The 115,343-nt window shown below is 58.5% G+C and carries 98 protein-coding genes (1 of these 98 only partly in view); 37 read left to right on the top strand and 61 right to left on the bottom strand.

Annotation, left to right across the window (positions count from 1 at the left end):
- From AVCG78_RS19495 to AVCG78_RS19470, 6 genes are all read right to left on the bottom strand, one after another.
- Positions 1 to 539: the 5' portion of a response regulator transcription factor gene (locus tag AVCG78_RS19495; RefSeq protein ID WP_012653871.1), read on the bottom strand. Its footprint begins 118 nt before the window's first position; the window shows 539 of its 657 coding nt (coding positions 1-539); the start codon lies at positions 537 to 539; its stop codon lies off the left edge, out of view.
- Positions 540 to 696: 157 nt separating this feature from the next.
- The gene (locus tag AVCG78_RS19490; protein ID WP_012653870.1) at positions 697 to 1,728 is read right to left on the bottom strand and encodes an ABC transporter ATP-binding protein; all 1,032 of its coding nucleotides are present in this window, start codon (positions 1,726 to 1,728) and stop codon (positions 697 to 699) included.
- Positions 1,725 to 2,759, bottom strand: a complete 1,035-nt coding sequence (locus AVCG78_RS19485; RefSeq protein ID WP_234665031.1) for an ABC transporter ATP-binding protein — start codon at positions 2,757 to 2,759, stop codon at positions 1,725 to 1,727. Before AVCG78_RS19485 ends, AVCG78_RS19490 begins: the two co-directional genes overlap by 4 nt.
- A gap of 8 nt (positions 2,760 to 2,767) precedes the next feature.
- Positions 2,768 to 3,907: an ABC transporter permease gene (locus AVCG78_RS19480; protein ID WP_071205971.1), complete on the bottom strand. Its 1,140-nt coding sequence runs from the start codon at positions 3,905 to 3,907 to the stop codon at positions 2,768 to 2,770.
- Between the two features lie 9 nt (positions 3,908 to 3,916).
- Entirely contained in the window at positions 3,917 to 4,903 is a 987-nt protein-coding gene (locus AVCG78_RS19475) for an ABC transporter permease (RefSeq protein WP_060717363.1), read from the bottom strand.
- 219 nt (positions 4,904 to 5,122) lie between these two features.
- Positions 5,123 to 7,024: an ABC transporter substrate-binding protein gene (locus AVCG78_RS19470; protein ID WP_156601489.1), complete on the bottom strand. Its 1,902-nt coding sequence runs from the start codon at positions 7,022 to 7,024 to the stop codon at positions 5,123 to 5,125.
- Positions 7,025 to 7,551: 527 nt separating this feature from the next.
- Here AVCG78_RS19470 and AVCG78_RS19465 point away from each other — a divergent pair.
- From AVCG78_RS19465 to AVCG78_RS19415, 11 genes are all read left to right on the top strand, one after another.
- Positions 7,552 to 8,550 carry an ROK family protein gene (locus tag AVCG78_RS19465; RefSeq protein WP_234665030.1) on the top strand — a complete coding sequence of 333 codons (999 nt, stop codon included), beginning with the start codon at positions 7,552 to 7,554 and terminating at the stop codon, positions 8,548 to 8,550.
- A gap of 16 nt (positions 8,551 to 8,566) precedes the next feature.
- The gene (locus AVCG78_RS19460) at positions 8,567 to 10,312 is read left to right on the top strand and encodes a GH116 family glycosyl hydrolase (RefSeq protein WP_156601491.1); all 1,746 of its coding nucleotides are present in this window, start codon (positions 8,567 to 8,569) and stop codon (positions 10,310 to 10,312) included.
- A gap of 194 nt (positions 10,313 to 10,506) precedes the next feature.
- Complete coding sequence (locus tag AVCG78_RS19455; protein ID WP_041698904.1) at positions 10,507 to 11,682, top strand: extracellular solute-binding protein; 1,176 nt, start codon at positions 10,507 to 10,509, stop codon at positions 11,680 to 11,682.
- 138 nt (positions 11,683 to 11,820) lie between these two features.
- Positions 11,821 to 12,918 (top strand): ABC transporter ATP-binding protein, encoded by a 1,098-nt coding sequence (locus AVCG78_RS19450; RefSeq protein WP_071205965.1) that lies wholly within the window; start codon positions 11,821 to 11,823, stop codon positions 12,916 to 12,918.
- The gene (locus AVCG78_RS19445) at positions 12,915 to 13,793 is read left to right on the top strand and encodes an ABC transporter permease (protein WP_071205963.1); all 879 of its coding nucleotides are present in this window, start codon (positions 12,915 to 12,917) and stop codon (positions 13,791 to 13,793) included. The genes AVCG78_RS19450 and AVCG78_RS19445 overlap by 4 nt, the downstream gene beginning before the upstream one ends.
- Positions 13,794 to 13,796: 3 nt before the next feature.
- The gene (locus AVCG78_RS19440) at positions 13,797 to 14,639 is read left to right on the top strand and encodes an ABC transporter permease (RefSeq protein ID WP_012653860.1); all 843 of its coding nucleotides are present in this window, start codon (positions 13,797 to 13,799) and stop codon (positions 14,637 to 14,639) included.
- Between the two features lie 185 nt (positions 14,640 to 14,824).
- Complete coding sequence (locus AVCG78_RS19435) at positions 14,825 to 16,168, top strand: extracellular solute-binding protein (protein ID WP_071205959.1); 1,344 nt, start codon at positions 14,825 to 14,827, stop codon at positions 16,166 to 16,168.
- A gap of 76 nt (positions 16,169 to 16,244) precedes the next feature.
- Entirely contained in the window at positions 16,245 to 17,135 is an 891-nt protein-coding gene (locus AVCG78_RS19430) for a carbohydrate ABC transporter permease (RefSeq protein ID WP_071584450.1), read from the top strand.
- 7 nt (positions 17,136 to 17,142) lie between these two features.
- A complete protein-coding gene (locus AVCG78_RS19425) occupies positions 17,143 to 18,030 on the top strand; it encodes an ABC transporter permease subunit (RefSeq protein WP_012653857.1) in 888 nt (295 codons plus the stop codon).
- Between the two features lie 40 nt (positions 18,031 to 18,070).
- On the top strand, positions 18,071 to 19,216 hold the full coding sequence (locus AVCG78_RS19420; RefSeq protein WP_071584452.1) for a sn-glycerol-3-phosphate import ATP-binding protein UgpC: 1,146 nt from the start codon (positions 18,071 to 18,073) through the stop codon (positions 19,214 to 19,216).
- Entirely contained in the window at positions 19,213 to 20,118 is a 906-nt protein-coding gene (locus tag AVCG78_RS19415; protein WP_071205951.1) for a sugar phosphate isomerase/epimerase family protein, read from the top strand. The genes AVCG78_RS19420 and AVCG78_RS19415 overlap by 4 nt, the downstream gene beginning before the upstream one ends.
- 55 nt (positions 20,119 to 20,173) lie before the next feature.
- Here AVCG78_RS19415 and AVCG78_RS19410 read toward each other — a convergent pair whose 3' ends face one another.
- Positions 20,174 to 20,812: a response regulator transcription factor gene (locus AVCG78_RS19410; protein WP_071205949.1), complete on the bottom strand. Its 639-nt coding sequence runs from the start codon at positions 20,810 to 20,812 to the stop codon at positions 20,174 to 20,176.
- A complete protein-coding gene (locus AVCG78_RS19405) occupies positions 20,809 to 21,879 on the bottom strand; it encodes a sensor histidine kinase (RefSeq protein WP_071205947.1) in 1,071 nt (356 codons plus the stop codon). Before AVCG78_RS19405 ends, AVCG78_RS19410 begins: the two co-directional genes overlap by 4 nt.
- A 326-nt stretch (positions 21,880 to 22,205) precedes the next feature.
- On the opposite strand from AVCG78_RS19405, the gene AVCG78_RS19400 reads away from it, so the two are divergent.
- Together AVCG78_RS19400 and AVCG78_RS19395 are read left to right on the top strand one after the other, a co-directional pair.
- A complete protein-coding gene (locus AVCG78_RS19400; protein ID WP_071205945.1) occupies positions 22,206 to 23,939 on the top strand; it encodes an ABC transporter permease in 1,734 nt (577 codons plus the stop codon).
- Positions 23,940 to 24,034: 95 nt separating this feature from the next.
- Positions 24,035 to 25,345 (top strand): ABC transporter ATP-binding protein, encoded by a 1,311-nt coding sequence (locus AVCG78_RS19395; RefSeq protein ID WP_071206024.1) that lies wholly within the window; start codon positions 24,035 to 24,037, stop codon positions 25,343 to 25,345.
- A gap of 226 nt (positions 25,346 to 25,571) precedes the next feature.
- Here the strand turns inward: AVCG78_RS19395 and AVCG78_RS19390 are convergent, their stop codons facing one another.
- From AVCG78_RS19390 to AVCG78_RS19345, 10 genes are all read right to left on the bottom strand, one after another.
- A complete protein-coding gene (locus AVCG78_RS19390) occupies positions 25,572 to 26,348 on the bottom strand; it encodes a cyclase family protein (protein WP_071584453.1) in 777 nt (258 codons plus the stop codon).
- Positions 26,345 to 27,265, bottom strand: a complete 921-nt coding sequence (locus AVCG78_RS19385; RefSeq protein WP_071205940.1) for an NAD-dependent epimerase/dehydratase family protein — start codon at positions 27,263 to 27,265, stop codon at positions 26,345 to 26,347. The genes AVCG78_RS19390 and AVCG78_RS19385 overlap by 4 nt, the downstream gene beginning before the upstream one ends.
- On the bottom strand, positions 27,265 to 28,242 hold the full coding sequence (locus AVCG78_RS19380; RefSeq protein WP_071205938.1) for a fumarylacetoacetate hydrolase family protein: 978 nt from the start codon (positions 28,240 to 28,242) through the stop codon (positions 27,265 to 27,267). The genes AVCG78_RS19385 and AVCG78_RS19380 overlap by 1 nt, the downstream gene beginning before the upstream one ends.
- A gap of 39 nt (positions 28,243 to 28,281) precedes the next feature.
- On the bottom strand, positions 28,282 to 28,863 hold the full coding sequence (locus tag AVCG78_RS19375; protein WP_071205937.1) for a cupin domain-containing protein: 582 nt from the start codon (positions 28,861 to 28,863) through the stop codon (positions 28,282 to 28,284).
- Positions 28,860 to 29,978, bottom strand: a complete 1,119-nt coding sequence (locus AVCG78_RS19370) for an MFS transporter (protein WP_071205935.1) — start codon at positions 29,976 to 29,978, stop codon at positions 28,860 to 28,862. The genes AVCG78_RS19375 and AVCG78_RS19370 overlap by 4 nt, the downstream gene beginning before the upstream one ends.
- Before the next feature lie 143 nt (positions 29,979 to 30,121).
- The gene (locus AVCG78_RS19365) at positions 30,122 to 31,252 is read right to left on the bottom strand and encodes an FAD-dependent oxidoreductase (protein ID WP_071205932.1); all 1,131 of its coding nucleotides are present in this window, start codon (positions 31,250 to 31,252) and stop codon (positions 30,122 to 30,124) included.
- 3 nt (positions 31,253 to 31,255) lie between these two features.
- Positions 31,256 to 31,615, bottom strand: coding sequence for a Rieske (2Fe-2S) protein (locus tag AVCG78_RS19360; protein WP_071205930.1), 360 nt, complete (start codon positions 31,613 to 31,615; stop codon positions 31,256 to 31,258).
- Between the two features lie 17 nt (positions 31,616 to 31,632).
- Complete coding sequence (locus tag AVCG78_RS19355; protein ID WP_071584455.1) at positions 31,633 to 32,580, bottom strand: VOC family protein; 948 nt, start codon at positions 32,578 to 32,580, stop codon at positions 31,633 to 31,635.
- Positions 32,581 to 32,612: 32 nt separating this feature from the next.
- Positions 32,613 to 33,293 carry an EthD domain-containing protein gene (locus AVCG78_RS19350; RefSeq protein WP_071205927.1) on the bottom strand — a complete coding sequence of 227 codons (681 nt, stop codon included), beginning with the start codon at positions 33,291 to 33,293 and terminating at the stop codon, positions 32,613 to 32,615.
- On the bottom strand, positions 33,290 to 34,462 hold the full coding sequence (locus AVCG78_RS19345) for an alpha/beta hydrolase family protein (protein WP_071205925.1): 1,173 nt from the start codon (positions 34,460 to 34,462) through the stop codon (positions 33,290 to 33,292). The genes AVCG78_RS19350 and AVCG78_RS19345 overlap by 4 nt, the downstream gene beginning before the upstream one ends.
- 232 nt (positions 34,463 to 34,694) lie before the next feature.
- Here AVCG78_RS19345 and AVCG78_RS19340 point away from each other — a divergent pair, with 232 nt between their 5' ends.
- On the top strand, positions 34,695 to 35,651 hold the full coding sequence (locus AVCG78_RS19340) for a LysR substrate-binding domain-containing protein (protein ID WP_071205923.1): 957 nt from the start codon (positions 34,695 to 34,697) through the stop codon (positions 35,649 to 35,651).
- 82 nt (positions 35,652 to 35,733) lie between these two features.
- On the opposite strand, the gene AVCG78_RS19335 is transcribed toward AVCG78_RS19340, so the two are convergent.
- The 3 genes from AVCG78_RS19335 to AVCG78_RS19325 all read right to left on the bottom strand — a co-directional run bounded on the left by AVCG78_RS19335 (position 35,734) and on the right by AVCG78_RS19325 (position 41,161).
- Positions 35,734 to 38,934, bottom strand: coding sequence for an efflux RND transporter permease subunit (locus AVCG78_RS19335; RefSeq protein WP_071205921.1), 3,201 nt, complete (start codon positions 38,932 to 38,934; stop codon positions 35,734 to 35,736).
- Between the two features lie 180 nt (positions 38,935 to 39,114).
- Entirely contained in the window at positions 39,115 to 40,305 is a 1,191-nt protein-coding gene (locus tag AVCG78_RS19330; RefSeq protein WP_071205918.1) for an efflux RND transporter periplasmic adaptor subunit, read from the bottom strand.
- Between the two features lie 58 nt (positions 40,306 to 40,363).
- Complete coding sequence (locus AVCG78_RS19325; RefSeq protein ID WP_071584456.1) at positions 40,364 to 41,161, bottom strand: alpha/beta hydrolase fold domain-containing protein; 798 nt, start codon at positions 41,159 to 41,161, stop codon at positions 40,364 to 40,366.
- Positions 41,162 to 41,369: 208 nt separating this feature from the next.
- Here AVCG78_RS19325 and AVCG78_RS19320 point away from each other — a divergent pair, with 208 nt between their 5' ends.
- The 3 genes from AVCG78_RS19320 to AVCG78_RS19310 all read left to right on the top strand — a co-directional run bounded on the left by AVCG78_RS19320 (position 41,370) and on the right by AVCG78_RS19310 (position 44,640).
- Complete coding sequence (locus AVCG78_RS19320) at positions 41,370 to 42,281, top strand: LysR family transcriptional regulator (protein ID WP_071205914.1); 912 nt, start codon at positions 41,370 to 41,372, stop codon at positions 42,279 to 42,281.
- A 273-nt stretch (positions 42,282 to 42,554) separates the two neighbouring features.
- Positions 42,555 to 43,727 (top strand): acyl-CoA dehydrogenase family protein, encoded by a 1,173-nt coding sequence (locus tag AVCG78_RS19315; protein ID WP_071205912.1) that lies wholly within the window; start codon positions 42,555 to 42,557, stop codon positions 43,725 to 43,727.
- A 364-nt stretch (positions 43,728 to 44,091) separates the two neighbouring features.
- The gene (locus AVCG78_RS19310; protein ID WP_071206022.1) at positions 44,092 to 44,640 is read left to right on the top strand and encodes a flavin reductase family protein; all 549 of its coding nucleotides are present in this window, start codon (positions 44,092 to 44,094) and stop codon (positions 44,638 to 44,640) included.
- 135 nt (positions 44,641 to 44,775) lie between these two features.
- Here AVCG78_RS19310 and AVCG78_RS19305 read toward each other — a convergent pair whose 3' ends face one another.
- From AVCG78_RS19305 to AVCG78_RS19295, 3 genes are all read right to left on the bottom strand, one after another.
- Positions 44,776 to 45,243, bottom strand: coding sequence for an RrF2 family transcriptional regulator (locus tag AVCG78_RS19305; protein ID WP_012653833.1), 468 nt, complete (start codon positions 45,241 to 45,243; stop codon positions 44,776 to 44,778).
- 269 nt (positions 45,244 to 45,512) lie between these two features.
- Positions 45,513 to 46,703, bottom strand: a complete 1,191-nt coding sequence (gene ssuD / locus AVCG78_RS19300) for an FMNH2-dependent alkanesulfonate monooxygenase (RefSeq protein ID WP_071205910.1) — start codon at positions 46,701 to 46,703, stop codon at positions 45,513 to 45,515.
- Positions 46,704 to 46,728: 25 nt separating this feature from the next.
- The gene (locus AVCG78_RS19295; protein WP_071584457.1) at positions 46,729 to 47,694 is read right to left on the bottom strand and encodes an aliphatic sulfonate ABC transporter substrate-binding protein; all 966 of its coding nucleotides are present in this window, start codon (positions 47,692 to 47,694) and stop codon (positions 46,729 to 46,731) included.
- 422 nt (positions 47,695 to 48,116) lie between these two features.
- On the opposite strand from AVCG78_RS19295, the gene AVCG78_RS19290 reads away from it, so the two are divergent.
- From AVCG78_RS19290 to AVCG78_RS19280, 3 genes are read left to right on the top strand one after another with little or no spacing between them, the layout of a single operon-like run.
- Positions 48,117 to 49,085, top strand: coding sequence for an aliphatic sulfonate ABC transporter substrate-binding protein (locus tag AVCG78_RS19290; protein ID WP_071206021.1), 969 nt, complete (start codon positions 48,117 to 48,119; stop codon positions 49,083 to 49,085).
- Positions 49,086 to 49,141: 56 nt separating this feature from the next.
- Positions 49,142 to 49,996, top strand: coding sequence for an ABC transporter permease subunit (locus AVCG78_RS19285; protein ID WP_234665029.1), 855 nt, complete (start codon positions 49,142 to 49,144; stop codon positions 49,994 to 49,996).
- A gap of 5 nt (positions 49,997 to 50,001) precedes the next feature.
- Entirely contained in the window at positions 50,002 to 50,829 is an 828-nt protein-coding gene (locus AVCG78_RS19280) for an ATP-binding cassette domain-containing protein (protein WP_071205906.1), read from the top strand.
- Positions 50,830 to 50,876: 47 nt separating this feature from the next.
- On the opposite strand, the gene AVCG78_RS19275 is transcribed toward AVCG78_RS19280, so the two are convergent.
- The 4 genes from AVCG78_RS19275 to treY form a co-directional block, all read right to left on the bottom strand.
- The gene (locus AVCG78_RS19275; RefSeq protein ID WP_174089737.1) at positions 50,877 to 52,376 is read right to left on the bottom strand and encodes an FAD/NAD(P)-binding protein; all 1,500 of its coding nucleotides are present in this window, start codon (positions 52,374 to 52,376) and stop codon (positions 50,877 to 50,879) included.
- 361 nt (positions 52,377 to 52,737) lie between these two features.
- The gene (locus tag AVCG78_RS19270; RefSeq protein ID WP_071205904.1) at positions 52,738 to 53,661 is read right to left on the bottom strand and encodes an SHOCT domain-containing protein; all 924 of its coding nucleotides are present in this window, start codon (positions 53,659 to 53,661) and stop codon (positions 52,738 to 52,740) included.
- A 203-nt stretch (positions 53,662 to 53,864) separates the two neighbouring features.
- Entirely contained in the window at positions 53,865 to 54,296 is a 432-nt protein-coding gene (locus AVCG78_RS19265; RefSeq protein ID WP_071205902.1) for an OsmC family protein, read from the bottom strand.
- Between the two features lie 121 nt (positions 54,297 to 54,417).
- Positions 54,418 to 56,949, bottom strand: coding sequence for a malto-oligosyltrehalose synthase (gene treY / locus AVCG78_RS19260; protein ID WP_071584459.1), 2,532 nt, complete (start codon positions 56,947 to 56,949; stop codon positions 54,418 to 54,420).
- 213 nt (positions 56,950 to 57,162) lie between these two features.
- On the opposite strand from treY, the gene treZ reads away from it, so the two are divergent.
- From treZ to aroQ, 8 genes are all read left to right on the top strand, one after another.
- Positions 57,163 to 58,926, top strand: coding sequence for a malto-oligosyltrehalose trehalohydrolase (treZ, locus tag AVCG78_RS19255; protein WP_071205898.1), 1,764 nt, complete (start codon positions 57,163 to 57,165; stop codon positions 58,924 to 58,926).
- Between the two features lie 588 nt (positions 58,927 to 59,514).
- Positions 59,515 to 60,405 (top strand): SphA family protein, encoded by an 891-nt coding sequence (locus AVCG78_RS19250; protein WP_071205895.1) that lies wholly within the window; start codon positions 59,515 to 59,517, stop codon positions 60,403 to 60,405.
- A gap of 626 nt (positions 60,406 to 61,031) precedes the next feature.
- Positions 61,032 to 61,700 (top strand): amino acid ABC transporter permease, encoded by a 669-nt coding sequence (locus AVCG78_RS19245; RefSeq protein ID WP_071205893.1) that lies wholly within the window; start codon positions 61,032 to 61,034, stop codon positions 61,698 to 61,700.
- Positions 61,701 to 61,710: 10 nt separating this feature from the next.
- The gene (locus AVCG78_RS19240; protein WP_087729978.1) at positions 61,711 to 62,361 is read left to right on the top strand and encodes an amino acid ABC transporter permease; all 651 of its coding nucleotides are present in this window, start codon (positions 61,711 to 61,713) and stop codon (positions 62,359 to 62,361) included.
- Between the two features lie 131 nt (positions 62,362 to 62,492).
- On the top strand, positions 62,493 to 63,332 hold the full coding sequence (locus AVCG78_RS19235) for a transporter substrate-binding domain-containing protein (RefSeq protein WP_156582621.1): 840 nt from the start codon (positions 62,493 to 62,495) through the stop codon (positions 63,330 to 63,332).
- A gap of 13 nt (positions 63,333 to 63,345) precedes the next feature.
- Positions 63,346 to 64,104 carry an amino acid ABC transporter ATP-binding protein gene (locus AVCG78_RS19230; RefSeq protein WP_071205889.1) on the top strand — a complete coding sequence of 253 codons (759 nt, stop codon included), beginning with the start codon at positions 63,346 to 63,348 and terminating at the stop codon, positions 64,102 to 64,104.
- A 71-nt stretch (positions 64,105 to 64,175) separates the two neighbouring features.
- The gene (locus AVCG78_RS19225; protein WP_071206011.1) at positions 64,176 to 65,045 is read left to right on the top strand and encodes a shikimate dehydrogenase; all 870 of its coding nucleotides are present in this window, start codon (positions 64,176 to 64,178) and stop codon (positions 65,043 to 65,045) included.
- Positions 65,042 to 65,485, top strand: coding sequence for a type II 3-dehydroquinate dehydratase (gene aroQ / locus AVCG78_RS19220; protein ID WP_071205888.1), 444 nt, complete (start codon positions 65,042 to 65,044; stop codon positions 65,483 to 65,485). Before AVCG78_RS19225 ends, aroQ begins: the two co-directional genes overlap by 4 nt.
- Here the strand turns inward: aroQ and AVCG78_RS19215 are convergent.
- Positions 65,457 to 66,182, bottom strand: coding sequence for a TetR/AcrR family transcriptional regulator (locus AVCG78_RS19215; protein ID WP_071206013.1), 726 nt, complete (start codon positions 66,180 to 66,182; stop codon positions 65,457 to 65,459). The two genes, aroQ and AVCG78_RS19215, sit on opposite strands and share 29 nt — an antisense overlap.
- A gap of 137 nt (positions 66,183 to 66,319) precedes the next feature.
- Between AVCG78_RS19215 and AVCG78_RS19210 the strand changes: the two genes are divergently transcribed.
- Positions 66,320 to 68,218, top strand: a complete 1,899-nt coding sequence (locus AVCG78_RS19210) for a bifunctional sugar phosphate isomerase/epimerase/4-hydroxyphenylpyruvate dioxygenase family protein (protein WP_071206009.1) — start codon at positions 66,320 to 66,322, stop codon at positions 68,216 to 68,218.
- A gap of 61 nt (positions 68,219 to 68,279) precedes the next feature.
- On the opposite strand, the gene AVCG78_RS19205 is transcribed toward AVCG78_RS19210, so the two are convergent.
- From AVCG78_RS19205 to AVCG78_RS19085, 25 genes are all read right to left on the bottom strand, one after another.
- Positions 68,280 to 68,987: an ABC transporter ATP-binding protein gene (locus AVCG78_RS19205; RefSeq protein WP_071205886.1), complete on the bottom strand. Its 708-nt coding sequence runs from the start codon at positions 68,985 to 68,987 to the stop codon at positions 68,280 to 68,282.
- On the bottom strand, positions 68,984 to 69,727 hold the full coding sequence (locus AVCG78_RS19200) for an ABC transporter ATP-binding protein (protein WP_012653812.1): 744 nt from the start codon (positions 69,725 to 69,727) through the stop codon (positions 68,984 to 68,986). Before AVCG78_RS19200 ends, AVCG78_RS19205 begins: the two co-directional genes overlap by 4 nt.
- Positions 69,724 to 70,722, bottom strand: coding sequence for a branched-chain amino acid ABC transporter permease (locus tag AVCG78_RS19195; RefSeq protein ID WP_071205884.1), 999 nt, complete (start codon positions 70,720 to 70,722; stop codon positions 69,724 to 69,726). Before AVCG78_RS19195 ends, AVCG78_RS19200 begins: the two co-directional genes overlap by 4 nt.
- Positions 70,723 to 70,731: 9 nt before the next feature.
- Positions 70,732 to 71,589 carry a branched-chain amino acid ABC transporter permease gene (locus tag AVCG78_RS19190; RefSeq protein ID WP_071205882.1) on the bottom strand — a complete coding sequence of 286 codons (858 nt, stop codon included), beginning with the start codon at positions 71,587 to 71,589 and terminating at the stop codon, positions 70,732 to 70,734.
- 171 nt (positions 71,590 to 71,760) lie between these two features.
- Positions 71,761 to 72,981 (bottom strand): ABC transporter substrate-binding protein, encoded by a 1,221-nt coding sequence (locus AVCG78_RS19185; protein WP_071584462.1) that lies wholly within the window; start codon positions 72,979 to 72,981, stop codon positions 71,761 to 71,763.
- Between the two features lie 518 nt (positions 72,982 to 73,499).
- The gene (locus tag AVCG78_RS19180; RefSeq protein ID WP_071204213.1) at positions 73,500 to 75,143 is read right to left on the bottom strand and encodes a bifunctional 3-(3-hydroxy-phenyl)propionate/3-hydroxycinnamic acid hydroxylase; all 1,644 of its coding nucleotides are present in this window, start codon (positions 75,141 to 75,143) and stop codon (positions 73,500 to 73,502) included.
- Positions 75,144 to 75,335: 192 nt separating this feature from the next.
- The gene (locus AVCG78_RS19175) at positions 75,336 to 76,187 is read right to left on the bottom strand and encodes a fumarylacetoacetate hydrolase family protein (RefSeq protein ID WP_071204215.1); all 852 of its coding nucleotides are present in this window, start codon (positions 76,185 to 76,187) and stop codon (positions 75,336 to 75,338) included.
- A gap of 48 nt (positions 76,188 to 76,235) precedes the next feature.
- Entirely contained in the window at positions 76,236 to 77,075 is an 840-nt protein-coding gene (locus tag AVCG78_RS19170) for a VOC family protein (RefSeq protein WP_071204217.1), read from the bottom strand.
- A gap of 345 nt (positions 77,076 to 77,420) precedes the next feature.
- Entirely contained in the window at positions 77,421 to 78,560 is a 1,140-nt protein-coding gene (gene lldD / locus AVCG78_RS19165; protein ID WP_071204219.1) for an FMN-dependent L-lactate dehydrogenase LldD, read from the bottom strand.
- On the bottom strand, positions 78,557 to 79,312 hold the full coding sequence (locus tag AVCG78_RS19160; RefSeq protein WP_012653804.1) for an FCD domain-containing protein: 756 nt from the start codon (positions 79,310 to 79,312) through the stop codon (positions 78,557 to 78,559). Before AVCG78_RS19160 ends, lldD begins: the two co-directional genes overlap by 4 nt.
- Positions 79,313 to 79,535: 223 nt before the next feature.
- Positions 79,536 to 80,183, bottom strand: coding sequence for a 3-oxoacid CoA-transferase subunit B (locus tag AVCG78_RS19155; protein WP_012653803.1), 648 nt, complete (start codon positions 80,181 to 80,183; stop codon positions 79,536 to 79,538).
- On the bottom strand, positions 80,183 to 80,890 hold the full coding sequence (locus AVCG78_RS19150) for a CoA transferase subunit A (protein WP_012653802.1): 708 nt from the start codon (positions 80,888 to 80,890) through the stop codon (positions 80,183 to 80,185). The genes AVCG78_RS19155 and AVCG78_RS19150 overlap by 1 nt, the downstream gene beginning before the upstream one ends.
- 161 nt (positions 80,891 to 81,051) lie before the next feature.
- Positions 81,052 to 82,566, bottom strand: a complete 1,515-nt coding sequence (locus AVCG78_RS19145; protein WP_071584464.1) for an aldehyde dehydrogenase family protein — start codon at positions 82,564 to 82,566, stop codon at positions 81,052 to 81,054.
- 1 nt (position 82,567) lies between these two features.
- Positions 82,568 to 83,053, bottom strand: a complete 486-nt coding sequence (locus AVCG78_RS19140) for a (2Fe-2S)-binding protein (RefSeq protein ID WP_071584465.1) — start codon at positions 83,051 to 83,053, stop codon at positions 82,568 to 82,570.
- Positions 83,050 to 86,196: a molybdopterin cofactor-binding domain-containing protein gene (locus tag AVCG78_RS19135; RefSeq protein WP_071584466.1), complete on the bottom strand. Its 3,147-nt coding sequence runs from the start codon at positions 86,194 to 86,196 to the stop codon at positions 83,050 to 83,052. The genes AVCG78_RS19140 and AVCG78_RS19135 overlap by 4 nt, the downstream gene beginning before the upstream one ends.
- Positions 86,196 to 87,062 (bottom strand): (2Fe-2S)-binding protein, encoded by an 867-nt coding sequence (locus AVCG78_RS19130; protein WP_071206773.1) that lies wholly within the window; start codon positions 87,060 to 87,062, stop codon positions 86,196 to 86,198. The genes AVCG78_RS19135 and AVCG78_RS19130 overlap by 1 nt, the downstream gene beginning before the upstream one ends.
- On the bottom strand, positions 87,059 to 88,453 hold the full coding sequence (locus AVCG78_RS19125; RefSeq protein ID WP_071207222.1) for an amidohydrolase family protein: 1,395 nt from the start codon (positions 88,451 to 88,453) through the stop codon (positions 87,059 to 87,061). Before AVCG78_RS19125 ends, AVCG78_RS19130 begins: the two co-directional genes overlap by 4 nt.
- Before the next feature lie 45 nt (positions 88,454 to 88,498).
- Positions 88,499 to 90,079: a GMC family oxidoreductase gene (locus AVCG78_RS19120; RefSeq protein ID WP_234665028.1), complete on the bottom strand. Its 1,581-nt coding sequence runs from the start codon at positions 90,077 to 90,079 to the stop codon at positions 88,499 to 88,501.
- A 13-nt stretch (positions 90,080 to 90,092) separates the two neighbouring features.
- Positions 90,093 to 90,701, bottom strand: coding sequence for a thiamine pyrophosphate-dependent enzyme (locus tag AVCG78_RS19115; RefSeq protein ID WP_060717304.1), 609 nt, complete (start codon positions 90,699 to 90,701; stop codon positions 90,093 to 90,095).
- Complete coding sequence (locus tag AVCG78_RS19110) at positions 90,698 to 91,198, bottom strand: thiamine pyrophosphate-binding protein (protein WP_071206774.1); 501 nt, start codon at positions 91,196 to 91,198, stop codon at positions 90,698 to 90,700. Before AVCG78_RS19110 ends, AVCG78_RS19115 begins: the two co-directional genes overlap by 4 nt.
- Positions 91,199 to 91,291: 93 nt before the next feature.
- Positions 91,292 to 92,242, bottom strand: a complete 951-nt coding sequence (locus AVCG78_RS19105) for a LysR family transcriptional regulator (protein WP_071206775.1) — start codon at positions 92,240 to 92,242, stop codon at positions 91,292 to 91,294.
- Positions 92,242 to 94,041: an adenine deaminase C-terminal domain-containing protein gene (locus tag AVCG78_RS19100; protein WP_156582600.1), complete on the bottom strand. Its 1,800-nt coding sequence runs from the start codon at positions 94,039 to 94,041 to the stop codon at positions 92,242 to 92,244. The genes AVCG78_RS19105 and AVCG78_RS19100 overlap by 1 nt, the downstream gene beginning before the upstream one ends.
- A 55-nt stretch (positions 94,042 to 94,096) precedes the next feature.
- Complete coding sequence (locus tag AVCG78_RS19095; protein WP_156582599.1) at positions 94,097 to 94,729, bottom strand: glutathione S-transferase family protein; 633 nt, start codon at positions 94,727 to 94,729, stop codon at positions 94,097 to 94,099.
- On the bottom strand, positions 94,729 to 95,421 hold the full coding sequence (locus AVCG78_RS19090) for a Rieske (2Fe-2S) protein (protein WP_071206778.1): 693 nt from the start codon (positions 95,419 to 95,421) through the stop codon (positions 94,729 to 94,731). Before AVCG78_RS19090 ends, AVCG78_RS19095 begins: the two co-directional genes overlap by 1 nt.
- 51 nt (positions 95,422 to 95,472) lie before the next feature.
- Positions 95,473 to 95,706 carry a hypothetical protein gene (locus AVCG78_RS19085; protein ID WP_071206779.1) on the bottom strand — a complete coding sequence of 78 codons (234 nt, stop codon included), beginning with the start codon at positions 95,704 to 95,706 and terminating at the stop codon, positions 95,473 to 95,475.
- Positions 95,707 to 96,180: 474 nt separating this feature from the next.
- Between AVCG78_RS19085 and AVCG78_RS19080 the strand changes: the two genes are divergently transcribed.
- From AVCG78_RS19080 to AVCG78_RS19050, 7 genes are all read left to right on the top strand, one after another.
- On the top strand, positions 96,181 to 97,293 hold the full coding sequence (locus tag AVCG78_RS19080) for a BMP family ABC transporter substrate-binding protein (RefSeq protein WP_071206781.1): 1,113 nt from the start codon (positions 96,181 to 96,183) through the stop codon (positions 97,291 to 97,293).
- Between the two features lie 73 nt (positions 97,294 to 97,366).
- Complete coding sequence (locus AVCG78_RS19075) at positions 97,367 to 98,962, top strand: ABC transporter ATP-binding protein (RefSeq protein ID WP_071584470.1); 1,596 nt, start codon at positions 97,367 to 97,369, stop codon at positions 98,960 to 98,962.
- On the top strand, positions 98,955 to 100,001 hold the full coding sequence (locus AVCG78_RS19070; protein ID WP_071206782.1) for an ABC transporter permease: 1,047 nt from the start codon (positions 98,955 to 98,957) through the stop codon (positions 99,999 to 100,001). The genes AVCG78_RS19075 and AVCG78_RS19070 overlap by 8 nt, the downstream gene beginning before the upstream one ends.
- An 11-nt stretch (positions 100,002 to 100,012) precedes the next feature.
- Positions 100,013 to 100,948: an ABC transporter permease gene (locus tag AVCG78_RS19065; protein WP_071206783.1), complete on the top strand. Its 936-nt coding sequence runs from the start codon at positions 100,013 to 100,015 to the stop codon at positions 100,946 to 100,948.
- 23 nt (positions 100,949 to 100,971) lie between these two features.
- Positions 100,972 to 101,823 (top strand): aromatic ring-hydroxylating oxygenase subunit alpha, encoded by an 852-nt coding sequence (locus AVCG78_RS19060; protein WP_071584471.1) that lies wholly within the window; start codon positions 100,972 to 100,974, stop codon positions 101,821 to 101,823.
- A gap of 19 nt (positions 101,824 to 101,842) precedes the next feature.
- A complete protein-coding gene (gene guaD, locus AVCG78_RS19055; protein ID WP_071206785.1) occupies positions 101,843 to 103,207 on the top strand; it encodes a guanine deaminase in 1,365 nt (454 codons plus the stop codon).
- Positions 103,208 to 103,349: 142 nt separating this feature from the next.
- Positions 103,350 to 104,207 (top strand): formate/nitrite transporter family protein, encoded by an 858-nt coding sequence (locus AVCG78_RS19050; protein WP_234665027.1) that lies wholly within the window; start codon positions 103,350 to 103,352, stop codon positions 104,205 to 104,207.
- A gap of 16 nt (positions 104,208 to 104,223) precedes the next feature.
- Here AVCG78_RS19050 and AVCG78_RS19045 read toward each other — a convergent pair whose 3' ends face one another.
- On the bottom strand, positions 104,224 to 105,414 hold the full coding sequence (locus tag AVCG78_RS19045) for an ROK family transcriptional regulator (RefSeq protein WP_071206786.1): 1,191 nt from the start codon (positions 105,412 to 105,414) through the stop codon (positions 104,224 to 104,226).
- A gap of 402 nt (positions 105,415 to 105,816) precedes the next feature.
- Between AVCG78_RS19045 and AVCG78_RS19040 the strand changes: the two genes are divergently transcribed.
- On the top strand, positions 105,817 to 108,843 hold the full coding sequence (locus tag AVCG78_RS19040) for a glycoside hydrolase family 2 TIM barrel-domain containing protein (protein WP_071584472.1): 3,027 nt from the start codon (positions 105,817 to 105,819) through the stop codon (positions 108,841 to 108,843).
- On the opposite strand, the gene AVCG78_RS19035 is transcribed toward AVCG78_RS19040, so the two are convergent.
- The 6 genes from AVCG78_RS19035 to AVCG78_RS19010 all read right to left on the bottom strand — a co-directional run bounded on the left by AVCG78_RS19035 (position 108,815) and on the right by AVCG78_RS19010 (position 114,940).
- Entirely contained in the window at positions 108,815 to 110,203 is a 1,389-nt protein-coding gene (locus AVCG78_RS19035; protein ID WP_081355265.1) for a cytosine deaminase, read from the bottom strand. The two genes, AVCG78_RS19040 and AVCG78_RS19035, sit on opposite strands and share 29 nt — an antisense overlap.
- A gap of 68 nt (positions 110,204 to 110,271) precedes the next feature.
- Positions 110,272 to 111,174 carry a LysR family transcriptional regulator gene (locus AVCG78_RS19030; protein WP_139191585.1) on the bottom strand — a complete coding sequence of 301 codons (903 nt, stop codon included), beginning with the start codon at positions 111,172 to 111,174 and terminating at the stop codon, positions 110,272 to 110,274.
- Between the two features lie 86 nt (positions 111,175 to 111,260).
- The gene (locus AVCG78_RS19025) at positions 111,261 to 112,244 is read right to left on the bottom strand and encodes an isopenicillin N synthase family dioxygenase (protein WP_409065500.1); all 984 of its coding nucleotides are present in this window, start codon (positions 112,242 to 112,244) and stop codon (positions 111,261 to 111,263) included.
- A 116-nt stretch (positions 112,245 to 112,360) separates the two neighbouring features.
- Entirely contained in the window at positions 112,361 to 113,116 is a 756-nt protein-coding gene (locus AVCG78_RS19020; protein ID WP_071584566.1) for an ABC transporter permease, read from the bottom strand.
- A 55-nt stretch (positions 113,117 to 113,171) separates the two neighbouring features.
- The gene (locus AVCG78_RS19015; RefSeq protein ID WP_071206789.1) at positions 113,172 to 113,945 is read right to left on the bottom strand and encodes an ABC transporter ATP-binding protein; all 774 of its coding nucleotides are present in this window, start codon (positions 113,943 to 113,945) and stop codon (positions 113,172 to 113,174) included.
- Between the two features lie 5 nt (positions 113,946 to 113,950).
- The gene (locus tag AVCG78_RS19010) at positions 113,951 to 114,940 is read right to left on the bottom strand and encodes an ABC transporter substrate-binding protein (protein ID WP_071206790.1); all 990 of its coding nucleotides are present in this window, start codon (positions 114,938 to 114,940) and stop codon (positions 113,951 to 113,953) included.
- Positions 114,941 to 115,343: the final 403 nt, after the last annotated feature.

Genomic DNA, 115,343 nt, shown 5'->3' with positions numbered 1-115,343 from the left:
TCGTAAAGAGCGTATTCGATATCGCTTTTGGTGACGTAGCGCCCAGCACGCTCCATCAGCAGCTTGAGCAGATGGAATTCCTTGCCAGCCACATGCAGGGGCGTGCCGTTCTGGCGAGCGATCATCGCGGAAGGGTCAAGCTCGACATTGCCGCAACGGATCAATGTCTCGGTGCGCCCTTCATACCGGCGGGCGAGCGCTCGAACACGGGCCAGAAGCTCGTCCAGATCGAAAGGCTTCACAAGATAATCGTCGGCCCCTTCATCCAGTCCCTCGACCCGTGAGCGGATACTGTCAAGCGCCGTCAGCAGCAGGACCGGAACCTTGTTACCGCTGGCGCGCAAGGTTCGAACCACCTCGAAACCACTGGCCTTCGGCAGGTTCACATCCAGAATGACAACGGCATAGTCATTATCCTGAATGGCCAGCAGCCCGGATTCGCCATCCCGCATCAGGTCCACGCCATAGGCGTGTTTCTCAAAGGCCTTCTTCAGGGAAGAGCCCAGAATGACGTCGTCTTCGACCACCAGAATCCGCAATGCCGATACTCTCACATATGCCGTGCCCGGCACAGAAACGTCCAAACGTCCGCGCCAGGCCAATCGCGCATTCTACTGCACAGTTTGCGCTGCAAATCGAGTCACATTTGCGCAAGGACCTGGATCGGGACAGGGTCTTCGCCTTTCGTGAGTCCCTTCAGCGAACGCCCGCCAGATCCAGTTCCGCGGCACGATGGCAGCGCACGGCATTGTCGCTGCCAGCTAGCGCTTCCAGTTGCGGCTCCACCTGGCGGCAGATATCGGTGGCATAGGGACAGCGGGGATGAAAGACACAGCCGGACGGCGGCTTGGCGGCATTGGGGATTTCACCCTTGAGGATGATCCGCTTCTTAGCGGCATTGGCGCGGGGATCGGGCTGCGGCACAGATGACAGCAAAGCCTCGGTATAGGGATGGCGCGGCTTGTCGAACAGGCTTGCCGTATCGGCAATTTCCACCAGCCTGCCGAGATACATGACGCCGACGCGGTTGGCGATATGCTCAACCATTGACAGGTCATGGGTGATAAACAGATAGGTGAGACCAAACTGCTCCTGCAAGTCCTGCATCAGGTTGACAACCTGGGCCGCGACCGAGACATCCAGCGCCGACACGGCTTCATCGGCGGCGATGAAACTCGGATTGACGGCAAGCGCCCGGGCAATGCCGATGCGCTGACGCTGACCGCCAGAAAAGGCATGCGGATAACGGCTCATGAATTCGGGACGAAGACCAACAAGCTTCAGCAGCTCCGCCACCCGGTCCTCGATTTCGGACCTCGCCACCTTCTTGTTGATCAGCGGCTCACCGATAATCTCCAGCAACCGCAGGCGCGGATTGAGCGAGGAATACGGGTCCTGAAAGATCATCTGGACCTCGTCACGCAATTCGCGCATCTCGGCATTGCCCGCCTTGGCGATATCGATCAGCGAACCATTGCGGCGGCGGAATGTCACCCGGCCCTCGGTGGCCGGAAAAGCCCGCAGCAGCAGCCGGGCGACGGTGGATTTGCCCGAACCGCTCTCGCCGACCAGTCCCAGGGTCTCGCCTTTGCGCAACTGAAAACTGACATTCTCCACCGCACGCACGGCGCCGGTCTGGCGTCCGAGAAAGCCGGAATGAATCGGAAAATGTTTCTTCAGATCGGCGACATCCATCAGGAGGTCAGGCGCCATGGATAGCTCCGTCATTGGGCGACACTCCCTGCTTGCATCGCTTCCGCGACAACATGACAACGGGCCATCCGCTCGTCATCGATCCGGGTGACGGCTGGGTAGATCCGGCGACAGTCCCCATCTCTGGCAAGCCCGCATCTGGGGTGAAACACGCAACCGTCAGGCAGGTTGAAGGGATCGGGGATCATGCCAGGAATGGTGTTCAGCCGGTGTTGTTTTGCGGCTCCAAGCCTTGGGATGGAATTGAGCAATGCCCGCGTATAGGGGTGTTTCGGATCGTAGAAAATATCCTCGGTCCGGCCGGTTTCCACGACATTACCGAGATACATCACCGAGACCCGGTCAGCGATATCGGCAACCACGCCGAAATTATGGGTGATGAAGATGATCGACATGCCAAGCTCAGCCCTCAACTCCTTCAGCAAATCAAGGATTTGCGCCTCGGTGGTCACGTCCAGCGCCGTTGTCGGCTCGTCAGCAATCAACACCTGAGGACGGCAGGCGAGCGCGATGGCGATCATGGCGCGTTGGCGCATGCCTCCGGAAAGCTGGTGCGGATAGCTGCGCATCATCTCATCGATGCGCGGCAGCCGAACCATATCGAGCACTTCTCGTGCCCGTTTTTCAGCATCCGCCTTGCTGCCCTGGCTGTGCAGCAGGATCGGCGTCATCACCTGATGGCCAATGGTATGGACCGGCGACAAAGCCGTCATCGGCTCCTGAAAGATCATGCCGATCCGGCCACCGCGAAGGGCGCGCATGTCGCGGCCATTGCGATCCAGCTTGGCGATGTCGGTCGTCTTGCCGGGAACGCCATTGAACAGGATCTGGCCATCGGAAATCTTGCCAACCTTGGGCAGCAATTGCATGATTGCCCGCACCGTAATCGATTTTCCAGAACCACTTTCTCCAACGATGCCAAGCACTTCGCCCGGCATCAGCTTCAGACTGACGCCATCGACTGCCCTGACCACGCCTTCACGGACCTGAAAGTGAACCTTGAGATTATCGATCTCGATAACAGGCTTTTCGTTCTCTGCGGTCATCACGTCACTCATTTGCTATAGGGATCGGCTGCATCGCGCAGGCCGTCACCAAGGAAATTGAAGGCAAGGACGACAATGACGATGGCCGCCCCCGGTGCCAGCAACCAGGGTGCCTGCGAGATTGTCCGCAGGTTTTGAGCCTCTTGCAGCAGCACACCCCAGCTGACCACCGGCGGACGCAGTCCAAGGCCGAGAAAGCTCAATGCCGTCTCCCCAAGGATCATGTCCGGCACCGACAAGGTCAGCGCCGCGATGATGTAGCTGGTCATCGAAGGCAGCATGTGCCGGGTGATGATCTTCGCTTCAGATGTCCCGCAAAACCGGGCGGCCAGCACGAAATCCTCGTTCTTAACTGACAGGAATCGGCCCCGTACGGTGCGGGCCACATAGGTCCAGCCGATCAGCGACAACAGCAGTGTCACGAGAAAATAGACAAACAGCGGGTCCCAAGTGATCGGCAGCGCTGCGGCAAGCCCCATCCACAACGGGATGGTCGGAATACAGCGCAGGAATTCCATGCCGCGCTGGACGATATTATCGGTGATCCCGCCGAAATAGCCGGAAATCGATCCCAGCGTCAGCCCGAGAACGAAGCTGACGGCAACGCCGATCAACCCGACCGAGAGCGAGATGCGTCCACCATAGATCAACCGCGACAGCACATCGCGTCCCAGCGTATCGGTGCCGAGCAGGTTGATCTTGTCTTGCCCCGCAGCACCGAACAGACGCAGGTTCCCCTCGATCAGGCCCCAGAACCGATAGGTCTGTCCCTGGACGAAAAATCGGATCGGCACGATCTTCGACGTATCCGGCTTGTACATCGGCCTCAAGGTTACGGGATCGCGGGTGCGGGTCGTGGCATAGACGAAGGGACCGTGGAAATTTCCCTCCTCGTCAAACAGATGCAGGGCCTGGGGCGGCAGCAATGTCGTACGGGCATTGCCCTGGAATGCATCATAGGGCGCGGTGAATTCGGCAAGTCCGGTGACCAGATAGGCCAGGATGAGGATCATCCCCGAAACCATCGCCACCTTGTGGCGCTTGAACCGCCACCACATCAATTGCCGGGGGCTGGCTTGATAGAGCTTTTCCGCACGTCCGGCCTCGGGCCGGGCCTCATCCATGTCGTTGAGCGTTACATCGGTCATGGTCTGCTCCTATCTGTAGCGGATGCGCGGATCGGAGACCGCCAGCAGGATATCGGACACGATGGTGCCGAGGATGGTGAAGACGCCGAGAATGAGGATGAAGCTTCCCGACAGATACATGTCCTGGCTTTGCAGCGCGCGCAGCAGCAGCGGTCCGGTGGTCGGCAGGTTCAAGACCACGGATGTGATGACATCGCCGGAAATCAGCGCTGGCAACGCCCAGCCGATGGTGGAAATGAACGGATTAAGCGCCACCCGCACCGGATAGCGCCAGATAACGCTCCATTCCGTCAGGCCCTGCGCCATCGCGGTTTCGACATAGGGCTTGTTCAGCTCGTCCAGCATATTGGCGCGCACGATGCGGATCAGGCCAGCCGCACCGCTGGTCGAAAGCACCAGCAACGGAATCCATAAATGGCCGAGCATGTCGGCGACCTTGGCAAGGCTCCAGGGCGCGTCCTGCATCTGCGGCGAAAACAACCCGCCGACATTCATGCCCATCCAGGAATAGGCCAGCCACATCAGGATCAGGGCCGAGAGAAATTCCGGAAAGCCCCGACCGAGAAAGCCAAAAACAGTGAAGAAATAATCGAGAAACGAATATTGTCGCGCTGCTGCATACACACCAATCGGGATGGCGATCACCCAGGTAAGCAGCAGAGATGAAAAGGAGATTGCCAGCGTCAACGCCAACCGGCCCCAGATCAGGTTGGAGACCGGCTGGTTGTAGGTCAAGGAGGTGCCGAAATCGCCGTGCAGAACGATATTGCCGATCCACTGCGAATATTGCTCATACATCGGACGATCCAGGCCAAGCTGATGGCGCAACCGTTCCTCGGTCCCTTCAGGCGGAGTATCGCCATTCGCCCGCATTTCCGCGACAAGCGCTGTGGCATAATCGCCCGGCGGCAGCTGGATGACCGTGAAGGCAGCGATGGACACCAGAAACAGCATGGGAATGGCCCAGGCAAACCGGTTCAAGATATAGGATGTCATCACTTTCTCCCGACCATTCCGACGAAGCGTCATTGAAAATGACCCTTCGAGTTTCTTCTGCAGACATCTCAAATCGCTGATGGATTTGAGATGTCTGCACCGCCCTGCATTCAAGGATGCATAAGCATCGTCACGCCCTGATATTGCATTGTTCGGTCGCGTCTTCGCCCATCCGGAAATTTGCGGCGGCCTGCAAAGATGCAAGGCCGCCGTGACCGATCATTTCTTGAAGAACAGCTGCGCCGGAATGGCATTGCCTTCATTGCGCAGTGCTTCTTCGTTGGTCATCACATCGGGGAAATTGCCGATCTTGTTGTTGACGACGAAGGGCGTGACAGATTCGCCGACAAGACCGATCATCCAGACATTTTCCTTCATGACATTGATCATGTCCTTCATATGCTGGTTGGCTTCATCCACGGTCTTGGAGCTTGACGCGGCGGTCCAGGCGTCAAACAGCTTGCGGATCGGGTGATCCTTCGGCGGTTCCGTGCCGCTCTTGCCAGCGGAATTATACCATTCGAAATAAGCGTTGGCATAGGATTCGCGGCCAAGCAGCAGGGTCGGATCGGCCTGCGGCATCAGCAATCGGTCGGCATAGGCGGTGATGATATCGAAATTGCCAGATTTGATATGCTGAAGGCTGGCGGTTTCATCAACCGAACGGATCAGCCCTTCAATGCCGATCTGCTGCCAGCCCTGACGGATCACCTCCACCATCTCAGGCGGAATGTTCTCGTCAATCGTCTCGATCACCAGGCTGAGGCGCTTGCCATCCGGCCCGGTGCGGAACCCGTCAGCACCCTTTTTCAGGCCGATCTCGTCCAACAACGTATTGGCGCGATCAATATCGAGACCGGTCCACTTGGTCTCGAATTCGGGGTCATAGTAAGGCGATCCCTTGGCAGGCGCGGCGGCTCTTGGCATGGCCAGACCGGAAAAAACTGTCTCATTGATGGCTTCGCGGTCAATCGAGATGCTCAACGCTTCGCGAAAGCGAATATCGTCAAACAGCTTGCGTTTCACCTCGTCGGTATCGTTGATATTGGGAATGATCGCCAGGTTTTCGCCGCTCTTCCAAGGATGAACGGTGTAATTACCGGCCTGTTCGTTTTCCTTGAGCAGCGGGTAATCCCGCGCCTCAACAAAACGCGACTGGAAGTCGATCTGCCCTTGAACGATCATCAGGTTGACCGCCTGATGGTCCTGGAAAAGTTTTGCTTCGATCCGGTCGATATAGGGAAGCTGGTTCCCGGCCTTGTCGGTTGCCCAGTAATAGGGATTACGCTCGAAAACAATGGTGCTTGCGGGTGGTGGCGTCACAACCTTCCAGGCGGTCACGACAGGCAGATCCGGGTTCAACCACCAGGCCTGGATCACGCCCTTCAAATCCCAAAGCGCCCGCCAGTTGGGCACACCCTTGGCCTTGACGATGGCATCCAGCTCTGCCGGCGTGCTGTATTTCGGCAGGAATTTCTTCAGATAATGGGCGGGCTGGATAAAGCTCGGCTTGTCGAGACCCGGCCATCCCGTCGATTGAACCGCCAGAACATAAGGAAACAGCGCATAAGGCTGGGCGAAGCTGACCTTGAATGTATGCGCATCGACAATGTCGAGTTTCATCGGCTTGCCGCCGGAAAACAGGAAGCCCGGAGGGCTGGGATTGAGATCGGTATTGAGGAACAGATCCTCATACCAGAATTTCACATCCTCCGTGGTGACCGGCACGCCATCGGACCATTTCATGCCATCGAGCAGCGTGAAGGTAAATTCGGTGGAATCGACATTGGCCGACCAGCTTTCAACGAAACGCTGCACCAGATCGACCTTGCCGTCGGACGATTGCTGCAATTTCAAGGCGCGTTCTTCGATCAGCTTGGTGGACCCCATGCGATCACCGATGCCGCTATAGGCCCGCCGGAGCGTGCCGCCATAGGTGCCGATCTCGTTATAAACAGGAATGATGGCGGGCTTCTTGGGAAGGCGCTGTTCGACCGGCGGGAGCTTGCCCGCATCGACCTGGCTCTTCAGCATCGGTGCCTCGCCAAACGCATAGGCATTGGTCAGCGACAGCATGACGCCAAACCCACCGCCAACCCATTTCAAAACGCTTTTCTGCATCGAATTTTCCTCCTGATGGCCATCGGTGAACGCAAGCTTTGGTTCACGCAATTGCGCGGGCCGGTTTCACCTTGCTGTTCCCTTGCAGGTGAGACGGCGGATGATGGGAAATACAGCGACGTGCGATCACCAACTCCACAAAATCGCTGTAGCATTTCTTTTACCTGCATAATGTCCCGCTCGAATCCTGAAAACCCGACGCAATCATGCAGTATGTCATCGTCTTGCCCGGATACCTCCGCCAGGCAAAACCGGAATGCAAATGCCCTGAAACTTCTTAATTGGTTCGTTGACATGACGAACGAAATAGGATTTGCCACGGCGTGTCAAGCTAATTCGTGGAGATGTGAAAAAGCCCGACAACCAGGGAGATTACCTAGGTTTTGCCTGTCGGTTGCCCTGAGGAATTGGCTAGGGCCTGGCTTGGACCCTAGAATTTCCTTTCCTCTCAGGGAGCAGGCTTGACAGGGCAAAAACCAGCCCATAAATAGTTCGTCAACACACCGAACAAAACAAGGAATGCAATTGTGTCCAGTTCGGCCAAACCCTTGCTCACCATTGAAAGACCCCGGGAAGACGCCTCGGGCCGCGCCCGGGTCCCTGGCTGGGTCATTGGCATCGACCTTGGCGGCACAAAAATTCTGGCCGGCATTGCCCGAACCCAAGAACAGATCATTGCCACACGCGAAGAGCCTACGCTGCACGGTGAAGATGCACCCGTTCTCGCGCAAATGGCAAGACTGATTACCTCTCTCCTGTCGGACGCCGGTGCCTTGGCGCAAGAGCTGGACAATGTCGTGATTGGCGTTCCGAGCGCCGTCGATCCTCAAACCGGGCTTTCGTCGCTTTCTCCCAATCTGGCTCTGCCGGTTGACCGTCCCCTCGCGGACCTGATGTCGCGCTTCGTTTCCTGCCCGGTGACGGTGGAAAATGATGTCAATCTCGCCGCCTATGGCGAAGCATGGGCAGGCGCGGGTCAAGGGCTTGGCTCACTGGTATTCGTGTCGTTCGGAACCGGCGTTGGCATGGGCATTGTCCTGGATGGAGAGCCGTGGCGTGGAGCCGCTGGCCGGGCTGGCGAAATTGCCTACCTGCCTGTTGGCGCGGCACCTCATGAGACAGCCCCCTTGTCGGAAAACGGACTTTACGAGGATGGCGTCGGCACCAGCGGCATCCGCCAAAGGTTCACAAGAGACGGCGGGACCGTTGCCGAACTGTTTTCGCTGGCACGATCAGGCAATGAACAGGCCCGGCTTGCTATCGATAGCGTGGCAAAACAGGCATCGATCGGTATCGCCGCCGTGCATGCGCTTCTGGACCCGGCAATCACGGTGATTGGCGGCGGCATCGGCTCCCAGCCAGAATTCTTCACGCTTTTGCAGACCTATCTGAAACCCTTGCTGCCCTTCGAAAGCCCGCTGAAACAAAGCAGGCTCGGTGTGCAGGCGGGGATGATTGGCGCCGTGGCGCTGGCCTTGAAAAACCGCGTCCCGCATCCCGGACAATCCGATGCGAAAAACCTATAACAGACAGGGGAGAGACATGGATAAAGCCAAAGCAAAGGCACGGCCAGACGGACTTGTCGAAAGCGAATTGCCTCTGCAATTGGCGTTCATGGCACCCCGCCTGCAAGGTGATTTTCTGCCGGAAGGACGGCTTGAACTGTCACTCTGGGGCTGCGGCCGGATCGCAAACATCGCCCTTCACCCTTGGACCGGTCCGTTCATCTATGCACCAAACCAGATGACCGGCCAAGACCATGGCCTCTATGTCGCCCAATCCGCCCCGGTCCTAGTGCTAACAGGCAGCCAGTTGAAATCCACACGCCCAGCCCGACGCTGCGCCTGGTGGGGCACGCTGACCAAGCCGGAAAAAGTTGCGCGCAGCGGGGCAAGGCGGATCATCCGTACACCATGGGGCGTGGCCATTGTCGAAGACAAAGGCGACGGCGTGATCGTCATTGCCGCAGGTGCCAGCGACGCGGAAGCCGAACGGGGAATGTCTCTGCCTGTCGAGACGATCATTGCCGAGAGCAAGGTCCATGTGACGCGCTGCGATCTGTTGCCCCAAGCCCCACCGCTGATGCGCAGCATGGCAATCCAGAGCGCCCATGCCTCGCTCTCCAGCATTCGCCGCGCCGAAGACGGTTCCTTTCTGGGGCTTGCCGCAGGCCAGGCCTATAGCGCCCCGACCCGCACCTATTACCGCGACGGCTACTGGACCTTGCAGGCCCTGCTGCATCTCGAACCGGAGGCCGTCCGTGGCCAGATCGACCTGCTGGCAACCGGTATCCAGCCCGATGGCGAAAGCCCGAGTGGCGTCATTCTGACCGGCCCGAAACAGGGCGAGGAGTGGGAGAAATTCCGCACGACGTCTGATGACTACAAGATGGAACATCTGCGGCGCACCGATTGGTGGAGCGATCATTTCGACAGTCCGCTGTTCTTCATCCTGACGATTGGCGATTATATCAGCACCACCGGCGATAGAACCGTCCTTACCCGTCACTGGAAGACCATCGAAGCGATTTTCCGTCGCTATCAAGGCTTCGACACTGCCGGAAACGGCCTGCCTATCAAGCCACGGCACGACCGTGACTGGGCCGACAACGTCTATCGCCATGGCTATGTCGCCTATGATCTCAGGCTCTGGATCGGCGCGCTGGATGCGATTGCCGAATTCGGCATGCATCAGGACGAGGCTTTGGCCAAAGAGGCAAAGCAAACGGCAATCACCGCCCGCGCCTCGCTGGACGAAGCGCTTCTCACACCCCATGGATGGTATGCCGATTACGGCCTGAAAAGCGATTTCGTCGAAGATCACCTGACACTCGACAGCCTGACGCTCCTGCGGTTCGATGCCGTGTCAGGTGAACGGGCCAAAACCGTGCTTGACCATGTCGCGGCCATGCTGGAGACCCGCAACAATGCCCACCAGCCCTATGGCGACTGGGGTGTGATGTGCGCCTGGCCGCCCTTCAAGCGACCCGCCGATACCCGCGCCAAATCCGCCTTTGCCTATCGCTATCACAACGGCTCCGACTGGCCCTATCTCTCAGGTCTCTATGCCGAACAGCGATTGAAATACGGCATGGACGGCTGGGACTATCCAATGCTGCGCTGGTGGCAGACCAGTCTCGACAATGGCTGGATCGGCTCGGTCGAATATTTCTCACCACCCTTCGGGCGCGGCTCGCTGCTCCAGGGCTGGACCGGAATGCACGCCGCCGCCATCCTGCAATACAGACCGCAGGTTGAAGCGGCGATTGCCACTGGCCACATCGCCTAAGACGAGGAGCCATTAGCAATGGCTCTTCGGGCTTATGGGGCTCCTATTGCCTTCTCCCAGGACAGCTCTGAATAGCAGGATACATGTCGTCACGGTAATATGCCTGCATCTATACGTTGACATCAAGTCGCATACTAACATATCACTATCTTCGGGAGCCCTTTCCGAGGGTGGAAATCTGGGAGGATATGTTGGTGACGATCAATAGAAGAACATTCATGGGCACGGCCGCTGGTGTGGCCGGGCTCGGCCTGTTGCCGCGTCTAGGCATGGCAGCCCCCAAACAACCGGCAAGTCCTGTCACTGTTACCGTCGCTGATGTGGCGGGCAACTTGGCGTTGACCCAGGGCATGTTCGAGAAATATGCTGCGGCAAAGCCGCAATGGGTGTCGCGTTTTGCCTTCACAAAGGCCCCTGCCCCGGAACTGCCATCAAAGCTTAAAGCGCAACAGGCAGCCGGAAAAGTCGATATCGACCTGGTGCTGACCGGTACGGATGCGCTGGCCGCTGGCCTTTCGCAAGGGCTTTGGGTCGATTTGTCCGCCCATAAGGCAGACCTGCCGGATCTGGAGAAAATCCTGCTGCCGCAGGCTTTCAAGATGCAGGCGCTGGCCCAGAACCAGGGCGTCGTCGTCACCTATTATCCGTCTGGGCCGTTGATCGAATATATGCCTGACAGGGTCAAGCAGGTGCCGGGCACCGCCGAGGAATTACTGGCCTGGACCAAGGCCAATCCCAAGCGCTTCATGTATGCCCGCCCTGCCAATTCCGGGCCAGGTCGGACATTCCTGATGGGTCTTCCTTACCTGCTGGGTGATAAAGACCCGAAAGATCCGGTCAATGGCTGGGCCAAGACCTGGGATTACCTGAAGGCAATCGGCGAAAACGTCGAATATTATGGCACCGGCACCACGCAGGTGATGAAGGAGCTTGGCGAAGGCACCCGCGATATTGTCGTCACCACCACTGGCTGGGACATCAACCCGCGCGTGCTCGGCATCGTGCCGGAAGAGGCCAAGGTGGCAACCCTCAAGGGCTTCCATTGGGTCACTGACGCCCATTACGCCGTCATTCCGAAGGGAGTTTCGGAAGAAAAGCTCGCGGTCCTGCTGGATGTAATCAATTTCATTCTTCAGCCGCAGCAACAGGCGATTGCCTTTGACGATGGTTATTTCTATCCCGGCCCGGCGGTCAAGGATGTGACGATTTCCATGGCGCCTCAAAAGAGCCAGGACGCCATCGCCGAATTTGGCCGCAAGGAATATGACGGCTGGATCGCCAACAACCCGCTGGAAGTGCCACTCGACCCATCGAAAATCGTCGATGCCTTCCGCATCTGGGACGAAAAGATCGGCGCAGCCAAGGGCTGAGCCCTTTGCCCTGCCGAGCCTTTGCCCCGCAGAGCCTTGGCACGGCGGGGCCTATACGCAGTCTTTCACATATTTTTCCCTCGGATCTCCGGGTTCGGGGAAGCTTGCCTATGATTTTTCCGCAGACAGGAGAGTAACGTGGTCGCGCCAGCCCCCTTATCGACGCAGGCTGCCCAGCCCAAACAGGGGGCAAAGCTTGAGCTTGTCGCCCTTCGCCGCGCTTTCGGCGCCTATAAAGCGCTTGACGGTATTGATCTCGCCATCGAACCGGGCGAATTCATCGCGCTGCTCGGCCCTTCCGGTTGCGGAAAATCCACGGCGCTGAACTGTATCGCCGGGCTTTTGCCGCTGACCGGCGGCGAAATTCGGGTCGGCGGACAGCGCATTGATCAGTTGGAGCCGGAAAAGCGCGGCTTCGGCATGGTCTTCCAGAGCTATGCGCTGTTTCCTCATATGACCGTGCGACGCAATGTCGGCTTCGGCCTGTCCATGCAAGGCATCAAAGGCACGGAAGCCGACCGTCGCATCGAAGCAGCCCTCGATCTGGTACGGCTCGGTTCGCAGGCGGATAAATTGCCGGGTCAACTCTCTGGCGGCCAGCAGCAGCGTGTCGCCATTGCCCGCGCCATCGTCATCCGCCCGCCAGTCGTGCTGATGGATGAGCCACTTTCCAACCTGGATGCCAAGCTGCGGCTGGAAATGCGCGCCGATATCCGCGCCATTCACGACCAGATCGGCTCGACAACCATATACGTCACCCATGATCAGGATGAGGCACTGTCGATGGCCGACCGGATCGTAGTGATGAGCCAGGGCCATATCCGCCAGATCGGCACGCCGGAAGATCTTTACATGCGCCCGAACCATGTCGATGTCGCCGATTTCATGGGCTTTCGCACCCGGATTGCCGGGCGTATCACAGCCGTATCCGGCGATGAGGCCCAGATCGAAGCCGCAGGCGCAACCACTGTCGGGGCGCCCCGCCAACCGGTTCAGGTCGGCGATGCGGCTGTGCTCAGCGTTAGACCGGAGGATATGATCGCCGTTCAGGATGGCAGCGGCATTCCGGTGACGGTCAAATCCATGGAATATCGCGGTAGAGCCTATTTTGGTGCCGCAGAAGCCATCGACGGCGCAGAGGTGCATTTTCGCTCGGATATCTTGCTGCCACGCGGCACCGTCACCAGCGTGCGTCCGGCAGAAGGCCGTGCGCTGATCTTTAAGGGTGATGCATGAGCCAGTCTTCACTTCGTGTCTCGCTTGCAGCCAAGGGAATAGACGGCACGACGCTGCTGGTCCTGCCGGGCTTGCTGGTCATCCTCGCCCTGTTCATCTATCCGTTCATGTATGGCGTGGTTGACTCACTGACGCCCACAGACGGCGCATGGTACGCCAATTACGTCACCTTCTTCACCGATCCGTTTCAATACAAGACCATTTCCGCCACGCTTTGGCTGGCGCTGCCGGTCACGGTGGTTAATCTGGCGCTTGCCTTGCCGATTGCCTTCCGGGTGCGGCTCATGACGCGCCAGCGTTTTCTGACCACTATTCTCGTCCTGCCGGTCACACTCGGCACCGTCTTTATCGCGGACGGTCTTTTGACCTTTCTTGGTCCCCAGGGCTGGTTCAACCGCAGCCTGATCCTGATCGGCATTCTCGATACGCCGGTCAAGCTCACCAACAATTACTGGGGCGTGTTTGCCTCGCTGCTGATCTCAGGTTTCCCCTTCGCCTTCCTGCTGACGCTCTCCTATGTCACCGGCATCGATCCGGCCATCGAACAGGCGGCGGCGACATTGGGGGCCAATGCCCGCAAGCGCTTCATGAACGTGTTTCTGCCGCTGCTGGTGCCGGGTCTTGCCGTCACCTTCTGCCTGTCCTTCGTCCAAGCCTTCGCGGTGTTTCCGTCCGCCGTTCTGCTTGGCGCACCCGCCGGGCCGACGCGGGTGATTTCGATTGCCGCCTATCAGGCCGCCTTCGAGCAATATAACCACTCGCTGGGCTCGGCCATCGCCATCATCATGGGCGTTATCGAGCTGGCAATCGTCGCGGCCATCCTGGCATTGCGCTCCCTCTTCTATCGCGGCCCCGTCGCCGGAACGAAAGGCTAGATCATGATCCGCGATCAGGGCATCGGCTCAAAACTCTGGCGCATGGCGGTCTGGGCGCTCGCCGGGCTGTTCATTCTCAACCTCGTGGCGGTGATTGCCTCCGTCGTGGTCAATTCCTTTGCACGCCGCTGGCTTGGCACCTGGCTGCCGACCGGCTGGACGACGCGATGGTATTCCGATGCCTGGAGCGAGTTTCAGCTGTCCAGCGTCGTCGCCGTCACCTTCCAGATCACCTTCACCGTGGTTATCATTTCAGGCCTGCTCGGGGTGATGACCGCCTATGCGCTGGCGCGGCGGGATTTTCCCGGCAAAAAGCTGGTCATCCTCACATTCCTGCTGCCGCTTCTGGTGCCGCCGCTCACCTATGGCATTCCATTGGCCACGGTTCTCTATCAGGTCGGCCTTGGCGGGAGCTTCTGGGGCGTGGTGCTGATCAATCTCGTGCCGTCGCTGCCCTTCGTCATTCTAGTGATGATCCCCTTCATAGAGCAAATCGATCCACGCATCGAGGCCGCCGCCAAGGTCTTCGGTGCTGGAACCTGGAGCCTGTTCACCCGCATCCTGCTACCGCTACTGTTGCCGGGCATGTTAGCGGCCCTGCTGCTGGTGCTGGTGCGCACCATCGCCATGTTCGAGCTGACCTTCCTGATCGCCGGGCCGACGACGCAAACGCTGGTCGTATCGCTCTACTATGCGGTCTTTGCGTCCGGGGTTCGCGCATCGCAATCCATTGATGCCATGGCTGTGGTCTATATGGTCACCACGCTGTTCTGGCTGGTCATCGCCCTGCAATTCGTCAGCCCGACGCAAATCGTCGCCAGGGCAAAACAGCAACCGGCGGCGTGAAGGCATCGACTGCGCCGCGCGGCAGAGTATACGCGGCGCTGGTAAATTAGGCCGTCATCAATCGGAAGAAAAATCTTCACGCAAGCGTCATGGAAGCGTAGTCGAGCCATCACAAATGCCCGCTAGAACCCCCTGAATTTCCGGGGGTAAAGCGGAATTGTTTTCCTGAAAACGAGGCATTTGCGATGAAAAACTACGCTTTGAAAACCGTGCTGGCCGGCCTGCTGGCTGCCACGACGCTGGGGGCAGCACCGGCCATGGCCGAAAAGGTCAAGTTCGAATTCTGGCACGGCCTGAGCGGTGACCTTGGCGAGCGCGTCCAGGACGCCTGCCGCAAGTTCAACGACAGCCAGGAGAATTTCGAAATCGTCTGCACCTCTCAGAACGATTACGATACCACGCTGCAAAACACCATTGCCGCCTACCGCGCCAAGAAGCAGCCAGCCATTGCCCAGATCTACGATGCCGGCACGCTGGACCTGATGCTGTCCAAGGCCTTTATTCCAGCCAAGAAGCTGATGGCCGACAATGGCTACAAGATCGACTGGAACAATTATTTCGGCGGCATCGCCAATTACTACGCCACGGCTGGCGGCGAATTGCAGTCCTTTCCGTTCAACTCTTCGACCGCGATGTTCTATTATAATGTCAGCGCCTTTGAAAAGGCTGGCATCACCTTCAAGCCGGATACCTGGGAACATGTCGAGGAAGCAGCCCGCAAACTGAAGGCCGCTGGCTATGAATGCCCGCTGGGCTTCAATTTCGATCCATGGTCGATGCTGGAACAGTTTTCCGCCATCCATAACCAGCCAATCGCCACCAAGGCCAATGGCTATCAGGGTCTTGATGCCGAACTGGTTTTCAACAAAACGAAGTTCGTTGACCATGTGAAATTCTTCAAGAAGATGCAGGATGAGAAGCTGTTCGTGGTCAAGACCAAGCAGCTCGGCATGGATGTCGTTCCGGCCTTCACCTCGCAGACCTGCCAGATGATCCAGTCGTCGATTGCCGACCACGGCACCGTCGGCAAGACGCTGCCCGCTGACGTCAAATGGGACGTCGCCATGCTGCCGGTCTGGAAGGGTACGGAGCGCCAGAATTCGCTGGTGGGCGGTGCTTCGCTCTGGGTTCTCGCCGGTCGTCCGGAAGCCGAATACAAGGGGGCTGCTGCCTTCCTCAACTTCCTCGGTCAGCCGGACATGGTGCAATGGTGGTCAACGGTGACTGGCTATATCCCCGTCACCAAGACCGGTTTCGATGCCATGAAAGCCAATGGTTTCTACGATAAGGCACCTTACAAGGGCCGTGAACTGGCCATTGCCAGCCTGACCTACACGCCGACATCCGATACCAGCCGCGGTATCCGCCTGGGTAGCTTCACCCAGATCCGCAAGGAAGTCTCAACCTCGTTTGAGGCGATCTTCATGCAGAATGCCGATGTGCAGACCCAGCTGGATCAGACGGTCGAGCGCGGCAACGCCATCCTGCGCCGCTTTGAGAAAACCTATGCCGGTCAGAAGCTGAACTAAGCCTCAGCTGCCATTGCTCCCGGAAGCCTGCCTTAACGGCAGGCTTCCTCCTTCATTCCAGCATATTGGTTACGACATGGAACAACGCGCCGTTTTCAAGAACTGGTGGCTGCCTATTCTGTTTGCGCTGCCGCAGATCATCCTGATCATCCTGTTCTTCTACTGGCCGGTGGCTGCCGTGGTGAACTGGGCCTTCACCCTCGAACCGCCGTTTGGTGGTGCTGCGGAATTCGTCGGCTTTGCCAATTTCAAGGACGCGCTGACCGATCCCTTCTACTGGAATTCAGTTTATGTCAGCTTGATCTTCGCAACAGTCGGGCCGTTCTTCGCCATTCTCATCGGCCTTGTGCTGGCACTTGCGGTCGATAGGCAACTGCCGGGAACCGGCTTCTTTCGGTTTTTCTACATCCTGCCCTTCGCCATTGCCGGACCGGCTGCCGGTATCGCCTTCCGCTTCATCCTGGCACCCGATCGCGGGCTGGCGGCCATGGTCAATTCCTTCTCTCCAGATCTCTGGAACCCGGCCAAATACGGCAGCCACGCGCTGGCGCTTGTTATCATCGTCTTCATCTGGAAATGGTCGGGCTATACGTTCATCTTCCTGCTGGCAGGCCTTCAATCTGTACCGCGCGCGCTTAGTGAAGCGGCCGCCATGGACGGTGCCGGTCCCTTCCGCCGTGCCTTCGATGTGCAGGTGCCGCTGCTTGCGCCCACCCTGTTTTTTCTGCTCGTCACCATGATGACAGAAGGCTTCGTTGGTGCTGACACATTCGGCATCGTCCATTCGATGACCGGCGGCGGGCCGAACCACGGCACCGAAGTCATGGTCTACCGGATCGTCGATGAGGCGTTCAAGGGTCTCAACTATTCCGGCGCATCGGCTCAGAGCATCATTCTGATCGGGCTGATCATGATCTGCACCTTCATCCAGTTCCGCTTCATCGAGAAGCGCGTGCATTACAAGTGAGGCCGGAATGATCCAGCGCACACCAATTGCCAATGCCTTCACCTATCTCATCATGGTCCTGGGCTTCCTGCTGCTGATCGGACCATTCATCGTGGTAATTGCCGGTGCCAGCCAGACAATGCCGCAGGTCAATGCCGTTCCCTTCAGCTTCCTGCCGCAAGGCGAGTTCCTGACCAATGCCAAACAGGCCTGGTCGCGGGCCGATCTCGGCACGGCAATGACCAACAGCCTGATTATGGCGGCCCTGGTGACGCTGGGGAAAGTCGCACTGTCAGCCATGACCGCCTTTGCCATCGTGTTTTTCCGCACCCCGCTGAAACATGTATTCTTCTGGGGCGTGTTCATCACCCTGATGCTACCGCTCGAGGTCCGGGTCGTGCCGACCTATGCGGTGGCAGCCGATCTGTTGCAGCCGGTCAAATCCATCCTGTCCACGCTGTTTGGCATCGACATCAAGATCGAGTGGAACCTGCTCAACACCTATGCGGGCCTGACCCTGCCGCTGGTCGCCACGGCAACCGGCACCTTTCTTTACCGGCAGTTTTTCATGACTCTCCCCAATGAATTGGCCGAGGCGGCGCGCATGGACGGGTCCGGGCCGATCCGTTTCTTCTTTGAAATGTTGCTGCCGCTCTCGCGCACCAACATGCTGGCGCTGACCACCATCATGTTCGTCTATGGCTGGAACCAGTATCTCTGGCCGCTGCTGATGGTGACCGATCCGAACTACAAGACGGTGATGATGTCGCTGCGCTCACTGCTGCCGTCCGATAACGGCATTCCCGACTGGAACGTCACGCTGGCGGGTTCACTGATGATCATGGCCCCGCCGCTGGTTGTGGTTGCCGTGCTGCAACGCTGGTTCGTGCGCGGTCTGGTTTCCACGGAAAAGTGACGCTGAAAAGCGCCTGCAAGAACAACAAGGTTCAAAAACAATGGCTGATATCGACATCCGCGCGGTGCGCAAAAGCTACGGCAAGACACCAACCCTGCATGGCATAGATCTGCTGTTTGGTTCCGGGGAATTCGTGGTCATCCTCGGTCCTTCCGGCTGTGGCAAATCCACGCTGCTGCGGATGATTGCCGGGCTCGAGGACATTACGTCAGGCGAAATCGCCATCGATGGCCGTGTCGTCAACACATTGGAGCCCCGTGAGCGCGGTTGCGCCATGGTGTTCCAGAATTACGCGCTTTACCCGCATATGTCGGTGGCCGGCAATATCGGCTACGCGCTGAAAGTGGCAGGCGTTGCCAAAGCTGAGCGTGACCGGCGCATTCTTGAGACCGCAAAAATCGTCGGCTTGCAGGATTATCTCGACCGTCGGCCCGCCGCCCTTTCCGGTGGCCAGCGCCAGCGCGTCGCCATGGCCCGCGCCATTATCCGCGAGCCGAAGGTGTTTCTGTTCGATGAACCACTGTCCAATCTCGATGCCAAGCTGCGCGTCACCATGCGCGCCGAAATCCGCAAACTGCACCAGCGTCTGTCAGCGACATCGGTTTTCGTGACCCATGACCAGGTCGAAGCGATGACACTTGCCGACCGGCTGGTGGTGATGAACCGTGGCCATGTGGAACAGGTCGGCAAACCACTCGACATCTATCATCGCCCGGCCACCACGTTCGTTGCCTCGTTTATCGGCTCCCCGGCCATGAACCTGTTCGACGCCCGCGTCGAAGTGGAAACCTCCACCATTTGCCTCGGTGGTGCATCGGTCGAAATCGATCCGGTCGTCGCCCATACTTTGCGCGGCCGCGATGTGATCGTCGGTATCCGCCCGGAACAATGCCGTCTTGCCAGCCACGGCCAGGGTGTCCCCGCTCTCATCGAATTCGTGGAGGAGCTGGGTGTTGGCCGCGTCGTCCATTGCGAATTGGCTGGCCAGCCCTTTGCCATTGCCGTTCCCGAAGAAGCGCAGGTGACAGCCGGTGACACGATCGGGCTGTTGCTGCCGCAGCAGCAATTGCACTTCTTCGACAGCGAGAGCCAGAAGCGGATCGACTTTTCTCCCATGACGGGCGCGGCAAACAGCCTCGCCAACAGCCAGATACCATCGCATCAACCCACTGGAGTTCTTTCATGACCGACATCATTTCCGCCATCGGCTTTTGCAATCGCACCGGCAAGGGCGATCTGACGACACTGGACGCTTCGCTGCGTGAAATCGCCGATTCCGGTGCGACGGCCTGCGAAATCGGCATTTATGGCGAAGAAATCATCTCCGGTGGCCGTATTATCGAGGATCGCACCCAGCGCGTCGCTGACATTGGCAGCCAATACAGCTTCAAGAAACTGTCCTTGCACGGCCAGGTCAGCTCCAATTTCATGGACCGCGAGCATCTGCACCTGCAAAAGAACGTGGTTCGCGCCATGCTGGAACTGTGCGACCGCCTCGGCGCTGGCATTCTCGTCCATCATTCGGGTGCAGCCCAGTTAGCAGACGGCGTGGACGGCGCGGATCTCGACAAGATGGAGCGCGAAGCGCTGCTGGAAATGGCCGATCTCGCCAAGGGTTATGGCGTGCGCATCGCGCTTGAAAACATCTTCACCACCGAGACCGGCCAGTACCGCCAGACGCCAAGTCAAGTGGCTGAAACGGTCAAGGCCATCGGCCATGACCATGTTGTCGCCCTGATCGATTTCTCCCATGCCTATATCGAATCCACCTTCAAGGGACTGGATTTCCGCGAGCAGCTGCGCGCCATGGCACCAGTGACTGGCCATCTCCACGTCCATGACAGCTTTGGCCTGCCCTATACGATGAAGGAATTCTTCCATAACGCGGAAGCAACTGCGCTCGGCATCGGCGACCTGCATCTGCCGCTCGGCTGGGGCGATATTGCCTGGGACGAGATCTTCGCCGAACTCACCTTCCTGCCCGACACCATGCTGATCATGGAAATCGGCGCCGAGCGCTTCCTCGACCAGCAGCCCCGCTGCCTGGACCGCGCCCGCGAACTGGCAAAGCTGGTGAACCTGCGCTGATTTTGGTTATTGCCAATAATGGCGCCGTGCATCTTGAGTGCGCGGCGCTATCCTCTCAATCCGGCACCGCCAGCCGATCCCAGATCCGTACCAGATCGGCAACGGATTTCGCGTTGAGCTTGCGCATCAACTGGGCGCGGCGAACCTTGACGGTGATTTCGCTGACACCGAGATCGCCGGCAATCTGTTTGTTGAGACGCCCCTGAACAACCAGTTCCATCACCTCCCGCTCGCCCGGCGTCAGCGTTTGCCATAACTCCCGCAAGCCGGAGGATAGATGATCCTGCCGTCGCTGCGCACGGTCATTTTCGATACCCTGCTGAATGGCGTCCAAAAGGTCCTGATCCCGAAACGGTTTGGTCAGGAACTCGATAGCACCGTTTTTCATCGCCTTGACCGACATGGGGATATCCCCATGACCGGTAATGAAAATCACCGGCAGCCGTATGCCCAGTTTCGTCATCTGCTGGTGAAACTCAAGACCGCTCTGGCCGGGCATCCGCACGTCGAGCACCAGACAACCGGGCGCATCGGCAAGCGGCATTGCCATGAATTCCTGGGTGGATCCATAGGCGCAAACAGCAAGGCCGACGGAGGCAAGCAGATCCTCCAATGCGGCGCGCACCGAGGCGTCATCATCGATCACATAGACAACCGGCTCATGTTCATCCTGTTGAGGTGTGATGGCCATCATGCCTTACTCTCTTCGCTTAAGGGCAGGCTGAATTGCACGACAGTCCCCATACGATGCGCCGAGGTCACGGAAATACGCCCCCCATGGGCCTCGATGATCGAGCGGCTGATGGCAAGGCCGATGCCCATGCCGCTTTCCTTGGTGGTCCAGAACGCCTCAAACAGATGATCCAGCGTCGATTGTTTCATACCGGGACCTGAATCGGCGACAGCAAGCACGATCCTGTCATCGCCATCGACAAAGGTCGAGACCAAAAGCTCCCGCTTGAAACTGGGAACAGCCGCCATGGCCTCAATGGCGTTGAGCAGGAGATTGCCGATCACCTGCTGGATCTGAATACGATCAGCCAGCACCGGCGGCAGATCTTCCGCAAGCGCCATCTCCAGCGCAATGTTGTTGCGCTCAAGCTCATGTTCGGCCAAGCCGATGGCTTCGGTCGTTGCCGCATTGAGGTCGAAGCTTTCCCGTTGCGGCGGTTCGCTTCTGGCCAGTCTGCGTACCCGCACGATAACATCGCTGGCGCGTTTCACGTCGCTGGCAATTCGCTCCGCCGCCTGACGGGCACGATCCAAATTGGGCGGCGTATGATCAAGCCAGCGGCGACAGGCATCGGCGCTGGTGGCGACGGCGGCCAGCGGCTGATTGACTTCATGGGCAATAGAAGCCGTCAGTTCTCCCAGCCGCGTCAACCGCGCCATGCGGGAAAACTGCGCCTGCGCATCGTAAATAGCCGCCTGGGCGGCAACGATTTTCAAGGCGAGATAGGTCGTCACCCCAATGGCGCAGGTGCTGATGCCGCAATTCATGAGCCCGGATTCGAACGATCCGCGCCGGGTGAGAAACAAGCTCAGTACCGTCAGGCCAATGCAGATCATGGCCAGTGCGACGACCCCGCGCATCGACAGGAAGCCGATGGCGATCAGAATGACCGCGATATAGAAGACCGCAAAAGCGATCTCGAAATTGGTGATCGTATCGGCGGCAAAGATGCAGACCAGCAGGAACAGGATGAACACCGCCCTCAGTTTTGGCCGGTTCTGATGCTGCGAAAACAGAATGTGTTTCATCCTTCGGTGGCCATGGCTGTTTCTTTGTGCAAAAGTTAGACACCCTCTCGCAAAACATCGAGGGCCGGATCGCCCCAGATCAAATTACGCAGGAAAGCGTCGCAGCGACAGTCCCGCAGGGCGGAATATACAAAAGTATATCGAGGCTATGCCTAAGCCGTGCCTGGCTTTCCTTAAGCGCGGTGGCGTCAGATGTTCGGTCATTCTATAGGATTATCAGGCGCTTCGGGGATCTGCGGATCAAACCCTCAAGCCTGAAATTGCCTACCCCTAAAATTGCCGTGTCATCCCTCCCTATGACGCTTCGCGAAATAGAGGCCTGTCCCATGATCCATCCAAAATTCGCTCCGCTTGCCATCCGCCGCTCCCATCTTCCGAACCATTGGGACCTGATGGCGCTGCTGTTGATCATCGGCGTCATCGTGCTGTTTGCCTATGGCGAGCGGGTGACGACAATTCCGCTGTCGGCGCTTGATGCCGCTCCCCTGTCGCTCGATCCCACCAATCTGCCAATCTATGCATTGCGCACTATTCTGCGCATGCTGGCAGCCATCGTGTTTTCGCTGATCTTCACCTTGATCTACGCATCGGTTGCCGCCAAAAGCCGGCGTGCGGAAATGGTGATGATCCCGGTCCTCGACATCCTGCAATCGGTGCCGATTCTCGGCTTTCTGACGTTTACCGTCACCTTCTTCCTCAACCTGTTTCCAGGACGGGTGATCGGTGCGGAACTGGCGGCGGTGTTTGCGATTTTCACCAGCCAGGCCTGGAACATGACCTTCAGCCTCTATCAGTCGATGCGCAGCCAGCCCAAGGACCTGGAAGAAGCGACCCGCAGCTTCCAGCTCAGTGGCTGGCAGCGGTTCTGGCGGCTTGACGTTCCCTTCGCCATGCCCGGCCTGGTCTGGAATACGATGATGTCGATGTCCGGCGGCTGGTTTTTCGTCGTCGCCTCCGAGGCCATCACCGTGGGCAATACAACGGTTACTCTGCCGGGCATCGGTTCCTATGTTGCGCTGGCGATCAAGCAACAGGACATTCTGGCGGTATTTTATGCCGTCATCGCCATGCTCGCCGTCATCCTTCTCTATGACCAGTTGATGTTCCGTCCGCTGGTGGCCTGGGCCGACAAGTTCCGTTTTGAGACCACCGCCTCGGGCGTGGCTCCCAGTTCCTGGATGCTGGACCTGTTGCGCAAGGCCCGTGTTACCGGCCTGCTGCTGGCACCTCTGAACTGGGTGGCCCGCCAACTCTGGACCTTGCGCCTCCCCAAACTGCGGAGCACCGGTTCAAAAACTGCCAGCCCTGCCACCTCGCGGGTCATCGACTGGATCTGGATCGGCATCATTGCGGCTATGGCCGCATGGGCCGCCTATATCAGCTTCAATTACCTGCGGGCCAGCATCGGCTGGTCGGAAATCCCGACCGTTATCCTCTATGGCTCTATCACCCTGCTACGCGTCATCGTGCTGATGGCCATCGCAACAGTGGTCTGGGTGCCGGTCGGCGTGTGGATCGGCCTTCGTCCAAAGCTGTCGGAAAAAGTCCAGCCGCTTGCCCAGTTCCTGGCTGCCTTTCCAGCCAATATCGCTTTTCCGGTGTTCGTGGTGGTGATCGTACATTTCGGGCTCAATGCCGATATCTGGCTGAGCCCGCTGATGATCCTCGGGACGCAATGGTACATCCTGTTCAATGTGATCGCCGGTGCCAGCGCCTTTCCAAGCGATCTCAAGGAAGCCGCCCGCAGTTTCCACATCACCGGATGGCGCTGGTGGTTCAAGGTCATCCTGCCCGGTATCTTTCCCTATTACATCACCGGGGCGATCACGGCATCGGGTGGCTCCTGGAATGCCAGCATCGTTGCGGAAGTGGCAAGCTGGGGCGATACCCAACTGACCACGCCGGGCCTTGGCTCCTACATCGCCAATGCGACAACGGCAGGCGATTTCCCACGGGTCGTGCTCGGCATCATCGTCATGTGTACCTTCGTGACGCTGTTCAACCGGCTGGTCTGGCGCCCGCTCTATGCCTATGGCGAAAGCCGCCTGCGCCTGGGCTGATACCATCCACCATCAATCGGGAATGTTTCGGCATTCCCAAACACCACAGACATAACACCACAGACATGATGTCATCCGACAAAAGGATTGTTCCCATGCTTGATCTTATCACCAAGAACCCGCTGATCGATATCGCCCAGGTCTCCCGCTCTTTCCCCAAGGCCAGTGGCAACGATGTTGTCGTGCTCGAAAACGTCGATCTCGCCATCAAGGAAGGCGAAATCGTCGGCTTGCTGGGCCGCTCCGGCTCCGGAAAATCGACACTGCTGCGCATCATCGCCGGTTTGCTGTCGCCATCTTCGGGCAGCGCCCGCTATCGCGGCACCGAAATCGATGGGCCACCGCCCGGCATCTCGATGGTCTTCCAGTCCTTTGCCCTGTTTCCCTGGCTAACAGTGCTCCAGAATGTCGAACTCGGCCTGGAAGCCAAGGGCGTAGACCGCACTGAGCGACGCTCGCTTGCCTTGGCCGCCATCGACCTGATCGGCCTCGATGGGTTTGAAAACGCCTATCCGAAAGAGCTGTCCGGCGGCATGCGCCAGCGTGTCGGTTTTGCCCGCGCTCTTGTTGTCCACCCTGATCTGCTGTTGATGGACGAGCCATTTTCCGCCCTCGACGTGCTGACTGCCGAAACCCTGCGCACCGACATGATCGACCTGTGGATCGAAGGCCGCCTGCCAATCAAATCCGTGCTGATCGTCACCCACAATATCGAGGAAGCGGTGCTGATGTGCGACCGCATCCTGGTGTTTTCCTCCAATCCGGGACGCGTGGCGCGCGAATTGAAGGTCGATCTGCCGCATCCACGCAACCGGCTTGACCCGGTGTTCCGCCAACTCGTGGACAGCATCTACGCGCTGATGACGGCACGCGCCGAACCGCGCTTGCCCAGCATGGACGGCATTCCCGGCACCGGCATGGGCATGGTGCTGGAGCCGGTTTCGACCAATATCCTGTCGGGGCTGATCGAGGCGCTCGCAGGTGCACCCTATCATGGCCGCGCCGATCTTCCGGTACTGGCCGGCCAGTTGCAACTGGAGGCCGACGAGCTGTTTCATCTGGGTGAAGCGCTCCAGCTTTTGCGCTTTGCCCATCTGAGCGAAGGCGATCTGGTGCTGACCGAGGCCGGAACCCGCTTCGCCCATCTGGAAACCGATGCCCGCAAGAAACTGTTTGCCGAGCATCTGGTCAGTTATGTGCCTCTGATGGGCCTGATCCGCCGGGTTCTGGACGAACGGCCAAGCCATACGGCACCGGCAGCGCGGTTCCGCAACGAGCTGGAGGATTACATGAGCGAATCCTACGCCGACGACACGTTGAAAACCATCGTCTCCTGGGCGCGTTATGCCGAATTGTTCGCCTATGACGAACGCACCGAAATGTTCAGCCTGGAAAACCCGGAATAGGCTGAACAGCCACGATTTGAAATGCTGCGCCCGTGTCTTTTATAACGGCGGGCGCAGCAGATTGGCATACGACGAAATTGTCTTACAGTCTGTTCAAGGATTGCTGTTGGCCTGGCGAAAATGGTGATTTCGAGAACCGGCGCGGAGCGTACTTAAAGTACGTGAGCCGAGGTAAGCGCAGAAATTGCCATTTGCAGACGGCCAGCGGCAATTCTTGGATAGACTGTTAACCCTCCGGGAAAATCGCCACGGCACGGCACCAGCCAGCCGAGCCGCCCTTGATCTTCACTGGCAGGCAGGAGACGGTGAAGCCGGAACCCGGCAATTCCTCCAGCCGTGTCAGTTTTTCCATATGCAAGAAAATCCCTTCACGGGCGGCTTTATGTCCTTCCCAGATCAACCCTGCATCCCTGGTTTCCGCAAACCGTTTGGCGGTGACCGGAAAGGGCGCATCCCAGGACCAGGCGTCGGTTCCAGCGATGTGGACGCCTTGCGCCATAAGCCAGTGGGTGGCCTCGCGTCCGATGCCACAGCCACGGCTCAGATAATCCGGTCGCCCATAGGCGGCACCAGCGGCGGTATTGACCAGCACCACATCGAAAGGCTGAAGCGTATGACCGGCCACCGCCAAGGCTGACTGAAGATCGGCTGCCGTTGCGATTGAACCATCCGGCAAATGCCGCAGATCCAGCTTGACGCCGGGACGGATGCACCAATCGAGCGGCACTTCATCAATGGTCCAGGCGCGCTCGCCATTATTCATCGTCGACGCAAAATGCCAGGGCGCATCGAGATGCGTACCGGCATGGGCAGTCAGGTTCAGCTGTTCCACGGCCCAACCTTCCCCACCGGGGACATCGGCAATGTCGAGCCCGGGAAAGAAGCGCAAAACCTCTTCCGAGCCTTCCGCATGGTTCGTGTAGGTGATTTTGGGACCGAGGCCCGGCGGATCGGCGGGAATATCGTTTTCAATAGCAACGGACAGATCGATAATCTTCATCATGGCTCTCCTGAAATTGCGGCTTTGGCAAGCGCATCGAGATCAGCATCGGCCTTGAAGCCCGCCGCCAACGCCGTGGCAGCATCAAGCGGCGGCATGGCACCAAACAGGCGGCGAAGCGTCTCGTCCTCGCCCCATTCGACCAATGCGCTTTTGCCCACATGACGGGCGACCGCAGCAGCCACGTCGCCAGCCGTTGCAAACAATACCGGCGGCTGGAAAACGGTTACGGCACTATCCTTCAGCCCTGCGGCATGCAGCAGCATATCCACCGCCGCCTGACGCGACACCCACCAGCAGGTGCTTTTCGCCGGAACCGGACAAGCATAGACTTCCCCGGCAGCGATCCGATGGAAAAGCAGGCTCATAAACGCCGAACCATGCCCGCTATCGGTCGTAGGCCGTGCGACAATCCCGGGAAACCGCAGACTGATGGCTGAAAGCGCGTCGCGTCGCGTCAGATCGGACAACAGAATTTCGGTCATCAGCTTGTGGGCGCCATAGGTCAGCTGCGGCGCGGCAAGCGTCTGCTCCGTGACGGTTGCCGCTCCAAGCGCACCATAGACCGCGATGGAGGAGGCAAAAACCAGCCTCGCGCCGGGCTGGCGAAGTGCGACGCCTTGCGCCAACGCAATCGGCGCAAGCAGGTTTGCACCATGTCCCAGCCCCTGTTCCCGCTCGGCAAGACCTCCGGGAACACTGGCCAGATGGAAGACCAGATCGAAACCGGGTTCCAGCAATGTGTCCAGAAAGCCGGGATCGCCGAGATCGCCGACCAAGGCCTCAATCCCGTTAGGGACAGGTTGAGCAAAGGCTCGGTCTGTGACAACGATCCGCTTTGCCTGACCATAGGACGATGCCAGCCGCGCCACGAGTCCGCGCCCCAAAAAGCCATCAGCACCGGTGACAAGAATACGCATCAGGCCTTCACCACCGCCTGATCGATCACCCCGAAAGGCGTGCTCCCATCCGGCAGCCGTGCCTCCATCCGCACCCGGTCCCCCCAGGTCAAAAAGGGCGTGCGCGCCTTGCCTTCATCCAGAAGCTCGATCACCCGGATTTCTGAAATGCAAGACGAACCGGCGGCCCGATCTGCATTGGACACTGTGCCGGAACCCAGAATGGTTCCCGCCGATAAACGCCGGCTGCGGGCGCAATGAGCGATCAATTCACCGAAGGAGAAATGCATCTCGCTTCCATGCGCATCCCCGACCCGCCGCCCGTTGATCTCCACATGCAAAGCCAGACCCGTCCGGCCGTTGGACCAATGCGGCCCGATCTCGTCCGGCGTGATGGCGACCGGTGCAAAGGCCGTCGATGGTTTGGCCTGGAGAAACCCAAAGCCCGCCCGCATTTCGCGCGGCCCCAGAGCGCGCAGCGACCAATCGTTGATCTGCACCAACAGACGGACGTGATCGATGGCTTTTTCCGGTGTCACACCCATTGGCACATCGGCAAGAATAACGCCGAACTCGCCTTCCATGTCGATCAGGAGCGTATCATCGAGAAACTCCACGCCTGCCAGCGGCCCGCGGAAATCGTCGCTTGCCCCCTGATAGATCAAGGGAACTGTCTCGAAATCCGGGTTTACCGGATTGTCGAAGGCTTTATCCATCAACCGACCATGGTTGAGGAAAGCCGACGCATCCAGCCATTGCGGCGCACGCGGCAAGGGTGCCAGACACCGTTCCGGCTGGAAGCTGGTGGCAAAGGGCTCATCTCCCGCATTGACCCGTTCATACAGTTCGAGAAGGCGGGGAGCGGCGGCATCCCAATCCTCCAGCGCAGCAAGCAGGGACACCGCGATGCCGGTTGCCGGGACTGCCCGTTTCAGATCACGCGAAACGATCCAGAGTTGGCCGTCGCGGCTTCCATCGTGATAGGTTGCAAACTTCATGATGACCTCGTTCCTGCTATCATTGATAGCCCCTGAATTTCACCGCCCCGTAAGGCTCGCTGCGATGGCGGGATCGTAGACACCTGCGACAAGGATGAAGAGCATCCGGCAGGGTTTTCCGGACCGATTGGCCCAGGCATGATTGGTGCCACGTTGGATGACGACAGACCCCTGCTTCAAAAGCACCTCGCCATCATCAAGGACCAGGGTCATCTCGCCTTCAATGACAATGCCATAATCAACCGATTCCGTGCGATGCATTAGCGGATGCGGAGAATGCTCCTCCACCGTGGAGGCAGCCTTGTCGCCCAGTTGCTCGAAGGCCACGTTCATTCGCTCCGCACCGGTTTTCAAAAAATCCTCGGTATCCGGCGGAATATCGACGAAACGGATGCGCGTACCGCCAGCTGGAGGGGGAAGGATAAGGGGACCGATGGTTGGATCGGCCCCATTGTCGATCCGCACAGGGCTTTCGCCTGTTGACCACACTTCGTGAAACACAGTGCCAGGAATGGCATCGATTTCAACCACTTTGGGCAAAGGCCCGACTTCGCTGAGGATGGAGCGGCCATCGCTCGCATGGCCGGTAACGATACGGGTAATGTCAGGAAATTGTGTCATGCTGTTTTCGCCTTGGTAAAGAAGCCAATAGAGACCGCGCCGACCGCCACAGCCGTCACGCCCAGCGCCGCGAAGCCAAAATTTTCGCCCAATGCGCCGCCGACAATGGGGCCAAGTGCGGCCCCCACCATCAGCATCGCCGGGGTTGCTGCAACGGCACGTCCGGTCGGATCGAGTTTTGCCAGACGACCGAACGCAAAGTTATGCGTGAAGATCTGCACGGAGACGAACAGGGAGGCCGCGACCGCCCAGACCGGAAAAACGGTGACCGAGGTCACGATGATTGCCAGAATGACCTGCACCGCCGGTCCAATCTGGGTGACAGTCGTGGCGGAAACGCGGGTCTGCAAAAAAGCCGCCAGTGGAGACGGCAATATGAAGTTGACGCAGCCCAGCGCGATGAGAACGGCCAGCACGCTTTCTGCGGAAAACCCGCGCGATTTACCGATGACCTCAACGAAGGAAAATACCATGGATTGGTTGAAGGTCAGGATGCTGATGCCAAAGATTGTGAACCACATTGCCCGGCTAAAGGGCTTTTTCTCCGGCTCAACGGCATGGACGGGATTGCGAAACAGGAACGTAGAGGTAAGGGCGGCAATCACCATGATACCGGTGAACACATAGAAGAGAACAGAACCGCCATAGACGATCAACAGCTGCGGTATGGCTGCCAGGAGAACAATGGCGAAAAGCCCAAGCGCTATGCCAGCCATGGCGTATAGCCGATGCGGATTGGTTGCCTGGCCGATCGTTCCATGCACCATGGAAAGGGCTGTCCCAACGGCGAAACCGGCAGTCAGATGCAAGAGGGCAAGAGGAAGCAAAGCCGTCTCTCTCGATGCGCCCCAAAAAGCGGCAGCGGCAACGGCAAAAGCCGTCGAGGCCCAGCGCCTTTGGTTCATCTGGTTGAAACGAGGCGCAACAATGAGGCTCGCAACCACTGCACCGACCAGGAACAATGTGACGATACCGCCTGCCTGCTGCGGGCTGAACCCGAAGCGTTCGACAAGCGCACCAACCCAGACGGGAAGAGCAATCAAGTCAAGCATGCCCGAGAAGTGACCGATGACGAGGGCAATCGACCCGGCCACTCCAAATTTCTGTCCTGACATTCCATCTCCTCCGGTTCTTTTCATGCGCCGACAAAAGCGGCCGATCTCCCAATCGGAGCGCCGTCGAAAATATTTTAACAAAATCAATAATTTAAGTAATTTTGAAATTGAGTATCGACTATCACTTGCAATGATTTCTGGTGTCAGATCGCTTCCGCCAGGGTTTTCATCGAAACTGTCATGATCGAAGCGTGCTCTTCACGGCTGCCGCCATGGATCTCGATATCGGCCAGACGGCCCGAATTCTCGACCACCATCCGACACCGCTCCCAGCGCCTTGCCTCGAAAGCGGCAAGCGCGCCATCGACATCGCTGCCCTTCACCAGTTCCTCGGCCAGCACCATGGCATCCTCGATACCGATACAGGCACCGGCGGCCAGATGCGGTGTCGTGGCATGAACGGCGTCGCCGATCAGCACCACCCGTCCCTGAAACCAAGGACGCGGCAGCAACATCTGCTCCAGTGGCCGGTAAATGATCTGGTGCTCCGCCGACAATTGCTTGGCAATTCCTTGGATGATTGGCGAGCTGAAGCGCTCCATCAAGCCGCGCAGGGTATCGACGAAAAGCTCCGGAGCCACGAAGTCATTGGTGGGGCGGTCTTCGGTCAGGAACAGATAGGCTTGGGTTTTGTTGACGCCATTCAAGCCGACCTTGAGTTTCGGACCCATCCACATGGTGATGGTTTCCAGCTCCTCCGGTCTTGGCAGAACAGCGCGCCAGACCGACTGGCCGATGAAACGGGGCTTTGGGGCATGAGGAAACGTCTTGGAACGGACAGCGGAAAACAGCCCGTCCGCCCCGATGACGAGATCGAACCGGTCTGAACTGCCGTCGCTAAAGCTGACCTGTGCTCCGTCTTCGCTCTGGACGATCTCGGTAAATGTCACGCCTAGCCGAACCTTGGTCGTGGAAGCCCGCACCGCCTCCGACAGGATTTTGGCAAGCGCCGGGCGCATGATGCCGCCGCCGCCGGGAATATCGTCGCCCGCCACCCGGGGGGTAGGCAGTGTGAACAGCACGGCATCATCCGGCCCCCGTAAGTGCACGCCGTCACTGGCATAACCCTCTTCCATGAAGCGATCCAGCAGGCCGAGTTGGCGCAGCACCCTGAGCGTCGAGCCGTGCAGGCTGATGCCTGCCCCATAGGAGCGCCATCCTGCATCGATCTCCACGAGATCGACCTCAAACCCCTCTCGCGACAGCTGAAGTGCCGCAGTCATTCCCGAAAAACCACCGCCGATAATCAGGATCTTCTTGATACCCGAATTCATGTTTTATTCCTCCTGCGCAGTTACCAAAGCGAAAACCTCGCCTTCCTCACCCACTGCAATATCCACTCGTGTCAGTCCTTGCCCCAGGCAAGGGCCAAGCACACATTCTCCCGTCTCCAAATCGAACAAGGCGCCATGGGAATGGCAGGCGAGATGAGTTTTCTCGCCGTTGAAATAGGCATCCGTCTTCCAGGCCATCGGCGTTCCGCTGGAATAATGCGGGCAAGCATCGAGCCAGGCGTGGAGCTTGCCGTCACGTCTGATCACGATGATCTTGCGACGGAAGCCTTCAAGCGGGCCGAAGCCTTTAGCCTCGCCCTCGCCAACGGCATCCTGTCGGCAGAGGAATTGTCGGGATGACATGGTCTCTTTCCATCACGTCAGGACTTTGCACCGGGAGGCGGACCGCCACCGGGCATCCACTTCTCGCGCATCTCGAACAGGATGATCTGAGACGCCTCGGCACTGATCGGCACGTCGCGGCCCACCCATGTATCGTCGTGCTTGTCCATGTCGGCGTCGTATTCGACGTGACAGCCAAGGGGACTATTGAAATACCAGAACCAGTTCGATCCGAACTTATGACGACCAGGTCCCCAGAAGCTCTGATAGCCTTTTTTGACGAAGCGCGTTCCCGCAACCATCAATTCCGTCGGCCCCCCCATATGGAAGGCGAGATGCTCGCAGCCTTTCATGTAGTCCGGCGTGCGAATGAAGAACAGCGTGTGATGATCATCATTTGCCTTGGGCCGCAGAAACGGACCTGCCCCGCTCAAGGTATCCGTAACGACGAAGCCGAGGCGATCACAATAAAACTCGGTTGCGATCTCAATATCGGGAATGAACAACACCACATGGCTGAGTGAGCGCGGCAGTGCCGGCATCTCTTCCCATACGCCGATTTCGTTCGGTTTGCGCTGGGCCGGTGCGCCAGGTGCATTGATCTTTTCCGCTGGCATGTCGAGTTCCCGGCGGATCGATACCTGAAATTTGAGCTCCAACCCATGGCTGTCCTTCACTTCGATCGAACCGTTGGACAGCCGCGTGACGCGACGGTCCTTGGACAGCTCGGCTTCGATCGCATCCAGATCTTCCGCTGCGCGTACACCATAAACCTGCTGGCGCAACATGTTCGCGGTTGGCAGCGGCGGAGGCAAAGACGGATCGGACGCGTGGCGAACGATTATTCCCGTGCCGTCCAATGCTTCAAACAAGCCACCGGCATCCGTAACATCCACCGGCTTCAGGCCGAAAGCCGTGAGATATTCGCAGCAAGCTGCGACATTATCGACACCAAAGACAAGATAATCGGGTCCGATGATGTTCATGGGACATTCCTTTCCTTCATAACGTCTGGCATTTATTTTGCGAGGTCTAGGTGACCAGCGTGGAGAACATATTCGCGGGCAATGGTCAGGCTAAAGCTGGTATCGCCGGGGCGAAGCCCGTTGATGGCGTCGCGGCAGGCTTTTGTGAAGGCGACGCCAGCACCCTCATTCGGCAGCCAATATTCGTCGATGGCTGCGACCGGGCCGGGAAACAATGGTGTGTTGCGGGAATATCCGAGCAATCCGTGAGAAGCCGTATCGATCACATCCAAAACAGCATGGACATCTGGCGTTTCGCCAAACCAGGCCAGGAATACCTTCACGGCACCTTCACGCGACTGCACCGGAATGATTGCCTCTTCCGAGTAGGGTAAGCCGATGAGAGTATCGTGATCGACCATTTCCGGCTCATCGGGCTTGAGATTTTGCAGATAGAACGGCGTCTCGCGTGACGCCTTCAAGTCTGCGAGATCCTCAGCCCAGACCTCGGTGACGAAATTCACGCCAATTGCCAGAGCCTTGCCCTGCGGCTCACCGCCAAAATAGACACCATCGAACGCATGGTTCTGAACATAGCGCTTTGGCGCGTTCATTGGATCAAGGGCAATATAATCCAGCACGATCTTGCCGTGATGGTCCTTCATATGCGTGCGGTGCTCGGCAAGCGTCTGACCCAAACGACGACGGCCGCAGATCATGAGTTTGATGGTCATGGTGTTTTCCTAACTGCGATGCGTCCGCCCAGGACCTCTGCTACCCAGTCGGCAATATAGGCACCGGCATTTGCCGAATTATCAAAGCTGGAATGCTGGATGCCTCCAGTACGCTCGTCGAAAATCTTCAGTTCGCGGTTGGGACTATTGACCAGTTGGTCATAGGTGGCATGAGCCCATTGCAGGGGAATCTGGCTATCTTTTTCACCGTGAGTGACAAGGAAAGGCACATGAATTCGATCCAGAATGCCATTGAGATGAACCTTTTCGGCAATCTCCATGAAGTCGTCCATGTCCTTGGCACCCCAGACCCACATGACATGGCTCCAGTAATGAGGAACGGGGAGATTGCCCTCACGGGCGAGGCGCTTTTTCTGAACATCGCGCCAATCGTGATTGGCACCCCAGACAACACCGCAGGCAAAGCGTGGTTCGAAGGCGACAGCACGGGGGCAATAGTAACCGCCAAGTGAAACGCCTTCCATGCCAATCCGCTTGGCATCGATATCCGGCTGACCTTCCAGCCAATCGACCACACGGCTCGCCCAGTGCTCGCTGTCATAACGGGCCGTCAGTCCTTGAAGGCGCAGGGCTTCCCCCGTACCCGGCTGATCGACGATCAGCGAAGCGACGCCGCGCTTGGCAAGCCACACCGGCAACCCAACCAAAAGCTTCATTTCCTTGGTACTGTCGAGACCATTGACCTGGACCAGAAGCGGCGCGGCACCTTCGACGCCTTCGGCAGGTACGTAAAGAGCGGACAGATGCTTGCCCTCATAGGGTATCTCAACCCGGCGACAGGACGAGCCGGAAAGCTTCAAACCCTTTTCAAACGCATCCAGAAAGCGCCGGTACAAGGCTACCCGACCCTCGGAACCATGGGCAAGCAACCGTTCCGCAGTCAGCATGTAATTGGCGGCGCGGATCAGCTTGTCACCCGCTGAAATAAACCGGCCCTTGGCTTCGTCTTCCTCGGCGAGGGACACCAGCTTGTCCGCCATCTTGATCCAGGTCTCGCGGAACGCTTGTGTCCCGGCGGCGTCCGGCGCCTTGGCCGCCTCCTGCAGCGGGGCGCACATTTCTTCGATTTCGCCCATCCGGGCACCCATCTCGATCGACAGATCGACAGACAGGTTCCAGACATAATTGGTCGGAAAATACTTAAACATCGGGTCTCCTCGAACTCGCCTCCTCGGGCGATTTAGGCGATGGGAGAACCGCGCTGCCAGCGTTAAGGCCAAGCAACGATATTTCCTCCCTGACTCAAGATGTACTCAAGAAAAACTCGTTTACAAAATTGCATTGATGAATGATTTGTATTTTTAAAATAAATACATGAATCGATTGATCCCCCGATAATTTGGCTGGTTATTCGAGGGATTCCTTGGGAGGGGGACAATTATGCGCTTCAAGAATCTGGACCTTAATCTGCTGGTAGCACTCGACACGCTGATCAGGGTTCGTAATGTCAGCAGGGCGGCAGAGGAAATGTTCATCACCCAATCGGCGATGAGCAATGCCCTTGGGCGCCTGCGCGATTATTTCGACGATCCGCTGCTGATTCAGGTCGGGCGATCCATGGAATTATCCCCCCTCGCCGCCTCATTGGAGCTGCCCTTGCGCGACATTATCGTGCGCATCGAGGCGGCCGTCGTTTCGACGCCGTCCTTCATTCCCCATGAATCGACACGCAGTATCAACCTCATCGTGTCTGACTATACCCTCAATACGATCATGCCGCCGTTTCTTCGGCAGGTGTCGGCGCTGGCCCCGGGTGTGCAAATCCATTTCCAACCACAACAAAACTATCCCCATCTCCTTCTCGAGCGCGGAGAAGCGGATCTATTGGTGGCGCCAAGCGATTTTTGCTCGACCAATCACCCATCGGAACCTTTCCTGGAAGACCAGATCTGTTGCGTGGTGGATGCGGACGGGCCGCTGGCACAAGGGCCTATGACAGAAAAGGATTTTCTTGAGGCCGGTCATGTGGTGATGCAGCCGCCCAATGGCGGAGAGACCTTTGCCCAACGCGCCTGCGACAAGCTCGGCCTGAAGATCAAGGTGGAGGCTTCAACCTTTTCCTTTTCATCCCTGCCCTTCCTTATCCGTGGCTCGAAACGCATTGCCATGGTTCAACGCAGCCTGGCGGAATGCATGCTCAATCTGGGCGGTATCCGCATCATGGACCCGCCTTTCCCTCTGCCACCATTACTACAGTGCCTGCAATGGCACAGCTATCGCACCCGCGATCCCGCACTAGTCTGGTTCCGATCCCAGATGCACGAGGCAGCAGCGAGAGTTCGTCAGGAAAAAATGGAGCCCGATCGGCATAAGGAGCATGACATCGTTTCCGGCTGATCGCTGTCGTCGAACCGTAAAAATAGAAGATAAACAGCGACGTGCCGCTGCGCCTCAGAAGCGCAACGGCACTTCGTTTGCCTTACTCGGCCGCCATGCGCATTGGCTTGTCGTTGTCCTGCTCATGGTCATCGTGGTTATGCTGCACCAGCGGACGATTGCCAGCCAGTTTGCGGATCAGCACGTAAAAGACCGGCGTCATGAAAATGCCGAAGAACGTCACGCCAATCATGCCGGAAAACACCGCAATACCCATGGCCGCACGCATTTCAGCCCCGGCACCGGTTGAGGTGACCAGCGGAACGACGCCCATGATGAAGGCCATGGATGTCATCAGGATCGGGCGCAGACGCAAGCGGCTGGCCTCGATAGCCGCCTGAACCGGTGTCCTGCCTTCAAATTCCAGCTCCCGCGCAAATTCGACGATCAGGATGGCGTTTTTGGCTGAGAGCCCGACAAGCACGATCAGGCCGATCTGGGTGAAGATGTTATTGTCTCCTCCGGTCAGCCAGATCCCGGTCAGTGCAGCCAATACGCCCATCGGTACGATCATGATGATCGCCAAAGGCAGAGTCAGGCTTTCATATTGCGCGGCAAGCACAAGATAGACCAGAAGCAAAGCCAGTGGAAACACCAGGAAGCCTGAGCTTCCCGCCAGGATTTGCTGATAGGTCAGATCGGTCCATTCGTAGCCGATGCCCTTCGGCAGTACATCAGCTGCGATCTTTTCAATTGCCGCCTGTGCTTGACCGGATGAGAATTCAGGTGCCGGACCCCCATTGATATCAGCAGCCAGAAAGCCGTTATAGCGGTTGGTGCGTTCCGGCCCCGTTGTCGGATCGACCCGCAGCAGCGCAGACAGCGGGATCATCTGGCCCGATGCGGAGCGCACCTTTAACTGACCAATATTGTCGGGCGTGGCCCGAAACTTGGCATCGGCCTGGGCGCGAACGCTGTATGTGCGGCCAAAGGCATTGAAGTCATTGACATAGAGTGACCCCAGATAGATTTGCAGGGTCTGGAACACATCAGTAACGGAAACACCGAGCTGTTCTGCCTTGGCGCGATCAAGATCGGCATAGAGCTGCGGCACATTGATCTGGAAGCTGGAAAACAGGCCAGTCAGCGCCGGTGTCTGATAGGCCTTGGCCAGAAACGCTTTGGTGGCCTCGTCCAGCGCCTGATAGCCCAATCCAGCCCGGTCTTCCAATTGCAGCTTGAAACCGCCGGTCGTGCCGAGACCCTGGACGGGTGGCGGCGGGAACATGGCGATGAAAGCATCCTGAATGGAGGAAAACTTCTGGTTCAGCTGCATGGCAATCGCCCCACCGGACAGATCAGGCGTCTTGCGCTCGTCGAAATCCTTCAGTGTGACGAAGACAATGCCGGCATTGGAGGAATTGGTGAAACCATTGATCGACAGGCCCGGAAAAGCGATGGCGTGAGCCACGCCCGGCTGGGCAAGCGCAATGTCGCTCATCCGCTTGATAACATCTTCCGTACGGTCAAGGCTGGCCGCATCCGGCAATTGGGCAAAACCAATCAGATATTGCTTGTCCTGCGCTGGCACGAACCCGCCCGGAACAGCATTGAACAGGCCATAGGTGGCACCGGCCAGCGCCAGATAAACCACCATGACAATGCTTTTGCGTGAGAGAAGACCGCCGACGCTTTTTCCGTAGGCATTGGAGCCAGCGCCGAACACCCGGTTAAAACCTCTGAAAAACCAGCCAAGCATAAAGTCCAGGCCGCGTGTCAGCCGGTCCTTCGGTGCATGATGTCCCTTCAGAAGCAGAGCGGCAAGCGCCGGTGACAGGGTCAGCGAATTCAGCGCCGAGATCACGGTCGAGATGGCGATGGTCAAAGCGAACTGGCGGTAGAACTGACCTGACAGTCCAGAAATAAAGGCCAGCGGCACGAAGACCGCCACCAGAACCAGGGCGATGGCGATAATCGGCCCCGACACCTCCTTCATCGCACGGTAGGTCGCCTGACGGGGTGACAGGCCGTTTTCGATATTGCGCTCGACATTTTCGACAACGACGATGGCGTCATCCACGACGATGCCGATGGCCAGAACCAGTCCGAACAGGCTGAGCGCGTTGATGGAAAAGCCGAAGGCATACATCACGGCAAATGTACCGATGATCGACACCGGAACCGCGATCAGCGGAATGATCGATGCCCGCCAGGTCTGGAGGAAGAGGATGACGACCAGCACGACCAGCGCCACAGCTTCCAGCAGGGTATCGACCACTTTTTCGATGGAAGAGCGGACGAATTTGGTGGTGTCGTAGACGATTTCATATTTCACGCCTTCAGGCATCGCCAATTGTAACTCATCCATCGTCCTCACCACTTCATCGGAAATGGTGATGGCATTGGAGCCCGGCGCCTGGAAAACAGGAATGGCGACTGCAGCCTTGCTGTCCAGCAGGGAGCGGAGCGCGTAATCGGAAGCGCCAAGCTCGACGCGGGCGACATCGCGCAATCGGGTGATCTGACCGTTTGCGCCGCTTTTGACGATGATATTGCCAAAATCCTCTGGCGTTTGTAGCCGCCCCTGTGCGTTGACATTCAACTGCACATCGACCCCCGGCAGGCTTGGCGACCCACCGATGATACCGGCGGCGGCCTGGACATTCTGGGCGCGGATGGCCGTGGTAATATCGCTGGCCGCCAAGCCGTGTTCGGCCGCCTGCTGCGGATCGATCCAGATACGCATGGAATAATCGCCGGAGCCGAAGATCTGTACCTGACCGACGCCGGCAATCCGCGCCAGCCGGTCCTTGATGTTCAAGACGCCGTAATTGCGCAGATAGGTAATGTCATAGCGATTGTCGGGGGAGATCAGATTGACGACCATCATCAGATCGGGAGAGCTTTTGACCGTGGTCACGCCGAGGCTCTTGACCTCTTCCGGCATCCGCGGCTCGGCCTGAGACACCCGGTTCTGCACCAATTGCTGGGCCTGATCGGGGTCAGTGCCGAGCTTGAAGGTCACGGTCAGCGTCATCACGCCGTCCGAGGTGGCTTGGCTCGACATGTAAAGCATGCCCTCAACGCCATTGATCTGCTCTTCGAGCGGCGTTGCCACGGTTTCGGCAATCACCTTCGGATTGGCACCGGGATAGGTGGCCCGCACGACAATCGACGGCGGCACGACATCGGGATATTCGGAAATCGGCAGCGACCGCATGCCGATCAACCCGGCCACGACGATCAGCACCGACAGCACCCCGGCAAACACCGGTCGGTCGACAAAAAATCGGGAAATGTTCATTTCAAAGCCCTCTCCGGCGTGAAACAACTCCGCCCTCGGACAAAAGCGATGTTTCGTCCGGGAAACGGTGGATATGGATATGACAGTCCTGCCCGGCGGCCTTTGCTGCCGGGAGGATATTGGACCTGACCAGTGTTCGCGCTTTGCGAAAAAAGCGTCAGGTCGATGCAGAGGCTATGCTTACTTCGACGCCGCGAGCTTTTCTTCCGGCTGCGGCGCAACGATTGCGCCTGGTTTGATGCGTTGCAGACCGTTGACGACGATCGTATCGCCAGCAGCAAGCCCGCTTTCCACCACACGCTGGCCTTCGGCCACGGCGCCCAACTGGATCTGGCGGTAATTGACCTTGTTATCGCCATCGACAACGAAAACGAATTTCTTGTCCTGATCGGTGCCAATCGCCCGTTCACTGACCAGGATCTTGTTTTCCGGCACAGGCTGGCCCATGCGCACCCGCACAAACTGGCCAGGGATAAGCCTGCCGCCCGGATTGTCGAACACGGCGCGCACGCCAATCGTCCCGCTGGCCGCATCGACCTGGTTGTTGATCAATTGCAGCTTGCCTTTGATCGGCGTGCCATCATCGGCCAAGGTGCCGATTTCGACGGGGATACGGTCTATGTCGGCCAAGGCAGCCCCGGTTTGTGGGAGCTGCGACAGAGCCTTGGCAACGAGTTGCTCGCTGACATTGAAGCTCGCGTAAATTGGATCGACAGACACCAGCGTGGTCAAGACAGAAGAGGACGACCCCGAGGCCACCAGATTGCCTGCCGTAACCTCGAGCTTACCGACGCGACCGGATACCGGGGCGCGCACCTGGGTATAATCCAGCTCCAGTTGAGCCGATTGCAGCTGTGCTCTGGCGGTTCCCATGGCAGCTTGAGCCTGGGTAAAGCTATTGCGGCGCTGGTCCATATCGCTTTGCGAGATCGTGCTATTGCCCGATAGTTTCAAGCCGCGATCCAGTTCGATCCTGGCAAGATCAACCTTGGCTTCGGCTGAGGCGAACTGGCCTTCCGCCTGATCGACAGCGGCCTGATAAGGAGCGGGATCGATAGTGAACAGCAAATCGCCTGCCTTGACCAGCGCGCCCTCGCGGAAATGGACGGATTGGATGGCTCCACCAACCCGTGGCCGTACATCGACCCGGTCAACGGCCTCGAGACGGCCGGAAAACAGCTCCCAATGGGTGAAATTCCGGCTGGAAACCTTGGAAACCGTGACCGGCACGGCAGGAGCCGGTGCGGCCGCCGGGGCCGCCGTTGCAGCAACACTCATCGGCAATTGAAGAACCACGGATACGGCTGAAATGGACACAACAAGGCCCAGGCCGGCGCCCATAAGGGCCCAGCGTTGTTTTCTGGATGACATTGGCAATCTCCTTGCGGCCCCCACAGGCCGCCATTGTTCATTCAGGTTTCACGACATTCTAGCGAATGCTGATCTGTTTAACGAAGTCCTCGAACTGGCTTTCAAGCTCAGGCTCCCATGTCGATGCATGGCTCTGTTGACTGCCATAGATGGATGACCAGCCCTTCCCCGAAGGCAGGACCTGGCTACAGGTTTTAACGCCTGCCTGTTTCAGGCTTTGCGCGAACGCAAGACTTTCATCACGCAGCGGATCGTCCTCTGCGCTCAAAACCAAAGCAGGCGCGACGTCTGCAAGGCGCGAACAGAGACAAGGTGCCGCATAGGGATGGCATCCGCCACCACTGAGATAGCGGCTCCAGCCTTCCGCCCAGCGCTCCCGCATGCCGATGGCTTCCGCTTCACGGATGGAAGCCGTCCCCATGAATGGATCGAGCAGCGGCGACAGCAGGATCTGTCCGTCAAGTTCGTTGGCGAAATGATCCCGTGCCTTCAGCGCGACGCTGGCGGCAATATTACCACCCGCCTCAACGCCCGCCAGCAACAGCAGCGATTTACGGTCGCCAAGCCCGGCACGCTTGTTGGCGAGATAGGAAAAAATCGAAAAACCCACCTCAAGCGGGCTTGGGAAGACCGGCCCAAGCGGCGCATTGTAGTCCGGCACCACCACGATAGCGCCGGTCCTCGCCAGACATGCCGCAACCGAACTGTCCACCACGCCGGATGCCATGAAGGCACCTGCGTGAAAGAACAAGACGACCGGTGGCCCCTTGCCATATTCGGCACCCTGATAGACACGCGCCGACACCGGCCCGACGGCCAGCTTGTCCAGCACCATATCTTTCACTTGTACCGACATTGCTTAGGCTTTCCTTAAGCCCCAACGTTCGGGACTTCTGATTTTCCCTGGTCCGACCAGCGGCACCCGAGACGAGATATGATATGCACGCTTGCAATTTCATGTAAAATCTATTGTTATTCGCCAATCGGAACAAGCTAGCGTTTTCTTACTACACTGTTCGTATTTTCGAATAATAGTGCAACGCACATCAATAAGGCCAACTCCCATGGACCAGCTCTCGGCAATGCGCGCCTTTATTCGCGTCGTGGAAACCGGCAACTTTACCCGTGCGGCTGAGCGGCTTGATATGCCGAAGGCAACGGTCACCAATCTCATCCAGGGGTTGGAAGCCCATTTGCAGACCAAGCTGCTCAACCGGACCACCCGTCGCGTCATGGTGACGACGGACGGGGCCTTGTATTATGAGCGAGCGGTCCAGATCGTTTCGGAACTGGCTGAGCTGGACGAAAGTCTTTCCAATGCGCAAAGCACACCCCGCGGACGCTTGCGTGTCGAAATGTCCGGCGCCTTTTCCGACTGGATTGTCGTGCCGTCGCTCTGCGATTTTCATCAGAAATTTCCAGATATGCACATCGATCTCGGCGTCAGCGACCGGATGGTCGATTATCTTGCCGAAAACGTCGATTGCGCCTTGCGGGCCGGGACGCCGTCGGATCAGTCTCTCATCGCCAGACGGGTTTGCGACGTCGAAATGATCACCTGCGTCGCACCCCGTTATATCGAAAAATTCGGCATCCCGGCCCATCCGCGCGAGCTAGAAAACCACCACTATTGCGTGAACTATTTCAGCAGCAACAATAGCCGGAAAATGCCGTTCACGTTCAAAAAAGACAAGGAAGAGTTGGAGATCAGCGCCCGCTACATCGTGTCTGTCAACGATAGCCGCACCTACATGACCTGCGCCCAGAACGGCCTCGGTATTGCGCCAATTCCCCGATTCATGGCTGCCAGCCTCCTCGCATCGGGCGAATTGGTGCAAGTGCTGGCGGATTGGAGGCGTGAGCCGCTTCCTCTCTATATCGTCTATCCGCCGAACCGGCATTTGAGCAACAAGGTCCGGGTTTTCGTTGATTGGCTGGTAAAACTTCTGCTCGAAGCCAGACTCAACGAGGGCTGAAACAACGACATCACAGACCCCACAACCCTTTGAAAAGGAAACTATACAAAATCTATCGATATGATAATATCTTTTATTGCCCACCTGTTTGGCGGGTTCCGGCTCTCGTGAATCGGGAAGAGACGTCACTAGAGCGTTTCTGCTCTACATGTAATCGCAGTAACGCTCTAACTCTTTGTTTTTACGCATTTCCAGACGGAAAACTGGTCTCCACTTTTCCTGGAAATGCTCTGGTCCTGAATTTCGAAATCGAGACAAAAGGGAGATGTCGTCATGGGAACATTCTCGCCCGTTTTCGACCGACTGGCTAGACCAGTTGCCTTCATCAAAGCCGAAGACGAAGCCCTTGGCTGTGCGCATCTCCTGGCCGAAACTGCAGTGTCGGCAGATGACGGGTCCTATGAAAAAACAATCCTCGACCATCTGCTCAGGTCGGGGCTACTCGGCATTTCCGTCTCGACCGATTACGGCGGGATCGACGTTTCGAATGTGTTGTTATCGACCATTTGCTGTGTTTTGGCAAAGGCTTGCCCCACATTGGGGGCTATGCTTGCGGGCCATTATAGTGCATTGGAGCTGTTGCGCAGCCATGGCAGCGAAGCGCAGAAATCCTATTTCTTTGCTGCCGCACTGGCAGGCATGCGTCTGGCACGCGTCAAAGCACCGTCTGCGGTAAGCCTGAAAGACAGGGGCCTGCACCTTTCCTATAACGGACTTGGCTGGTCATTGAATGGCACCGGCATGGCGTCACCGAACGCTACTTCTGCCGATTGGATCATGGTTTCCGTCCATGACCAGGTTGAAGAGCCAGCCCATCTGTTTTTCCCTGGGGGAACGGCGACGATGACGCCGATCGCCAATTCCCTTTCAGACAAAAGCCAGCCGGATCGAGGTGAGCCCGTGCTGTTTCGCGACCAGAGAGGCGAAAAGGACGCGCAACTGCAGACCCGTCGTCCGGCCCAGGGGCCGGATGTGCCTCAGGCGATGGAGCTGCTTTTGCAGGCAGCGGTGGAACTAGGGAGAGGCAAAGCTGCATTCAGCCAATTGTTCGGAAGCCCGGTATTGGCCCCCTCTCATCTGCCTGATGACACGTTCGAACCCGATTTTGACCCATCAAAAACCGGCGCCATCGCCGATGCCGCCCTGCGATTGGCAACAGCCGAAGCCGTGATCGAGAAAGCCGCCAGCGCCATCGATGCCGCCCAGATCGGCACCCAGGACCGGCATCGACATACCGCCTTCCTGATCGCATCGGCAGCCAATGCAGCCGCCGTGGAAGCCTCGACAATCGCTCAGTCTGTCGCAGCGGACCCACGCTTTGCACATGCAACCACGCCTCTTGGCGGTGTCGAGTTCCAAAGTGCTGAAGCCGCTATCATCGTTTCGCTTTTGCGCAAGGGCACACTTGGCTTGAGCGGTTTTTCAGATGATGATTCAAACGGATAACTTGCCGATGAATGCTGCCAGCAGTTTGCGTTAGAGTATTTCCGGACGCAAACCCGCTGCGCACTTTTGCTAAAAATACTCTCGGAAAAGTGGACTCCGGTTTTCGTGAAAAGACAACTGAAGCCAAGAGAAGTGAGAGCCCATCTGCTTCAGTCCAAATCTGATAGGCTCTCCCATTTATAGCACATTATGTCGGCAGCATGTCGGCCTTGAGAGGTTTACGGGTCAAGGAGCGCAAAAGACCGCCATTTTTTAGAATTTTCTTCTCATAATTTAATCTATTGAAATTATGGATTACTTTGACAAAAGAGCCGTGAGATTCCATTTTGACCGGCAGGAAAAGACAGCCAATTGGAGATTGCTCATGACGATCCTCACCATGCCGCGCAAGGACGCCAACGCTACGCCCTATCCGCAGCCGTCCGTCGATCCGGGTCTGCTGAAATCGGCCATGCGCCACGTCAGCGGCCAGGTTTCGGTGATCACGGCGGGCCAGGGGCCAGAGCGCACTGGTGCAACCGTGACCTCCGCCACCGCTTTGTCGGTCGATCCTCCAACGGTTATCGTCAATATCAACCGGACCTCTTCCAGCTATCCGGTGATCCGGAAATACGGTCATTTCGGCCTCAACATCCTTGCGAGCCATGACGAGCCTGTCGCCAATCGTTTTGCCGGCGTTGGGGGTCTGAAGGGAGAGGCACGCTATGACGGGTCAAATTGGCTGGTCGGGCCTAGCGGCGCATCGCTGCTGGTCGGCGCGCTCGCCGCAATCGACTGCGAAGTGGAAGAGATCATCGACCGCCATAGCCACGGCATCATCATTGGCCGGGTCATTTCGATCCAGCTCGGCGAAGGCAACCCACTGGCCTATCAGAACGGCCGTTACGGCAATTTCACACCGATTTTGGGCTGACTTTGCGGTCAAAGCAAAAAAAATCAGCCTGCCGGATTATTCAGATCCGGCAGGCTGATTTCTATCTAGAGGTCTGCCGTAGCGCTTTACATCTGCTGCATAATTTTAGCCATAAATCCAAGCCGATTTAAGGAATTATGCAGTAGCCCGCTTTTCCTGCTGCTCATCCTGCGTCAGCTCATTCAGGCTTGGCGTAGCGACAAATTGTTCCAGTGTCATATTGTCGAGAATAGCCGCGATGGCGTCCCGCACCTGGGTCATCGACCGCCGGACCTGACAGTTGACCGGATCGGCGCAATCGTCGCAAGCTTCAAAAGCGGTGCGGCTGGCACAACGGATCGGCGCAAGCGGCCCATCCAGCAGGCGAATGGCGTGGCCAATACGGATTTCGCTGGCGGGATGCGACAAGGAGTAACCGCCGCCCGGGCCTTTTTTCGACCGCAGGATGCCACCATTGCGCAATTCGAGCAGAATGGTGTCGAGAAACTTTTTCGGAATGTTGTTTCTGAGCGCAATCTCGCTGATGAACGCTGTTTCACCCGGTCCAAGCTGAGCCAGATCCACCAGCGCTTTCAAACCGTATTTGCCTTTTTTCGTCAGCATGACTGTCTGCTTTCCCAACATTCCGGGCCGACAAATCTCGGCCCCATCCGCATTTCACCATGGCAATAAAGCCAAACTACAGCGTGAACTTTAAAAACATATAAAAATTATGTATTTCATATTCAAGCTTTGCCGCAAGGGATTGTGGCTGGCAAACGTCAGATCGACCGACGTTTCACAGCCGTTCGTTGCATGGAAGCATCAAAAAAAGCAATACCGCCCCGGCTTGAACCGGAGCGGTATGGCGCATGAGCGATAATTGATGGGCGTCAGGAACCCGAAACCACCCGGAAACCGCCGGAATGGCCTCCGCCGGCAAAGACTTTCGAATCGGCGAAATCGCTGTGCTTAATGTCGTTTTCACTCGACCTGCCCAGACCAAGCTTCGGAAACAGCAGTTCCGCCACACGGTAGGCTTCCTCCAGATGCGGATAGCCGGAGCCGATCACCGTATCGATGCCGATCTCCTGATATTCCCGCAGGCGCTCCGCCACCGTTTCCGGCGAACCAACCAGGGCCGTACCGGCCCCTGCCCGCACCAGGCCCACCCCGGCCCAAAGATTGGGCGAAACTTCGAGTTTGTCGCGGCGGCCATTATGCAATTCGGTCATGCGGCGTTGACCGACCGAGTCGGATTCCTTGGCAAAGCGGGCCTGGGTTTCGCGGATGGTTTCATCCGACAGTTTCGAGATCAGCTTGTCTGCGGCGGCCCAGGCCTCTTCATCGGTTTCGCGGACGATAAAGTGCAGACGGATGCCAAAGGAGACATCCCGCCCGCTGCGGGCAGCGGCAGCACGCACGGCCTCGACCTTTTCCTTGACCTGCGCTGGCGGCTCGCCCCAGGTCAGGTATTTGTCGACGCGACGGGCGGCAAAGTCGATCCCGGCGTCCGAGGAGCCGCCGAAATAGAGCGGCGGACGCGGCGATTGCACCGGCGGGAAGCCAAGTCGTGCGCCTTCTGCACGGATATATTTGCCATTCAGGTCGGCATGGCCCTTGCTCAGAAGATCTTCCCAGACGGTGAAAAACTCGTCGGCATGGGCATAGCGTTCGTCATGGGAGACGAAAATACCGTCACCCGCCAATTCCGAAGGGCTGCCGCCGACAACGATATTCAGCAGCGTGCGGCCGTTCGAGACCCGGTCCAGGGCGACCGCCAACCGCGCGTAATAGGCGGGCGACGCCGTGCCGGGGCGAATGGCGACCAGAAATTTCAGTTTCTGCGTATGGGCGGCCAACGACGCAGCCGTGACGAAGGATTCCTCACAGGCGACCCCCGTTGGCAGCAATACGCCGTAATAGCCGAGCCGGTCGACAGCGCTGGCAATCTCACGCAGATAGCCGTGATCCACCGGGCGAGTCAGATCGTTGGAGCCGAGATAGGTGCCGTCACCCGACGTGGGGATGAACCAGAGAAAATCGATGGGCCGCGCAGTGTGCGCATTGGACGTTTTAGTCATGGACAAGTCCTTTCATGGAAATGGTTCAGCTTGCCTTCGGGCGCCAGACGATCTCGGCGATCTTCAAAGGCTTCGGCAGAATTTGCAGGGCGTGAAACTCGTCGGCCAAGGCCTGCTGATAGGCGATGGCTTCATCGTTCAGGGTAGACACGCTGCCGAGATCGGCGCCGGGCCGGGTCAGCACGGTCTTTGTCGTGTCGCGCGGCACGCCAGTGATTTCGGCAAGCGCTGTAATCGTCTCATCCAGATGGCTCTGCGCCCAAACACCCGTCTTGCGCAATTCATCGATCACATCGGTGATCACTTCAGGGTTTTTACTGGTGAAATCACCATTGCCGAAATAGAAGCTCCAGCTATCGACAATACCGCTGGCGGTCGTCAACACCCTGGCATTAGGATCGGTCTCGGCCACCGCAAAATAGGGGTCCCAGATTGCCCAGGCATCGACATTTCCGGATTTGAATGCCGCCCCCGCATCGGCAGGCGACAGATCCGCTGCCTTGACATCTGATGGCGTCAATCCCGCCGTTTTCAGCGCCTTGACCACGAAATTATGAGCGCTTGAGCCGCGTTTGAAGGCTAGTTTCTTTCCCTTGAGATCGGCAATCGACTGGATCGGCGAATCCTTATGCACAAGCAATGCCGTGCCGGAGGGTGCTCCCTTGTACGTGCCGACATAAAGGAGATTGCCGCCCGCCGCCTGGGCAAACAGTGGCGGCACATCGCCTGTCGGACCGAAGTCGAGCGCACCGGCCCCCAGCGCTTCCAGCAGCGGCGGGCCTGAGGTAAATTCAGCCCAGGTCACAGTGACGCCGCGAGCAGCCAGACGCTTTTCCAGCGCGCCCGTGCGCTTGGCCAGCGCCAGCACTCCATTCTTCTGCCAACCGATGCGCAATGTCGTGGTTGACGCCTGGGCGGTACGGATTGCCGGCAAGGCGAGGATGGTGCCGGCAGCGCCAAGCAAGCCAAGGGTCTGTCTGCGGTTGATCATCAGCGGTCTCTTTCTTTGGTCGGTCGCAATCGTCAGGCCTATATGATGATTTAGTCTATGGAATTTGTAAGCAATATTTTTCGCTTTATGGGCGGCTGCGGAAATTTCCTGCCGCCATTTCGCCGTCTCAAGGGGTCGGAATTTCGTCTCTTCCGAAGATGCGGAGACTTAAGTCAGCCACGGGGGTCGGTTTTCGCCAGCCCAGGTCCAACCCCCCAGACTAGGTCCAACCCGAATGAGGACGTCATCGCCGCACGCTGCAACCCGGAAAGCTGCCGAATGAGGAAAAATGTTTTCGCAGCTCGGGGAATATTGATCGATTTTATCTCCATTATTTCCATAGACTATATACTCTAACCTAAGGCGCCATCGCCCGGAATTGAGTTTTCAAGAGACGCACCATGACAGACAAGAGACGCACCATGACAGAATTGACCCGCCGCCTGTTCACGACCGGTGCCCTTGGCTCCCTCGCTTTATCCCTGACGCTTGGCGCTGCCTTCCGCGCGCGGGCAGAAGAACTGAGCGTCTTGAAAATCGGCTACCAGAAAACCGGCCTGCCGGTCATCGCACGCCAGCAGGGCGTGATCGAAGCCGCCCTCAAGTCGCAGGGGACCTCGGTGTCCTGGGTGGAGTTCGCCGCCGGGCCGCCGCTGGTCGAGGCCTTGAATGTCGGCTCCGTCCATGTCGGTTGGACCGGAGATGCGCCACCGATTTTCGGTCAGGCATCCGGGGCAGCCATCGTCTATGCTGCGGCGCTGCCACCAAATGGCAAAGGCGAAGGCATCGTCGTCAAGGCCAGTTCCGGCATCAAGGATCTGGCCGGTCTCAAGGGCCGCAAGGTCGCGGTCGGAAAAGGTACCAGCGCCCATAACCTCGTTGTGGTTGCCCTGGAAAAGGCCGGGATCGGCTTTGACGAGATCACCCCAGTCTATCTGGGCCCGGCGGATGCGGCGGCGGCCTTTGCCAGCGACAAGGTGGACGCCTGGGCCGTCTGGGACCCGTTCCTGGCGATTGCCGAGACCCGATACGATCTGGTGACGCTCGCCCGCTCCAGCGAAGTGCTTGATGTCAAAACCTATTTTCTCGCCAATCGCGACTTTGCAGCAAGCCATCCCGACACATTGGCAACCGTGCTGAAGGCGCTCACTGTTGCGGCTGAATGGTCCGCCAACAATCGCGATCAATTGGCCGCCGCCCTGCATGAGATTACCGGCGTGCCGCTAAACGCCCAGACTTTGGCCGCCAACCGGGCCGAGTTCGGCATTTTCAAGATTACCGACGAGATCGTGGCAACCCAGCAAGAGACCGCCGACCGTTTCTTCCGGCTCGGCCTGATCCCGAAGAAAATCAACATCAAAGACACCGTGTGGGTTGCGCCAACCAATTGAAGACCTGGCCAACTGAAGACCCAGGCAACTGAAGATAATGATCCGGAGTTGAAGCGATGCAGAATTCAAACATCAGACAAGATGCCGGACATGCCCCATCGCTGGCCCCCTCGCTGGGACTTGCATGGTTTGGGGCTGGCCTGTCACGACTGGCTGGCAACAGCATCGGCTGGGCGCTGCCTTTGCTGATCCTGATTGCCTGGGAAGCATCGTCGCGCGCCGGATTGTTGCAGCAAAACATCTTGCCGGCACCGTCTGCCGTCGCCGAAGCCTTCTGGCGCCTGACATTATCGGGCGAATTGCCAACCAATATAGGCGTCAGCACCGTACGGGCGTTGGCCGGCTTTGCGATTGGCGGCGGCATCGGTTTTGCACTCGGTCTGCTCAACGGCCTGTCGGCGCTGAGCCGTGGCATTACCGATACGACCTTGCAGATGGTGCGCAATATTCCCCATCTGGCACTGATCCCGCTGGTTATTCTTTGGTTCGGGATTGATGAAGAGGCCAAGCTCTTTCTTGTCGCGCTTGGCGTGTTTTTCCCGATCTATGTCAACACCCTGCTGGGCATCCAGAGCGTCGATCCGCAACTGGTGGAAATGGGCCGCCTTTACGGCATGAAGCCATACCGGCTGTTTCGCAAGGTTATCCTGCCGGGCGCCCTGCCCTCGATCTTTGCCGGACTGCGCTATGGTCTCGGCATCATGTGGCTGACGCTGATCGTCGCGGAAACCATCGCCGCCTCTTCCGGCCTCGGTTACATGGCCATGCAGGCGCGTGAGTTCCTGCTGATCGACGTGGTTGTTCTTTCCATTCTCATCTATGCGCTGCTCGGCAAACTGGCAGATCTGCTTGCCCGTTTCCTGGAGCGCGTGTTCCTGCAATGGCATCCGGCCTACCAGACAGCGAGGTAAGACCCATGACCGCAACAACAGTGACGCGGCTTCGGCCAATTCAGGAAACACATCCTGCAAAAAGACAGGAACAGGCATCCCAACCGGTGCTTGCCAGCGCCCGCCCGGCTTTTTCCTTCCGCAATGTCCGAAAGAGTTTCGGGACACAGACCGTGCTTGATGGCATAAACCTCGATGTCGCCGAAGGTGAGTTCCTGGCGATCATCGGCAAGAGCGGCTGTGGCAAAAGCACCCTGCTGCGGTTGCTGGCCGGGCTGGACAAACCAAGTTCCGGCGAACTTATCCATCATGCCGACAAGAGCGATGCTGCCCGGGTTCGAATGATGTTTCAGGAACCGCGTCTTCTTCCCTGGGCAAAGATCGACGACAATGTCGCCGTCGGACTGACCGGAATTGCCAAGGGCAAGGAAGCGCTTTCGGCGGCCCGCGCCCTGTTGGAAGAGGTCGGCCTTGGCGCACGGGCCAGCGAATGGCCCTCCGTTCTCTCAGGCGGCCAGAAACAGCGCGTCGCGCTTGCCCGCGCCTTGGCGGCGCATCCGCATATCCTGGCGCTGGATGAACCGCTGGGCGCGCTCGATGCGCTGACCCGGATCGAAATGCAGCAATTGCTGGAACGAATCTGGCAAAAGCAACGGTTCACGGCGGTGCTGGTCACCCATGACGTGTCGGAAGCCGTCGCCCTCGCCGACCGGATCGTCGTTATCGACGCCGGACGCATTGCGCTCGATCTCAAGGTTTCACTGCCACGCCCACGGCGGCATGCCACAGCGGAATGCGCGGCAATCGAAGCACAGATATTGGAGAAACTGCTGGGAGACGCGGCCCGAGCGTGAGGAATACGCCAGCCCGGCATTGAAGCCGTCGGGCTGGCAATACAATGCTATCGCGCTTCGATGCTATGGCTCGCCATGCTGCGGCTAGCCAAGACGGCATTGGCGATACGATCTGCCACCAGTTCGGCCTGGCGGGAGACTTCCGGAACGCCCATAAGCTCACCAAACGTACCGCGTGCCAGCGGGCCGGCAATAAACAAATCCGCTTGCGGTCGCCCATCAATACCAATGGCCTGACCAGTCTCATCACAGGCAATACCCAGCCCATAGGCATCGGCCTGGAGGTGGCCCGTGCTTTCCAGCGTCAACAACATCGACTGTGATTTCAGAACACTGGCATGATCGGGACCTGTCGCCAGCACCACCCAGTCGAACAATTTCCGCTCCACCAGCCCGGTCGAGGCTACCACGAGATCAATAGCGATGGTCTCGATACCCCGCTCGATCTTGATCATCCGGCCTGAGGCAAGCGTCAGACTGCCTTCAGCCAACCGCTGCTGCCAAATGGCTTGTGCCTGGGGTGGCAGCCGGTAGCGATGCACGTCCCAAAGACGGCGGGCGTGGCGCAACAGCCGTTTTCTTTCCGTCGCATTGAACCGCGCCCAGATGGTCTGACCCTGTTTACGCAGGGCGTCGGTCACCGCATGCCAGGTCACGCCATGGGCCTGCGCATCGGCCACCGCGCGCCGCACGGCTCGTAACAACGACCTTACCGAGTGACAATCATCCTCGCTAAACGAGCAAGACCAGTCCTGGGGCTGAAGAGTATGGCCGCGAGACGACATGCCGCGCCTTGAAAAGGCGGTGATCTCGCCGCGATGGCCACGGACACTCAAACTGGCAACAATATCCGCTGCCGTCAGACCCATGCCCACGACAAGAACCCGATCCGTCGCACGGACACCGCAAAGGCTCTGGCCCGCGACGGGATTGGTAAGGAAGCGTGGATGGCCTTGCAGGGCTGATTGCAATGCCCGCGGCGCCTTGGGAGCCGGGTGGGTGGCTGCCATGACGACGATATCGGCCTCGATCCAGGCACCGAAATTGCCGGTCACCAACCAGCGGCTCCCGATCCGGGTCACGCTTTCCACCGTCTCCCGGATGTGCTGAATCCTACCCTCTTCAAGATAAGGCGCCATCCGCTCCGCCATGAAACGACCGAAGGCTTCACGGCGGGCAAACACCTGCGTGGCATCACTGCCTGTGCATTCGACCTGCGCGTCAGGATCGTCCGCAAGCGCGCCAGATTGCCGTAACCACTCGGCAAAGGCGAGTGGCTCCCTAGCATCGGCTATCATCCGGTTTGCTTCAACATTGAGACGAAGTGCCGGATCTTCCGTATCATAGGCAAGACCGGCCCCCAGCGTGGCTCTCGGCTCAAATACCAGAATTTGCAGATCCTCGTCCTGCCGCTCCGCCAGAAACCGCGCTACTGACGCGCCGGCAAACCCTCCACCGACAATAACGACTGTCTTGCGGGCAGGCGAAATGCTGCTTTTCGCTTGGTAAGCCCCCAAGTGAGAAACCCCTGAAATAAACTGGAGCATGATGCCCTCCATCAAGCGGCCTTCAGGATAGCCATACAGGCATGCCCTGAGTGCCTGTTGAATTTGCCAGTCCTCGACTCCTGCCACTGCATATTGACTATAAAATATATAGATTTAAATTGAAAGATGTCCACTGGACCTATTTGCATCCAGGATAACACGACCTGTCCTTTTAGAAAAAAGAAGGTGTTAAGCGCCTATTTATGCAGCGCTTTTTCAACAACACACCATCTCAGGAGCGTGTTGTGAACGGATGCTCTTCCCCTCACCTGCCATTCAGGCGTCATTATGCGGCAGCCCGTTTGGCCACCCCATTACCCCAAAGACGACATGTCACACACAGAACAGATTTCGTCTGCGATCAGAGACGCGACAGAAGATCGGCCTTTTTGTCCTGATATTCCTTGTCGGTCAGGATGCCGCGGCCATGCAGCGCGGCGAGTTTCTCGATCTTGGCAAAGATCTCATCGTCACTGGCTGCCGGGGGAGCGGCTAGAGGCATGGGAGAAGTCCCTGCCGAAAATGCCTGGATTTCCGACGCCAAAGGCTCACGCGCTGGTTCGGGATGGTCAAAAACAGTGGCGACGGGTGGCATGACTGGCGCGAGGGGCGCAGTCGCGGCCTCGCCGACCACATTCGTAACGGGCGCAGTCGCACCGGGAGACACGACTTCAAGCTCTGATATCCGCACCAAACCGTATTGGGAGGTGAAGCTCAGCGTCTGGTCGCCGCCCTGTTGCTGGGAAAATCCGCCGATCTGGTGGTCTCTGGTATCGTAGACTGTCGTGCGCCCGCCAATATCGATCGCCAGTCTGCGGCTTGACGGGAAAAACGCATAGCGCAAATTGTTCTGGGCACCGGTCGAAGCCGGAAAGCCAAGATCGGCTGGCCACCAGTTTACGGCCGAAAGACTGCCGGGGACGAAGAGACTAACACCGCTCGAAAAGCTACCGAACCCGCCATTTCCCTGCGACTGTGATTGCGAGGAGGAGGCATAGCCGGATGCCGGGCGATGCAGATCACTGGTTTGCAGCAACGTGGCGATATCCGAGCAAAGATTGTCGACCCGGGCCTTCAGCCCATTGTTGAACATATCGCCAACCATGGTCATGCCACCCTGCGACCATTGCCCCATGCCACCGAGATCCGGGTGGTTGAACTGGGCCTGGTAGCCGTTGCCGGCCATCAGCGCCATCAGCAAATGTTCGACCAGCCCGAAGCTCACCCCATGGCGGGTGGCAATGTCGTTCAGACGCGCTTGGCCCTCGTCACTCAGTGTCGGCATAACGGCGTCCCTCGCGGTTGGCAGCGATCGGTGATTGTCAAGCTGCTGAGTTTGCCTAGCACGTGCCAGCCGGTTATCACAGGGGCTTTGAAAGGACGGCGATATGATCTCTTGAAAAAAGCGCAAAAGCCCGGCCTAGCATTCAAGCCAGACCGGACCCAGACCAACCAGGATAACAGGTTATCCCAAGGTAACGCTGGTCGTTATCCCAAGGTCACACTGAGGCTGATCGGCACGGCGGCCAGAGCCTTGGAAACCGGGCATCCCGCCTTAGCCTGATTGGCAATATCCGTAAACCGGGCTTCATCAGCACCAGGCACCTTACCCTTCAGGACGAGTTCGATGGCCGTGATGGCGAAACCGGCCTCCAGCTTTTCCAGGGTCACGTTGGCCTTGGTTTCCAGGCTTTCGGCGGTCAGTCCAGCCTCGCCCAACATCATCGACAAAGCCATGGTAAAGCAGGCCGCGTGGGCCGCACCGATCAGCTCTTCCGGGTTGCTGCCGGTGACGCCTTCAAAGCGGGTGTTGAACCCGTAAGGATGGGCATCCAACGCGCCGCTCTGCGTCGAAACCTTGCCTTTTCCGTCTTTCAAACCACCGGACCACTGGGCCGAACCGTATTTTTCGATCTTCATGGCATTCTCCTTGTTCTATGCAAATAGGCCCAACTATGGGACCCCGCCGCTCCATTCATAAGCGGGCCATTGGCCGGGATGCGGGATGATGGGTTAACACCCCGGCGCAAGATCGGTTCCGCTATCCCTGAATGTCGATTGCAGTGAGGGAAGACGTCACCAGCAGAGCGATATCGTTACCGTCGAGCAGATCTAACACCAGCATCTGTTCACGATTGAACGACCGGCCCGACAGAATATTGTGCAACGGTCCCCGCACGCTCTCAGGCCAAACAATCCTGGTATCCGCCCAGAACGCCGCAGCAACCCGCGCCGTCTCAGGATCGATCCGGCCAAACACCAATCTTGGCACGATGGTCAGCGCGATATCATTGCCTTGTACCCGAGCGAAAGCGATGACGTGATCCCGGGCATGACCAGTGACCTCCAACGGCACGTAATCACCGTTATTGAACAGGCTCGCATGGCGGCTACGAAGGGCGAGCACCTCCCGGATCAGCCTTTGCTTGCGCTGAATGAAAGAGACCGGGCCCTCATTTGCGGGCGCACTCACCTCGGCTGCTAACGCCTGATAATCGATGATGCGACGATTGTCCGGATCGACCAGACTGTCGTCTTTGCCCTCGGTTCCCTGATAAATATCCGGCACGCCCGGCGCCGTGAGCTTGATCAGCGTCTGGGAAAGACTGTTGACCTCGCCCGCCGCCATGAAGGGCCGAAGCGTATCACTGAAATCCGTCAGGAAGCTTCGGTTTTCCGGTGACACCAACTGTTCGGCATAGGAGCGCACCGCCTGTTCGAAAGCCTCGTTTGGCTCGGCCCAGTCCGTTCGCACCTTGGCCTCCCGAAGCGCTTTTTCAGTATAGGCCAGAAAGCGGTCGGCCAGCGTGGCAGGATCGGTAGCTTCGGTCGGCGCGAGCCAGATCCCCGCCAAAGCCTGGTACAGCATCCATTCCACATTCGGATCGGGCGCGGGACCATCTGGTAGAGAGGTGAGATTGCCGCGATGCATCTGGCGCCAGCGGCTCACCCCGTCGACCCAGGCATCCGCCCCTTCCGACAGGGTGTAGAGACGGGCGCGCGTATCCTCGCCACGCTTGGTATCATGGGTCGAGCTTGCAGTGAGACCATGCGGCTGGGTCTGCAAGCGCTCAGCCATAGCGGCGTGGAAGGCGCTCACACCACCCGGCGGATGGGCTGGTTCACCACCAACCTCGTTTGCGGCAATCAGGCGGTTGTAGCGGTAGAACAGCGTATCTTCCAACGCCTTAGCCATGACAGGACCGCTCAACTGCTGGAAACGGGTGCGGAACTCATCTGCCGCCTCCGCCTCGAACCCGCCGAGCAACAGGCGTTCGATAACACCAAGCGCTCCCTCGTCCACGCCCCAGAGCCGAGCCTGCGCAACGACGTGTTCCAGGACAATTTTGTCCTGCGCATCGAGACCGCCGTGATAGCCATAGGTCCGGTAAACAGGAAAAGCGATCAGCAATTCCTGTATCGCCTTGCGCAACTCGTCTTCGTCGTGGCCGGTGCCAATCGATTGCGCCAGCGCCACCAGCCGGGAGACTTCGCCCTTGAAATTGCGCTGAACCATCCGGGTCTTGGCATCCCGCAGGCCTTTGACATAGTCCGCAGCGCCTGCGTCGGTGTCGTTATAGGCCTGCTGAAGACGCTCCAGCCCGTCGCCATCGATGTAGAGCTGCGACAGGGCGGTGATGAACTCGTAGCCCGTCGTGCCGGACACCGGCCAGCTCGGCGCAATCACCTCGCCTGCCCCCAGAATTTTCTCGACAGTGATATAGGTCTGCGGCCCCGCCGCCTCGCGCAGCCGGTCGAGATAACCAGCCGGATCGGCCAGCCCATCGACATGATCGATCCGCAATCCCTGAACCTGCCCTGACCGGACCAGATCAAGGATCAGCTGGTGGCTTTCTTCAAACACCTGCGGTTTTTCCACGCAGACACCCACCAGGCCGGTGACTTCGAAAAAGCGGCGATAACTCAGGCTTTCCGCAGCCTGTTTCCAGTGTTGAAGCTGCCAATGCTGGGCATCGAGTAACGCCCTGACTTTTTCAGGCGAGGCGAGCACCTCGACCAAGGTCGCCCGGTCGGTCTTTTCAGAGACAAGTGCCTGCTCGATGCTTTCATCGCTCAAGGGAATATGCGTCTCGAAATAGGCAAGGCTGAACCTGTCAGCGTTATCATCCCGTATGATCGTCAGCTCACCATCGCCAAGGGCATCCTCAAGGGTCTTGCCAAGCACCGGCAAGGTCAGCTTCCGGCTCCAGTCAATATCGAAATGTCCGGCATAGGCGCTGCGGCTGCCATTGCGCAGCACGTCGTACCACCAGGCATTTTCAACCGAAGCCGCCATATGGTTGGGAACGATATCGAGGATCAGACCAATATCCGCCTTTGCAAGCGCCGCGCACATCCGATCGAAACCGGCTTTCCCGCCAATAACCGGGTCGATTTCGTTGGCATCCACCACATCATAGCCGTGGGTGGAACCAGTGGTGGCCGTGAAGATCGGGGATGCATAGAGATGGCTGATGCTCATCGATTTCAAATGGGGAATAAGATCGATAGCATGATCGAATGTTATGCCGTTTCGAAATTGCAGGCGGTAGGTCGCTGTTGGGATGGTCATGCTGCCCTCTTGATGGTGTTTGCCAGTAACACGGCTAGCCGCCTTCGGTTCCACGCGGTCCCGGTCAATAATGGCGGCGGAATGCCGATACAGTCGGCATCAAATACCGGGAAAGACGGAACACCGGAGCAGTTTGGAAGTTAACGCCTCGGTTTGCCCGATCACCACCCGATTACCCCCGACGACCACCCATTGAAATGCGCAGGAGACACGATGCAGGACATGACATTTGGCCCGGTTCTTTACGGCAACGGCACGATCTTCAGCCTTTGGGCGCCGCTTCAGGAAAAGGTTCTGCTGAAGATCGAGGGACAGGAGCCTCGTCCCATGACAGCCGGTGAAAATGGTTGGCACAGCGCCGAAGTGCCTGAGGTCGGGGCCGGATGCCGTTATAACTTCATCCTGGAGGATGGTCTTGCTGTTCCAGATCCCGCCTCACGCTTCCAGCCCGACGATGTGCATGGGCCAAGCGAGGTTATCGACCCAGCCTATGCCTGGCAGCAGACCGAATGGCAGGGACTACCCTGGGAAGAGATCGTCATCTATGAATTGCACGTGGGAAGCTTTACGCCCGCCGGAACGTTTACAGCCATCATCGAACGGCTGGACCACCTGAAAAACCTCGGCGTGACCGCGCTGCAACTCATGCCAATCAGCGACTTTCCAGGACGCTGGAACTGGGGCTATGACGGCGTATTGCCCTATGCACCCGATAGCAGCTACGGTCGTCCTGAGGATCTGAAGCGGCTGGTGGACGAAGCCCATGCACGCGGCATCTGCATCTTTCTCGATGTGGTCTATAATCACTTCGGTCCGGACGGAAATTATCTTCCCGCCTATGCGCCGATCTTTACCGACAAGCACATCACGCCCTGGGGGCCGGGTGTCAATTACGATGGCGACAAGTCGGAAGCCGTGCGTGAATTCGTTGTGCGCAATGCCATGTACTGGGTGGACGAGTTTCGGATCGACGGACTGCGCTTCGACGCCGTTCATGCCATAGAAGACGAGCGCAAGCCCCATATCCTTCATGATATCGCCAGACGGACACGCGCTTGCGCACCCGGACGGGCCGTGCATCTGATCGTCGAGAATGAAGACAACAATGCCGACCTGCTCGAACGTAATGAAAATGGTGCGCCCATCCATTTCACCGCGCAGTGGAATGACGACATTCACCATGTCCTGCACATCACGGCCACCGGTGAAAATTTTGGCTATTATCAGGATTACGCAGACGACATGTCTAAGCTCGGTCGGGCGCTGGCAGAGGGCTTTGTCTACCAAGGCGAGCACATGCCCTATAGCGGGAAGGAAAGGGGCATGCCGAGCACCCACCTGCCACCGACCGCATTCATTTCCTTTATCCAGAACCATGACCAGATCGGCAATCGCGCCATGGGCGACAGGATGGCCGCATCGCAACCATCAGAGGCGTTGAAGGCACTGGCGGCGGTTTATCTGCTGGCTCCACAAATTCCCATGCTGTTCATGGGAGAGGAATGGGGCGCAAAGACCCCCTTTCCGTTTTTCTGCGATTTCAACGAAGAGCTGAATGAAGCGGTAAGACATGGACGGCGCAAAGAATTGTCAAGGTTGCCCGGCTTCGATGCCGATGATGCATCCGACCCAACAGCACAGACAACATTCAATAGCGCCAAACTATCATGGGAGCCAGACCAGCAAGACGGTGAAATTCTGCAATTTTACCGCGAATTACTGGCACTGCGTAAAGAAAAAATCGTTCCTCTGCTGCGTGATGCGCACGGGCATGCGGGCAACTATAGCAGCCTGGGGTCAGTGACAATTGTGCGCTGGACGCTCGGTTCACACAATCTGACCCTCACCGCCAATCTGACTGCCGAGACTGTGGAGAACCCAATATATACCAACGGCGAATGCCTGTTCACGTTCGGCACACAGCCAGGAAACAATCTCGGTCCCTGGGCCGTTGTCTGGCGCATTGAACCTTGCTGAGGCAAAGCGTTTGTATCCCAATCGGCACAACCGAAGATTGCCCAACGCCCCTTTCCAGGCGCCCCGACATGAGCGGCTGGCGAGGATCTCGCACTCCTGTATCGATGAGACAATGTGCACAAGCGTGATCGAACCATAAAATTATGTAGGCACCCATTAAATTACCCGGAAATTCATTTTCTGATAATTTCAAGAATTTTACGCCACAAAAATAATCGAAATATCATCAAATCAGAAATACGCTCGCACTCCGAAGCATTTCTCCATCTCAAAATATTCATCAAATCAATACATTCTATTCCGAATTGGAATTTTACATTCGTCAAACCCTTCTCTACCAGAAATAGGAGGAGAATAGGGAGTAAATTATTGCTATCCAGTCGTTACGATTGCAGAGCAATTATTAAAAATTCCTGGGGACGTATATCTAATCAATAACGGCATCAATACTGCATATCAACGATGCGCGGTATTTAAAAATACGTTTATTTTGGATTGAAAAAATCGAAATGAATTAAAATATAATCACATTGATCGATTCATCGCCTGTGACGATATTTTTATTTATCTCAAGAGGAGGAGAGAAGAATGAAAAACACACGGACGTTACTGGGGGCAGCACTTTTCCTCACGGGCTGTTTTACAGCGGCAAACGCCGCAGAAAACAGCAATACGCAATATGCACCGGGCGCGTCACAATTTTACGCGGGCGCCATTCCTCCATTTGAGGGATTTTATTTTCTTTCGCAGACAAGTTACTTTAGCGCCAACAGAGTCAATGACGGCAAAGGTCGTGAAATACCCATAGACTTCAAGGTGAAAGCCACCGTTGAAACTCTTCGCTTCATGTATGTATCAGATATCCGTATCGGCGACGCCCAACTCTGGGGACAGCTCGTCCTTCCCCTTATTCACCTCGATATTTCCAACACATTTGCAAGAGACTCTGGCTTTAACCTGGGAGACGCAACCGCAACTGTTGGGTTATCATGGCACCCTGATCAGAATCAGACATTCATCACAGGGATAGACATCGGCATACCGACCGGCGCTTACGACGAGAACGCCCTTGCCAATGCGGGCCTTAATCACTGGTCCGTACAGCCAACGGTTGCCTATCATTATTCCGACCCACAAGGACTTGAATTCGCGACCGCCGCGAGGGTCATCTTCAACTCCGAAAACACAGCAACCGACTACAAAACCGGTAATGAGTTCGTCCTTGATTACGCAGTCGGCTGGAATTTCGGCAAGATAAGAGTCGGAGCAACAGGATATTACATCAAGCAATTCACCGATGACAAAGGACCCGGCGTCGCCTCCGACGGCCATCGCGGCGAAGGTCTGGCGATTGGTCCGTCATTGACCTATAACTTCAATCCGGGCCTGGGCATAAGCGCGTCATGGCAACATGACGTGGTGGCTAAAAACCGAACCGAAGGCAACACTCTCTGGGTGAATCTCGCAACAAAATTCTAGAATTATCCGATCACAGCTCGATTTTCGAGACGAGCGTTCAAAGGCAGGCGATCCGACAGAAATTCAAACGCCTGCCCCGTAAATTTCTCCGCATACAAAAGCCTGAAGATGCCAACACATCGTCGGGCTTTCGTATAATACCAAGGCTTGAAAATGCTCACGCATTCTCGCCTTGAAGGCGTTGCAAAAGGAATACGAAGAGTCATCTTCAATGACTCTTCGTATAAGATGAGCGTCTATATTATTTGGCGCGTCCGAGGCATGGGATCTGTCGCCTCTCCTCCCATTTCCCCATTCTATCTGCACTCGCTGCATCGAACTGGCAGAACCGGGTCGGCCCGCGTTCAATTCAGTTTGAATAAAGCGAGGAGGCAGACATCAAATGTTGCAATCTCCTTACCTCGGCTAGAGCACCTGAAATTCGTCAATCCACATCAATTGATCTTTCGCAAATCATATTGCCTAAGTATGAACTAACTGGTACAAACATATTAACGACGGAGGTTGGGCGCGAGGAGAGAGCGCCACGACCCGCGGAAAATAAAGGGAACGTGCCTGCCTTTCGGCTTGCATGGGGAGCTTTAAAGCCTTGTCAGTCAAGGCTTAGACAATGCCTGGGAGGGAAAATGGGTTACACTCTCGACTTTTCGGTTGTGATCGAGCGATTGCCGGAATTGATCCTGGCATGCCTGGCAACCATTGGTCTTGCCATCGCCGGCATGTCCATCGCAACCATCATCGGCATTTTCGGCGTTGTTGCGCGCCGGTCACCTTCCCGCCTCCTGAGAAGTGCCACGATCGGATTTGTTGAGTTGATCCGCAATACGCCCTTCCTTGTCCAGATCTTCTTCATTTTCTTCGCTCTTCCGCAAATCGGTGTTCGGCTCAACCCGACCGTCACGGCAATTGTCGCTCTCGGCCTGAATGGCGGCGCCTATGCCATTGAGATCATTCGCGGCGGCGTGGACTCCATTGGCAAGGGGCAGGTGGAGGCGGGTCTTGCGCTCGGCCTGCACCGGGCACAAATCCTGCGCCACATCATTCTCAAGCCAGCTTTGCGGGCTGTCTACCCATCGCTCACCAGCCAGTTCGTCATGCTGACGCTGACGACCTCGGTCTGTACGTCAATTGCAGCTTACGAATTAACGTCCGTTGCCCAGAAAATCGAGGCGGATACGTTCCGGTCCTTCGAAGTCTATTTCTCGATCACCCTGCTTTACCTGGTGATTTCCTCGCTGATGATGGGGGCTTTTGCGCTCATTTCCCGCATTTTCTTCAGTTACCCGGTAAAGTGAGGCGAAGACGATGGCTTCTATCGGACCCAATGAACTGTTCTTCCTACTGCAAGGTTTGAAATGGACGCTGGCGTTGACCGCCATCGGCTTTGTCGGCGGCGGATTCTTTGGCCTTTGCGTCGCTTTGGCCCGGGTGGCCGAGAGCGCAACCCTGCGCAAGGCGACCGCTGGCTATATCGCTGTCTTCCAAGGCACGCCGCTGCTGATGCAGCTCTTCGTCGTCTATTACGGTGTTGCGTTGCTTGGCCTCGACGTGGATGCCTGGATCGCCGTCGCCATTGCCTTCACGCTGCATGCCAGCGCCTTCCTGGGCGACATCTGGCGCGGCGGCATTCAGGCGGTTCCCAAGGGGCAAACGGAAGCCGCCAAGGCGCTCGGCCTGCATTACGGATCGATCATGAAGGACGTGGTGCTGCCGCAGGCTTTCAAAGTCTCCCTGCCCGCCACCATCGGGTTTCTGGTACAATTGATCAAAGGGACCTCGCTCGCCGCCATTGTCGGCTTCGTGGAACTGTCGCGGGCGGGGCAGATCGTCTCCAACCAGACATTCCGTCCGCTGACGGTCTTTGCCATCGTCGGCATCATCTATTTCCTGATTTGCTGGCCGCTCTCTCTCTGGGGCGCCAGAAAAGAGAAACGGCTGCAAGCCGCCGCCCGGTAACGTTTGCCAGACGACGTGTAGAAACCGGCTTTCCTCAATACAAAAACGAAAACAAGGAAAGCACAACAAAAGACGACATCAGGTTTGGTGCCAAGCACCACTCTCATCAGCTTTGTAAGGAGGAGCAAATGATGAAATCCATGACAATGACAATCAAGCGCCGCACAGCGCTCGCCCTGATCGCGGCAGCGGCGGCCATGCCGCTCGTCGCCCCCGCCACGGCCTTCGCCGGGACGCTGGAACAGGCCAAGGCCAAAGGCAAAGTGGTGATCGGCATTCAGGGCGACAATTCGCCTTGGGGCTTTGTCAATTCCAGCGGCGTGCAGGACGGCCTGGATGCCGATATCGGCAAGGCTTATGCGGACTATCTCGGCGTCAAGGCCGAATTCGTACCGCTGGCCGTGGCCAACCGCATTCCAGCCCTAATGACCGGCAAGGTCGATATCCTGTTTGCCACCATGGGCATGACCGCCGACCGCGCCAAGACCATCCAGTTCTCCAAGCCCTATGCCGGCAACGTCTTGTCGGTCTACGGACCGAAGGACAAGAAGATCGGCAGCTATGACGATCTGACCGGCGTTTCCGTCGGCGTGCCGAAATCCAGCGCCATGGATACCGCCATCACCGCTGGCGCAGGCACCAAGGCAAGCATCCTGCGTTTCGATGATGACGCAGCAAACATCCAGGCTCTGATTTCAGGTCAGGTCGAAGCCGTCGGTGGCAACCAGTTCTATGGCGATCGGCTGAACGCTGCCGCTGCGGGCAAGTATGAAACGAAATTCGACCTTGTCACGCTCTATAACGGCGCCGGAATGCGTCCGGGCGAGAAGGACTGGAACGAAAGCATCAACAGTTTCATCGACAAGATCAAGGCCGATGGCCAACTGGCAAAGATCTACGCCAAGTGGATGAAGCGCGATGTTCCGGCGTTCCCGGATTCGCTTCCGGACATCCCGTTCACCGCGAAGTAATGGAGAGGCTTCCATGCAACAATCCACCGCACAGGTTCCACTGATCGCACTTGAAGGCGTTGGAAAGTGGTATGGAGCCTACCACGCGCTGAAAGACATCAACCTGACAGTCCGCAAAGGCGAAAAAATCGTCCTTTGCGGGCCATCCGGTTCCGGAAAATCGACATTGATCCGCTGCATAAACCATCTGGAGGAAATCCAGGAAGGCAAGATCACCGTCGAAGGCACCACGCTCACCAGCGCGAGCCGCACCATCGACGCAGTACGCCGCGAGGTTGGCATGGTATTCCAGAGCTTCAACCTGTTTCCGCACATGACGATCCTGGAAAACTGCACCCTTGCCCCAATGCGGGTGAAGGGGCTTCAGAAGCCACAGGCCGAAGAGGTCGCCCGCAAATATCTGGATCGTGTTCACATTCTGGACCAGGCGGACAAATATCCCGCCCAGCTTTCCGGTGGTCAGCAGCAACGCGTCGCTATTGCGCGCGCACTTTGCATGGAACCGAAGGCGATGTTGTTCGATGAGCCCACCTCGGCTCTTGACCCGGAAATGGTCAAGGAAGTGCTGGATACGATGATCGGTCTTGCCCGCGACGGTATGACGATGATCTGCGTCACCCATGAAATGGGCTTTGCCCGTCAGGTTGCAGATCGTGTCGTGTTCATGGCCTCCGCGCAGATCATTGAGGAAGGACCACCGGAAGAATTCTTCCGCAATCCGCAGCATCAGCGCACCCGCACCTTCCTGGGCGAAATTCTCGCCCATCACTGAGCGGGACTGCCGCAGAGATAACGTAACAGGCAGGTAAGAGCTTTCACCAGACCGCCCAAGTGGACGCAATCATGACAGAAAAACCCATTCTTCACGTCGGCCTGATTGGTACCGATATCCAGCTCTCCAAATCCCCTGCCATGCATATGCGCGAAGGGGCGGCCCATGGGCTGGATTATCGCTACGAATTGATCGACATTCATGTGCGCAACCTGCCGGAAAGCGCGCTGCCTGACCTGCTGGACGAGTGCCAGACACGCGGATTTGCTGGCACCAATATCACTCACCCGTTCAAGCAGGCAGTCATCCCCTTTCTTGATGATCTCTCGGAAGATGCCCGTATGCTGGGTGCAGTGAATACGGTGGTCTTCAGGAATGGCAAGCGGATCGGCCATAATACTGACTGGTCAGGCTTCTACGAAAGCTTCCGACGCGGCCTGCCGGATGTACGATTGAAGCGGGCATTGCTGATCGGCGCAGGCGGTGCGGGGGTGGCCGTTGCCCATGCCGCGCTGAAATTGGGGATCGAACAGTTGGACATTTTCGACCAGGACCGTACAAGAGCCGAAGGACTGGCAGCGGCGCTCAATGCACGCTTCAGTGAAGGACGCGCCCATGCTGTCACCGATCCAAGCCAGTCCTTAGCCGAGGCCGATGGCCTTATTCATGCCACCCCGGTCGGCATGCCGGCTCATCCGGGACTGCCGGTCGCCGCGGATCTGATCGAGCCGCGCCATTGGGTTGCCGACATCGTCTATATGCCCCTCGTCACCGAACTGATCGCAACAGCGCGCGACAAGGCCTGCCAAACACTGCCCGGCGGCGGGATGGCCGTGTTTCAGGCAGTCGGCGCTTTCCGTCTGTTCTGCGGCTACGAGCCGGATGCCGAGCGTATGAGCGCCCATTTCACTGAACTTTGTGTTTCGGAGGCAGCCGCATGAGCCTGTTTTTCATCCTGAACGGTCCAAACCTCAACCTTCTCGGCCAACGTCAGCCTGAAATTTACGGTCACGAAACCCTTGTCGATGTCGAGGACAATTGCCGGGCGGTTGCCGAAACGGCAGGACATTCGATCTTTTTCGCGCAAAGCAACCGGGAATATGAGATCATCGACTGGGTCCACGAGGCGCGCGGCAAGGCGGCTGGAATCGTCATCAATCCCGGCGCCTTCACCCATACGTCGGTTGCGATCCTCGACGCCCTCAACACTTTTGAGGCGCCGGTCATCGAAGTGCATATTTCCAACATTCACAAGCGGGAGGTGTTCCGGCATCACTCCTACGTTTCAACGCGGGCGGAGGGCGTCATCGCGGGACTGGGCATCGAGGGCTATGAAATGGCATTGCGCCATCTTATCGGCCGCGTTGCTCGATCGGGCTGATATGCTCGGCACGCAGCACATAGCGCAGGACCATGTCGGCCACGTGACGCGACAGGGTCTCCTGGCCGTCTGCCGTAAACAGCGCATTACCGAAAATCACGGAGAAACTGGCCGCGTTCGACACATTGAAAAACGACAGCGCGCTGATCTGCCAGTGCAATTCAAGCGGGTCGATGCCCTGCCGGAACAGTCCCTGCTCCTGCCCGCGAAGCAAAACGCCGTGCAGGGCCTCGATAGCCGGTTGGTTAAGACCCCTGATGGTCTCGGACAATTGCATATGGCGACCGTGATGAATATTCTCGATGATCACCATGCGGATGAAGGCAGGGTTGCGGCGGTGATGGTCGAAGGTGAAGCGACAGAGCTTGTCGAGGGCGGCGATAGGATCGAGCCCTTCCAGCTCCAGGTCCATTTCTCCGCCGCGCACCTTGCCATAGGCTTCCTCCAGAACCCGCTGGTAAAGCCCTTCCTTGTCGCCGAAATAATAATAGATCATCCGCTTGGACGTGCGGGTTCTGGCGGCAATCTCGTCAATGCGTGCGCCAGACAGGCCGTTTTGCGAAAACTCTTCCATCGCCACCGACAGAATATCGCGGCGCACGCCTTCGGGGTCCCGTTTGGCCGGGTCCCGTTTGCCAGACTCCCCTTTGACTGGGCGAGCCTCTGTACTGTCTCGCGTGGTTGCGTCCCGTTTCATCATCCATCCGCCGCCAGGCCGCAGCGCCAGGCTCTACTTCTTAACCAAGCAGTACATAAAGCCGGAAAGGAAGCAATATGGCAAGCCCAGACAAAAGCGACCGGACGAGCACCCATTCACACCCCGGGACAGTAACCATGCGGACATCGATTGCAACCGTATCGATCAGTGGGGAATTTCCGGAAAAGCTGGCAGCCATTGCCAAGGCAGGCTTCAGCGGTGTCGAAATTTTCGAGAACGACTTCCTGACCTATGACGCCTCCCCCCGGGATGTGGCGAAAATGGTCGCCGACCATGGTCTCGACATCACCCTGTTCCAGCCCTTCCGCGATTTCGAAGGCATGCCGGAACTGCACCGCGCCCGCGCTTTTGAGCGGGCCGAGCGCAAATTCGAGATCATGGATGAGCTTGGCACCGACCTGATGCTGATCTGCTCAAATGTCTCTCCCATCTCGCTGGGCGGCATCGACCGGGCCGCCGCCGATTTCCAGGAACTGGGCGAACGCGCCGCAAAGCATGGAGTCCGCGTTGGCTACGAGGCGCTCGCCTGGGGCCGTCACGTCAACGATCACAGGGATGCCTGGGAAGTGGTCCGCCGGGCCAACCATGCCAATGTCGGCCTGATCCTTGATAGTTTTCACACCCTGTCGCGCAAGATCGATCCAAACTCGATCCGTTCCATTCCCGGCGACAAGATCTTCATCGTCCAACTGGCGGATGCGCCGCTGTTTGACATGGATCTGCTCTACTGGAGCCGCCATTTCCGCAACATGCCCTGCGAAGGCGATCTGCCGGTGGTCGATTTCATGCGCGCTGTGGCCGCCACAGGCTATACCGGGCCGCTATCCCTGGAGATTTTCAACGACCAGTTCCGGGGAGGCTCACCGCGAGCCATTGCCGAGGACGGCCACCGCTCGCTGGTGTACCTGATGGACCAAGTCCAACGCCTCGAACCCGATATCCGGCTCAGCGCCCCGGCCATGCCAGCGCCTGTCGAAACCCAGGGCGTCGAATTCGTGGAATTTGCGACGTCTGTCGAGGAAAAGCAGGATCTGGCGGCATTTTTAGCGACGCTCGGCTTTTCGAAAACTGCGACCCATCGCAACAGGGATCTTGACCTCTACACCCAGGGCGACATCCGCATTCTCATCAATACCGATACAACAAACAACAGTTTTGCCGGCGCGTCCTACGCAATCCACGGCACAAGTGCCTACGCCTTCGGCATGAAGGTGGGGCACGCCGAGGACGCCTTGAAGCGCGCCACGGCGCTTGGGGCAACGAGCTTTTCCGAGCCCCGAAAACCCGGCGAAGTACCCGTGCCCGCCATTCAAGGGGTGAGCAATGGCGTCATTTATTTCCTTGATGACACGCCTGCCCTGTCCGGCATCTGGAAACAGGAATTCAAAGACGTCGACGCTGACAAGGCTCCGGCCAACACCGGCCTGACCCGTATCGACCATCTCGCCCAGACAACCCGCTATGACGAGATGCTGACATGCCTGCTGTTTTACGGCTCGATCTTCGCCACGCGGCGCACACCCATGGTCGATGTGGTCGATCCAGGCGGCCTGGTGCGCAGCCAGGCGATCGAAAGCAAACCAGATCCTCGTTTCAGGGTGACCTTGAACGGCGCGGATAACCGGAAAACCGTCGCCGGAAAGTTTCTCGAAGAAGGCTTCGGCACCAGCATCCAGCATATCGCCCTGGCGACTGACGATATCTTCGCGACGGCGCAGGCACTCTCAGCCTGCGGTTTCCAGGCGCTGACCATCTCGCGCAACTATTATGACGATCTGGAAGCCCGCTTCGGTCTGGAACCGGATTTTGCCGATGCACTACGTTCGGCCAGCATCCTTTATGACCGCGACGATAATGGCGAGTATTTCCAGATCTATAGCCGCACCTTCGGTGAGGGCTTTTTCTTCGAAATCGTCGAGAGGCGCGGCGCCTATGGTGGTTATGGTGCGATGAACGCCCCGTTCCGTATAGCAGCACAAAGACGGCAACTGCGCCCGGATGGCGTTCCCAGATAACAATGACTGCCGTCATCGCTGGCTAGAGCATCGTGAAGAAAATCAGAATCAGCACGATGCTCTAATGCGTCACGGCCAGCATATCTTCGATCTCGGTCCAATCCTGGAGCAAGCTTTCACGCGAACCGCTGACGCGGACTTGGCCGCGTTCGATAACCATGCCCTGTTCGGCGATTTCAAGCGCCAGTTTGGCATGTTGCTCAACGATGATCATCGACATTTCGCTTTCCTTGCGAAGCTTGATCAGCGCTTCAAGCAGCATATCGACAATAACCGGCGCTAAGCCCTCAAAAGGTTCATCCAGCAGGAGGCAGGTCGGCTGGCTCATCAACGCACGGCCTATCGCCAACATCTGCTGCTCTCCGCCAGAAAGCTGATTGCCACCATTTTTCCGCCGTTCGGCAAGACGGGGGAAAAGGTCGTAGACCCGCTCCATCGTCCATCCCCGGCGAAGATCGGCAATGCGCAGGTTTTCCTCGACGCTCAAGGTGGCAAAAATCTGCCGCTCCTGCGGCACGAAGCCTATGCCAAGCCGGCAGCGTTGGCTTGGAGAAAACCCGCCGATTTCCGCAGAGTTGAAGCGAATGCTGCCTTCCTTGAGCGGCAAGCGCCCGGCAATGGTGCAGAGCAGTGTAGTTTTGCCAGCGCCATTGCGCCCAAGCAGCGCCAGCCCGCCGCCCATGGGCAGGGTCAGGTCAATGCCATTGATAATGCGGGTCGGGCCGTAACCGCTGACGACGTTTCGGATTTCGAGCAGGTCTGCGGTCATGAACGGTTCCCCAGATAAGCGGCACGGACATTGGCGTCATGGCGAATTTCCTCTGGCGTGCCACGCGCGATGATGGTTCCCTCGGCCAAGACCGTGATCTCCCGTGCGAAGCGGAAAACCAGCGGCATATCGTGCTCGATCAGCAAGACGGCAACATCGGCTGGCAATTCATCGAGAATAGTGAGGATCACCTCATGATCCGCCGCAGGCAGTCCAGCAGCAGGCTCATCCAGCAGCAGCACTTTCGGGCGCAGGGCCATGGCGACCGCCAGTTCCACGAGGCGCTGCTGGCCATAGGCCAGATCGCGCACCGGAACGTGCGGGACATTGGCAAGGCGCATACGGCTGGCAATCTCTTCTGCTTCCGCGACCACTTTTGCCGGGAAGCCATGATGCCCTGCCATCGAAAACCCAAAGCCTTCACGTTCGCCAATCGCAAGCGCGATATTTTCAAGGGCTGTGAATGACGTAAACAGATTGGTGACCTGGAAGTTGCGAACCAATCCCAGCCCAACGCGCTTGTGCTGCGCCATGCCCTTGAGGTCGATACCATCGAGAAATATCGCCCCCTTGCGTGGGGTCAGTCTGCCAGTAATGAGATTGATCAGCGTCGTCTTGCCAGCACCGTTTGGCCCGATCAATGCGTGGCGTGCGCCCTTCTCAAGCACGAGCGACACATTATTGGTGACCACCAGTCCACCGAATTGCAAGGTAAGGTTTTCAAGCTGCAAAGCGCTCATCGACCGATCCTTCCGCGCAGTTGAGCCAAAATCCGCGTAATGCCCCCTGGTGCGAACAGAACGAGCACCACGAGGATAATCCCCAGCCAGAGCTGCCACATGACAGGATTGTCTTTCGACAAGATGTCCTGGGCAACGAGATAGACAGCAGGTCCAATAATCGCGCCGTAAAGCCGCCCTGAGCCACCAAGCGCCAACATGACAAGAATAGTTGCCGACAGTTCGAAACTCATATCCTTCAGGCCAACGAACTGATTGACCTCGGCTTGCAGAGCACCGGCAAGCCCGGCCAGCAAGCAGGAAATGACGAAGATCAGCAAGGTGCGTGGCCGGACCGCGATGCCGATGGCAGCGGCGCGACCGGGATTGTCGCGGATCGCCATGATCGATTGTCCGAAAGGCGAATGGACCAGTCGGCGCACCCCAAGCCAGACAAGCAGAAAGACCAGGGCCGAGAACCAATAACCGACCTGACCGAGCAGATCGAATTCGTAAAGGCCGAAAACCGGCCAGGTCTCCATGCCAACCAAGCCATCGACGCCTCCGGTCAGCCAGGTCGCCTTGTTGGCGATCTCGCCAAACAGAAACACCGTGCAAAGCGTCAGCATCAGCAATGTGAAGCGTGCCGTGCGTAGAACAATGGCTCCAACCACCGCGCCTACCAGCCCGGCTGCCATGGCACCGATCAACAGGCCGCTCAATGGCTCGCCCCAGCCGTATTTTGAGGCAATGCCGGTGGCATAGGCACCAACCCCGAAAAAGGCGGCGTGGCCCAGCGTGACAATCCCGGCATAGCCGACCAGGAGATCGAGGGACACGGCGAAGATAACGGTGATCAGGATTTGCGAACCGAGCGCGTAATAATCATCGCCAAGCAGCGGCACCAGCGCCAACGCAAGGACGATCAGGCCATCAGCCGGATTAAAACCATGCTTGCGGCGCAGGAAGCCGGTAAACGTCGATGGTGGAGCGACAAGAGTGGAGCGATCTGACATTTTCAATCTTCATACCCTTCCAAACAGCCCGCGCGGCCTGACCAGCAGCAGGATGAAGACGAGGAGAAACAACATGACGGTGCCAAAAGCCGGCACATAATAGGCCGAAACGGTTTGGACGGTGCCAACCAGAAGGGCTGCAACGAAAGAGCCTCGCAACGTGCCAAGCCCCGCCACAGCCACGACGATTTGAACATAAACGAGGATATCAAAGGCATAGGACGGATTGAGCCCGAAGACATCAGCTCCCAGCATACCGCCCAGGGCCGCGAGCGCGCCCCCAAAGGCGAAGGTCGCCATGAACACATGTTTGGTGCGAATGCCGATCGATTCTGCCATACCCCGGTTTTCAACGGAGGCCCGGATGATGGCGCCGATCCGGCTGCGTTCAAGCACAAACAGAATGAATGCGGCAGTCAGGATACCGATACCGATCACAACCAGCTTGTAGAGATAGAATGAGAAAGGCCCCACCGTCAGATTTTGCGCCAAAAACTCGGGAATGACGACGGGGCGCATCAGCGGCCCGAAAAACAACCGCGCCAGCGCACCGACGATGAAGATCAATCCGATGCAGAAGAGAACCTGATCTAGCTCAGACCGACCGTAAAGTCGTGCATAGAGCAGCTTTTCCGCCACCGCCGCCAGAAGCGCAACAGCAAGGGGCGCGCAGATCACCATGAGCGGCCAGGGCAGGCCCCAGGCGCTGATCGCGGTGGCCGCTATATAGCCACCGGCCATGGCGAAAACGCCGTGCGCCAGATTGACGAAACCCATCAGACCGAGGGTTACCGACAGGCCGACGGATATGAGGTAAAGCACGCTTGCATAGGCAAGCGACTGGAACGCAACTTCCACCAGTGTCATGACAAGCCTCCTCCCTGTCATCCGGCAATATTGCGGGATGACTCCGAGAGTCCGTCAGGTTCAAATCGAACCACACAGACTCTCGTCTCCATTGTTTTCGTTTGTCTTTTCGGGAAAACGGGTTCCACTTCCCCAGACAAACGCTATCCGGACGTTCTGAGCGACCAGAGATCAGAGAGGATGCTCAACCTTCCAGGGGTCTTTGACGGCTGGAATGGTTTCGAGTTCCACATTGGCAAGCTCGCCGTTCTTCTCGCGCACTTCACGGATGTAGATATTCTGCACAATGTCGCGCGTCTCGGGGTCAATCGAAATTGGCCCACGCGGGCTTTGCTCAGCCTTGAAGGTCTTCATAGCGGCCATGGCACCGGCGGCATCGGAAGCGCCCTTGGTCGCAGCAATGGCCGAGCAGATCAGATGCATGCCATCATAGGCGCCAACGGCCATATAATTGGGCCGGACGGGCATGAACGTATAGGCCTTCTTCCAGGCCTCGACAAAAGCGACATTGGCGGGGCGATCACCGGCCATGCTATATTGGCCAGCGGTGAGGACGCCGAGTGCTGCTGCGCCGATATTCGGCAATTCCTCGTCGCTTGTCAGGTCTCCCGGACCAATCAACTGAATGCCAGCGCCGCGCAAATCCGCTTCCTGATAGGCCCGCATGAATGCGGAGGCCTGCACACCGCCGGGATGGAATGCAAAGACCACATCCGGCTTCTCCTGCTTGGCTGCGAGCAGAAAGGGGACGAAATTTGTGCTCTGGATCGGCATTTTCACCGAGGCGATAATGGTTCCCCCTTTGGATGTGAAGCCTTTCGTAAACGCTTCTTCTGCATCGTGGCCAGGGGCAAAATCCGTGGTCAGCAGGTAGGCTCGCTTGAAACCGCGCTTGGCCGCCGCCCATTCGCCCAACGGCTGGTTCACCTGCCAATGGGTAAAGGCCGTGCGCACATACCAGGGCGCAAGCTGGGTGGTATTGGCGCCCGCCGCATTGAACAAGACGCAGGGCATCTTGGCCTTCATCAACAATGGAGCCACAGCATTGGCATTGGGCGTCCACTGGAAGCCGCCAAGATATTGCACCTTGTCACGCGTCACCAGTTCTTGAACCAGTCGTTTGGCCACATCCGGATTGGCACCGCCGTCGTCGCGGATGACCAGTTCGACCGGAATATCCCCCAGCACCGCCTTGCCCTCGGTCTCCAGGTAGAGTTTCGCCGCATTGGCCATGATTTGCCCGCTCGATGCGAACGGGCCCGACATGGTCAATACCAGCCCGATCTTGATCGGCTGGCTGGCGGCTCGTCCCTGCCCGGCCCAACCAGCCAATGGCGCAGCAGCCAGCAACCCAAGGGCACCTCGGCGTGTAAACTTCAGTTCGGTCATCATAGTGCTCCTCCACCAATGATCGTCAATTGTGCCTCCCCCTTTGGCTAGCCCTCGAAAAACGACAGCGCAAAAGGCACGACGCTACCGACAAATCCGGAAAACAGACCCGATCGAAGGCAAAATTGTTCAATGAACTGATGATGCTAGATCGCGAGCCCTGCGCTGATAGCGGCACGGCATGTCCTGCAGATTTGAGCGTAGTCTTTCTTGTCGCCGCGAACTTCTTCTGACGTGTCTGACGACATTTCCCGATGTCCCAGGCTCTCCACGACGACAAGAACGATTATTATCAATTCCTGCGCTTTATCAAGTTTATTATCATAAAATCTAATAAAATTTCATTTTTAAAATTTTAATTATCATTTTATGATATTTTATAACTAACTGCGGAGATATGAAGAGCAGTATTCTTATTGCCTGAATTGGCGAACTTCTGCGGCAAACACCATGCTCTCCACACGAGCGCTCAACAACAGGCTGATGCGCCGGTATCTTGCAGATTGGCTCTCCGATAAACGCTAGGATGCCGCAGCCAAAGAGTTCTTCACTTCTGCCCGGATCACCGAGCGTGGACCAAGCATCCCCAACTTTTCCACCAGATGCAGGGCTTCAGCGATAGGCGTGGCTGCCGCTATATATCGGTCACGGCGCAGCAAGAGGACATGGCCAAGATAGGATTTCATCGGGCCGGAGCTGAACAGCCGCCCGACATCCCGGTGAACCGGGAAAATGCCGTCGATGGGATTCATCCATTCAGGGGTCAAGCCGACCACGGTCGCACCCGCTGCCTCCAGAGCCCTGATGACATCAACGGACAAAGCACGGTCAGGGAACTCATCAAAGACCAGAGCAACAGGTCCATCCGGCAAGACGCGGTCAAGCAATACGCGGTGCCGGTGGCTGTCTTCCACCACGGGCTGCGGCACCAGGCGCCCCACCATGGTTTCCTTCTCCGGTCTGGAGTCGGGCCATAGAAGTCCCTGGCGAAAGCGTGGCTTTGGCTTGTAGCGCATTTGGGCGAAATAATCACGGACAGGCGGATAGAGCCCAAGGATACGAAAAGCTGCCCTGGTCAAAAGGGCCTTGATGCCATTTTCCGGCATCATGACCTGCCCCATGCGCAGCGCCAATGCAATCATTTCCCAGGCATGCGGCCGCCGCTCAATCTCGTAGCTATCCAGGAAATCGGACGGCATATCGCCACGCAATGCTTCCGCCAGTTTCCAGGCCAGATTATGCGCATCACGCAGGCCGCTATTCATTCCCTGCCCCGCAAATGGAGGCGTCAAATGCGCGGCATCACCGGCGAGAAAGATATTGCCGTCCCGCCAGCGATCAGCCAGACGGGCATGGAATGTATAGACCCGCACGCGGCGAAATTCACAATCCCGGTCAGGTCCAACACGCTCCAGAAGGCCACGGACAAAGGCCTCCTCAGTCGCGCCCTTCTCGTCCTCATTGGTATGCAGCATGAATTCGTAACGACGGATATTGTCCGGACCAGGCAGCGATATGCACGGGCGAGCAGGATCGCAATGGACCTGCGTATGACGAAAACGATTTTCCGTCCGGACCAGGTCGACAATCAGCCACCGCTCCACAAAGGTGGAGCCGACAAGATGGACGCCGAGTTTTCCACGTGTCGGGGAACGTCCTCCGTCACTGGCGACCATATAGCGGGCCCGGATGACGCGAGTTCCTTTCGCCGCATGGGCAATTTCCACGGTAACGGAATCCGCATTCTGGGAAAATGTTTGCATATCCCAGCCGAAAAACTGGATCACATTGGGATAACGGGCAAGCCCCTCGCGCAAAAGCGCTTCCAATTCCGGCTGTTGAAATGCATTGCGCTTGTCGAAACCGTAATCGCGCGACGTCGGCTCCACCGTCAGAAACAACTCGCCAGCCGGCGAAAGATAACGCGAGCCATAGCCGCGCACCACGATTTTCTCTACCGCGTCCTCCAACCCGATAGCTTGCATGGTTCGCATCGACTCGTCGTCGATGGACACGGCACGCGGCTCCTGAACCGTGGTCAGGTTGCGCTCGACAAGCGCCACCGACACACCCATGCCACCCAGAAGATTAGCCAGGGTCAGTCCGGTTGGACCCGCCCCGACAATGACGACCTCGACTTCGGTCTCAAGTTCCTCGGCGTTCATCAGGCCCTCCTCTCCACGCTGAATGTTACAGCGCCCGCATCGTGTTCTGTCTATTAAACTTCACTGCAACACCCTACAAATACAGTGTTTTTCGTCCCTGGGTCCGAATGAACCCAGGGCGCCATGCTGTAGATGGGTGGCGCAGTCCTCCCGCCCCGCGCCCCAGGGCCGTGCTGCTAAGGGCTGCGCTGTTCAGGGCTCCGTGCCGACAGCGTTGACCAGCAAACCAACGCCGGGAATATCCACTTCGAAAACATCCCCCGCCTTCATGAACAGGGGCGGCTCCCGGCGATCTCCAACACCACCTGGCGTGCCCGTGAGGATCACGTCGCCGGGCTGCAACGGCGTGAAGTGCGAGCAATAGGAAATCAGCGTGGCGATGGGGAAGATCAGATCGGCCAGTGTCGCATCCTGCATCACCTGACCATTGAGACGGCCGGTGATTTTCAGCTTCGTGTAATCGCCAACTTCATCGGGGGTTACGAGCTGCGGTCCAAATGCGCCGGTTGCCGGGAAATTCTTGCCCGGCGTGAATTGGAACGTATGCCGCTGCCAATCACGGATGGTTGCATCGTTATAGCAGGTATAGCCAGCCACGTGATCGAGGGCATTTTCCTCGGCGATATAGCGTCCGCCGCGGCCGATGACGACAGCGAGTTCGGCTTCATAATCCAGATGATCCGATACCCGGGGCTTCAGGATTGGCTGGCGATGAGCGATCTGAGTGTCAGCGAAACGGGTGAAGATCGTCGGATATTTGGCGTCGGGCCGCTTGGTTTCCGCACGATGGGTTTCATAGTTCAAACCGACGCAGAGGATTTTGCCGGCATCCGGCACAACCGGCAGAAGCGCGATATCAGCCTCAGTAAACTCTGCTCGCCGCCCGGAGATATAATCCTGAGCGCTCTCGAGCAGACCGGCTTCGATGGCCTGCTTCAGCGTGACGACATCGGCGGCGAGCCTGCCGGTGAGATCAACGATACCGTTGTCGACGCGAACGCCGAAACCTGCCCGGCCAAGCCGGGTGTAACTTAAAAATTGCATGTCACTAATTCCTAGAATTGGTCTTGGAAGTGAGATCTGACAACCGTATCAGGAGCGAAGAATCGCCTCGCCCCATTTATTGAGCGTGCGCGGATGCTGCGGCCAATCCATCGTGTCACGATCGTAGATAACTTCCAGTTCAGCCGAGATCTCGATCCAATTGCCATCCGGATCCGTGATGAAAATGAAGAGATTGTTGCCAGGACCATGGCGACCTGGACCCCAGCTGAGCTGGATATCATGAGTTGCCAGATGATCGCACCAATCACGGATATAGTTCCATTCCCCAGCCTCGTAGGAATGGTGATCGACGCCAACGCGGCCCGGCGTATAGAAGCAGGCGATGGTATGATGCTCGTGATTGGAGGTCGTGAAGGCGGTGGCAAGCCGGCCATCTTCATGCAGCACGCGGTCTGTCAGCTGGAAACCCAGCTTGCCGACGTAAAAGTCAACAAATGCAGCCACATCCTCGGATGCATAGGTCAGATGCTGCGTTGGCCCCTGGATACCCTTGGCACCCGGCTTGTCTGGCTTGGCCACACCGAAGCACACCATACGTCCGTCGGGATCGCGAACCGCGAATGCACCATCTTCAAAATAGGGCGAAGGGCTGGCCAGCACCGCAATGCCTTCGGCATCGACCCGGGCCCGCAGAAGCGCAAGCCCTTCGGCATTGCGGCAAGCAAGTCCGGAATAAGCCAGTTTCTTATCTGTTCCAGCAACGGCGATGAAGCGGCGCTTTGGCCCTTCACAAATCCACTCGTCTCCAACCTTTTCGAGCTTCATGTCCATGGCATCGGCATAGAACCGCGCCAGACGCTCAGGATTGGAGCTTTCGAATGCAACGTGATGCAGGTACGCACCTGCTTGAACGGCTGTGAATGCCATTTGATCCTCCCTGATGATGTTTTTACAAATTATCGTTTTTTGATAATTATTCAATACGGAAAATTGATAAAATAAAAAATTTGATAAATACACACCCTATGGCGCATGAGCGCCATTCCTGCTGGAATTGACGGAACGCAACCATGCACAGCTATTGGAAGACATCAAAAGAAACGTGCGGACGACAGAGACCTGATATTTGCTGTTCCAAAACGTCAATATCACCATTGATCAATGGGCATCTCAGCTGTTGGCCGCAGGCACTTCATCCATGCCCCGGCAAAGAGAGGCATGCGGGTCTTCCGCAAAACCGGCTCTACTTTTCCTAAGGCAAATTCTGGGCTTTCAGAGGCCACGCACCAGGCTATCGGGGGAAATTTCGGCGATAGAACGCGCGCCGGTCAGCGTCATGGCAACCCGCATTTCCTTGGCGAAGAGATCGAGCAGATTTTCCACGCCTGCCTGCCCGGCGGCGGCCAATGCATAGACGAAAGCGCGTCCGATCAACACGCCATCGGCTCCCTGCGCTATCATCCGCACGACATCAAGACCCGAGCGAATGCCGGAATCGGCAAGAATCGTCAGGTCACCTTTGACCGCAGCGGCAATGGCTGGCAAGGCGCGGGCGGAAGAAAGGACGCCGTCCAGCTGGCGTCCGCCATGGTTGGAGACGATAATGCCATCGGCCCCAAAGCGCACGGCATCTTTCGCATCCTCCGGGTCGAGAATGCCCTTGATGATCATCGGTCCCTTCCAGAAATCCCGGATCCATTCGAGATCCTTCCAGCCAATCGAGGGGTCGAAATTTTCGCCGAGCCAGCCAACATAGTCGGCCAGATTGGTTTTTTGCTGGCGATAGGCCGAAACATTGCCAAGATCGTGCGGCTTTCCCAACAGGCCGACATCGATAGCCCATGTGGGGTGCATGACGGCCTGGATAATGCGGCGCAGAGAAGCATTCGGGCCGGACATGCCGGAATGGGCATCACGATAGCGGGCGCCAGGTACGGGCATGTCGACCGTGAACACCAGCTTGCGGATACCTGCCGCCCAGGCCCGCTCCAGCGCATTTTTCATGAAGCCGCGGTCCCGCAGCACGTAAAGCTGGAACCAGATGGGGCGGTCGATGGCCGCCTGCACCTCCTCGATCGGGCAGACGGACACCGTCGAAAGCGTCAGTGGAATGCCTTTTTTTTCCGCTGCGCGCGCAGCCTGCACTTCGCCGCGCCTTGCATACATGCCTGTCAATCCCACGGGCGCGAGAACGACCGGCATAGCCAGCTCTTCATCGAAAAGCCTCGTAGAAATATCAACTGTACCCACGCTTTTCAGCACCCGCTGACGCAGAGCCAGATCGGCAAGATCATCAATATTGCGACGCATCGTGTGCTCGCTATAGGCGCCGCCATCGATGTAATGAAACAGAAAGGGCGGCAGGCGTCGGCGGGCCGCCTCGCGATAATCAGTCGAGGACGAAATGATCATGATAGGTTTTCCCCTTGAAATTCGGGTCTTTGCAAAGCCTCTGAGGCTCGCTGCTCCCGCGCGCGGTTGTCCTCGATGACACGAAGGTTTTCCTCCACGAAGGCAAGGTGATCTGCCGCTGCCTTGCGGGCCTCATCCGGTCGACCGGCCAGGATGGTGTCCAGAATCAGGCCATGCTGGCGCTCTAACGCTGGCCCAAGGTCCGGCTGGCGATAGAACTGCATCAGGCTTTGCGCGATGCTCTGCTGTAAAAGCTCGGACAGTCCGGCGACAATCTGGCGCAGAACGACATTATGCGAGGCCTCGGCAATTGCCATGTGAAAAGCCGCATCGGCGCGCGCCTGGCTCTGCGGATTGCCGCCTTCCGCAGCACTCATCGCTGCAAAGGCCACTGTCATCCGCTCTTTGTCCAGATCCGTGGCCCGCAAGGCCGCGTAATAGGCAGCATCCGTATCGAGCGATTTTCGAATTTCCATCACATCGCGCCAATACCCCGCCTCGCCCTGAACCATCGGCAAAAGCGGCTCCAGCGCCCGTTCCAGCGATCGAGCGGCGTCCTCAATGGCGACGAAAGTGCCCCCACCCCGACGGCTGACGACGATCCCACGGCTGATCAACTGCTGGATTGCCTCCCGAAGCCGCGACCGTGAGACGTCAAGCTCCGCCGCCAGGCTGCGCTCCGGCGGCAGACGATCTCCCGGACTGAGCTTGCGCTCAGCAATCATGGCTTCGATGCGCCCGGTCAGCGACATTGGTAGAACCTTTTTGTTTTATTGGTCGTACCAAAACTCTACGAATTAAGCAATATTCGGATTAATGCTCAAATATCACGATTTTTTCACCAATTCATCAAAAATTGGTAGGACCAATTTTATGAGCAATCTCTTCAGAGGTCACGAATGCCCAATAAAAAGCCCCTACAGCGTCTGATCAGACGCTGTAGGGGCTTTGGCATGACTAGCTTGAAGCCTGCGTTTAAAGGCCTTCGGCAATCTCGAAAGCAGCTGTGGTCTTGGCCTGGACATCGGCCACGGTAACCTCAGGCGCCAGTTCCACCAGCCGGAACGTGCCAGCGCGATCAGACCGCACGAATACGCAGAGATCGGTGATGATCATGTCCACCACATTCAGCCCGGTCAGCGGCAGCGTGCATTCGGGAATGAACTTGGACTCGCCTGCCTTGGAGCAATGCTCCATGACAACGATGACCTTCTTGACACCGGCCACGAGATCCATCGCACCGCCCATGCCCTTGACCATCTTGCCGGGGACCATCCAATTGGCAATATCGCCATTGGCCGAGACCTCCATCGCGCCCAGCACCGTAAGGTCGATGTGGCCGCCACGGATCATTGCAAAACTGTCGGCGGACGAAAAATAGCTGGATGACGGCAATTCGCTGATCGTCTGCTTGCCGGCATTGATCAGATCAGCATCCTCTTCACCCTCAAAGGGAAACGGCCCGATCCCCAGCATTCCGTTTTCAGATTGCAGCGTCACTTCAACCCCAGGCGGAATGTGATTTGCCACAAGCGTCGGAATGCCGATGCCAAGATTGACATAGAAGCCGTCCTTGAGCTCTTTTGCGGCGCGTGCCGCCATCTCATCTCTGCTCCAGGACATCAGGCTGCTCCTCTTACTGTAACGGTGCGGAATTCAATCTTCTTGTCATAAGGTGAACCATTGATCATCCGACGCACATAAATGCCGGGAAGATGGATGGCATCGGGGTCGAGACTTCCGACCGGTACGATCTCCTCGACCTCCGCGACGCAGATCTTGCCGGATGTGGCCGCAGGCGCATTGAAATTGCGGGCCGTCTTGCGGAACATCAGATTGCCGGCCTCATCGGCGCGCCATCCCTTGATGATCGACAGATCGGCCCGGATACCGCGTTCCAGCAGATAGACTTCGCCATCGAAAATATGCGTTTCCTTGCCCTCGGCCACCTGAGTGCCGACGCCGGTTCGTGTGTAGAAGCCGGGAATACCGGCACCGCCAGCCCGCATGCGCTCGGCCAGCGTTCCCTGCGGGCAGAATTCGACTTCCAGTTCGCCGCTCAGAAATTGCCGCTCGAATTCCTTGTTTTCACCGACATAGGAGGAAATCATCTTTTTGACCTGGCGGGTGCGCAGAAGTTTTCCAAGCCCATGCCCATCGACGCCGGCATTGTTGGAGGCAATCGTCAAATCCTTGACCCCGGACGCGACAATCGCATCAATCAGGCGTTCGGGAATGCCGCAAAGCCCGAAACCACCGGCGCAAATCGTCATGCCATCGAACAACAATCCGTCCAAGGCCGCGCTTGCGTCACCATATATTTTCTTCATCTGTATCTCCCGCCTGAATAATCAGTCCTGAAACCTGTTTGAGCTGGCGCCTCCAGATCAACTTTAAACTTCATCGCAATGCGTCCGGCAAGCGCAAAGGAGCACACGGAGGAAAGAAACCGTGATCAACATCCATATCTAAAGTAGAAAAACTCTGAGCGTTAAATCAGCGCGCAGACGGTTTTGGTTTCCAGGTAGTTTTCCAAGCCCGGCGCGCCATTCTCATAGCCCCAGCCGGATTGGCGGTGACCACCCTTCGGCAATTCAGGGGAAAAATAGGAATGGCAATTGATCCAGATCGTCCCCGCCTTGACCTGCGCCGCCAGTCGGTGGGCCTGGGAAAAATCCCGGGTCCAGACACTGCCCGCCAGCCCATAAGGACTGTCATTGGCATAGAGGAGCGCCTCATCCACCGCATCGAAAGGCGTCACCACCACGACAGGACCGAAAATCTCCTCGCGCATCAGCCGCATGTCGGGCCGCACGCCCGTCACCACGGTCGGTGTGTAAAACGTGCCTGTTTCTCCCGACTGGCTGCCCCCCGCCGCGATTTCAGCGCCCTCTGCCTTCCCCTCTGCCACATAGGCCGCCACACGGTCGGCCTGGCGGCGATTGACCAACGGCCCCAGATCAACGGCGGGATCGAGCCCATGACCGAGACGCAATGTGGAAGCAGACTTTGACAGCCCTTCCACCACCTGTTCGCAAATCGAGCGATGGGCATAGACGCGTGAGGCCGCCACGCAGACCTGACCGGAATTGCTAAAGATGCCGCGCGCAATGCCCTCGACGGTCAGGGCCATGTCGGCATCCGGCAGAACGATGGCAGGCGACTTGCCGCCCAGTTCCAACGTCAGCTTTTTCAGATTTCCAGCAGCAGCAGTCACAATCAGCTTGCCGACCTCGGTCGATCCCGTGAAAGCCACCTTGTCAACATCGGGATGGGCGCACAACGCCGCTCCCACCGTTTCGCCAAAGCCGGTGACGACATTGACCACGCCGTCAGGCAGACCGGCCTCCAGCATCAACTCGCCCAGCCGCAGCGCCGTCAGCGAGGTTTCTTCCGCCGGTTTCAGCACCACCGTGCAACCGGCAGCCAGCGCTGGCGCAAGCTTCATGGCCGCCATCAGCAGGGGCGAATTCCAGGGCGTGATCGCAGCCACCACGCCGACAGGCTCACGGGTGGTATAGGCAAAGATCTGCTTGCCCTGCGGCTGATAGCCGATAGAAGTCGGAATGGTGGTGCCGAGGATCTTGGTGCAGAACCCGGCAAAATAGCGAAACTGTTCGGCACTGGCCGGAATTTCGGCAAAACGACTGGTCTTGAAGCTTTTGCCCTGATCAAGGGTTTCGAGTTCCGCCAGTTCCTCCGCATGGGCATCGATCAACTCGGCGATTTTCCACAACAGCCTGCCGCGCTGGGAGGGTGTCAGCCCTTTCCATGCCTGAGAGGTGAGAGCGGCACGGGCGCTGGCCACGGCCTCGTCGACATCGGCAGCCGTTCCTTCGGCAAGCTCGGCCAAGACCTCACCTGTAGCCGGATCGGCTGTCTCAAACCATTGCCGAGAACCGGCATCGCGCCAGAACCCGCCGATCAAGATCTGCTTACGGCGGCGAGCCAGAAAGGCTTTGGTACCCTCGTTTTTCGGGCCGATAGGGTCGAGTGCCAGGGTCATGTCAGTCTCCGAAAATGGTGTGTGCGGCGCGAATGCGGCAAGCGGCGTTCAACGCCCCTCGTATGATCGAATGATAGCCGGTGCAGCGACAAAGGTTGCCCTCCAGACCGGCGCGAATGTCCTTTTCCCCGGCCTGCGGGTTGTCCGTAAACAAGGCCACCAGCGCCAGTGAAAAGCCCGGCGCGCAATAACCGCATTGAAACGCGTTTTCCTCCGCCAGCCCTGCGCGCACCGCCTGTCCCAGTGGATGGGAGGCCAGCCCTTCCGCCGTCAGGATGTCTGTGCCGTCGATCTGCCAAGCCATCAGCAGACAGGCATTGGCAAGCCTGCCATCCAACAGTACGCTACAGGCACCGCAACGACCAATGGCGCAGGCAAGCTTGGTGGCGGTCAGGTGCAGCTTGTCACGCAAAATTTCGGTGAGCCGCGTCTCCGGCTGGCATTCCACAGTGACCCTCTCGCCATTCAGTGTGAAGCCCAGGTTCATGCCGTCACCGAGAGATGTGCGAGAAGCGTTTCCGGCACGACGGGCATGACCGGTGGCCAATAGCCGGTAGCAGCCGCAATAGCATTGGCAATTGCCGGTGTGACTGCACCAATACCGAGTTCGCCGACCCCGCGCGGACCATGCGCGTCGCCGGGGTCGAGATCCTCAAGTGCAAAGACATGCAGACCGAGCGGGGCATCCTGAATGCCGGGCAGCATATAAGTGTCGAAATTGCCGGTCAGATAGGCGGCCTCCTGCATCGGGCAATCCTCCGTCAGGGTGAAACCAAGCCCTTGCACCGCTCCGCCCTCCAATTGACCGAGATAGGCGGCAAGATCGATGATCGGTCCGGCGGCAGAATGCTGGTGAAGATCAAGCACCCGCACCTCACCCGTAACCCGGCTGACCGCAACACGCGCCAGCGACGCGCCGAAGGCAAAGATATAGCGGGCATTGGCATCCGTATAATCGGTCTTTGGAAAATCAAACGTCACTGTCACGCTTGGCAAATCCTTCTCCGGCAAGGCGGCGGCCAGATCCGCATAGGACAGTAAAATTGCGCCACTATGGCTACCCGGCTCCGCAAAACCACCGGGCACTAGGACGAGCTGTTCAGCGTCGCAGCCAAGCATCCCTGCCGCCGCACGGCACATTGCCTGGCGAAATTCAGGAGCGGCCAGCCGCACCGAGGCCCAGACGACGTGGCTGCCACGCGAGGCGGTGGTGGAGCCTGAATCCGGAGCCAGCAATGTATCGCCAATCAGCGGAAGCACATCTTGGCGCGCGCAACCGAGTTCGGCAGAAATGGCCGCGCAGATCGCCGGTAAAAGCCCCTGCCCCATTTCGTCCAACCCGAATGCACCTTCGATCAAACCCTGCTTCGTCAGCGCAAGCCTCCCCGCCGCTGGATCGGGAATGACCGATCCAAGACCATTGCCCTGATAATTCAGCGCCATGCCGGTGCCGATTATCCACTCCTGATCAGCACCAATCCCCTGCGGTTTGCGCCAAAGCACGGAGGCCGTGGCGGCCGCCAGCATTTCTTCCAGTCGTTCGCTGGTCGACACGACCTGCCCTAAATAGCCGGGAGAGCCTGGCTGTCGCAGATTGCGCCTGCGGATCTCCAGAGGCGAAAGGCCGCAAAGAGCTGCCAGCCTGTCCATCTGGCACTCCACCGCAAATGTCATCTGGTTGGCGCCGAAACCGCGAAAAGCGCCGCAAAGTCCGTTATTGGTATAGGCGAGACGGCCCCGCGTGGTGATATTGCCCACCACATAAGGGCCGATGGCATGTTCCAGCGCCGTTTCCAGAACGCTCGGGCCAAGCGAAGCGTAAGCCCCCGCATCCGCCACCAGATCGACCTGCTGGGCCAGCAAAACACCTTGCGCGTCGCAGGCAGTTTTCATGCGGATCTTCATCGGGTGGCGCTTTTGACCGGCAAGCATGGACTCCGCCCGCGACAAATGTAGCCTGACAGGCCGCCTTGCCTTCAGCGCCAGAAGCGCCAGCACTGGCTGGATGGAAAGCTCATCCTTGCCGCCAAAAGCACCGCCGGTCGGCGACGTCACCACCCTGATATCGTCTTCGTCCAAGCCAAGGATACGCGACAATTGCAGCCGGTCACGTCCGCCATGCTGGCCTCCAGCACACATGTTTAGCTTGCCATCCGGCCCGACGAAAGCATAGCCACCCTCGGTCTCCATGAAGCCATGCATCTGGCGGGGCGTGATATAGGTTTCTTCGACGATATGGGCCGCCTTGGCAAAGCCTTGGATACTATCGCCACGGGTAAAGAGAATTTCCCGCTGAAGATTGCCGTTTTCATGCACTCGCATCGCCTGCGGCTCGAGCGCCGCTTCCATATCATCCACGACAGGCAGCGGCGCGTAGCGGACGTCGATCAGCGCCAGCGCCTTTTGCGCCGTCTCTTCATCAATTGCAGCCACCGCTGCGACCGGATCGCCACGATGGCGCACCTTGTCGAAACAGAGCGCTGGCTGGTCCTGCACCACGATGCCAAAAGCATTCAGCCCCGGCACATCACGATGGGTGACGACGGCCACCACACCCGGCAGTGCTTCTGCTGCCGCCGTCTCGATGGACAGGATCCGCGCATGGGCAATTCCGGCCCGCAAGATGCGGCCGACCAGCATGCCCTCCTTCCGATAATCGGTCAGATAGGCCAGTTCGCCCCGGATCTTCTGCTCCACATCCGGACGAATATGCCAGCGATCTGGCATCCGCAGGCGGTCGAGCGCCAGTTCACCCTCGGGCGGGCGGGCAAAGGCAATGGGCTGTGCGACGGGAGCGGATGGCGCACGACCCGGCAGAAATCCACCAAGCCCGAAACACAGCATATTCGCGGCAATCAAGCGCCGATAGGCACCGGAGCGAAATCCATCGCCCGGGGCCTGGATTGTCTCCATCAAGGCGTGATGAACCCCGGCCCAATCGATCCCGTCCCAGGCAGCCCCAGTTGCAAGCGCTTCGGCATCATAAAGGCGGGCGGGCGGCACGATGCCGCCGCCGACAGCAAACCGCGCCGCATCGACACGGCTCTGCCCCGCCCGAAGCCGGCCAGCGACATTGATGACGCTCGGACTGAAGGCCGCTCTTAAGCCGATCTTGCGAAAAACGAAGCGCTCCCCGGCCCCTTGCGGCGCAATCAGGATGGCCGTGAGGATTGCGCCCTGCTGCGCCGGGGCCGCCAGCCAGTCCGCTACGGAAACCGTGAGACAGTCAGGCAGAGCGGCAAATTCCAGGACAGCGTCGAGTACGAGGAGGGCTGGCAAGAGGCAGCCGGTGCGCCCGGCGATATTGCCGCCAAGGGTCGCCAGAGTGCGCACCCCAGGACTGGCCACCAGTTTTACGGCAGAATGCAACAATGGCAGGGCGGCAGCAATCTCGTGCGAGGCCAGGAGATCGGCAAGGCGTGTCATTGCACCAATACGGATATGCCCACCGACCTGCGCAATGCCCGACAGTGCCGGGGATAGCTCTGCAAGACTGATCATCCGGTCCGGCTTCGCCAGACCCTTCGCCCATTCCAGTTGCAACGCCGTTGCTCCGGCGACGATGCGCGCGCCCGGCTGCTGCGCCTCCGCGATGGCCAGTTCCAGCGTCTCCGGGGCCAGCACCTCCATCAGGCTGCTCCTGCGGTCGTGCCGAAGCGGAGGCCTTTTTCCTTCAGCCAGCGGCGATAGGCAATGGAGGAGGAATCGGCCCTTGTCGGGATTTCAGCCCGTGGCTCAAGCGGCAGCAACAAGGGACGCTGGTTTTCGACAATGATCCGGTCCTGAAGGAAAATCACCTGCTCGAAATTGAGGAGTGCCGTGTGCGGCGAGACGGTATCGACCAGATACATGACCGGCTGGGCGCGGCAGAGCCCGTCTTCCATCGGCTGGATGAACAGAGCAATCGCATCGAGCCGGTTCGGCGATGTGGGGCAGACGCGGTAGAGCATCACCACGAAGGGCGATGGCACCCGGTAGGTCAGCTGCACGAAATCGCCATCGCTTTCGGTCGCGGCAATGCGCGGCTGGAAGAAGGTGCAATTGGTCGCCCAGACCTCATCCACATCGCGGCGGATTTCCGACAGATAGTGCGGCACTTCGGTATGCGGTTCTGAGCCGAGAATATCGGTATGCACGAAGGGAAAATGCGCCATATCGAGAAAATTCTCGACAACACGCAGGCCCGATGCCCGCATCGTCACCCAGCCGCACAGCACAAACCGGCGATCCGCCTCTTGCGCCTCGGCGATATCGACAATGTCCTTCCCCGGCGTGCCAAGCGTAGTAAACAGGCAGCCGTATTTGACCTGGAAGGGCAAGCCCGGTCCATAGCAACCGTCCAGGCCTGTCTCACGCACCAGCGGCGCACCAGTCGCGTCCAGCCGATATTCGATCTCCTGGCCCAGCAGCCTTGTTTGCACTGGCTGGGTCGTGACATCACCGGCAGTGGCGATCGCATACCAATCGTTGAGCGCGACCCGGTCGGTCGTCTTCATTTGACACCCTCCGCTTCGCTGATCCATTGCTTGGTGCCGCCGCCGTTTTCGGCAAGCCATGCGGCGCGGCGGGCAAAATGCGAAGGTGCCATGCCATGGATATCGGCAATGATCGCCTTGACGTCGCCGGTTTTCAGCACGCCATCTTCCACGATCACCTGACCATCCACCATGGTCATGGCGACATCGCCGCCGCGCACCGCGTGGACGAGATTGTGCTGCACATTGAAATAGGGACCGTCGGCAAACAGTGGCGTCATACGCGGCGTATCGGTGCGCACCGCAATGATATCGGCGCGCTTTCCAACTTCGATAGAGCCGATTTCATCCTCAAGACCGATAGCTCTCGCGCCGAGGATGGTCGCCATGCGCAGACATTGCCAGCTATCCATGGCGGCGGCATCGCGGTGGCGCAATTTGCCGAGCAGGGAGGCGGTCTTCATCTCCTCGAACATGTCGAAATTGTTGTTTTCCTTTTCGCCATCCGTGCCAAGACCGACCGGAATGCCCGCCGCCAGCATATCGGCAATCGGTGCGATGCCGGAAGCAAGCTTCATGTTCGACACCGGATTATGGGCGACCGAGACATTATATCTGGCAATCAGCTCGATTTCCGCCTCATCCAGCCAGACGGCATGGGCCAGCATGGTGCGCGGCGTCTCGAAGAAGCCGAGATCCTCCAGAACATGCATGGGGCGCTTGCCATAGGTGTCGATAAAACCGCCAACTTCGACTTCCGCTTCCGAACAATGGGTGTGAAAGCCGGTGTTATACTGTTTGGCCATGGCGATAGCCCGCTGCTGGCCAGCCGCATCGGCATAAAACAGATGCTCCAGCCCGACCCAGACATTGATGCGGCCCCCCGCCTTGCGGTGCCAGGTCTCAATCATCCCCTCATTGTTGTCGAGCGTTTCGAAATAATTGTAATCGGGATGCTCACCAACATAGGGTACGGCAACAAGGCGCGTGCCGATGGACTGTGCCGCCCGGGCGCTGCCATCCATATAGCGCCACATATCGACAACAGTCGTCGTGCCAGACAGCGCGGATTCGGCGTAGCACAGAAAGGACGCCGCCTCGGCTTCATGCGGCAGAAGCACGCGGTGCATCGGGTTGATATGGATGGTCAGCCAGTCCCAGACCGGCAGATGTTCCGCCGTGCCGCGCAGGAAGCCGGAATGGGCATGGGCGTTGATAAGCCCCGGCATCAGCAGGGCATTGTCGATCCTCTTGACCGCCAGAGCCGGATGGCTGGCCTTCACTGTCTCCAGCGAACCGACCGCCAGGATACGACCCTCTTCGATAGCGACCGCGCCATCAGGGATGACGCTGTTTTTCGCATCCATGGTCAACAGAGTGTCGGCGGTGACGATCATTGCGCTCGAAGTCATGTTCATCTCCAGGGTCTTCCTTCTGCCCTTCAGGGCATGCAAATTTCACGCCGCCTGCATCAGGAAGGCGGCGGCACGCTCACCAATCATCGTCACCGGCGCATGGGTGTTGCAGGTGGGAATAATGGGAATGACCGAGGCATCGGCAATCGTCAGCCCGGCAAGGCCATGCACCCGCAACCGGCTATCCACCACCGCCATCTCATCACTGCCCATCTTGGCCGTACCGACGGGATGAAAGAAAGTGGAACAGCCATTGCGGATGAAATCCCGAAGGCCGTCCCTCGACAGTTTTGTGTCTGGCGCGGCAAACCCATCAAACAGCGCAGCGAAAGCCGGTGTCTGCGCCAGCGCCATCACCGTCTCGACGGCCAGAAGCGTCGCATCCAGATCGGCGGGGTCTGCGAAATAATTCGGCTGAATCTCCAGCGGGCCAAAAGGATCGGCAGACAGCAGACGCAGGTAGCCGATGCTTTTCGAGCGCATCAAGCCCGCCCCCATCGAAAACACCGGGCCGGACATGTCGTAAAGAGCGCGCAGCGCAGGCGTCGCGCTATTGCCCTGCACCGGAAAGGCATGCACATCCGGTTGACCAAGATGGGCAGATGATTTCCAGTTCATCATCGTGCCGCCGCCATTGTCGAGCACATCACCCAGCGGCATTTTCGACCGGCAGACCACGGCCTGCACCAGCGGGTGATCCTGAAGATTGCGTCCGACGCCGGGAAGGGCATGATTGAGCGGAATGCCAAGCCGTTGCAACTCATCGGGATCACCAATGCCCGACAACATCAACAGGCGCGGCGTATCGAAAGCACCCGCCGCCAACACCACCTGGCTTTGGGCAAGCGTCTCAACTGTCTTGCCTTCCACCAGATGGCGAATACCCGTGCAGCGACCCTTTTCGACCATCAGGCCGATAGCTTGCGAGCCTGTCAGCACAGTCAGGCGCGGATGATCGAGGATCGGATAGAAATAACCCTCAGCCGAACTCCAGCGCTTGCCATCGACAATATTGAAATTCGAGGGGCAGGCACCCTCATTGCTTGGCCCGTTCGGATCGTCAATCACGGGAATGCCGAGATCGGCAGCACCCTCCATCATCGCCCGGGCCACCGGATGGAGTGTCTTGCTGGTCGTGATCTTCAGGGGACCACCAGCACCACGCCAGCGGCTTTCGCCCCCTTCCCAATCCTCGGCCTTCTTGAAGAATGGCAGCACATCCTCAAAGCACCAGCCCTCGCAGCCAGCGGCCTGCCAGGCGTCATAGTCATTGGGATGGCCACGATACCACATCATCGCGTTGATCGCCGAGGAGCCGCCGAGCACTTTGCCACGCGGAATACCAATCGTATGGCCGTTGACGCGAGAGGTGGGCGCATAATCATAGCCCCAGTCCCAGCGTCCGCGCCCCAGCGGCACCCATTGGCGGGGATCGTCAATCTCGGCCCTGCCGATCCCCGGCTCGCCAGCCTCAATCAGCAGCACGGTCGCCTCCGTGCCATCAATCAGGCGACGCACCACCGGCAAGCCACCGGAACCAGCGCCGACGACGATATAATCATAGGCTTTTTGCAGCGGACGCTGTGGCAAGAGGGAGCGTGCTTCAGTCATCGTATTGGACATGGGGACATCGGCCTCAATTGTGCTCGCTCGGCCCCATGATGACGATGCCTTCTGAGGCCTCGACATGGCGCACGAAGATATATTTGTCCTCGCGCCCATCCGAATGCTTGCGCTTGATGTCCGGCTGCACGGTGCCTGCCACCTTGGCAACCACCACATAGGGAACATCCGCCTTCAGTCCCGCCTCGCAATGAGCCTCGAACTCTTCCAGCGTGCGGGCGGTAAAGGCATTGTCGATCCCGGCGCCGCGAGCAATGGCAGCAATATCCACCCGCCCGAAAGCCGTGTGGGTCGGCGGCCCGCCAATCGACTGGTAGCACTCATTGTCCCAGACGACGATGAACAGGTTTTTCGGTTGTTCGTTGCCAAGGGTGGCGAGAATGCCGAGGTTGAACATCATGCCGCCATCGGTATCGAGCGAGATGATCCGGCGATGCGGAAGCCCTGCCGCCAGCCCGAAGGCCTGCGGCGTGACGCAGCCGAGCTGCTGCTGGAACAGGCTGGCTTGGCGCATATGCGGGGCGGCGTTATACCATTCATCGACGGAGGCCCCGAGCGACAGGATGACAAGCTCGTTTTCCAGCCGTGCGGCCAGCAATTTCATGCAATCATAGCGCTTCATCGGACGATGCTCCCGCCAAGGGCGATGGCCGAGTGGTAGTAGGCATTATAGGACCAGTGATAGGCATCGATGATCGATTGCTCGATTTCGTCTTCCTCGCGCACCACCCGGTAGGGAATGCGCAGCGCGTTCAGCACCGGCTCCATGGTGATGCCATGGGGAATGGCCCACCAGTTGTTTTCGCCCAGTTCGCCGCGATAGCTCATCAGCATGACGACAGGAATACCAGCCCCAAGCCCCATGCGCGCCAGCGGTTCAACGGAAGCCCGCAGACCGGAATTTTCCATGACCAGCGCCGCCCGCTTGCCGGACAGAAACACACCGCCACAGATTGCCGCCCCCTCGCCCTCATTGGTGACACGGATGGTGCGGATCTCAGGATCGGCGTCCAGCGCCGGATATAGCTCCTTGAACAGTGAGTCAGGCAGATAGCAAACGACACTGACCCCGGCTTTCTTGAGGCCGCGGATAACGGCATCGACGGATGATGGTTTCATGGTGATCCCTCGTTTCCGCGTGAGGTTCGCAAACCGAAAGTGTTTCGAATAGACGGCATTTTTCGACGTAAGTGATGCGCAAAAGGCAACATGTTACGATAAGTCTCGCGGCACATGTGGTGCCGCCTGGGTTAGCTGTTCGACCGATTGCTCCAGCAGCCGCCCCAGCGCCGAAGCTGCATCCGACATCTCCTTGGCGGAGCGCGACAGCAACAGCAGCTTGCGGTTCGGCAAGCGGCTGTCGGAAAGCGGCACAAACACCAGCGACCCCTCCGCCAGTTCCTGCTCCACGCCGACCCGGGTCTGCAAGACAAGGCCGAGATTGCGCCTCGCCAATTCCACCATCAGGCCGATGGAATTGGTGCGTGAGCGGTGCGAGAGATCCACCAGCGACCGGTTCAACGCCTCCTCTACCGAAGCGCCCAGCGTCAGGCTGGCATCCGAGAGGATCACCCGCAGATTGGCGAGATCAAACAGCTTGATTTCCGTGCGCTTGGCCATGTCACTGTCCGGCAGGGCCAAAACGCCGATTGGCAGCGACACGCTGGCAATGCGGCGCACGGTACGCGGCACGCGCACGTCGAAAAGAACCGCAAGATCGCATTCGCCTTCGGCCACGGCATTGGCCGCCTGCTGCGAGGCCATGACCTTGACATCGACGGTAATCGCCGGATGGCGGCTCCAGAATGCCTCCAGCGCCGCTGGTAACAGGCCCCGCGCCACACTTTCCACCACAGCCACCGAGACGGTGCCTCGATGCAGGCCATGCAGATCGTTGATTTCGGCACAGGCCCGGCTGAGTTCCGACAGCGATGCCTTGGCGTGATACAGCAGCAGTTCACCGGCGCTGGTCAGTTTCAGGCGCTGGCGCACCCGGTCAAACAGCGGCGTGCCGATTTCCTCTTCCAATTGGCGCAGGATGCGGCTGACGGAAGAGGGTGCGACATTGAGGGCAAGGGCGGCCTGGCGGATCGAGCCCAGCCGCGCCACCAGCTGGAAATAATGGATGCGCGTTGCAACCAGGCCCAGCCGGTAGGCATCCATCACGCCGCCTCAAAGGGTGGCACGATCACCATTTGCGGCACCGTCACCAGACCCTTGTCGGTAATGCGGATTTCAGGGATTACCGACAGCGGGATCAGGTTGAACCCCATATAGGGTATAGTGCAGCCAGCCTTTTCCCACTCCACTTTCAGCGCCTGCACTTCAGCTGCCACCTCATGCACCCGCTTGTCGGACATCAGGCCCGCCACCGGCAGCGGCACCATGGCCGTCACCTTGCCATCCTGCACCACACAGACCCCACCCTGATGGGATTCGATGGCGCGCAACGCCACCTGCATATCGGCCTCATTGGTACCGGCGATGATGATATTGTGGCTGTCATGACCGACAGAAGAGGCAACGGCACCGCTTTTCAGCGCGAAATTGGAAAGAAGCGCATGCGCCACATTGCCCGGCGATTTGCCGTGCCGCTCGATCACCGTCACGAAGCACAGGCCGTGGCGGGCAAAATGCGTTGCCCAGTCATTGGCCGGTTCCAGCTCGATTTTCTCGTGTCCGAGGATGATGCCCGGCAATTCGGTGCGGATCGTGTTGGCGATGACTTTGCTACTTGGCAGGTCCGGGGTCAGCTTCACCACGTCAGGCAGCTTTACCGTGTGATAGGCGGCATTGGGATAGCGCCAGCGGTTGGAAAGGGCGGCATCGAGAACAGGGGTAATCTTTTTGTGGTCAACCACCAGTTCGCCGCCATACCAAGTGCTGACCGGTTGCAGGTCGTCATCAAGTAGCACCAGATCGGCCCGGCGACCGCCACCCAACCCGCCGATCTCCCCATCCATGCCAAACCGCGTCGCGCCATGCAGCGAGCCCATGGCCCAGGCCTGCTCCCGGCTCATGCCCGCAAGCCGTGCCTCGCGCACCACCCAGTCGAGGCCAAAGGCCAGCAGATCCTCGGCATCGCGGTCGTCGGTGCACACAGCGATGCGCTTATGTGAAGCGCCAAGCTCGGTCACAGTGCGGATCGCCTCCGGCAGCGAATGCCAAGGCGTGGTTGGCGGGCCGCCGCGCAGAAACAGCCATATCCCCGCCTCCAGCAGGTCATCGGCAATGTCACGGTCGATAGCTTCATGCGTGTCCGTGACGCCGGATGCGGCATAGGCCGAGACGAATTCACGGCCATAGACATGGCCCGAAACCGGCCTACCCCGGGAAAGCGCAGCGGCCAGAATGGCATGGGCGCGCTCATCCCCCATGGTGACGGGGACGAAATCCATCTTCTCACCCAGCGCCACCGCTTCCGGCCATGTGTCGAACAGGGCGGCGATCTTTTCCGCTGTCAGATCCCCACCTGCCGTTTCCAGCTCCGGTGAGGTCGCAGGTACAGTCGAGGGAACGGTGAGGAAAATCGATAGCGGCGCATGGCGGGCGTCTTCCAACATCGCCTCGACACCGGCCACATCCATGACATTGCCGATTTCGTGGCTGTCGCAGAAGATCGTCGTCGTACCGTTGAGAAGGGCTGCCTCGGCATAGGCGCAGGCCGTGACCATGCTGGATTCAATATGGATATGCGGATCGACCAGACCCGGCGCAAGAATACCGCCCTGCGCGTCGTAGCGTAGCACGCCCGAAGATTTCGAGCTGCCAGCCGGTTTGACGGCGGCGATCCGTCCGCCCGTGAGCCAGATTTCCCTGTCCGGCAAAATACGCTCGGAATAGGTGGAGAGAACGCGAGCACCGGTAATCACCAGATCCGGCGCGGCACGGCCAGACGCCACATCAGCCAAGCGCCGCGTCATGCCCGCGAGTGGGGCAACGGAAAATCGGGTTAAAGCCATCGATGTAAACTCCTCTGATGGACAGAATGGCTAAGATCCGGCTTGCGTCCAGCCCTCAGTGATAATCGGGTATGCCCGGCATGGTGCGAAAGCCAGCAACGGTGCGAAACCGCCTTATCCACCGCCGAAGCGCTGGAAATTCATCGTGATCGATGCCGTAGTCGCGGCTGAGGGCAAAGCTTGGAAACAGGGCGAGATCGGCAATGGTCGGGCCTGCCCCTACAAACCATTCGCAGCCATCGAATTGGCGCAGCGTCATGTGGTCGTCCATGATCCGGAAGGCGGCGCGGGATGACGCTTTCAACGCCTCAACATCGCCCGGTCCGCCAAACAGCGCCACCCGCCGGGCCGTGACAGCACAACCGAGCGGCGCGGCTGAAAACAAGGTCCATTGCATGACACCGGAAAAGACGGCGGGATCGAGCGGCAGCCATGTGCCGGAGGGATCATAGGCCCTGGCCAGGTGGGCAAGAATGGCTTGCGTGCCGTAAATCACCTGTTCGCCATCCTTCAGTACCGGAAGCTCCCCCAGCGGATTGAGCGCCAGCATCGCCGGGGTCTGTTCCTCCCGGCCCGGCACCATGTCGATGGCGAGGGTTTCATAGGCTACATCAAGACAGGACAGCAACAGACGCACCCGGTAGCAGTTCTCGTCCAGATCGTAATTGTAAAGCGTGATCGCAGACATCAGGCCACCTGTGCCAAGGCGGAGGGTGCCTCAAGTGTCAGGCGTAGCGCCTCTGCCCAGCGGGCAAGCGCCGGTCTCAATGCCGCCGATCCTGCATCGGTCACCAGATGGAGGGCAAGCCTTCCGGCGGAGATCACTTGAACTGCAAAGGCGACACGTAGATCACCAGCCACAAGCCGCCAGGCGTTGGCGGTAAGAATCTCGAAACTTGCAGGCAGAATTCCTTCTTTGGTGGGGAGTTGCGCTTCCTTCAGCACATTCATGGCCTGTTGAATGGTACAATCGGCATAAAGGCTGCGCACACTCAAGCCGACGCCAAGATCCGGGATGCTGGTCACGTCGGCACGATCGGCAAGCGCTGCCCAGATCACGCCATTGCGCTCCTCGGCGGCATAGGTCGTCACCCGGATGGTCTTCGGCACATCCAGATCGGGATGGGCCGGGATATGGGTGCATTGACCCGCCGTATCGTAAGACCATCCGTGGTAGAGACAGGCAATATGGTCGCCCCGCACGAAGCCAAAGCTCATCCGCATACCGCGATGCGGACAGCGGTCTTCCCAGACATGCGCTGCCCCCTTCGCATCGCGCCAGACGACGATCTCCGCACCATCAACGACAGCACCAGTCGAGGTTCCCGGCTCGATAGATGAAGACAGCGCCACCGGCACCCATGCTGTTTCAATGCTCATGACCCCTTCACCTTTCAAAAACTGCCTGTTCGTATTCTCTACGTTTTGTCGTCATGAAAGCCGCCGGACATCCCGCACGATGCAATCGGTCGGGCCAAGGCTACAGGCCATTTCAAACATATCGACCAAGGCCTCCTGCCCGATGACGCAAACCGTAACGCGGCTTTCGCTGCAAGCCTCGACATCAATGCCGATATCGAGCCTGCCAGCGCGATGGCGGGCAAAACTGAGGAAGCTGTGGCAGTTGAAATCTCCCTCGAACACCAGATTGACCGTCAGGCTCATCACGGATCCACCATTGCTGGTACATCATTTTTCGGCTCAACCTCAGGCTCAATCCTGCGCAATATTTCGTCTCCGATTGACCGTTTCAAACGCATAAGATTAAATCTTGTGCATGCCTTATTTTTATTCAGTCTAACGTCAGGAGAAGCAGGCTTACAAGCATTTTTTTCAGCCAAGCTGTTGCCTTTGACGCATCATCTTGGTCGATTTTTTTCGACTATGCGGAACACAAGCGATTTGAAAAGGTCGAAGCCGATTGGAATGGGGTTGAGCATCAGCGCGATGAACAACCCAGCATGGATGACCGCGTCCGACCAAGACCGATGCTGATATGGATACCGAAGTGTCGGTCGTTGAACTTCGCCATCTGGCACGGTTGTTGCGTCAGAAAGGACGGCAGGTGGATGCGGATCGCCGCGTTCCAACCGGTAGAGTTCGACAAAACCAGTTCAACAAAAACATATGGGGGTTCCAATGATCGACCTGCGCAGCCTTTCCCGTCGCGGTTTTCTCAACATGGCGGCAGCCGGCAGCGCCTCACTGGCGCTTCCCGGCATGGTGCGCTCTGCCTCAGCCGCCAATACCCTGGCGGCCATAAAGGAAGAGGACGCCGTGATTGGCTTCGGCCATGTCGGCCCGGTGACGGATGAAGGCTGGACCTGGTCGCACCATCAGGGTGTTCTCGCCGTCAAGGAAAAATTCCCCAAGCTGAAGAAGATCCTCGAGGTCGAGAACGTTCCCTATTCAGCGGATGCGACCCGCACCTATCGGCAATTCGTGTCGGAAGGCGCGAACATGATTTTCGATACGTCGTCTACCGGCGACTTCCTGCATGACGTGGTGCGCCGCGCCAAGGACACCGCCTTCATGGAATGCAATGGCCATGTGACGATGGACAATCTCGGCTGGTATTATATGGCCCATTGGTATCCGACCTATGTGGTCGGCGTCGCCGCCGGACATCTATCGAAAACCGGCAAACTCGGTTACGTCGCCTCCTTCCCGGTTGCCTCGGTCTATGCCTCGACCAATGCATTCCTGATGGGGGCGCGCACCGTCAACCCCAATGCCACCTGCCAGACCATCACCATCAATTCCTGGTTCGATCCGCAGGCCGCCGCCCAGGCTGGCACCGCTCTGATCGACAATGGCTGCGATTTCCTGTTCGGCATCATGGATGAGGCCGCCTATCTTCAGGTCGCCGAAAAACGCGGCGTCTGGGCTGCGATGTGGAACACCGACATCCGCCGCTATGGCCCGAATTCCTACGTGTCTTCGATCATTATCGACTTCAAGGAGTTCTATATCGATCAGGTCCGCAAGCGGCTGGCAGGCGAATGGTCGCCTTCGGAAAGCATTTTCGCGATGGGCGCTGGCGTTGACCGCGATACCTGGGGCGCCAAGGTTCCCGCCGAAGTCGGCAAGGCGGCAGACGATATACGCACGAAAATCCTCGGCGGCTGGTCGCCGTTTGTCGGCGAATTGAAGGATGCCAAGGGCGCCGTGCGGGTGGCCAAGGGCCAGAAGATGACCGAACTCGAGCTTTATAACTGGGATTGGTCCGTGGAAGGCGTCACGGGGCTTTAAAGCAGCCAACCAAATATAGAGGCCGGGCGATGATGCCCGGCCCTTCGCAGTCTCTCATGCCGGTGTGCCGAGAATGAATGAACATCCTGCGAAATTTGCAGTGCCGACGGGGGCAGCCCCTCTCGTCCAGTTAAAAGGCATTGCCAAATATTTCCCCGGCGTCATCGCCAATCGCGATGTCGATCTTGAGGTCATGCCCGGTGAAATCCACGCGCTGCTGGGGGAAAACGGTGCGGGCAAATCGACGCTGATGAATATCCTGACCGGCATTTACCAGCCGGATGCGGGCGAGATCATCATCGATGGCTATGCAAGGCAATTTACCGGACCGCAACAGGCGATTGCCGCAGGCATTGGCATGATCCATCAGCATTTCAAGCTGGTGAATGCCTTCACCGTGGCGGAAAACATTCATCTCGGCTGGAGTGAGACACCACGCCGTGCCTCGGCCCTAGTTCTGGAGGAGCGCACGGCAGAGCTTGCGGCCAGGTTCAACCTTCAGGTCAAGCCTTCGGCGCGGATAACAGAGCTTTCGACCGGTGAACAGCAGCGGGTGGAGATCCTGCGGGTACTGGCCCGCAAGGCCCGCGTGCTGATCCTCGATGAGCCGACTGCCGTGCTGACGCCGCTTGAGGCGCGTGAACTGTTCAAGGCCTTGCGCGATTTCGTCTCCACCGGCAATGCGGTGATCTTCATCTCCCATAAGCTCGATGAAGTACTGGAAATTTCCGACCGGGTGACGATCCTGCGCGGCGGGCAAAAGGTCGGCACCGAGCTTTCCGCCGATTGCAGCCCGGCCAAGCTGGCACGGCTGATGGTCGGACGTGATATCGTGCTGGCCGATATGCGGGGCCGTCCGCAAGGTGCCGCCGCGCTATCGTCTGCTCCTGTCATGCGGGTCAGCACAGTGACGGCGCTGGACGATAGCGGACGGCAAGCCTTGCACGATATCTCCCTTGATCTGCGTGCAGGCGAAATCCTCGGGATTGCCGGGGTAGCAGGCAATGGTCAGCGTGAACTGTCGCAGGTCCTGACCGGCACGCGACCCATCGCCTCCGGCAGCATCGAAATCGACGGCGAAGCGGTTGGCCACGCGAATGCCGCCGATTTTGTGCGGCGCGGCATCGGCCATATCCCGGAAGACCGGCTACAAAGCGGCTTGGCACCCGGGCTGTCGATCACCGTCAATGCCGTGATGCGTGAATATGGCAAACCGCCGGTCACTGTTGGCGGGCTGTTTCGTCCCTCCGCCGCCAAGGCGCTGGCCCGCAGCATCGCCAGCGTAGCAGAGGTCACCATCCCGGATTTCGCCATGCCGATCCGCAATCTGTCCGGTGGCAACCAGCAAAGGCTGGTGGCGCGGCGTGAAATGCGGATCGCCACGAAAATCCTGGTCGCCGCCTATCCGAGCCGGGGGCTGGATGTCGGGGCGATCAATACCATGCTGCGCTATATCGTTGACCTGCGCAATGCAGGCGCCGGTATCCTGCTGATCTCGGAGGAGCTTGAAGAATTGCTGAACCTCTCCGACCGCATCGCCGTGCTCTATGAGGGGCGGATCATGGGCATCGTCGATAATGACAGCACCGATATCGAGCAGATCGGCCTGATGATGGGCGGGCGACAGCTTCAGCCGGGTCAGTTGGCGGGAGGCGCGCAGCATGGCTAGTCTTCGCCTGCAACGCTTCCCTTCAGCGACACCAACCGCAGCCCTTGGCGCACGCGTGGCGGCTATCGCCCTGGCGCTGCTGATCGCAGGCGTCATTCTGGCTATCGCGGGCAAAAGCCCTGTTAACCTTGGCATTCAGGTGGTTTCGTCCTCGCTCGGCTCCAGTTTCGGTCTGGAGGATCTTGGCCTTCTGGTCATCCCGCTGATCCTGACCGGCCTTTCCGTCACGGTCGCGCAACAGATCGGTGCCTGGAATATCGGGGCGGAGGGGCAGTTTTACGCAGGTGCCTTCGCCGCCAGCGCCGTTGGTCTTTTTGTGCCGCTGCCGGAAGGCTGGAGCCTGGTGGCGATGTTTTTCGCCGGAGCGGTTGGCGGAAGCATCTGGATCCTCATTCCGGCCCTTGCCCGTGCCTATGCCAATGTCAACGAGCTGATCACCACGCTGCTGCTCAATTTCGTCGCCATCCTGATGGTCTATTATGTCTCCACAGATGCCTGGCGCGAACGGGGCGGCGTCGCCAATTCCGCCACGCCCCGCATAAAGGCCGAAATGCCGGAATTCTGGGGCCTCGTGCATTGGGGCCTGCCGATTGCCGTGCTTCTCGCGCTGGCCATGGCGGCGCTGCTGGCCTTTACTCGCTGGGGCTATGAGGTGCGGTTGATCGGCTCCAATCCGCACGCCGGAAACTATGCGGGCATCGCCGCCCGCCGCCATCTGATCACCGTCATGCTGCTATCGGGGGCCATCGCCGGTCTGGCGGGCATGCTGGAAGTCACTGGAACGGTGCATCGTCTTCAAGGCGGCATTTCCAACAATTACGGCTATCTCGGTATCATGGTCGCCGTGTTGGCGCGGGGTTCGTGTATCGGGGTTATCCTTGCGGGCGCGCTGATGGCCTTCATTCTCAATTCGGGCATCATTCTGCAAACGCAGGGACTGACAACCTCGACCGTACTGGCAATCACCGGCCTCATCCTCTTCCTGACGGCCATCGGCGACGAGATTTCCCATTACCGCATCGTCCGCGACAAGACCTGAAAGGACCCGCGATGGAACTGTTGACCGGACTTCTGACCACCGCCTTCCTGGCTGGCGGCGTCTTGGCCCTGGCGGCCATGGGCGAAGTGCTGGCCGAGCGGGTCGGCGTCGTCAATCTCGGTGTTGAAGGGCTGATCGCCATGGGGGCGATTACCGCTGTTGCCACCGTCACCGCCTTTCCATCGCCCATTCTCGGCTTTTTGGCGGCGCTTGCCGTCGGTACCTTGTTCGGCGTGGTGTTTGCGGTAGCGACCGTGACGATCAGGGCCAATCAGGTGCTTTGCGGGCTGGCATTGACCTTGATCGGCACCGGCCTTGCCCAGACGATTGGTAAATCCTATTCCGGCATGCCGGTCCCCGCGACATTCCACGGCGTCAAGATGCCGATCCTCTCGGAGATCCCCATCCTCGGACCGGCCTTTTTCAGCCAGAATATTCTCGTTTACCTGATCTACATCATCCTGCCGCTTGGCCTGTCCTTTCTGATGTTTCGCACCCGCCACGGGCTCAACATGCGCGCCGTTGGCGAAAATCCGGCGGCGGCCGATGCGGCGGGCATTCCGGTCCACCGCATCCGTTTTGGCTATGTCTGCGCAGGCGCGGCGCTTGCCTCGGGTGCAGGCGCCTATCTGGTTCTGGCTTTCGTGCCGTCCTGGTCGGATGGCGTGGTGGCCGGGCGCGGCTGGATTGCGGTGGCGCTGGTGATCTTTGCCGGATACCGGCCCATTCCAGCCGCTCTATCCGGCCTGCTGTTCGGCTTTATCACCGCACTCGGCTTTGTCGGACAGGCGCGCGGCTGGCCGATTGCTCCGGCTTTTCTATCCATGCTTCCCTATGCCGGAACCATCGCCTTCATTATCGTGCCTGTGATCGCCTGGCAGCGCATGCGCCGGTTGATGGCGGCACCCGCCGCCCTTGGCCTGCCCTATTACCGCAGCCTTCGTTGACCAAGGATGCAGGGAGAAACCCAATGATGGCAATCGACAAAACAAGCCTCGATCAATGGTATCCGATCGATACCGAAACGCTCATTCCCTATGGCACATCCGCAAACCGGCTGCTGGGCATCGACATCGTCGTAACCCGCACCCAGAACGGTGACGTGACCGTGAAGGCGCAGGAAAACAACCTGCCGATCAGACGGCGCTACGGCTATATCTGGACGACGCTCGGCACACCCGACAAGGAGATTTTCCCCATTGAGGAAGCCGATGAGCCGGATCGCCGCATCGTGCCCTGCGGTGCGGTCACCGTGAAGGCATCGGGCCTGCGGATTGTCGAAAACTTTCTCGACATGGCGCATTTTCCCTTCGTCCATACCGATATTCTCGGCTCGGAGCCGCATACGGAAGTCGCGCATTATAATGTGGAAATCCGCCGCGACGTCGATGAGGTCTGGGCGACCAATTGCCAATTCTTCCAGCCACAGGCCGCCCTTTCCGCCACGGACGGGTTGATGACCCACTATATCTACCGGGTGATGACGCCGTTCACGACGCTGCTCTACAAGACCTGCCCGAATTCCGACAGCCGATGGGATGTGATCTGCCTGTTCGTCCAACCCCTGGACCCGGATCGCTGCCGCGCCCATCCGATCATGTATCTGATCGACGATCAATCGACCACCGCCTCGCTAATCCAGTTCCAGCAGCTGATTTTCCTGCAAGACCGGATCATCCTTGAAAACCAGCGCCCGGTTCTGCTGCCGATGGAGCCACGCTCGGAAATCCCCACCCGGGCTGACGCCACCTCCATCGCCTATCGCCGCTGGCTGAAGGAAAAGGGCGTGACCTATGGCACATCGCTGAAGGCCGTTGCATGACCAATACCGCGCACCAGCCATGAGCGATTTCAGGAACAGGGTGCTGATCGCCAATGGCTTCCACGCCCCGGTCGCCGGCGAAATCGATGTGCTGACTGATTGCCTGATCGCTATTGATGCGGAGGGCATGATCCTCTCCGTGCAGCGTCCCGGCGATGACGGATATGCATTGGCGAAAGCCGAAGCCGACCGCCACGGGCGGCTATCACGCCTACCAGCGGGTTGCCTGCTCCTGCCGGGCCTGGTGGATTGCCATGTGCATGCGCCGCAATATCCGCAGCTTGGCACAGCGCTGGATGTGCCGCTCGAAACCTGGCTGCATGCCCATACCTTCCCGCTGGAAGCCCGCTATGCGGACTTAGCCTATGCAAAGCGAGTCTATGGCCTGCTGGTTGATGATCTGCTGGCCAATGGGACGACGACGGCGCTGTATTTCGCCACCATTCATCAGGATGCGACCCGCATTCTCGTCGATACCTGCCTTGAAAAAGGTCAGCGCGCCCTGATCGGCAAGGTCGCCATGGACAATGCCGAGCAATGCCCGGACTATTACCGCGACGCCTCACCGGATGCGGCTTTGCAGGGGACACAAGCGCTGATCGACTATGTCAGGGCCCATCCCGACAACACGGCCTCCCGCGTCTGGCCGGTGGTGACGCCACGGTTCATTCCGGCCTGCACGGATGCGACGCTGGAAGGCTTGGGTGCGATGGCGCGGGAGTGCGGCTGCCATGTGCAGACCCATTGCTCGGAAAGCGATTGGGAACACGCCTATGTGTTGTCGCGTCACGGCATGACGGATGCGATGAGCCTTGATCGCTTCGGCCTTCTCACCCGCCGCAGCATGCTTGCCCATGCCAACCTGCTGACTGCTGATGATATGGACCTGATCAAGCTGCGACAGGCGGCGGTTGCGCATTGCCCGCTCTCCAACGCCTATTTCGCTGGTGCGGTCTTTCCCCTGCGCGCCGCCCTAGAAAAGGGCCTGCATGTCGGGCTGGGCAGCGATATTTCCGGCGGACCGAGCGCCTCGCTTCTGGACAATATGCGCGCCGCCATTCTCGTCTCCCGCATGTTGGAAACCGGCGTCGATCCGGGCCTTACGCCGGAAAAGCGCGCAAGCGGTGCCAAGGCCCGCATAGATTTTCGCCACGCCTTCCACATCGCCACCGCTGGCGGCGGCAAGGCATTGGATCTGCCTATCGGCCAATTTGCCCCGGGTTATCGCTTCGATGCCATCGTTATTGATCCGCAGGCCGCCCAAGGCACGTTGCGGTTCTACGAGAGTGATGAAATGACTGAGACCCTGCTCCAGAAAATCGTCTTTACTGCATCGCGTGCCAATATCTCTGCCGTGTTTATCGACGGATGCAAGGTGGCCTGATCAGCACGGAAAGGCGGCGACATAGCTGCTGCTGGAACCGAATGGGTTCTCGATAGTTTAGCCTGCCGTGCGAGCGTCCACCCCTATTCAATCAGGGATGATCAGAGAGCACGCTCGCCAGTTTTACCCCGGAAAGACAAGAATGCCTGATATCGCCGAACAGGAAGCCGCCCAGGAGGCGCAGCCGTCCAACGCCATGTCGGAGGAAGACAAGCAGGATATCGGCGAACGAGGGTCCGGGTCGGCCAAGGTGGTCCATGAAGTCGTTCGCCTGCAAGGCGACGAGGAACTGAGCCGCCCGCTTCAGTCTCTGCTTTTTTCTGGATTCGCTGCCGGTGTGGCTATCTGTGCATCGCTGCTGGCGGAAGCCTTTCTACAAGTGCGGCTTCCCGACACGCAGTGGCGGGAGCTGATCGTTTCCCTTGGCTATACGGTCGGCTTCGTGATCGTCATTCTGGGCAATCTGCAACTGTTTACCGAAACGACCGTCACCGCCGTGCTTCCTATCGCCGCCCACCCGACACGTCGCAACTTTTACCGGCTTCTTCGTTTATGGGTGACTGTGCTCGCGGCCAATCTGCTCGGAACATTTTTCATAGCGGTGCTGATGGAGAACCAGCTGATCATCGGCGCGGAACAGCGGGAGGCGATCCTGGATATTTCCAGAGCGATCCTCGGGCATGATTTTGCAACGACATTGCTGCTTGCCGCTCCGGCAGGCTTTCTGATTGCCTCTATCGCGTGGATTCTCCCCAATGCCAAAGGCAATGAGTTCTGGGTTATCGTGATGATCACCTATACGGTTGCACTCGGCGGGTTCAGTCATGTCGTCGCCGGGTCCGGGGAGGCCTGGCTGCTGATGCTGGCGGGCGAAACAAGCGTCTGGGGCGCTGTTGGCGGCTTTATCCTACCGACCCTGATCGGCAATATCATCGGCGGCACCGGACTGTTTGCCGTTGTCGCCCATTGCCAGGTCCGCGATGAACTCAAGCCGGACTGATGTGGAACGCAGTTTTTCAGGCAGGCAGGCGCATTTCGCTTGGAAGATCCTGGGGGGAAAACAGCGCATTGTGAAGCTGGTTGAGCGCGATGGCCACCGCGCCAACCAGCGTGGCGCGCGATGAAAGCGTGCTCGCTTCAAGCGAAATGCTGCTGCGAGTCGAGGTTGCCAGCGCCTCCTTGACCATGCGCACCATCAACGGATTGCGACCGACATTGCCGCCAAGAATGATCTTGCCCGGATCGAGCATGGCATGAACCGAAACCACCAGCAAAGCCGCCAGCCGGGCGGTTTCCCGCACGGTTGCCAGCGCCTTTGCGTCGCCCTTTTCAGCCGCTTCGAGAATATCACGAACGGTCATCCCATCGTCTGCGGGACTGCCGTAGCGCTCCAGAATGCCACGAGCGCCGATTGCGCATTCGAGCGCGCCGCGCTCCAGACTTTCCGAGTTGTAGGGATCGGCTCCGAACGGCAGATAGCCGATTTCGCCTGCCGCTCCTTTAGCCCCGCGCATCAACTTGCCGTTGAAGAGGACGCCAAGGCCAATACCGGTTCCCAGCGACACGAACGCAACCGAATCGAGACCGATGCCGCTGCCTTTCCAGCTTTCGCCAATCACCGCCGCATTGACATCGTTTTCGATGATGACATCGCAGCGGAAAATGCCCTGCAAGGCCTTGATCACATCGAGACTGCCAATTTCTGACAGGTTCGGCGCAAGCGAAAGCCGACCGGTTTCAGGATCGATGACGCCAGGCATGGCCACAGCGGCCAACAGAACCTTGCTGCGGGAAACCCTCGCCTTTTTAAGCGACGCTTCGACAATGCCGCTAACATGCGCCAGAAGGGCCTCCCCACCATGCTCTCCGGCCGGCTTTTCGACTTCATGGACAATCGTTCCGGCAATATCGGCAATCGCCACCCGAATGGTCGTTGCACCGATATCCATACCGATGACAAAACCTGCATCCGGTGCGACTTCATAGGTCACGGCACTGCGCCCGACCTTGCCGGACACGATTCCCTTGACCCGAACCCAGCCCGCCGTTTCAAGTGTGCGGATGACCTCGGACATGGTCTGTTTCGACAACCCGGTCTTTTTTGCCAGATCCGCCCGCGAGGTCGGGCCTTGGTGCAGAAGGATGTCCATAGCGGCGCGAACGGAGATCTGACGCAACATGGGTGGCGTGCTTGTCCACAGATTCATCCGCAATCACCTCATCCTATCGACAACAGGCATGTTGAAATATTGATGGCACGTATCGCACGACCGGGTCACGGACGCAAATAGTTCGTCCCCATGACGAATTATCTCGCCTTGCCACAATTCGTCCTCACCCCGTTGATACGCGAGAACAAGAGCTCGATCAATGCCACCGCAAATTGCCGGAGGAAAATGCAACCTGCACCAGCATAGGATTTTTTATCGCCGCGATCGAGTTCCCCGTGTTCAAGACTTTTCTTGTCTTTCAAGCTTCTTTTGCGCGCAAAAAAATCGATAACACTTTATAGATGTTGAATATTTTGCCACTATCCGATTCCGGTTTCGCTTGTAATATGATAAGAGACACTGGTATTATGAGTTATAATAGACGTCCGGGAGGGACATGTGACGACCAATACTCTGCCTGCTACAGCACATCTTGATTGGCTTTCCGATCCCAAGGTCTTTGCCGTCGGCCGCCTGTCTGCCCATTCCGACCATATCGTCTATCCCGATGAAGCCTCCGCCAAGGCGGGTTCTGCCTCGCCGCTTCGCCAGAGCCTTGATGGCACCTGGAAGTTCCTCTCCGCCATATCAGCCGCTGAGCGCCCGGAAGGTTTCCACCATCACGATTTCGACCGCAGCGGCTTCGGCGACATTACCGTACCCGGTGCCATGCAATTGCAGGGCCATGGCCGCCCGCAATATGTCAACACCCAATATCCCTGGGACGGCCATGAGGCGCTGGCGCTTGGGCAAGCCGCCGAGGCCAACCGGGTCGGCTACTATGCGAGGACTTTCCAGCTTGACCCCGCCCTTGCCGGACAGCGGATCATCCTCACTTTCGACGGTGTCGAGACCGCCTTCTATGTCTGGCTGAATGGCCGTTTTATCGGCTATGCCGAAGACAGTTTCACGCCCTCACGCTTCGATATTACCGAGGCGCTGATTGACGGCGATAACCTGCTGGCCGTTGAGGTCTATCATCGGTCTTCCGGTGCCTGGCTTGAGGATCAGGATTTCTGGCGTCTGTCGGGCATCATGCGTCCTGTCCGGTTGGAGGCCTGGCCGAAATTGCATATCCGCGATCTGTTCGTCACCACAGATCTTGCCGATGATTTCAACAGTGGCTCCCTGCGCTTGCGGCTGGCCCTCGACTTGGCGGAAGAGAGCGCTGGCAGTCTTGCCGTGACGCTCTACGATCCCAAGGGTGAAACCGTCCTAACAACGTCCTTCGATGCCGCAGCCGAAATGGATATTGCCCTGCCCGTCACCGCCCCGCAGCTGTGGAGCGCTGAGGCGCCGCATCTCTATCGCCTGCTGCTGGTCCTGAAGGACAGCAAGGGCGCGACGGTCGAGGCCGTGCCGCAGCCGGTCGGCTTCCGCCGGTTTGAAATGCGCGATGGGGTGATGCGTCTCAATGGCCAGCGCATCGTTTTCCGTGGCATCAACAGGCATGATTTCCATCCACGCCGGGGACGCGCCCTGACGGTTGAGGACATGCTCTGGGACGTGCTGTTCTTCAAGCGCAACAATATCAATGCGGTACGCAGCAGCCATTACCCAAACCGCAGCGAGTTCTATGCGCTCTGCGACCAACACGGCCTCTATGTCATCGACGAGGCCAATCTTGAAACTCACGGCACATGGTCGGTTGAGACCCTGGACCCGGACAAAGTCCTGCCCGGCGACCGCGACGAATGGCGACCCGCCGTGCTCGACCGTGCCGCCAATATGCTGGAACGCGACAAGAACCATCCTTGCGTGCTGATCTGGTCCTGCGGCAATGAGAGCTATGGCGGCAGCGTGATTGCCGATATGGCCGATTGGTTTAGGGACCGCGATCCCTCGCGCCTCGTCCATTACGAAGGCGTGTTCCACGACCGCCGCTTCGATGCGCGCTCCAGCGACATGGAAAGCCGGATGTATGCGCGCCCGCAGGACATCGAGGACTATCTGCGCAGCAACCCATCCAAGCCTTTTGTATCCTGCGAATATACCCATGCGATGGGCAATTCCTGCGGCGGCATGCATCTCTATACCGACCTCACCTATCGTTATGATCAGTGCCAGGGCGGCTTTATCTGGGAATATATCGAACAGGCTCTCTACGGCACCCGCCCGGATGGCAGCGAAGGCCTGCTGTTTGGCGGTGATTTTGGCGACAGGCCGACCGATTACAGCTTCTGCTGCGACGGCATTATCACCGCTGACCGGCAATTGACCCCGAAAGTCCAGGAAATCAAGGCGCTTTACCAGCCTGTCCGGCTGATCCCGGACGCGCACGGCGTCAAAGTGATCAATGACAACCTGTTCTTGAACCTCGACGCTTTCTATCTGTCCTATCACCTGCTGAAGGATGGTGTCGCGGTGGCCGAAGGGCGGGCCGATATTGCGCTTGCGGCCCAGGAACAAACCTATCTGCGTCTGTCCGTGCCTGTCACGCAGCAGCCGGGCGAATATGCCCTGCAATGCTCCCTGCGCGAACGCCATGACCGCGCCTGGGCACCGGCTGACCACGAAGTGGCGTTTGGTGAGCATGTCTGGACCGTGGCAGGCGAAAAACCGAGCCCGGTTTCCCGTCCCCTCACCCGCGCCGAAGGCAGCTATAATCTCGGCATTTCCGATGGCCACAGCCGCACCTTGTTCTGCCGGCGCTTTGGCGGACCGGTATCGCTGGTCAATACGGCGGGCGTCGAATTCCTGGAACGGCCACCCCTGCCGATCTTCTGGCGCGCGCCGACCGACAATGACCGGGGTGCTGGCTTCGGCTTCAAATTCGGCAGCTGGCGGCGCGCTAGCCTCGACCAGAAGCAGGCTTCCTATGCCTACCGCGATGCCGGGGCCGATTATCGCTTTGCCCTGCCTGATAGCAGCATGCAGGCCACGGTGTCCTACCGCTATGAGGCGGACGGCGCCATTGCTGTCACCGCCCATTGGCCGGGCGATGCCAGCCTGCCGTCGCTGCCGCTGTTCGGCCTGACGATCCCCATGCCCGCACGCTTCGACCGCTTCCGTTATTATGGACTTGGGCCGGAGGAAAATCACATCGACCGCGCCCATGGCGCACGTCTGGGCATTTACCAGCGCGCGGTGGCCGATAATGTCACGCCCTATGTCATCCCGCAGGAATCCGGCAACCGAACCGGCGTGCGCTGGGCCGAACTGTTCGACGCTGAGGGCAACACACTGCGCTTCGAGGCGGTGGATATGCCGTTCGAGCTGGGCGTTTCGCCTTATACGGCTTTCCAGCTGGAAGCCGCCGCCCGGCCCTATGACCTGCCGCCAGCCAACCGTACCATTGTCACGCTGATGGCCCGGCAGATGGGCGTCGGTGGCGACGATAGCTGGGGCGCGCTGCCGCATCCTCAATACATGATCGAGCCGGGCGAGCCTTTGACGCTCACCTTCCGGATGAGAGTGATGGGGTGAGAAAGGGCAATTCGATCTCCCGATAGGATGGCAACACTGCCTCACTGACCCTGCCTGCCCGCACGATCACCCGGTCGGTTTGCGGGCGGGCAATGACCTGGTCCATGCTCCAGGCCTCAAAGATCATCAGATCTGCCGGACGCCCGGCACCGATGGTTCCAGCGGAAAAACCGGTCATCGCGGCGGGTTGGGTGGTCGCCAGTGCCACGGCATCGTCATAGGGATGGTCGAGATGCAGAATGCGCACTGATTGGCGCCAGGTATCGACCATATCATGATCGCCATAGGCAAAAAACGGATCGCGGCAATTGTCACCAGCGACCGCGACGCGGATACCGGCGGCGCGTAGCTCCTTGACCGGCGTGACACCCCGCCAGCGCGGGGTTATACCCTGCGCCCGGCCCTGCAAATACATATTGACGGTCGGCAGCGTGACGATAGACAGTCCGGCATCAACCAGAAGCGCAATCCGCTCGCGGATTTCCGCCTCGCTGAACAAAGCCAGCGAACAGCAATGGCCGCAGGTAACGCGACCCTCATAGCCGTGGCGGATGGCAGCGCGGGCCACATGCGGCAAGGCATCGGCCTTTTCAGCTTCATCCACATGCAGGTCGATATCGAGATCACGCTCGCGGGCCAGCAGAAAAAGGCTGTCGAGCAAAGCATCGATGTCATCAAGCCCGGTGCCATTTTTCCCGATACCATGGGTGCCGCCCGAGGCGCGGGTCACGCCGCCCAACAGCCCGCCCTGACGCGCAACCAAGTCGGCAAGCTGCTTTCCATGATCGGTGCGATAGGCATCCAGCGGCACAAGGCCGACCGCCTGCAACGCAATGCGCCCCGACCAACGGGCCTGCACCTCATCAAATGCCGCCCAGGTGGTTTCCGCCTGCCCCGCATGGCTATCGAGATGGGTGCGGAGCGCGGCAACGCCGTGCGCATCCGCGCAGGCGAGGCCAAATTCCATGCGCCGGACCAGATCGTCGTGACGCCAATAGGCCTGCCGGTCGGCTGTCGTCGCCGCACGGGCGCTGGGATGCGTGCCATCGGAGGCTGGAGCACGGCTGATCGTATGGCCCTTGTCGAGATGGACATGCATGTCGATCATCAACGGCCAGAGATGGCGGCCTTCCAGATCGATACCATCGCCGGTCACGCCGCTTGCCGCTGGCAGCACGGCTGCGACACGTCCGTCGTCCAGCAGTATATCGACCAGAGCACTGCCGTCGCGGTCGAGAGCGCTGCCCGGCGGCACACCGTCGGCAAGACAGGCCGTTGGCACGCGGGCCTGACGGATAATAATGCGGCCATGGCCGGTGAAGCTGGAACGCGCCTTCGCGCGGACGGAACTGTCAATCATGATCAATCTCGATGAGGCATAAGCCGAATTTCAAGGTGTGGGGATGGCGACGTCGTCGAATATCGCCATCAACGACTGTCTTCCACCATCCGCAACCGTTCCTGGGCGTAGTGCATGAAGTGGCTGGCAGCGGGAGAGAGCGAACCCCGCGCCCGGTGAAGAATGTTCAGTCTTTGCAGTCCGGCAGACCCGGTCAGCGGAAGAAATACCAGTTCTCCGCTTTGCAGTTCGCGGTCCACATCGACGCGGTTGAGAAAAGTGACATGCGGTGCGCCATGCACCAGCCGCTTCATCAACTCCATGGAATTGGTCTCGACCACCGGCGTCAATTGGGCCTGGGCTGGCGTCAGGTTTTCAACCACCTCCCGCAGCGACAGGCTCTTGTCAGCCAGCACCAGCGGATAGATCAGGCAATCGGCGATCCGCACCGTCTTGCGCGTCGCCAACGGATGGTTGGGTGCAACCACAGCGCCAAGCGGATGCATGAATTCAGCGGCGCGCTGCAAGCGATTATCCTCAGGAAGATTATAGGCCAGCGCCAGATCTGCCGCCCCGGAAGCGACCATGTCGCAAACCGCGGCGCGATCCCCCACCTTGATGCGCAGGCTAACCTGCGGAATATCGGCACGGTAAGCAGCAATGATGTCGGCAAGCCTGCCCGCCGCCAGCGTTGCCATGGTGGCAATCACCACCTCGCCTCGGCTAAGGCCACGCAGGGCCTTGATCTGCACCCGCATCGTCTCATGCGCTTTCAGTGTCTCGCGGATATGGGCTATGAGGATTTCGCCGGAACTGGTCAGCTTCAACCCACGCGACAATCGCTCGAAAATTGGCGCGTCCAACTCCTGCTCCAGGTCAAGGATATAGCGATTGATGGCGGAGGCAGCGACATTCAGTGTCTTTGCCGCCTTGCGGATCGAGCCCTGCCGGGCGACTTCGTCAATATAGCGCAAAGCGCGGCCATGAAGCATCAGCGTTCCCGTCGCGCGACAGGGGCGTTTGCCCCTGTCCGCTGTCTGTCTGGCCACGATGGTATCATGGCTCGCCGGGTTCAACATCATTTCCGAGCGAAGTTGGCGTTGATGCGCTGCGTCAGATAATCACCGGCGGTGATCGCCTCATATTTGCCGAGCGGACCCTGCATGACAGCATCGCGATTGGCCTGGCAGAAGAAGGGAAGCGACAGGCGGCGGCCCAGATATTCGCCCGGACGCGGCATGCGGACGCGGTGAAGCGTCGATTGCAACTGATCGTCAGACCAGCGCATCAGCATATCGCCGATATTGCAGGTGATATAGCCGTTTTTCGGCGGCACATCCGTCCACTCGCCGGAGGCAGCATCCTTGCCGGGGCAGACCTGCAAGCCGCCCTCGCCTTCCTTCTGGTGCAGGATGGTCAGGCAATCGAAATCGGAATGGGCACCAGCCCGCCAGAACTCGAAATCCTCGGGCTTGGCATGTTCCATCGACATGTAATGGATCAGCCGCTGCGTCGATTGGTACTCACTGGATGCCGGATCATGCGCCTTGGTAAAGAAGTCCTCGGCAAAGCCCATCTTAAGGGCAAAGCAGGAGAGAATGCGCATGCCGAGTTCCCAATTCTGCCGCTCGAAGCGCAGCATTTTCTCCTTGAAATCAGGCAGTTCTTCTTCACTCGGCCACAGTCCGCCCATCATCGGGCGGGTAATCTGATAGCTTTCCTTGTTATCCGGCGTGCCGGTGGAAGGGCGCACCTGCGCCTTGAATTCCCATCCGGCATTGGTTCCCTTGGGCATCGGATACTGGGTCTTGATGTCCGCTGGCAATTCGAAGAAGGACCAAGCGGTCTCGAACGCCGCGTCGATATCCTGCTGCGGAATGCCGTGGTTATAGACCTGGAAAAACCCGATACCAACAGAGGCTTCCCACAATTGATCGGCGATCTCAGCCTTTCGATTGTCGAAATCGGCGAGATCAATGACAGGCACATCGCGCTCGACGGTCTTGCCGACGCCGCCAATGGTGGTTTCCTTGTTCAATTCGGCAAGGCTGTAGCTTTGCATAGTCATGGCAGTCTCCTTGAGGTTGGGCCAGGTACCGGCCGTTGAGGAGCAATGTCCGGGCATGCCCGACTGCTTCTACTCCGAAAAGAACGGGGGATTTTCCCCCGGCAAAAGGTTCAGTTGTTCTTTGGCAGGCTCCAGGGAAACAATAGTTTCTGTACGAGCAAAACCGCCTGAAACAGAATGAGCGACAAGGCCGCCAGCACGAACAGACCGGCCCAGGCCTGGGGCAGTTTGAACAGCGATGTCGAAAACTGGATGAAATAGCCGACACCCGCTTCGGACGCGCAGAATTCCGCAACCACGGCGCCAATCACCGCCAGCGTGATCGAGATTTTCAGCGCCGAAAAGATGTAAGGCACGGCAAAGGGCAGCCTGATCTGGGTGATCTCCCGAACGGCGGGTGCCCGCAGGCTTCTGGAAAGCTCGATCAATTCCGGCGGTGTCGCGGCAAGCCCGGTCGCCGTCGAGACAACCAGCGGAAAGAAGGTGATGAGACAGGTGATCACCACCCGTGGCGCATCGCCCGCCCCCAGCACGACGATGATGATCGGAGCCACCGCCACGACCGGCGTTGACTGGATGACGACCAGCAACGGATAAAGCGTCTTTGACAGAAGCGGTGAGCGCATCATGACGATGGCCAGCGGAATGGCGATGGCAATCGACAAGACATAGCCGATCATCGCCACCCGCAGGGTCGCCCACAGATGCAGGCCCCAGCGGTCGATCCCGATGGATGAGAAGGCGTTGAAGATCGAGGACGGCGATGGCAGCAGATAGGACGGGACTGCAAACAGCCGCACGGCCAATTCCCAAAACAGAATGACACCCGCCAGCGAAACAAGGGCTGCAAGGCCCGGCAGGCCCATGAGCTTGGAAACCGTATTGCGCAACGGCAGGTGCTGGCGAGTTCCAGCCACAGGTTCAGGCCGCCTGTCGCTTGAGGAGGAGGTCGCGGAGATAAGCGGTAAGGTCATGAATGGCTCTCTCGTTGGCTGTTTCGGGACCACGCGGACGGCCGACTGGCACGGCAATATCGGTCAGCACCGTGCCGGGACGGCCGGTCATCACCAGCACGCGGTCGGCCAGCAGCGCCGCCTCGTTGACGGAATGGGTAATGAACACCACCGTCTTCGGACGCTCGGTAAAAATCCGCAGCAGATCAAAGCCCATTACCTCGCGGGTCAGCGCATCGAGCGCCGAAAACGGCTCGTCCATCAAAAGGATATCCGGGTCCATCAGCAAGGCCCGCGCAATGCCGACCCGCTGCTGCATGCCGCCGGACAATTCATCGGGAAGCCGGGAGGCGAACCCCTCCAGACCGACCATCCGCAACAACTCGCCTGCCCGCTGCCGCTCCTTGGCGCTCACCCTGCCGCGCTTGTGGCGGGCCGGAAACAGCACATTGTCCTCGACTGTCGCCCAGGGCAGCAGCGTCGGCTTCTGGAAAACGATGCCGATATCGTCCCTCGGCTCAGTTACCGGATGACCGAACACCTGGAGCGAACCGCTGCTGGGCGCTAAAAGCCCGGCGATCATCCGCAGCAAAGTGGACTTGCCGCAACCAGACGGGCCGAGAATGGCTAGGAATTCGTGCCGCGCCACCTCGAAGCTGACATCGCGCAGCGCTTCCGTTTGTCCTGAGCGGGTCGAAAAGACCTGACCAAGCCGCTCAAAGCGGATTGCGGGTATCGTCATGCTCTTCACTCCGTCGGAATGAAGCTGCGGTTGACCACGGTTTCCGGGTCAAGCTTGGCCGGATCGATGGCTTGGGCGGCGGCAACCCGGCGCCAGGTCTCGGTCAGGCGCTTAGGCTCGAACACGCCCAACCCATCCTTGTCCGTGACCTCATTGAAAATCAGCGGCAGCGTGTCATTAATCGATCCCTTGACGTCTTCCGACCCCAGTTCCGGCACGACACTGGTGACGGAGGTGACGGCGGCATCAGGATTGGCGCGGGTGAATTGCACCGACTTCTTGTAAGCATCGATGAAACGTTTGGCGACATCCGGGCGCTTGGCCAGGAAATCCTCACTGGCGATCAACGAGGCCGAATAAAGCTCCAGCCCGGCAGCCGACCAGGGCAGCGCGACGATGTCCTTGCCCGCTTGGCGGGCCTGATTGGAATAGCGGGTGAAATCCGTCATCCAGGCAATGATGCCATCGGCATTGCCGGTCATCAGCATCGGGCCAAGCGCACCAGGATCAGCCTTGATCAGCTTGATCGCGGACGGATCGATGGACTGGTCCTTCAACACCAGCGGCAGATAGACATTGGACGAGGTAAACGGCGATGTGGCAATGGTCTTGCCCTTGACGTCGGCAACACTGGCGATAGAGCCACCCTTGATGACATAGAAGGCGTGCGGTCCCTTGTTGAACACCGATAGAACGCCAACAACCTTCACGCCTTCATTGGCACGGGCCGCCATCAAGGCGCCGATATCCGAAACACCAATATCGGAAGACCCCGCCGCCAGTTTCGAAATCGCCTCGGTCGAGCCTCGACCCGAGGCAATGGTCACATCCAGCCCCGCGTCCCGACAGAAGCCCTGATGGATACAGACATAAATCGGTGCTTTGTCGCCACCGGGCAGCCAATCCAACTGAAACGTAACCTTGTCGGCGGCAAGGGCAGTCCCGGAAAAAAGGCCAAGGGTGAACAGCGTGGACGCAAGCTTACGACGAAACATGGTGTATTTCTCCAAGGCTCAGTGTTCGATTTTCAAGGACAGCAGACAGGGGGGAAGCATGAACATGGCGGACGTGCGATGGCGCACCCCGCGTCCAAAAGACAGGGTTGTGATGGTGGTTTTTCGACAATTGGTGACAAGAACAGCGGCATGAAGGCATCTCTTCGACAGGGTTTACCGTCGAGCAATGCCCAGAGCCTCAGGCTCAGACCGCTTCTACTCGTGCTCAAACCATTTCACGCAAGCGCGGATTCTGCAAGAGTTTTAAACAATGCATGAAACTGCATATAAAATAGGCGAAACCCGACTGTGTCGCTGACAGCCTCTCGGTCCGCAGACACCGATCCTTATATTTCAACAGGCTGCGGCACGAACTTGCCGCAGGCGAAAAACCGGCATCGGT

Source organism: Gillisella vitis, assembly GCF_021559775.1.
GTDB classification, from domain to species: domain Bacteria; phylum Pseudomonadota; class Alphaproteobacteria; order Rhizobiales; family Rhizobiaceae; genus Allorhizobium; species Allorhizobium ampelinum.
The sequence above is the reverse complement of the archived record's forward strand: the minus strand, read 5'-3'. Positions and strand labels throughout refer to the sequence as shown.

Bases quoted from the DNA above. Each gene is read 5' to 3' on its own strand.
- AVCG78_RS19490 (WP_012653870.1), bottom strand. From the start codon at position 1,728: ATGACGGAGCTATCCATGGCGCCTGACCTCCTGATGGATGTCGCCGAT.
- AVCG78_RS19485 (WP_234665031.1), bottom strand. From the start codon at position 2,759: ATGACCGCAGAGAACGAAAAGCCTGTTATCGAGATCGATAATCTCAAG.
- AVCG78_RS19480 (WP_071205971.1), bottom strand. From the start codon at position 3,907: ATGACCGATGTAACGCTCAACGACATGGATGAGGCCCGGCCCGAGGCC.
- AVCG78_RS19475 (WP_060717363.1), bottom strand. From the start codon at position 4,903: ATGACATCCTATATCTTGAACCGGTTTGCCTGGGCCATTCCCATGCTG.
- AVCG78_RS19470 (WP_156601489.1), bottom strand. From the start codon at position 7,024: ATGCAGAAAAGCGTTTTGAAATGGGTTGGCGGTGGGTTTGGCGTCATG.
- AVCG78_RS19460 (WP_156601491.1), top strand. From the start codon at position 8,567: ATGGATAAAGCCAAAGCAAAGGCACGGCCAGACGGACTTGTCGAAAGC.
- AVCG78_RS19445 (WP_071205963.1), top strand. From the start codon at position 12,915: ATGAGCCAGTCTTCACTTCGTGTCTCGCTTGCAGCCAAGGGAATAGAC.
- AVCG78_RS19440 (WP_012653860.1), top strand. From the start codon at position 13,797: ATGATCCGCGATCAGGGCATCGGCTCAAAACTCTGGCGCATGGCGGTC.
- AVCG78_RS19435 (WP_071205959.1), top strand. From the start codon at position 14,825: ATGAAAAACTACGCTTTGAAAACCGTGCTGGCCGGCCTGCTGGCTGCC.
- AVCG78_RS19430 (WP_071584450.1), top strand. From the start codon at position 16,245: ATGGAACAACGCGCCGTTTTCAAGAACTGGTGGCTGCCTATTCTGTTT.
- AVCG78_RS19425 (WP_012653857.1), top strand. From the start codon at position 17,143: ATGATCCAGCGCACACCAATTGCCAATGCCTTCACCTATCTCATCATG.
- AVCG78_RS19420 (WP_071584452.1), top strand. From the start codon at position 18,071: ATGGCTGATATCGACATCCGCGCGGTGCGCAAAAGCTACGGCAAGACA.
- AVCG78_RS19415 (WP_071205951.1), top strand. From the start codon at position 19,213: ATGACCGACATCATTTCCGCCATCGGCTTTTGCAATCGCACCGGCAAG.
- AVCG78_RS19410 (WP_071205949.1), bottom strand. From the start codon at position 20,812: ATGATGGCCATCACACCTCAACAGGATGAACATGAGCCGGTTGTCTAT.
- AVCG78_RS19405 (WP_071205947.1), bottom strand. From the start codon at position 21,879: ATGAAACACATTCTGTTTTCGCAGCATCAGAACCGGCCAAAACTGAGG.
- AVCG78_RS19400 (WP_071205945.1), top strand. From the start codon at position 22,206: ATGATCCATCCAAAATTCGCTCCGCTTGCCATCCGCCGCTCCCATCTT.
- AVCG78_RS19395 (WP_071206024.1), top strand. From the start codon at position 24,035: ATGCTTGATCTTATCACCAAGAACCCGCTGATCGATATCGCCCAGGTC.
- AVCG78_RS19390 (WP_071584453.1), bottom strand. From the start codon at position 26,348: ATGATGAAGATTATCGATCTGTCCGTTGCTATTGAAAACGATATTCCC.
- AVCG78_RS19385 (WP_071205940.1), bottom strand. From the start codon at position 27,265: ATGCGTATTCTTGTCACCGGTGCTGATGGCTTTTTGGGGCGCGGACTC.
- AVCG78_RS19380 (WP_071205938.1), bottom strand. From the start codon at position 28,242: ATGAAGTTTGCAACCTATCACGATGGAAGCCGCGACGGCCAACTCTGG.
- AVCG78_RS19375 (WP_071205937.1), bottom strand. From the start codon at position 28,863: ATGACACAATTTCCTGACATTACCCGTATCGTTACCGGCCATGCGAGC.
- AVCG78_RS19370 (WP_071205935.1), bottom strand. From the start codon at position 29,978: ATGTCAGGACAGAAATTTGGAGTGGCCGGGTCGATTGCCCTCGTCATC.
- AVCG78_RS19365 (WP_071205932.1), bottom strand. From the start codon at position 31,252: ATGAATTCGGGTATCAAGAAGATCCTGATTATCGGCGGTGGTTTTTCG.
- AVCG78_RS19360 (WP_071205930.1), bottom strand. From the start codon at position 31,615: ATGTCATCCCGACAATTCCTCTGCCGACAGGATGCCGTTGGCGAGGGC.
- AVCG78_RS19355 (WP_071584455.1), bottom strand. From the start codon at position 32,580: ATGAACATCATCGGACCCGATTATCTTGTCTTTGGTGTCGATAATGTC.
- AVCG78_RS19350 (WP_071205927.1), bottom strand. From the start codon at position 33,293: ATGACCATCAAACTCATGATCTGCGGCCGTCGTCGTTTGGGTCAGACG.
- AVCG78_RS19345 (WP_071205925.1), bottom strand. From the start codon at position 34,462: ATGTTTAAGTATTTTCCGACCAATTATGTCTGGAACCTGTCTGTCGAT.
- AVCG78_RS19340 (WP_071205923.1), top strand. From the start codon at position 34,695: ATGCGCTTCAAGAATCTGGACCTTAATCTGCTGGTAGCACTCGACACG.
- AVCG78_RS19335 (WP_071205921.1), bottom strand. From the start codon at position 38,934: ATGAACATTTCCCGATTTTTTGTCGACCGACCGGTGTTTGCCGGGGTG.
- AVCG78_RS19330 (WP_071205918.1), bottom strand. From the start codon at position 40,305: ATGTCATCCAGAAAACAACGCTGGGCCCTTATGGGCGCCGGCCTGGGC.
- AVCG78_RS19325 (WP_071584456.1), bottom strand. From the start codon at position 41,161: ATGTCGGTACAAGTGAAAGATATGGTGCTGGACAAGCTGGCCGTCGGG.
- AVCG78_RS19320 (WP_071205914.1), top strand. From the start codon at position 41,370: ATGGACCAGCTCTCGGCAATGCGCGCCTTTATTCGCGTCGTGGAAACC.
- AVCG78_RS19315 (WP_071205912.1), top strand. From the start codon at position 42,555: ATGGGAACATTCTCGCCCGTTTTCGACCGACTGGCTAGACCAGTTGCC.
- AVCG78_RS19310 (WP_071206022.1), top strand. From the start codon at position 44,092: ATGACGATCCTCACCATGCCGCGCAAGGACGCCAACGCTACGCCCTAT.
- AVCG78_RS19305 (WP_012653833.1), bottom strand. From the start codon at position 45,243: ATGCTGACGAAAAAAGGCAAATACGGTTTGAAAGCGCTGGTGGATCTG.
- ssuD (WP_071205910.1), bottom strand. From the start codon at position 46,703: ATGACTAAAACGTCCAATGCGCACACTGCGCGGCCCATCGATTTTCTC.
- AVCG78_RS19295 (WP_071584457.1), bottom strand. From the start codon at position 47,694: ATGATCAACCGCAGACAGACCCTTGGCTTGCTTGGCGCTGCCGGCACC.
- AVCG78_RS19290 (WP_071206021.1), top strand. From the start codon at position 48,117: ATGACAGAATTGACCCGCCGCCTGTTCACGACCGGTGCCCTTGGCTCC.
- AVCG78_RS19285 (WP_234665029.1), top strand. From the start codon at position 49,142: ATGCAGAATTCAAACATCAGACAAGATGCCGGACATGCCCCATCGCTG.
- AVCG78_RS19280 (WP_071205906.1), top strand. From the start codon at position 50,002: ATGACCGCAACAACAGTGACGCGGCTTCGGCCAATTCAGGAAACACAT.
- AVCG78_RS19275 (WP_174089737.1), bottom strand. From the start codon at position 52,376: ATGCTCCAGTTTATTTCAGGGGTTTCTCACTTGGGGGCTTACCAAGCG.
- AVCG78_RS19270 (WP_071205904.1), bottom strand. From the start codon at position 53,661: ATGCCGACACTGAGTGACGAGGGCCAAGCGCGTCTGAACGACATTGCC.
- AVCG78_RS19265 (WP_071205902.1), bottom strand. From the start codon at position 54,296: ATGAAGATCGAAAAATACGGTTCGGCCCAGTGGTCCGGTGGTTTGAAA.
- treY (WP_071584459.1), bottom strand. From the start codon at position 56,949: ATGACCATCCCAACAGCGACCTACCGCCTGCAATTTCGAAACGGCATA.
- treZ (WP_071205898.1), top strand. From the start codon at position 57,163: ATGCAGGACATGACATTTGGCCCGGTTCTTTACGGCAACGGCACGATC.
- AVCG78_RS19250 (WP_071205895.1), top strand. From the start codon at position 59,515: ATGAAAAACACACGGACGTTACTGGGGGCAGCACTTTTCCTCACGGGC.
- AVCG78_RS19245 (WP_071205893.1), top strand. From the start codon at position 61,032: ATGGGTTACACTCTCGACTTTTCGGTTGTGATCGAGCGATTGCCGGAA.
- AVCG78_RS19240 (WP_087729978.1), top strand. From the start codon at position 61,711: ATGGCTTCTATCGGACCCAATGAACTGTTCTTCCTACTGCAAGGTTTG.
- AVCG78_RS19235 (WP_156582621.1), top strand. From the start codon at position 62,493: ATGAAATCCATGACAATGACAATCAAGCGCCGCACAGCGCTCGCCCTG.
- AVCG78_RS19230 (WP_071205889.1), top strand. From the start codon at position 63,346: ATGCAACAATCCACCGCACAGGTTCCACTGATCGCACTTGAAGGCGTT.
- AVCG78_RS19225 (WP_071206011.1), top strand. From the start codon at position 64,176: ATGACAGAAAAACCCATTCTTCACGTCGGCCTGATTGGTACCGATATC.
- aroQ (WP_071205888.1), top strand. From the start codon at position 65,042: ATGAGCCTGTTTTTCATCCTGAACGGTCCAAACCTCAACCTTCTCGGC.
- AVCG78_RS19215 (WP_071206013.1), bottom strand. From the start codon at position 66,182: ATGAAACGGGACGCAACCACGCGAGACAGTACAGAGGCTCGCCCAGTC.
- AVCG78_RS19210 (WP_071206009.1), top strand. From the start codon at position 66,320: ATGCGGACATCGATTGCAACCGTATCGATCAGTGGGGAATTTCCGGAA.
- AVCG78_RS19205 (WP_071205886.1), bottom strand. From the start codon at position 68,987: ATGACCGCAGACCTGCTCGAAATCCGAAACGTCGTCAGCGGTTACGGC.
- AVCG78_RS19200 (WP_012653812.1), bottom strand. From the start codon at position 69,727: ATGAGCGCTTTGCAGCTTGAAAACCTTACCTTGCAATTCGGTGGACTG.
- AVCG78_RS19195 (WP_071205884.1), bottom strand. From the start codon at position 70,722: ATGTCAGATCGCTCCACTCTTGTCGCTCCACCATCGACGTTTACCGGC.
- AVCG78_RS19190 (WP_071205882.1), bottom strand. From the start codon at position 71,589: ATGACACTGGTGGAAGTTGCGTTCCAGTCGCTTGCCTATGCAAGCGTG.
- AVCG78_RS19185 (WP_071584462.1), bottom strand. From the start codon at position 72,981: ATGATGACCGAACTGAAGTTTACACGCCGAGGTGCCCTTGGGTTGCTG.
- AVCG78_RS19180 (WP_071204213.1), bottom strand. From the start codon at position 75,143: ATGAACGCCGAGGAACTTGAGACCGAAGTCGAGGTCGTCATTGTCGGG.
- AVCG78_RS19175 (WP_071204215.1), bottom strand. From the start codon at position 76,187: ATGCAATTTTTAAGTTACACCCGGCTTGGCCGGGCAGGTTTCGGCGTT.
- AVCG78_RS19170 (WP_071204217.1), bottom strand. From the start codon at position 77,075: ATGGCATTCACAGCCGTTCAAGCAGGTGCGTACCTGCATCACGTTGCA.
- lldD (WP_071204219.1), bottom strand. From the start codon at position 78,560: ATGATCATTTCGTCCTCGACTGATTATCGCGAGGCGGCCCGCCGACGC.
- AVCG78_RS19160 (WP_012653804.1), bottom strand. From the start codon at position 79,312: ATGTCGCTGACCGGGCGCATCGAAGCCATGATTGCTGAGCGCAAGCTC.
- AVCG78_RS19155 (WP_012653803.1), bottom strand. From the start codon at position 80,183: ATGTCCTGGAGCAGAGATGAGATGGCGGCACGCGCCGCAAAAGAGCTC.
- AVCG78_RS19150 (WP_012653802.1), bottom strand. From the start codon at position 80,890: ATGAAGAAAATATATGGTGACGCAAGCGCGGCCTTGGACGGATTGTTG.
- AVCG78_RS19145 (WP_071584464.1), bottom strand. From the start codon at position 82,566: ATGACCCTGGCACTCGACCCTATCGGCCCGAAAAACGAGGGTACCAAA.
- AVCG78_RS19140 (WP_071584465.1), bottom strand. From the start codon at position 83,053: ATGAACCTGGGCTTCACACTGAATGGCGAGAGGGTCACTGTGGAATGC.
- AVCG78_RS19135 (WP_071584466.1), bottom strand. From the start codon at position 86,196: ATGGAGGTGCTGGCCCCGGAGACGCTGGAACTGGCCATCGCGGAGGCG.
- AVCG78_RS19130 (WP_071206773.1), bottom strand. From the start codon at position 87,062: ATGAAGACGACCGACCGGGTCGCGCTCAACGATTGGTATGCGATCGCC.
- AVCG78_RS19125 (WP_071207222.1), bottom strand. From the start codon at position 88,453: ATGACTTCGAGCGCAATGATCGTCACCGCCGACACTCTGTTGACCATG.
- AVCG78_RS19120 (WP_234665028.1), bottom strand. From the start codon at position 90,079: ATGTCCAATACGATGACTGAAGCACGCTCCCTCTTGCCACAGCGTCCG.
- AVCG78_RS19115 (WP_060717304.1), bottom strand. From the start codon at position 90,701: ATGAAGCGCTATGATTGCATGAAATTGCTGGCCGCACGGCTGGAAAAC.
- AVCG78_RS19110 (WP_071206774.1), bottom strand. From the start codon at position 91,198: ATGAAACCATCATCCGTCGATGCCGTTATCCGCGGCCTCAAGAAAGCC.
- AVCG78_RS19105 (WP_071206775.1), bottom strand. From the start codon at position 92,242: ATGGATGCCTACCGGCTGGGCCTGGTTGCAACGCGCATCCATTATTTC.
- AVCG78_RS19100 (WP_156582600.1), bottom strand. From the start codon at position 94,041: ATGGCTTTAACCCGATTTTCCGTTGCCCCACTCGCGGGCATGACGCGG.
- AVCG78_RS19095 (WP_156582599.1), bottom strand. From the start codon at position 94,729: ATGTCTGCGATCACGCTTTACAATTACGATCTGGACGAGAACTGCTAC.
- AVCG78_RS19090 (WP_071206778.1), bottom strand. From the start codon at position 95,421: ATGAGCATTGAAACAGCATGGGTGCCGGTGGCGCTGTCTTCATCTATC.
- AVCG78_RS19085 (WP_071206779.1), bottom strand. From the start codon at position 95,706: ATGAGCCTGACGGTCAATCTGGTGTTCGAGGGAGATTTCAACTGCCAC.
- AVCG78_RS19080 (WP_071206781.1), top strand. From the start codon at position 96,181: ATGATCGACCTGCGCAGCCTTTCCCGTCGCGGTTTTCTCAACATGGCG.
- AVCG78_RS19075 (WP_071584470.1), top strand. From the start codon at position 97,367: ATGAATGAACATCCTGCGAAATTTGCAGTGCCGACGGGGGCAGCCCCT.
- AVCG78_RS19070 (WP_071206782.1), top strand. From the start codon at position 98,955: ATGGCTAGTCTTCGCCTGCAACGCTTCCCTTCAGCGACACCAACCGCA.
- AVCG78_RS19065 (WP_071206783.1), top strand. From the start codon at position 100,013: ATGGAACTGTTGACCGGACTTCTGACCACCGCCTTCCTGGCTGGCGGC.
- AVCG78_RS19060 (WP_071584471.1), top strand. From the start codon at position 100,972: ATGATGGCAATCGACAAAACAAGCCTCGATCAATGGTATCCGATCGAT.
- guaD (WP_071206785.1), top strand. From the start codon at position 101,843: ATGAGCGATTTCAGGAACAGGGTGCTGATCGCCAATGGCTTCCACGCC.
- AVCG78_RS19050 (WP_234665027.1), top strand. From the start codon at position 103,350: ATGCCTGATATCGCCGAACAGGAAGCCGCCCAGGAGGCGCAGCCGTCC.
- AVCG78_RS19045 (WP_071206786.1), bottom strand. From the start codon at position 105,414: ATGAATCTGTGGACAAGCACGCCACCCATGTTGCGTCAGATCTCCGTT.
- AVCG78_RS19035 (WP_081355265.1), bottom strand. From the start codon at position 110,203: ATGATTGACAGTTCCGTCCGCGCGAAGGCGCGTTCCAGCTTCACCGGC.
- AVCG78_RS19030 (WP_139191585.1), bottom strand. From the start codon at position 111,174: ATGCTTCATGGCCGCGCTTTGCGCTATATTGACGAAGTCGCCCGGCAG.
- AVCG78_RS19025 (WP_409065500.1), bottom strand. From the start codon at position 112,244: ATGCAAAGCTACAGCCTTGCCGAATTGAACAAGGAAACCACCATTGGC.
- AVCG78_RS19020 (WP_071584566.1), bottom strand. From the start codon at position 113,116: ATGGGCCTGCCGGGCCTTGCAGCCCTTGTTTCGCTGGCGGGTGTCATT.
- AVCG78_RS19015 (WP_071206789.1), bottom strand. From the start codon at position 113,945: ATGACGATACCCGCAATCCGCTTTGAGCGGCTTGGTCAGGTCTTTTCG.
- AVCG78_RS19010 (WP_071206790.1), bottom strand. From the start codon at position 114,940: ATGTTTCGTCGTAAGCTTGCGTCCACGCTGTTCACCCTTGGCCTTTTT.